Origin of the sequence: Mycoplasmopsis columboralis (genome assembly GCF_900660675.1) — a bacterium.
Taxonomy (GTDB): Bacteria; Bacillota_I; Bacilli_A; order Mycoplasmatales; family Metamycoplasmataceae; genus Mycoplasmopsis; species Mycoplasmopsis columboralis.
In genome coordinates, this window is sequence record NZ_LR215039.1 from 634,388 (window position 1) to 749,730 (window position 115,343).

The 115,343-nt window shown below is 29.1% G+C and carries 105 protein-coding genes, 3 tRNA genes, 1 rRNA gene, 1 other RNA gene and 3 pseudogenes (1 of these 113 cut by a window edge); 59 read left to right on the forward strand and 54 right to left on the reverse strand.

Annotation, left to right across the window (positions count from 1 at the left end; all coding sequences use genetic code 4):
• The 6 genes from EXC45_RS02460 to ylqF form a co-directional block, all read left to right on the forward strand.
• Positions 1-811, forward strand: partial view of an ABC transporter permease gene (locus EXC45_RS02460; RefSeq protein ID WP_036434981.1) — the 3' end only. It extends 7,028 nt beyond the left edge of the window; only the last 811 of its 7,839 coding nucleotides appear in the window; its start codon lies beyond the left edge, outside the window; its stop codon occupies positions 809-811.
• A gap of 2 nt (positions 812-813) precedes the next feature.
• Positions 814-1,767, forward strand: coding sequence for an ABC transporter ATP-binding protein (locus EXC45_RS02465; protein WP_036434984.1), 954 nt, complete (start codon positions 814-816; stop codon positions 1,765-1,767).
• A gap of 111 nt (positions 1,768-1,878) precedes the next feature.
• Positions 1,879-2,421: a tRNA (cytidine(34)-2'-O)-methyltransferase gene (locus EXC45_RS02470; protein ID WP_036434987.1), complete on the forward strand. Its 543-nt coding sequence runs from the start codon at positions 1,879-1,881 to the stop codon at positions 2,419-2,421.
• Positions 2,396-3,121, forward strand: a complete 726-nt coding sequence (locus EXC45_RS02475; protein ID WP_129693780.1) for a TrmH family RNA methyltransferase — start codon at positions 2,396-2,398, stop codon at positions 3,119-3,121. Before EXC45_RS02470 ends, EXC45_RS02475 begins: the two co-directional genes overlap by 26 nt.
• 2 nt (positions 3,122-3,123) lie before the next feature.
• The gene (locus tag EXC45_RS02480; protein ID WP_036434957.1) at positions 3,124-3,387 is read left to right on the forward strand and encodes a DivIVA domain-containing protein; all 264 of its coding nucleotides are present in this window, start codon (positions 3,124-3,126) and stop codon (positions 3,385-3,387) included.
• A complete protein-coding gene (gene ylqF, locus EXC45_RS02485; RefSeq protein WP_036434954.1) occupies positions 3,374-4,231 on the forward strand; it encodes a ribosome biogenesis GTPase YlqF in 858 nt (285 codons plus the stop codon). The genes EXC45_RS02480 and ylqF overlap by 14 nt, the downstream gene beginning before the upstream one ends.
• On the opposite strand, the gene EXC45_RS02490 is transcribed toward ylqF, so the two are convergent.
• Positions 4,218-4,958: a YgjP-like metallopeptidase domain-containing protein gene (locus EXC45_RS02490; protein ID WP_036434952.1), complete on the reverse strand. Its 741-nt coding sequence runs from the start codon at positions 4,956-4,958 to the stop codon at positions 4,218-4,220. The genes ylqF and EXC45_RS02490 overlap by 14 nt on opposite strands.
• 40 nt (positions 4,959-4,998) lie before the next feature.
• Here EXC45_RS02490 and EXC45_RS02495 point away from each other — a divergent pair, with 40 nt between their 5' ends.
• On the forward strand, positions 4,999-5,805 hold the full coding sequence (locus EXC45_RS02495) for an HAD-IIB family hydrolase (RefSeq protein ID WP_129693781.1): 807 nt from the start codon (positions 4,999-5,001) through the stop codon (positions 5,803-5,805).
• 20 nt (positions 5,806-5,825) lie between these two features.
• On the opposite strand, the gene EXC45_RS02500 is transcribed toward EXC45_RS02495, so the two are convergent.
• Both EXC45_RS02500 and parE read right to left on the reverse strand, forming a co-directional pair.
• Entirely contained in the window at positions 5,826-6,032 is a 207-nt protein-coding gene (locus tag EXC45_RS02500) for an NINE protein (protein ID WP_129693782.1), read from the reverse strand.
• A gap of 31 nt (positions 6,033-6,063) precedes the next feature.
• A complete protein-coding gene (parE, locus tag EXC45_RS02505) occupies positions 6,064-7,998 on the reverse strand; it encodes a DNA topoisomerase IV subunit B (protein ID WP_036434946.1) in 1,935 nt (644 codons plus the stop codon).
• Positions 7,999-8,131: 133 nt separating this feature from the next.
• Between parE and EXC45_RS02510 the strand changes: the two genes are divergently transcribed.
• A complete protein-coding gene (locus EXC45_RS02510; protein ID WP_036434939.1) occupies positions 8,132-8,323 on the forward strand; it encodes a hypothetical protein in 192 nt (63 codons plus the stop codon).
• Positions 8,324-8,417: 94 nt separating this feature from the next.
• Here EXC45_RS02510 and rplA read toward each other — a convergent pair whose 3' ends face one another.
• Together rplA and rplK are read right to left on the reverse strand one after the other, a co-directional pair.
• Positions 8,418-9,113, reverse strand: a complete 696-nt coding sequence (rplA, locus tag EXC45_RS02515) for a 50S ribosomal protein L1 (protein ID WP_036434937.1) — start codon at positions 9,111-9,113, stop codon at positions 8,418-8,420.
• Between the two features lie 5 nt (positions 9,114-9,118).
• Positions 9,119-9,709: a 50S ribosomal protein L11 gene (rplK, locus tag EXC45_RS02520; protein WP_036434935.1), complete on the reverse strand. Its 591-nt coding sequence runs from the start codon at positions 9,707-9,709 to the stop codon at positions 9,119-9,121.
• Positions 9,710-10,040: 331 nt separating this feature from the next.
• Between rplK and EXC45_RS02525 the strand changes: the two genes are divergently transcribed.
• The 10 genes from EXC45_RS02525 (at position 10,041) to EXC45_RS02570 (ending at position 19,747) form a co-directional block, all read left to right on the forward strand.
• Positions 10,041-12,164 carry a HinT-interacting membrane complex protein P80 gene (locus EXC45_RS02525; RefSeq protein WP_036434934.1) on the forward strand — a complete coding sequence of 708 codons (2,124 nt, stop codon included), beginning with the start codon at positions 10,041-10,043 and terminating at the stop codon, positions 12,162-12,164.
• Positions 12,164-13,393: a HinT-interacting membrane complex lipoprotein P60 gene (locus EXC45_RS02530; protein ID WP_036434930.1), complete on the forward strand. Its 1,230-nt coding sequence runs from the start codon at positions 12,164-12,166 to the stop codon at positions 13,391-13,393. Before EXC45_RS02525 ends, EXC45_RS02530 begins: the two co-directional genes overlap by 1 nt.
• The gene (gene hinT / locus EXC45_RS02535; RefSeq protein ID WP_036434928.1) at positions 13,380-13,736 is read left to right on the forward strand and encodes a histidine triad protein HinT; all 357 of its coding nucleotides are present in this window, start codon (positions 13,380-13,382) and stop codon (positions 13,734-13,736) included. The genes EXC45_RS02530 and hinT overlap by 14 nt, the downstream gene beginning before the upstream one ends.
• A gap of 81 nt (positions 13,737-13,817) precedes the next feature.
• Positions 13,818-14,249: a ribosome assembly cofactor RimP gene (locus EXC45_RS02540; RefSeq protein WP_036434926.1), complete on the forward strand. Its 432-nt coding sequence runs from the start codon at positions 13,818-13,820 to the stop codon at positions 14,247-14,249.
• A gap of 9 nt (positions 14,250-14,258) precedes the next feature.
• Entirely contained in the window at positions 14,259-15,899 is a 1,641-nt protein-coding gene (locus tag EXC45_RS02545) for a NusA N-terminal domain-containing protein (RefSeq protein WP_036434924.1), read from the forward strand.
• A complete protein-coding gene (locus tag EXC45_RS02550; RefSeq protein ID WP_036434923.1) occupies positions 15,877-16,182 on the forward strand; it encodes a YlxR family protein in 306 nt (101 codons plus the stop codon). The genes EXC45_RS02545 and EXC45_RS02550 overlap by 23 nt, the downstream gene beginning before the upstream one ends.
• Positions 16,157-17,959, forward strand: coding sequence for a translation initiation factor IF-2 (gene infB / locus EXC45_RS02555; RefSeq protein ID WP_036434920.1), 1,803 nt, complete (start codon positions 16,157-16,159; stop codon positions 17,957-17,959). Before EXC45_RS02550 ends, infB begins: the two co-directional genes overlap by 26 nt.
• Before the next feature lie 14 nt (positions 17,960-17,973).
• The gene (locus EXC45_RS02560; protein ID WP_036434916.1) at positions 17,974-18,483 is read left to right on the forward strand and encodes an adenine phosphoribosyltransferase; all 510 of its coding nucleotides are present in this window, start codon (positions 17,974-17,976) and stop codon (positions 18,481-18,483) included.
• Entirely contained in the window at positions 18,483-19,085 is a 603-nt protein-coding gene (locus EXC45_RS02565; RefSeq protein ID WP_036434914.1) for a chromate transporter, read from the forward strand. Before EXC45_RS02560 ends, EXC45_RS02565 begins: the two co-directional genes overlap by 1 nt.
• Positions 19,085-19,747: a chromate transporter gene (locus EXC45_RS02570; RefSeq protein WP_051616984.1), complete on the forward strand. Its 663-nt coding sequence runs from the start codon at positions 19,085-19,087 to the stop codon at positions 19,745-19,747. The genes EXC45_RS02565 and EXC45_RS02570 overlap by 1 nt, the downstream gene beginning before the upstream one ends.
• A gap of 25 nt (positions 19,748-19,772) precedes the next feature.
• Here the strand turns inward: EXC45_RS02570 and frr are convergent, their stop codons facing one another.
• Entirely contained in the window at positions 19,773-20,324 is a 552-nt protein-coding gene (frr, locus tag EXC45_RS02575) for a ribosome recycling factor (RefSeq protein ID WP_036434911.1), read from the reverse strand.
• Positions 20,324-21,040: a UMP kinase gene (gene pyrH / locus EXC45_RS02580; protein WP_036434908.1), complete on the reverse strand. Its 717-nt coding sequence runs from the start codon at positions 21,038-21,040 to the stop codon at positions 20,324-20,326. Before pyrH ends, frr begins: the two co-directional genes overlap by 1 nt.
• Positions 21,041-21,218: 178 nt before the next feature.
• On the opposite strand from pyrH, the gene EXC45_RS02585 reads away from it, so the two are divergent.
• From EXC45_RS02585 to EXC45_RS02595, 3 genes are all read left to right on the forward strand, one after another.
• The gene (locus EXC45_RS02585) at positions 21,219-22,118 is read left to right on the forward strand and encodes a Cof-type HAD-IIB family hydrolase (protein WP_036434905.1); all 900 of its coding nucleotides are present in this window, start codon (positions 21,219-21,221) and stop codon (positions 22,116-22,118) included.
• Positions 22,118-22,816, forward strand: coding sequence for a ribonuclease HIII (locus EXC45_RS02590; RefSeq protein ID WP_036434903.1), 699 nt, complete (start codon positions 22,118-22,120; stop codon positions 22,814-22,816). Before EXC45_RS02585 ends, EXC45_RS02590 begins: the two co-directional genes overlap by 1 nt.
• A gap of 54 nt (positions 22,817-22,870) precedes the next feature.
• A tRNA-Thr gene (locus EXC45_RS02595) sits at positions 22,871-22,946 on the forward strand.
• Between the two features lie 132 nt (positions 22,947-23,078).
• Here EXC45_RS02595 and EXC45_RS02600 read toward each other — a convergent pair.
• The 6 genes from EXC45_RS02600 to EXC45_RS02625 form a co-directional block, all read right to left on the reverse strand.
• A complete protein-coding gene (locus EXC45_RS02600) occupies positions 23,079-23,621 on the reverse strand; it encodes a hypothetical protein (RefSeq protein ID WP_036434900.1) in 543 nt (180 codons plus the stop codon).
• 140 nt (positions 23,622-23,761) lie between these two features.
• A complete protein-coding gene (gene pip / locus EXC45_RS02605) occupies positions 23,762-24,679 on the reverse strand; it encodes a prolyl aminopeptidase (protein ID WP_036434897.1) in 918 nt (305 codons plus the stop codon).
• Positions 24,680-24,738: 59 nt separating this feature from the next.
• On the reverse strand, positions 24,739-25,785 hold the full coding sequence (locus tag EXC45_RS02610) for an aminopeptidase P family protein (protein ID WP_036434895.1): 1,047 nt from the start codon (positions 25,783-25,785) through the stop codon (positions 24,739-24,741).
• A 74-nt stretch (positions 25,786-25,859) separates the two neighbouring features.
• Positions 25,860-27,236 (reverse strand): M17 family metallopeptidase, encoded by a 1,377-nt coding sequence (locus tag EXC45_RS02615; protein ID WP_036434892.1) that lies wholly within the window; start codon positions 27,234-27,236, stop codon positions 25,860-25,862.
• Between the two features lie 48 nt (positions 27,237-27,284).
• Positions 27,285-28,634: a M17 family metallopeptidase gene (locus EXC45_RS02620; protein ID WP_036434889.1), complete on the reverse strand. Its 1,350-nt coding sequence runs from the start codon at positions 28,632-28,634 to the stop codon at positions 27,285-27,287.
• A 12-nt stretch (positions 28,635-28,646) separates the two neighbouring features.
• Entirely contained in the window at positions 28,647-29,021 is a 375-nt protein-coding gene (locus tag EXC45_RS02625; RefSeq protein WP_036434887.1) for an IMPACT family protein, read from the reverse strand.
• A 128-nt stretch (positions 29,022-29,149) separates the two neighbouring features.
• Here EXC45_RS02625 and EXC45_RS02630 point away from each other — a divergent pair, with 128 nt between their 5' ends.
• Positions 29,150-30,748 carry a DUF2130 domain-containing protein gene (locus EXC45_RS02630; RefSeq protein WP_036435047.1) on the forward strand — a complete coding sequence of 533 codons (1,599 nt, stop codon included), beginning with the start codon at positions 29,150-29,152 and terminating at the stop codon, positions 30,746-30,748.
• A gap of 97 nt (positions 30,749-30,845) precedes the next feature.
• On the opposite strand, the gene rsmA is transcribed toward EXC45_RS02630, so the two are convergent.
• Genes rsmA through mnmE form a run of 3 tightly spaced genes read right to left on the reverse strand, consistent with a single transcriptional unit; the run spans position 30,846 to position 33,780 of the window.
• Positions 30,846-31,631, reverse strand: a complete 786-nt coding sequence (rsmA, locus tag EXC45_RS02635; RefSeq protein WP_036435045.1) for a 16S rRNA (adenine(1518)-N(6)/adenine(1519)-N(6))-dimethyltransferase RsmA — start codon at positions 31,629-31,631, stop codon at positions 30,846-30,848.
• 1 nt (position 31,632) lies between these two features.
• Positions 31,633-32,424 carry a TatD family hydrolase gene (locus EXC45_RS02640; RefSeq protein ID WP_036435043.1) on the reverse strand — a complete coding sequence of 264 codons (792 nt, stop codon included), beginning with the start codon at positions 32,422-32,424 and terminating at the stop codon, positions 31,633-31,635.
• Positions 32,425-32,427: 3 nt separating this feature from the next.
• The gene (gene mnmE, locus EXC45_RS02645) at positions 32,428-33,780 is read right to left on the reverse strand and encodes a tRNA uridine-5-carboxymethylaminomethyl(34) synthesis GTPase MnmE (RefSeq protein WP_036435041.1); all 1,353 of its coding nucleotides are present in this window, start codon (positions 33,778-33,780) and stop codon (positions 32,428-32,430) included.
• Positions 33,781-33,835: 55 nt separating this feature from the next.
• Between mnmE and EXC45_RS02650 the strand changes: the two genes are divergently transcribed.
• From EXC45_RS02650 to EXC45_RS02675, 9 genes and pseudogenes are all read left to right on the forward strand, one after another.
• Positions 33,836-34,612 (forward strand): PQ-loop domain-containing transporter, encoded by a 777-nt coding sequence (locus EXC45_RS02650; protein ID WP_051616987.1) that lies wholly within the window; start codon positions 33,836-33,838, stop codon positions 34,610-34,612.
• Between the two features lie 34 nt (positions 34,613-34,646).
• Entirely contained in the window at positions 34,647-35,108 is a 462-nt protein-coding gene (locus tag EXC45_RS02655) for a YhcH/YjgK/YiaL family protein (protein ID WP_036435038.1), read from the forward strand.
• Positions 35,109-35,155: 47 nt separating this feature from the next.
• A tRNA-His gene (locus tag EXC45_RS02660) sits at positions 35,156-35,231 on the forward strand.
• A gap of 140 nt (positions 35,232-35,371) precedes the next feature.
• A complete protein-coding gene (locus EXC45_RS02665; RefSeq protein WP_036435035.1) occupies positions 35,372-35,980 on the forward strand; it encodes a hypothetical protein in 609 nt (202 codons plus the stop codon).
• Entirely contained in the window at positions 35,973-36,119 is a 147-nt protein-coding gene (locus tag EXC45_RS04010; protein ID WP_197724308.1) for a hypothetical protein, read from the forward strand. Before EXC45_RS02665 ends, EXC45_RS04010 begins: the two co-directional genes overlap by 8 nt.
• A 394-nt stretch (positions 36,120-36,513) precedes the next feature.
• The gene (locus tag EXC45_RS04020; protein WP_197724309.1) at positions 36,514-36,684 is read left to right on the forward strand and encodes a hypothetical protein; all 171 of its coding nucleotides are present in this window, start codon (positions 36,514-36,516) and stop codon (positions 36,682-36,684) included.
• A gap of 135 nt (positions 36,685-36,819) precedes the next feature.
• Positions 36,820-37,137 (forward strand): DNA methyltransferase, encoded by a 318-nt coding sequence (locus EXC45_RS04005; protein ID WP_197724312.1) that lies wholly within the window; start codon positions 36,820-36,822, stop codon positions 37,135-37,137.
• Between the two features lie 183 nt (positions 37,138-37,320).
• Positions 37,321-37,431: pseudogene (locus EXC45_RS04120) on the forward strand (helix-turn-helix domain-containing protein); the annotation flags it as partial.
• 141 nt (positions 37,432-37,572) lie between these two features.
• Positions 37,573-38,400, forward strand: a complete 828-nt coding sequence (locus EXC45_RS02675; protein WP_223213880.1) for an IS30 family transposase — start codon at positions 37,573-37,575, stop codon at positions 38,398-38,400.
• A gap of 93 nt (positions 38,401-38,493) precedes the next feature.
• Here EXC45_RS02675 and EXC45_RS02680 read toward each other — a convergent pair.
• A pseudogene (locus EXC45_RS02680) lies at positions 38,494-40,272 on the reverse strand (MATE family efflux transporter).
• A gap of 203 nt (positions 40,273-40,475) precedes the next feature.
• Here EXC45_RS02680 and EXC45_RS02685 point away from each other — a divergent pair.
• The 5 genes and pseudogenes from EXC45_RS02685 (at position 40,476) to EXC45_RS02700 (ending at position 44,224) form a co-directional block, all read left to right on the forward strand.
• Entirely contained in the window at positions 40,476-41,393 is a 918-nt protein-coding gene (locus EXC45_RS02685; protein ID WP_036435176.1) for a hypothetical protein, read from the forward strand.
• Complete coding sequence (locus EXC45_RS02690; RefSeq protein ID WP_036435179.1) at positions 41,380-42,096, forward strand: hypothetical protein; 717 nt, start codon at positions 41,380-41,382, stop codon at positions 42,094-42,096. The genes EXC45_RS02685 and EXC45_RS02690 overlap by 14 nt, the downstream gene beginning before the upstream one ends.
• Positions 42,097-43,002, forward strand: coding sequence for an MAG4530 family protein (locus tag EXC45_RS02695; RefSeq protein ID WP_036435182.1), 906 nt, complete (start codon positions 42,097-42,099; stop codon positions 43,000-43,002). It begins immediately after the preceding gene.
• A gap of 142 nt (positions 43,003-43,144) precedes the next feature.
• Positions 43,145-43,255, forward strand: a pseudogene (locus EXC45_RS04125) (helix-turn-helix domain-containing protein); the annotation flags it as partial.
• Between the two features lie 141 nt (positions 43,256-43,396).
• A complete protein-coding gene (locus tag EXC45_RS02700; RefSeq protein ID WP_223213880.1) occupies positions 43,397-44,224 on the forward strand; it encodes an IS30 family transposase in 828 nt (275 codons plus the stop codon).
• Positions 44,225-44,321: 97 nt separating this feature from the next.
• Here the strand turns inward: EXC45_RS02700 and EXC45_RS02705 are convergent, their stop codons facing one another.
• Both EXC45_RS02705 and EXC45_RS02710 read right to left on the reverse strand, forming a co-directional pair.
• Positions 44,322-46,919, reverse strand: coding sequence for a DNA topoisomerase IV subunit A (locus tag EXC45_RS02705; protein WP_036435099.1), 2,598 nt, complete (start codon positions 46,917-46,919; stop codon positions 44,322-44,324).
• 64 nt (positions 46,920-46,983) lie between these two features.
• The gene (locus EXC45_RS02710) at positions 46,984-48,405 is read right to left on the reverse strand and encodes a hypothetical protein (RefSeq protein ID WP_036435097.1); all 1,422 of its coding nucleotides are present in this window, start codon (positions 48,403-48,405) and stop codon (positions 46,984-46,986) included.
• A 439-nt stretch (positions 48,406-48,844) separates the two neighbouring features.
• Between EXC45_RS02710 and EXC45_RS02715 the strand changes: the two genes are divergently transcribed.
• On the forward strand, positions 48,845-49,144 hold the full coding sequence (locus EXC45_RS02715) for an HU family DNA-binding protein (protein WP_036435094.1): 300 nt from the start codon (positions 48,845-48,847) through the stop codon (positions 49,142-49,144).
• Here EXC45_RS02715 and recU read toward each other — a convergent pair.
• Positions 49,141-49,626: a Holliday junction resolvase RecU gene (gene recU / locus EXC45_RS02720; RefSeq protein WP_036435092.1), complete on the reverse strand. Its 486-nt coding sequence runs from the start codon at positions 49,624-49,626 to the stop codon at positions 49,141-49,143. The two genes, EXC45_RS02715 and recU, sit on opposite strands and share 4 nt — an antisense overlap.
• Before the next feature lie 49 nt (positions 49,627-49,675).
• Entirely contained in the window at positions 49,676-50,941 is a 1,266-nt protein-coding gene (gene serS, locus EXC45_RS02725; protein WP_036435090.1) for a serine--tRNA ligase, read from the reverse strand.
• A 196-nt stretch (positions 50,942-51,137) separates the two neighbouring features.
• Here serS and rpmH point away from each other — a divergent pair, with 196 nt between their 5' ends.
• The 3 genes from rpmH to yidC are packed head-to-tail and all read left to right on the forward strand — an operon-like array spanning position 51,138 to position 53,639.
• The gene (gene rpmH / locus EXC45_RS02730; RefSeq protein ID WP_036435087.1) at positions 51,138-51,284 is read left to right on the forward strand and encodes a 50S ribosomal protein L34; all 147 of its coding nucleotides are present in this window, start codon (positions 51,138-51,140) and stop codon (positions 51,282-51,284) included.
• Positions 51,285-51,289: 5 nt separating this feature from the next.
• On the forward strand, positions 51,290-51,628 hold the full coding sequence (gene rnpA, locus EXC45_RS02735) for a ribonuclease P protein component (protein WP_036435084.1): 339 nt from the start codon (positions 51,290-51,292) through the stop codon (positions 51,626-51,628).
• Positions 51,606-53,639 carry a membrane protein insertase YidC gene (gene yidC / locus EXC45_RS02740; RefSeq protein ID WP_129693785.1) on the forward strand — a complete coding sequence of 678 codons (2,034 nt, stop codon included), beginning with the start codon at positions 51,606-51,608 and terminating at the stop codon, positions 53,637-53,639. Before rnpA ends, yidC begins: the two co-directional genes overlap by 23 nt.
• Positions 53,640-53,824: 185 nt before the next feature.
• Here yidC and rrf read toward each other — a convergent pair.
• Positions 53,825-53,930, reverse strand: a 5S ribosomal RNA gene (gene rrf / locus EXC45_RS02745).
• Positions 53,931-54,047: 117 nt separating this feature from the next.
• Here rrf and EXC45_RS02750 point away from each other — a divergent pair.
• Together EXC45_RS02750 and rpmG are read left to right on the forward strand one after the other, a co-directional pair.
• Positions 54,048-54,689 carry a DUF402 domain-containing protein gene (locus EXC45_RS02750; protein ID WP_036434676.1) on the forward strand — a complete coding sequence of 214 codons (642 nt, stop codon included), beginning with the start codon at positions 54,048-54,050 and terminating at the stop codon, positions 54,687-54,689.
• 109 nt (positions 54,690-54,798) lie between these two features.
• A complete protein-coding gene (gene rpmG, locus EXC45_RS02755) occupies positions 54,799-54,951 on the forward strand; it encodes a 50S ribosomal protein L33 (protein ID WP_036434678.1) in 153 nt (50 codons plus the stop codon).
• A 16-nt stretch (positions 54,952-54,967) separates the two neighbouring features.
• Here the strand turns inward: rpmG and EXC45_RS02760 are convergent, their stop codons facing one another.
• Together EXC45_RS02760 and coaBC are read right to left on the reverse strand one after the other, a co-directional pair.
• Positions 54,968-55,789, reverse strand: a complete 822-nt coding sequence (locus EXC45_RS02760; RefSeq protein ID WP_129693786.1) for a type III pantothenate kinase — start codon at positions 55,787-55,789, stop codon at positions 54,968-54,970.
• A complete protein-coding gene (gene coaBC, locus EXC45_RS02765; protein WP_036434682.1) occupies positions 55,777-56,910 on the reverse strand; it encodes a bifunctional phosphopantothenoylcysteine decarboxylase/phosphopantothenate--cysteine ligase CoaBC in 1,134 nt (377 codons plus the stop codon). Before coaBC ends, EXC45_RS02760 begins: the two co-directional genes overlap by 13 nt.
• Positions 56,911-56,985: 75 nt before the next feature.
• Here coaBC and EXC45_RS02770 point away from each other — a divergent pair, with 75 nt between their 5' ends.
• Together EXC45_RS02770 and gyrB are read left to right on the forward strand one after the other, a co-directional pair.
• The gene (locus tag EXC45_RS02770) at positions 56,986-57,621 is read left to right on the forward strand and encodes a hypothetical protein (RefSeq protein WP_036434684.1); all 636 of its coding nucleotides are present in this window, start codon (positions 56,986-56,988) and stop codon (positions 57,619-57,621) included.
• Between the two features lie 102 nt (positions 57,622-57,723).
• Positions 57,724-59,673, forward strand: coding sequence for a DNA topoisomerase (ATP-hydrolyzing) subunit B (gene gyrB / locus EXC45_RS02775; RefSeq protein WP_036434686.1), 1,950 nt, complete (start codon positions 57,724-57,726; stop codon positions 59,671-59,673).
• Positions 59,674-59,732: 59 nt separating this feature from the next.
• Here gyrB and plsY read toward each other — a convergent pair whose 3' ends face one another.
• The 4 genes from plsY to EXC45_RS02795 all read right to left on the reverse strand — a co-directional run bounded on the left by plsY (position 59,733) and on the right by EXC45_RS02795 (position 63,690).
• Positions 59,733-60,410 (reverse strand): glycerol-3-phosphate 1-O-acyltransferase PlsY, encoded by a 678-nt coding sequence (gene plsY, locus EXC45_RS02780; protein ID WP_051616973.1) that lies wholly within the window; start codon positions 60,408-60,410, stop codon positions 59,733-59,735.
• A gap of 37 nt (positions 60,411-60,447) precedes the next feature.
• Positions 60,448-61,965, reverse strand: coding sequence for a 2,3-bisphosphoglycerate-independent phosphoglycerate mutase (gene gpmI, locus EXC45_RS02785; RefSeq protein ID WP_036434688.1), 1,518 nt, complete (start codon positions 61,963-61,965; stop codon positions 60,448-60,450).
• A gap of 71 nt (positions 61,966-62,036) precedes the next feature.
• Entirely contained in the window at positions 62,037-62,726 is a 690-nt protein-coding gene (gene rsmG, locus EXC45_RS02790) for a 16S rRNA (guanine(527)-N(7))-methyltransferase RsmG (protein WP_084272224.1), read from the reverse strand.
• Positions 62,716-63,690 carry a ribose-phosphate pyrophosphokinase gene (locus EXC45_RS02795; RefSeq protein WP_036434692.1) on the reverse strand — a complete coding sequence of 325 codons (975 nt, stop codon included), beginning with the start codon at positions 63,688-63,690 and terminating at the stop codon, positions 62,716-62,718. Before EXC45_RS02795 ends, rsmG begins: the two co-directional genes overlap by 11 nt.
• A gap of 130 nt (positions 63,691-63,820) precedes the next feature.
• On the opposite strand from EXC45_RS02795, the gene EXC45_RS02800 reads away from it, so the two are divergent.
• Positions 63,821-63,897: transfer RNA gene (locus EXC45_RS02800), tRNA-Arg, on the forward strand.
• 89 nt (positions 63,898-63,986) lie between these two features.
• On the opposite strand, the gene EXC45_RS02805 is transcribed toward EXC45_RS02800, so the two are convergent.
• The 5 genes from EXC45_RS02805 to tpiA all read right to left on the reverse strand — a co-directional run bounded on the left by EXC45_RS02805 (position 63,987) and on the right by tpiA (position 83,006).
• Positions 63,987-72,602 carry a hypothetical protein gene (locus EXC45_RS02805; protein WP_036434693.1) on the reverse strand — a complete coding sequence of 2,872 codons (8,616 nt, stop codon included), beginning with the start codon at positions 72,600-72,602 and terminating at the stop codon, positions 63,987-63,989.
• A gap of 12 nt (positions 72,603-72,614) precedes the next feature.
• Positions 72,615-78,035, reverse strand: coding sequence for a hypothetical protein (locus EXC45_RS02810; protein ID WP_129693787.1), 5,421 nt, complete (start codon positions 78,033-78,035; stop codon positions 72,615-72,617).
• A gap of 537 nt (positions 78,036-78,572) precedes the next feature.
• Complete coding sequence (locus EXC45_RS02815; protein ID WP_129693788.1) at positions 78,573-81,098, reverse strand: hypothetical protein; 2,526 nt, start codon at positions 81,096-81,098, stop codon at positions 78,573-78,575.
• 136 nt (positions 81,099-81,234) lie between these two features.
• Entirely contained in the window at positions 81,235-82,269 is a 1,035-nt protein-coding gene (locus EXC45_RS02820; protein WP_036434697.1) for a hypothetical protein, read from the reverse strand.
• Positions 82,270-82,271: 2 nt separating this feature from the next.
• Positions 82,272-83,006: a triose-phosphate isomerase gene (tpiA, locus tag EXC45_RS02825; RefSeq protein ID WP_036434700.1), complete on the reverse strand. Its 735-nt coding sequence runs from the start codon at positions 83,004-83,006 to the stop codon at positions 82,272-82,274.
• A 149-nt stretch (positions 83,007-83,155) separates the two neighbouring features.
• Between tpiA and EXC45_RS02830 the strand changes: the two genes are divergently transcribed.
• The gene (locus EXC45_RS02830) at positions 83,156-84,475 is read left to right on the forward strand and encodes a hypothetical protein (protein ID WP_129693789.1); all 1,320 of its coding nucleotides are present in this window, start codon (positions 83,156-83,158) and stop codon (positions 84,473-84,475) included.
• Between the two features lie 37 nt (positions 84,476-84,512).
• Here the strand turns inward: EXC45_RS02830 and dnaJ are convergent, their stop codons facing one another.
• Complete coding sequence (gene dnaJ, locus EXC45_RS02835) at positions 84,513-85,616, reverse strand: molecular chaperone DnaJ (RefSeq protein ID WP_036434704.1); 1,104 nt, start codon at positions 85,614-85,616, stop codon at positions 84,513-84,515.
• A gap of 99 nt (positions 85,617-85,715) precedes the next feature.
• Between dnaJ and EXC45_RS02840 the strand changes: the two genes are divergently transcribed.
• A complete protein-coding gene (locus tag EXC45_RS02840; RefSeq protein ID WP_036434705.1) occupies positions 85,716-86,696 on the forward strand; it encodes a lipoate--protein ligase in 981 nt (326 codons plus the stop codon).
• A 4-nt stretch (positions 86,697-86,700) separates the two neighbouring features.
• Positions 86,701-87,501 carry an alpha/beta hydrolase gene (locus tag EXC45_RS02845; RefSeq protein ID WP_036434707.1) on the forward strand — a complete coding sequence of 267 codons (801 nt, stop codon included), beginning with the start codon at positions 86,701-86,703 and terminating at the stop codon, positions 87,499-87,501.
• Between the two features lie 18 nt (positions 87,502-87,519).
• Here the strand turns inward: EXC45_RS02845 and tsaD are convergent, their stop codons facing one another.
• The 4 genes from tsaD to ffs all read right to left on the reverse strand — a co-directional run bounded on the left by tsaD (position 87,520) and on the right by ffs (position 89,576).
• Positions 87,520-88,458 (reverse strand): tRNA (adenosine(37)-N6)-threonylcarbamoyltransferase complex transferase subunit TsaD, encoded by a 939-nt coding sequence (tsaD, locus tag EXC45_RS02850; RefSeq protein ID WP_036434709.1) that lies wholly within the window; start codon positions 88,456-88,458, stop codon positions 87,520-87,522.
• Complete coding sequence (tsaB, locus tag EXC45_RS02855; RefSeq protein ID WP_036434711.1) at positions 88,458-89,018, reverse strand: tRNA (adenosine(37)-N6)-threonylcarbamoyltransferase complex dimerization subunit type 1 TsaB; 561 nt, start codon at positions 89,016-89,018, stop codon at positions 88,458-88,460. Before tsaB ends, tsaD begins: the two co-directional genes overlap by 1 nt.
• Positions 89,018-89,425, reverse strand: coding sequence for a tRNA (adenosine(37)-N6)-threonylcarbamoyltransferase complex ATPase subunit type 1 TsaE (gene tsaE / locus EXC45_RS02860; RefSeq protein ID WP_036434713.1), 408 nt, complete (start codon positions 89,423-89,425; stop codon positions 89,018-89,020). The genes tsaB and tsaE overlap by 1 nt, the downstream gene beginning before the upstream one ends.
• A gap of 54 nt (positions 89,426-89,479) precedes the next feature.
• Positions 89,480-89,576: signal recognition particle sRNA small type (ffs, locus tag EXC45_RS02865), an RNA gene on the reverse strand.
• Between the two features lie 128 nt (positions 89,577-89,704).
• On the opposite strand from ffs, the gene rpsP reads away from it, so the two are divergent.
• The 4 genes from rpsP (at position 89,705) to EXC45_RS02885 (ending at position 91,478) form a co-directional block, all read left to right on the forward strand.
• Positions 89,705-89,953, forward strand: coding sequence for a 30S ribosomal protein S16 (rpsP, locus tag EXC45_RS02870; protein WP_036434715.1), 249 nt, complete (start codon positions 89,705-89,707; stop codon positions 89,951-89,953).
• A gap of 3 nt (positions 89,954-89,956) precedes the next feature.
• The gene (gene trmD / locus EXC45_RS02875) at positions 89,957-90,640 is read left to right on the forward strand and encodes a tRNA (guanosine(37)-N1)-methyltransferase TrmD (RefSeq protein WP_036434717.1); all 684 of its coding nucleotides are present in this window, start codon (positions 89,957-89,959) and stop codon (positions 90,638-90,640) included.
• Positions 90,630-90,980 (forward strand): 50S ribosomal protein L19, encoded by a 351-nt coding sequence (gene rplS / locus EXC45_RS02880; RefSeq protein WP_036434719.1) that lies wholly within the window; start codon positions 90,630-90,632, stop codon positions 90,978-90,980. The genes trmD and rplS overlap by 11 nt, the downstream gene beginning before the upstream one ends.
• Before the next feature lie 90 nt (positions 90,981-91,070).
• The gene (locus EXC45_RS02885; protein ID WP_036434720.1) at positions 91,071-91,478 is read left to right on the forward strand and encodes a hypothetical protein; all 408 of its coding nucleotides are present in this window, start codon (positions 91,071-91,073) and stop codon (positions 91,476-91,478) included.
• 41 nt (positions 91,479-91,519) lie between these two features.
• Here EXC45_RS02885 and EXC45_RS02890 read toward each other — a convergent pair whose 3' ends face one another.
• The 3 genes from EXC45_RS02890 to EXC45_RS02900 form a co-directional block, all read right to left on the reverse strand.
• Positions 91,520-92,203, reverse strand: a complete 684-nt coding sequence (locus tag EXC45_RS02890) for a GntR family transcriptional regulator (protein ID WP_036434722.1) — start codon at positions 92,201-92,203, stop codon at positions 91,520-91,522.
• Positions 92,204-92,378: 175 nt separating this feature from the next.
• Entirely contained in the window at positions 92,379-93,245 is an 867-nt protein-coding gene (locus EXC45_RS02895; RefSeq protein WP_036434723.1) for an ROK family protein, read from the reverse strand.
• Positions 93,238-95,703: a PfkB family carbohydrate kinase gene (locus EXC45_RS02900; RefSeq protein WP_036434725.1), complete on the reverse strand. Its 2,466-nt coding sequence runs from the start codon at positions 95,701-95,703 to the stop codon at positions 93,238-93,240. Before EXC45_RS02900 ends, EXC45_RS02895 begins: the two co-directional genes overlap by 8 nt.
• A gap of 164 nt (positions 95,704-95,867) precedes the next feature.
• On the opposite strand from EXC45_RS02900, the gene EXC45_RS02905 reads away from it, so the two are divergent.
• The 6 genes from EXC45_RS02905 (at position 95,868) to pyk (ending at position 101,707) form a co-directional block, all read left to right on the forward strand.
• Complete coding sequence (locus EXC45_RS02905) at positions 95,868-96,824, forward strand: phosphate acetyltransferase (RefSeq protein WP_036434728.1); 957 nt, start codon at positions 95,868-95,870, stop codon at positions 96,822-96,824.
• Complete coding sequence (locus EXC45_RS02910) at positions 96,824-98,011, forward strand: acetate/propionate family kinase (protein WP_036434730.1); 1,188 nt, start codon at positions 96,824-96,826, stop codon at positions 98,009-98,011. Before EXC45_RS02905 ends, EXC45_RS02910 begins: the two co-directional genes overlap by 1 nt.
• Entirely contained in the window at positions 98,001-98,429 is a 429-nt protein-coding gene (gene coaD, locus EXC45_RS02915; protein ID WP_036434731.1) for a pantetheine-phosphate adenylyltransferase, read from the forward strand. Before EXC45_RS02910 ends, coaD begins: the two co-directional genes overlap by 11 nt.
• Position 98,430: 1 nt before the next feature.
• Entirely contained in the window at positions 98,431-99,027 is a 597-nt protein-coding gene (yihA, locus tag EXC45_RS02920) for a ribosome biogenesis GTP-binding protein YihA/YsxC (protein ID WP_036434733.1), read from the forward strand.
• Positions 99,008-100,132: an MAG1430 family protein gene (locus EXC45_RS02925; protein WP_036434735.1), complete on the forward strand. Its 1,125-nt coding sequence runs from the start codon at positions 99,008-99,010 to the stop codon at positions 100,130-100,132. Before yihA ends, EXC45_RS02925 begins: the two co-directional genes overlap by 20 nt.
• 144 nt (positions 100,133-100,276) lie before the next feature.
• On the forward strand, positions 100,277-101,707 hold the full coding sequence (pyk, locus tag EXC45_RS02930) for a pyruvate kinase (protein ID WP_036434738.1): 1,431 nt from the start codon (positions 100,277-100,279) through the stop codon (positions 101,705-101,707).
• A 134-nt stretch (positions 101,708-101,841) separates the two neighbouring features.
• Here pyk and EXC45_RS02935 read toward each other — a convergent pair whose 3' ends face one another.
• The 13 genes from EXC45_RS02935 to gltX all read right to left on the reverse strand — a co-directional run bounded on the left by EXC45_RS02935 (position 101,842) and on the right by gltX (position 113,824).
• On the reverse strand, positions 101,842-103,035 hold the full coding sequence (locus EXC45_RS02935; RefSeq protein WP_129693790.1) for an IS3 family transposase: 1,194 nt from the start codon (positions 103,033-103,035) through the stop codon (positions 101,842-101,844).
• A gap of 76 nt (positions 103,036-103,111) precedes the next feature.
• Complete coding sequence (gene tig / locus EXC45_RS02940; RefSeq protein ID WP_036434434.1) at positions 103,112-104,437, reverse strand: trigger factor; 1,326 nt, start codon at positions 104,435-104,437, stop codon at positions 103,112-103,114.
• Between the two features lie 68 nt (positions 104,438-104,505).
• Positions 104,506-105,663, reverse strand: coding sequence for a YihY/virulence factor BrkB family protein (locus EXC45_RS02945; RefSeq protein WP_036434432.1), 1,158 nt, complete (start codon positions 105,661-105,663; stop codon positions 104,506-104,508).
• Positions 105,644-107,071, reverse strand: coding sequence for an Asp-tRNA(Asn)/Glu-tRNA(Gln) amidotransferase subunit GatB (gene gatB / locus EXC45_RS02950; protein ID WP_036434430.1), 1,428 nt, complete (start codon positions 107,069-107,071; stop codon positions 105,644-105,646). Before gatB ends, EXC45_RS02945 begins: the two co-directional genes overlap by 20 nt.
• The gene (locus EXC45_RS02955) at positions 107,064-108,380 is read right to left on the reverse strand and encodes an amidase family protein (protein WP_036434428.1); all 1,317 of its coding nucleotides are present in this window, start codon (positions 108,378-108,380) and stop codon (positions 107,064-107,066) included. Before EXC45_RS02955 ends, gatB begins: the two co-directional genes overlap by 8 nt.
• Positions 108,380-108,682, reverse strand: coding sequence for an Asp-tRNA(Asn)/Glu-tRNA(Gln) amidotransferase subunit GatC (locus EXC45_RS02960; RefSeq protein ID WP_036434425.1), 303 nt, complete (start codon positions 108,680-108,682; stop codon positions 108,380-108,382). Before EXC45_RS02960 ends, EXC45_RS02955 begins: the two co-directional genes overlap by 1 nt.
• A gap of 11 nt (positions 108,683-108,693) precedes the next feature.
• Complete coding sequence (locus EXC45_RS02965; RefSeq protein WP_129693791.1) at positions 108,694-109,536, reverse strand: RluA family pseudouridine synthase; 843 nt, start codon at positions 109,534-109,536, stop codon at positions 108,694-108,696.
• Positions 109,537-109,572: 36 nt separating this feature from the next.
• The gene (gene scpB, locus EXC45_RS02970; RefSeq protein ID WP_036434421.1) at positions 109,573-110,145 is read right to left on the reverse strand and encodes an SMC-Scp complex subunit ScpB; all 573 of its coding nucleotides are present in this window, start codon (positions 110,143-110,145) and stop codon (positions 109,573-109,575) included.
• Positions 110,135-110,881 (reverse strand): segregation/condensation protein A, encoded by a 747-nt coding sequence (locus tag EXC45_RS02975; protein WP_036434419.1) that lies wholly within the window; start codon positions 110,879-110,881, stop codon positions 110,135-110,137. The genes scpB and EXC45_RS02975 overlap by 11 nt, the downstream gene beginning before the upstream one ends.
• Positions 110,871-111,641: a lysophospholipid acyltransferase family protein gene (locus EXC45_RS02980; protein WP_084272207.1), complete on the reverse strand. Its 771-nt coding sequence runs from the start codon at positions 111,639-111,641 to the stop codon at positions 110,871-110,873. The genes EXC45_RS02975 and EXC45_RS02980 overlap by 11 nt, the downstream gene beginning before the upstream one ends.
• Positions 111,622-111,954 (reverse strand): 4'-phosphopantetheinyl transferase superfamily protein, encoded by a 333-nt coding sequence (locus EXC45_RS02985; RefSeq protein WP_051616955.1) that lies wholly within the window; start codon positions 111,952-111,954, stop codon positions 111,622-111,624. The genes EXC45_RS02980 and EXC45_RS02985 overlap by 20 nt, the downstream gene beginning before the upstream one ends.
• Positions 111,955-112,020: 66 nt before the next feature.
• Positions 112,021-112,428 carry a DUF1934 family protein gene (locus EXC45_RS02990; protein ID WP_036434417.1) on the reverse strand — a complete coding sequence of 136 codons (408 nt, stop codon included), beginning with the start codon at positions 112,426-112,428 and terminating at the stop codon, positions 112,021-112,023.
• Positions 112,418-113,824 carry a glutamate--tRNA ligase gene (gltX, locus tag EXC45_RS02995; protein WP_036434412.1) on the reverse strand — a complete coding sequence of 469 codons (1,407 nt, stop codon included), beginning with the start codon at positions 113,822-113,824 and terminating at the stop codon, positions 112,418-112,420. The genes EXC45_RS02990 and gltX overlap by 11 nt, the downstream gene beginning before the upstream one ends.
• A gap of 191 nt (positions 113,825-114,015) precedes the next feature.
• Between gltX and EXC45_RS03000 the strand changes: the two genes are divergently transcribed.
• On the forward strand, positions 114,016-115,332 hold the full coding sequence (locus tag EXC45_RS03000; protein WP_051616954.1) for a DUF2179 domain-containing protein: 1,317 nt from the start codon (positions 114,016-114,018) through the stop codon (positions 115,330-115,332).
• Positions 115,333-115,343 lie beyond the last annotated feature (11 nt).

A 115,343-nucleotide genomic window follows, 5' to 3' on the forward strand; every position in this document is an offset into this window, starting at 1 on the left:
ATCTAAAGATAAAGTGCCTCAACAGTTATTGAATTCAGCTTCTGTGTATTCTTATTCAGGTTATGCTGGAGCTTTACAAAGTTTTGATATTAAAACAGCCGCTTTATTTGAAAAACAAAACATTTTTGATGCATTGTTTGCTTCAAAAACTACAGCTCCTAATTTACCAACCGAAGGATTATTAAAACGTTGAGGATGAAGTGATGAAAAAATCGCTAAATTCATTGATTCTTCTTTTGATCCATCAAATACAACAGTAAAAGAAGTTTATGATAAAGGTCGTAACTTACCTGATGTTCCAATTCAAAAATTTGGAGAAATCTATGATAATTTAGTTTATGTTTCAGTAGCTTCAAGCTTGGATTCAAAAGACATTGAAGTTGGATTTACCACAACAATTGCTAAAACTGTTCAAGTTATCGTAACTTTTATAACATTACTAACATTTATTGTTTCAATGGTAATATTAATTATTGTTTCAACCATTTTAATTAACGAAAACGAAAAAAATATTGCAATTTGAACTATTTTAGGATATTCACAAAAAGAAAAAATTAAGATGTTCTTTGGTATTTACGTCCCATTTATTCTAATTTCGATTCTTTTATCAATTCCTATAACTTACGGATTAATTTCATTCTTTAGTGGATTTTTAACCACAGCAGCTTCTATTGCTATTCCGCTATCACTATCAATATTTAGTGTAGGAATTACCTTTGCTGTTATTTTTGGAGTATTTATTGTAACTTCAATTATTTCTTGAAGAAATATTAATAAAATCAAAGCAATTGATTTATTGAAAGGAAAATAATAATGTTTAAACGCAAAAAAGACAATCAAGTTGAAAATTCTTCTTCAACAAACGAAGATGTTGTTCAACTAACCAAAAAAAGTTCATCAGTTAAAATCAACAAAAAAAATGTGTTTGAGATTTTGGATGCTGATGGAGGAAGTAATAAAGTTATTGTTGACCATTCAATTGCTCGTAAATTAACTAAAGCTGCCAATTCTAAAAGACATAAAGATGAATTTAAAAACCTTAAAAATTCTGAAAATGCCGTAATTGAAGTAAAAGATGTAAGTAAATACTATTTATCTGGTACCACAGTCACCAGAGTTCTTAAAAACATTTCATTAACTATAAATCGTGGAGAATTTGTCATGATTTATGGGAAATCAGGTGGAGGAAAAAGTACATTACTTAACTTAATAAGTGGGTTAGATCGACCTTCTAGAGGAAATGTTATTGTGTGTGATACTAACTTACCTTATCTTAGTGATAATCAATTAACTTTATTTAGACGTGAACATGTTAGTTTCATTTTCCAAAACTACAACTTATTGCAAAACTTATCTGCATATGATAATGTTGAAACAGGTTCATATTTACAAAAAGACAAATCAAAAAAACTTGATATTCATCAGTTATTTAGTGAATTTGATATGGACGATGTAAAAACTAAATTCCCATCACAAATGTCTGGAGGGCAACAACAAAGAGTTTCGATTTTAAGGGCTTTAGCTAAAAATGCTGAAATTATCTTTGCCGATGAGCCTACTGGAGCTTTGGATGATAAAACATCTGAAGTTGTTTTGAGTTATTTATTTGACATTAATAAAAAATACAAAACTACAATTGTTATGGTTACCCATAACCCTTCAATTGAACCAATTGCTGATAAAGTAGTGTATGTAGCAGCAGGAAAAATTACAAAAATTAAAATCAATAAAAATCCTAAACATCCTAAAGATATTAAAATTGATTAGTCTAAACACCTTTGTGAGTTATCATAAACTCATAGGGTGTTTTTTATAAAAGTCTTGATATTATTTAAATTCTGAGAATTTAAATGTCAATCATTGTTATATAATAAATTTATGCTAAATATTGTTCTATATCAACCTGAAATTTGTCCTAATACTGGGAATATTATTCGTACATGTTTTGCAATTGGAGCAAAACTTCATATTATAAAACCGCTTGGTTTTGATTTACATCCAAAATGACTTAGAAGATACGGAGCGGGAAGAATGCTCTCTGACATTGAACATGAAGTTCATGATAGTTATGAAGACTTTGCGAAAAAATATCACGACAAGAAAATTTTTTATATCACTAGATATGGATTAAATACTTATTCAGATGTAAATTATGCAAGTGAATATCAAAGTAATGGTGAACTTTGAGTTATGTTTGGAAGAGAGTCAACTGGAATTGATAAGCGAATCTTGCAAGAAAATTTAGATACATGCATGAGAATTCCGATGGTAGATGCTATGCGTTCAATTAATTTGGCCAACTGTGTAAGTATTGTTGGTTTTGAAATTATGCGTCAACTTGATTTTAAAGATTTATCAAAATTCGAAGTTGAAAAAGGAAAATACTTTTTAGTTGATGGAAATTTTAAAGAGCAAAAATAATCCTAAAATTAAGCATTGACATAAGCTTCAAGACAAAAAATACCGCTTACAAAGCAAAACCTTTTTAATTGAAGGGTATCATTTAGTTGAAGAAGCTATTAAGCATAATTTAATAGTTGAAATTATTGAAAGCGAAACAAACTGAAAATATAAAAATTCAATTAAAGTTTCCAAAGATATTATTGAGCATTTATCAACAACTAAAACTCCACAAAATATTCTTGCAGAATGCAAATTTATCACAAGAGAAATAAAATTTAACAAGATTTTAATTTTGAATAATTTACAAGATCCAGGTAATATAGGAACTATCATTAGATTAGCAAAAGCTTTTGGTTTTGATTCAATTGCAGTTGAAAATTTTGATTTTTACAATCCAAAAGTAATTCGTTCTTCGCAAGGAGCCTTTTTTGATCTTAATATTTTTAAAATATCCTCTAGTGAAGAATTTATTAAGCAAATCAAACAACAAGACTTTAGAGTTTATGCAACAGTCCTAAATCAAAGAGCCAAAAAATTAAATCAAACACATTTCCAACAAGACAAAATTGCTGTTGTTTTAGGTAATGAAGGAAATGGAATTTCACAACAAGTGCAAAATATTTGCGATGAGTGAGTTTATGTACCAATTGAATTTGAGAGTCTTAATGTTGCTTGTTGTGCGGCGATAATCTTAAATAAAATTTACAACGAAAGTTAATTATGAATCATATAGAAACAATTATTAAAAAAATTAAGAAATCTACTTTTCATCTTAGTTTAAAGGGTTATAAAAGAGAAGAAGTTGATTTATTATTGCAAGAAATCTTAGTGCACTTGGAAAATGCTAAAAATTCCAATGATGCTTTAAGTCATAAAATACAAGAATATTCTAAGAGACTTGAAATGGCCATTTTAGAAAAAGAGCAAATGGAATTTGAGCTCACAAGACTTAAATCAGAAAAAGGCAAATATGAGCAAAGATAAAATTTCAGACAATTATAATTTTGTAATTCAATGATTTCCTGGACACATGGCAAAAGCTATGAAAGAAATCAAAGAATCAGCTAATTTAGCTGATCTTTTCATTGTTGTTCTAGATGCTAGATGTCCAATTAGCTCTTATAATGAGGATTTTGATCATATTTCTCCCCAAAAACCGAGATTATTTATCATAACTAAAAGTGATTTGATGGACAAATCTAAAAAAGATAAAATTACTAATCGTTTCAAAAATGAGAAAGTTTTGTGACTGGATTTACGTAAAAAAAGTTCTAAACAAGTGATTTTAAATGAAATTAGAAACATTATGAAAGATAAAATAGCTCGTGATAAAGCAAAAGGATTGCTTAAATCTAGATTAAAATCTTTTGTTGTTGGAGTGCCAAATTGCGGTAAGAGCACCTTAATTAATTTAGTATCAGAAAAAGCTTCTTTGAAAGTTGCTAATTATCCAGGGGTTACTCGTCAAAAACAATGAGTTGTTAATGGAGAATATCTTTTTATGGATACACCAGGAATTTTACTTCCTAAATTCGAAGATCAAGAAGCAGCTGTAAAACTAGTGACTATTGGTTCGATAAAACTAGAAAATTTCTCACTTGAAACAATTGCGTTTAAAATTTATCAATTATTGTCTAAATATTATCCAGAAAAAATTAGATCCCTAGGACTTGAACCTTCTGAAGATAATACGTCAACATATGGTCAGTTAATCGAATATGCTTTTAAACAATCATTGCTAGTATCTAAAGGTCAACCAGATTTAATTAAAGCCTATACTCAATTTATTAATTGAGCTAAAAATTTAAGCGGAGTTACTTACGATTAAAATCAAATATTAATTGATCAAGATCTTGATCAATTTTTTTATATTCTGGGTACATTAAATTTAGCTTAGCATAAAATGTAGAAGAATGACCACGTACTAGGTTATGAACAACTTCATGAGCAACTATAAATTTCAAGTAATAATTACTTAAAATATAACAATTGAATGCATAAGAGATAGTTTTTTTCGTAATATAGTTTGTACCTCAAGTGCGGTCTTTGTTGAAAATAACTATCTTACTATTGTAAGTTTTGTAAAACGTTGAAATTTCTGTTTGAAAAGTTTCAAGCTTTTGAATTAATAATTTTTTAATTCATTTATTTATTGAATTAACAACAAGCTCGTTAGATTTAATTGGATCATTTTTTTGAAGAACTCAAAAACTGTTTTTCAAGGATATAAGCGACATTAGTTCATTGTTTTGGTTTGCTATTTTAATATATGAAGAAAAAGGAGTTGACACTATATTTCAAAATACTTTTTCACCAAAAAGAAAAAAGCTGTCTTTGGATATGTCAAAGTAATATTTTTTATATTGATAATATCTAGAAATTGACTTAGACAATAATTTATTTTCAACTTCCAAGTTTGCAAATTTACTTAATCTTATAATCAATTTACCATCAGCAATATGAGCTTTGGAATACCTTAAATTATCTGTATACACAACGGTATATTTAAGGTTTTGATCTTTATAATTGACATTTTTTACAACAGCTTTTAGCATTTCTTAATTGTATTATATTTTAGCGTGTATAATTGTTTTTATGAAAAAACCAAAGATTATTTTTATTGATTTAGACGACACTTCTTTAGATGCTAAAACTAATGGATCAAAACATTTTAGCGAAGAAAACATTAATGTAATCAAAGAAGTTAACAAAGAAATCCCAATTGTTATTTCAACTGGAAGAGGAAATAATGAAGAAACCAGAAAGATTCTCCAAGATGCTGGATTGAACACATTTATAGCATGAAACGGTGCTCAAATTATTGAAAACGGAGAGATCATTCAAGGATATCCAATTGATCGTGATGTTGTTCAAGAATTATTTGATGAAATCTATTTAGAAAAAGTGTCTGTGATCTTTAATTCAAACCCTAAAAAAATGGGATTTGTAAGAAACAAATTCTTTAAGTTTATTTTGAAATTAGGTCAAAATTCAGCTCGTAATTATTCAGAATTTAGAAATGATTTTATTGCTTATAAAGCATTAATTTGGTCACCTTCAAAAAGAAAGTTGGCTAAATTAGTTAAAAAATGAAACTTGATGTTTTCAGGGAAATTGACTGTATCAATTAGTGGAAGTAAAAACAACTTCATTGAAATTACTGCATATAATGTGTCTAAAGGGCAAGCGGAAGCTCAATATTGCGCTCTAAAAGGTATTGATGTAAAAAAAGCAATTCATATTGGAGATTCAATGAATGATGCCTCAACAAAAAACATAGTTGGAAAAGTTGTGACTTTATCTAATTCAGTTCAAGACTTTAAAAATATTGCTGATGAAGTATTGCCTTATTCATATAAAAACGCCGGAGTTGCTAAATATTTATCACAATTTTTAAAATAAAAAGGACCAATATGTCCTTTTTATCATCTTGAAATGTAACGTCCTTCAGAATCTTTTTGCATTCCTAAAAGAGCTAAGATAAAATCGATAATTTGTCAGATATCCCATCCTAAAAATAATTTTAAAATACCTAATAAAACTCTTCCACCGTAAAAACGATCAATCCCTAAAAACCCTAAAAAGAATGATAATAAAACTAAAACTAGTCTACTTTTGTTACTTGGCATAAACTCTCCTTCTAAAAATTATATGCTTATATTATTCCAGAATATTTGCCATTTTTTCAATAAATTCATCTTGATTGTTAAAATCAATATTTTGATCAATTCAAGTTTTTCTTGATTGAGGATTTTCTCCCATCAATGTGCTTACTCTTCTTTCTGCTAACGATGCATCTTCAATTGTGGCTTGAATTAAAGTTCTAGTTTCAGGATTCATAGTAGTTTCTCATAATTGATCGGCGTTCATTTCACCAAGTCCTTTATAACGTTGAATTTCCAAATTTTGTTTTGAGTTTTCCAAAATTTCATTTAATTCATCGTCGTCTCATGCGTATTGATATTTCTTGGTATTTTTATTAGTAACTTTATATAGTGGAGGTAAAGCAATATATATTCTTCCAGCTTCAATTAAAGGTTTCATCAAACGATAAAAGAATGTTAAAAGTAATATTTGAATATGGGCCCCATCAGTATCGGCGTCTGTCATAATAATGATTTTTCCATATTGAGCTTTACTGATGTCAAAGTCTTTCCCAAAACCTGCTCCAATTGTGTTAATAATGGTTCCGATCTCATTGTTTTTAAGTATTTCTAGTAATTTAGATTTTTCGCAATTAATAACTTTTCCTCTTAGTGGTAAAATAGCTTGAAATTGTCTATTACGACCGCTTTTTGCGCTACCACCAGCAGAATCTCCCTCAACTAAGAACAATTCCTTTTCTTCAGGTTTTTTGCTGGTTGCTGGAGTTAATTTATCACTTAAAATAACTTTTTCTTTTAAAACTGTTTTGCTTTTACGTGCTTCGAGACGTCTTTTTCTTTCTTCTTGACGAATTTCGTAAGCACGTTTAATTTTTTCTAAAACTTTTTTAGCTGTTTGTTTGTTTTCGGCAATTCATAACTCTAAATGTTTTGTGACGATTTCCTCAACGACTGATTTTGCGTCAGGAGTTCCTAATTTGTCTTTGGTTTGTCCAACGAATTCAAGAATTTTTTCAGGAATTTTTAAAGATAAAACGACACTAAGACCTTCACGAATATCATCGCCATCGAAAGTATTTTTTCCTTTTAGAATGTTTTCACGTGAAGCAAATTCATTAAAAACTTTTGTAAAAGCTGTTTTTAATCCAGTTTCATGAGTTCCACCATCACGAGTTTTAACATTGTTAACAAAACTTAAGCAAAAGTCATTGTATGAGTCAGTTCATTGGAAAGCAAAATCCACTTGAATATCTCTTTTTTCATCACTAAAGAAAGCAACTTCAGTGGTTTTATCTTTTGAATCATTTAAAAATTCTAAAAAAGCTTTAAGACCATGTTGATACTCGTATTCTTCGAAGAAATCGGTATTTTCATCATGCAATTTAATTCTAAGACCAGAAATTAAAAATGAACTTTCTTTAAGTCTTTCGCTAATAGTGTTGACATTTAATTTAGCATTTTTAAAAATTTTGTAATCTGGTCAGAATTGTACACTTGTTCCATTGATTTTAGAAGTTCCAATTTGTGTAGTGCGTGTAATAATTTTGTCTTGGACAAATTCGGTTAAATATAACAACCCGTTTCTTGATACAGTTACTGCTAATTTTGTGGATAAAGCATTTACAACACTTGAACCTACTCCATGTAGTCCACCAGAAGTTTTATATGCTCCTTCTTGGAATTTTCCACCAGCATGAAGCTCAGTGAAAACAAGTTCTACGGCAGTTCTGTTTTGTCCTTTAGCTTTATCAATAGGAATTCCTCTACCGTTATCAGAAACAACAACAGAACCATCCTTTTTTAAAGACACTGAAATTTCAGTAGCAAAACCTGCTAAAGCTTCGTCAATTGAATTGTCCACAATTTCTCATACTAAGTGATGAAGACCATTTACATCAGTTCCACCAATGTACATTCCAGGACGTTTTCTAACGGCTTCTAAACCTTTTAATTGTTGTATAGCACTTGCTGTATATTCATTATTACTCATTAAATCAATTATAAATTTTAATTTTAAAATTAAAAATAAATGAATGTTAAAGAGTTTAAAAAAATGACTTCTTTTCTAGTGAAAAAACGATTTTTGAGTAAAATATAAATATTAACTCAAGGAATTATTAATTATGAAAGCAAAGAAAACTAAAAAACAAAAAATTTGAATTACATTATTTATTGTCTTAACTATTTTATTCCTTGTTGCAATCGCAGTGTGTTGTGCATATATTGGTGATTTCTTAGTTTACAGAAATACTGAAATGGACGGAAAATTACTTACATACGCTCAAAGAATGCATGGAGTATTTGGTTTCTGATAATTTTAATTTTCATTAATCAGCTTTATAGGCTGATTTTTTCATGTCTTTGTAAAAAAATACAGACCAAAATGATCTGCATTTCTAAAATAATAAATTATTTATCTAATTTAATTTTAACGCTAGGTCCCATTGAAGCTGAAACGGTTAAGTTTAACATATATGTTCCTTTAACAGCAGCTGGTTTTAATTTTTTAATTAAATTAATAAGAGTTTTAGCGTTTTCTACAAGTTGTTCATTTGACATACTTGATTTACCAATAAGAGAGTGTACGATACCTGCTTTATCTGTACGGTAGTTTGCTTTCCCTTTTTTAAGTTCTTCAACAGCTTTTTCAGGAGTTGGAGTAACTGTACCTGTTTTAGGGTTTGGCATAAGACCTTTAGGCCCAAGTTTTTTCCCGTATTTTCCAAGTAAAGGCATCATTGTAGGATCTGCAACCATTACATCAAAGTCAAAATCATCTTCTTTAATTTTTTGTTCAAGAGCTTGAGCATCAACAACAATGTCTGCACCAGCTTCTGAAGAAAGTTTTTGTTTTTCTGGATTATTTGTAGCAACAAGAACTCTAATTGATTTTCCTGTTCCGTGTGGAAGTAAAACTGCTCCACGAAGTTGTTGATCAGCTTTACGAACATCAAGATTTAAGTTAAATGCAAGGTCAATAGAAGCGTCGAATTTAGCGTAAGAAGTTTTTTTAGCAAGTTCAATAGCTTGTTCTAAATCATAGGCAACTGTTCTATCGAATGATTCACGAGCAGCTTTTAAGTTTTTAGATAATTTTTTAGCCATCTTAATTATTCTCCTTCAACTTCTGATGAGTTTTCATCTTTAACTAATTCAACATTAATTGATTGTCCTTTACTGTCAACTAATTGTTGAGCAGCAGCGTCTAATGATTCTTGTTTTGCTTTTGCAAGAGCATCAGCTTTAGCAAGTGCTTTAGCCTCAGCTTTAGCTTTAGCAACATCATCTCAACCTTCGATTAAAACACCCATTTGTCTTGCTGTTCCAGCAACAATAGCCATAGCAGCTTCAATATCATCAGTATTTAAATCAGGTAATTTGTATTCAGCAATAGCTCTTAAATCTTCTAATTTAATTGTTGCAACAATTTGTGATTTTGATTTTGATGATCCAGATTGAATTTTTGCAGCTTGCTTAATTTTGTATGAAGCAGGAGCTGTAAAAAGTTTAAATTCGAATGATTTGTCTTTGTAAACTGTAATTAATACAGGAACTGGTTCGTCTCCTCTATCTCTTGTAGCATCGTTAAATGCTTTGGTAAATTCTGGCATATTAACACCAACTCCAGCAAGTGCTGGACCTGGCTTAGCTTTCCCGGCAGGGAATTCTAATTTAGCTTTTCTTTGAATTTCTTTTGCCATTGTTAGTATCCTTTCGATATTGTGGTCTAGCGATAATGATTATCTCCCACTAGTTAGAGGCAATAAGGTTTTATTGCTTTTCAATTATAAAGCAAAAGTGAAAAAATGTAAATAAAAGTAAATATTTAATATTTACATTTAAAAGTATTGAATCAAAATATTAATATTAAGCATAATATCTTTACCAAAATACACATTTTTCAGTACTATTTGTCAGAGATTCAATAAAATTTTTATTTTTAAATCATTATCTATCTTGGAGGAACCGAAAAAGTTGTTTTTTTGCTATAATTTACATAAAAATATTTTATTTAATACCTCTAGGAGAAATATGGCTAAAAGACAAAAATCGTTTTTTGAAAGATTGTCAGAATTAAACTCAAAACATGAGCAAAAACCTGAGCAACCTAAAGCTAAAAAACGTAAAAAAGCAATGATTGCTGTTTTAACTATTTTAGGTGCTGTTGTAGTAACTTCAATTACCATTCCTTTGGCGGTTAGTGTTAACAAAGTGACTTATACTGATGCTCTTCCGTCAGAAACTGTTTTATTTAAGTACTCAGATAACAACGGAAAAACACAAGACTTAACATTAGGAGAAACTTTAAATTTAATTAAAGGAGCTCAAGATAAAACCGATGAAAAAATAGAACAACTTTACAAACATGTTGTTCAGTTTTGATATGAAAAAGAAGTAAAAGCTTCAAAAGAGTATCAAAGAATTTGAAACTCATCTCGTTATGCTGGTGAAGCTGAGAGAAACGATATTGCTCTTAAAGAATATTCTGAAATTAATAAAGACAATAAAAACAGACTTGAAGATCTTAAAAATCAATTAATTAGAATTTATGGTTTTGAAAACTGAAAAAAACAATATGATTCTGAACTTAACAAAGAAGAGTATGGAAAATCTTCAACTGAAGAAGAAGCTCTTGAATATTTAAATTTCAAGCAAATTGAAACAGAAGCTTTAAGACACTATCAAATTAATCTAGAAAAAAATCTTTCTTTAAGAGAAATTAATCGTGTTGCAACCAAAGATATTTATCAAATTGATGACAAAGGAAATGTAGTAGCAAACAACGGAACACCAGTTGTTTTAATTAAAAAAGGTGAAAAAATCTTTAATTACTACATTGAGCAAAATGCTAACAATCTTCAAAACGCCAATTACGCTATTTCTTCAACAGATAACACAAAAGCCGTTGCTATTACAACAAAATCATTTATTAACAATCTAAAAAGCGTTTCTCAATTTGTAAACAAATACTATCAATCAAGTAAATTGATTTTGCCAACAGTTTATAAACTACCCGGAAAAATCAATGCTAACTTATCATTACCTTGAAGTTTTGAAGAAAAAGACAAATCAGTTTTAATTAATTTAGCCAAATTCACTTTATTTAATAATAATGACAATTCTTTTGAGATTAAATCAAACTTAGATATTTTAAAATCTTTCAAACACTCAAAAGATTATTACATTCCATCTGCTGGGGAAACATTAGAAAACTTGAACAAAAAACGTGCTGAAGACGAAAGTTTAATTGATGTTTTAACTTTAAATACAGCTGATTCAAGTGTACAAGGAATAACAACATTAGCTTCGCAAATCCAAAGCAATACTGCAATGGGTCTGGCATTAACTGATAAAAATCTTCCGAAGCTTAAATTAGATGATTTGTTTGATTTTGCCTTTAGTACAGAAGTAAAAGAACAAATTAAAACTCAACTTGATGAAATTAAAAAGCTTACCAATAAAAATGATGCTATTAATAAGCTAGATGCATTAAACCGTTATATTGATTCAGTATTTGCAAGTTTATCTACAAGTGAATTCGAGCAAATGATTCAAACTCAATTCAATAAACATATTAATATTAAAGTTAATAATCAAGAACTTGCTTCATATGCATATAATCTAAGTGATGTAAATGGCGCTATTTTAGTTGTTTCTTCTGAAGGGACATACTTGTTAAAAACTCAAGAGATTAATTCAATTGATGAACTTTATACATATTTACAAAATGATTTAAAATCAATTGCTAATGGTAACTCTTCATTCTTTAAACTTGATAGTGCTTTAAATGTGGTTTATAGTAAAAATGATATTATAGCCGACACATTAAATAATGATGAGTTCAAAGAATATCTATTTAAACAAACTAATAAATTTAGTGATGATAATACCAAATACACTCAAGCAGATTTAGATGCTCTTCAAGTTGATAATCAATCTGTAATTCAAGCTAATAAAGCAAAAAGTGGAACTGATTTAATCTCAAACTTATCTAAATGACTTGAAGGTCAATTAAGTGGCACAAGTTATAACTTCAAAGTTGAAAACGGAATTGCTAAAAGAGTTCTTTCTTGAAGTCCTCTTCAACTAGCAAATGAAAGTGCCCTAGATGAATTAACTAAACTAGTAGAAACAATTACCAAAGGAGGTAAATAATGAAATTAATCAAAAAATTAAAATTTATTTTACCTTCTAGTGCAATTTTATCTACTGCTGCGATTGCAATTTCTTGCGGTAGAGTCGAAAACACCGAACAAAGAAATAAACAAGAAAACTTATTGAGCAATGGAGATTTAAGCAAAGTTGTTGAAGGGTTCTGATTAAAAGCAACTTTAGCTAATTTGTATTCTGTATCTGGTAGTTTGTTAGAGGATGAAACTTTTGTAAATGATGCTTATAATGCCTACAAAACTAAATTAAGCACTGATCAATTAGAAAAACCCTTCACTTTATATGAACAATTAACTAATTGAAAAAATCAAGCTTTATTTTCACAGCAACAACTTAATGTATTAAACGATTCTCAAAGCGATCTTTTTGCAGCTAATGCGTTACCAAATCAAGAACAATTTAAAGTGTTGTATGCTCAAGATAAAACACAAGTAGCTTTTGAAGTTAATAAATTATTATTGGTAAAAAAATATTTTGAAATTTCAAGCGAAAGCGATCTACAAACCGTTAACAAAAAGAATTATGATGATAATAAAGACAGATATCAACTTGATCAATTTAATTTAATTGATTATGTTCTAAACACAAAAATTGCTCAAGTTTGAAATTATAATTCTAATACTGCCAATGATATTTTCTCAAATGTAAGCAGAACCATTTTAACAACTAATGATTATAATGACTTACTTAAAAACAAAACCGAGTCTTCAAAAGTCGCTACAAAAGAATTGTTATTTAATTCAAATGATTATGAAGCAACCTTAGGTGGATATAAAGGGTTAAGTTCATCATTAAATGACTATTCACTTAATAATTCAGCTGCATACTTACTTGAACAAAACAATTTTGCAAATCTATCAGGATTTTATGATTGAACCAACAGAAAACTAGTTGGTGTAAAAGAAAATGGAACTTTAAATGAAAGCATTAAAGTAACTAATGATAATAAAACTATCAAAGTAAGTTACTTAAATTTGGTTGCTCCTATTGTTAAGGAAGTAAGTAAAGACGACAAAACAACCAAAATTTTAAGTTTTGATAATACTCCTTACTTTAGTAAATTAGACACATTAAAAGTTTCATTAGCTATTTTTGGAGCTGATTCTTTATATAAAAACGCCCAAAAAGCTTTTATTGCTTTAGGACACAAAATCAGTTTGGAAAACGACATTATTAAATCTAAATTAGAAGGACTTGATTTTGTCAAAAAATAAAAGTATTTTTTCTAAAATTGTTGATCGTGAAATTCCAGCTACTATTTTGTATGAAGATGATGTAGTAATTGCTTTCTTAGATGCATTTCCTTATTCTGAAGGACATTTCTTAGTTGTTCCTAAAGACGAGAAAGAAAATATGCTTGAAAGTGATGAAAAAACCTTTTTACACGCAATGAAAGTTGCTCGGGAACTAGCTCAAAAGTTAGTGGTGGATAAAGGAATTGAAAGCTTTAAATTATTAGTTAATACAGGAGCGAATGCAGGCCAAACTGTTTTTCACACTCACATTCATATCATTCCTTTTAAAGAAAAAATGAAATCTAATTCAGAAGTCATTTAATGTGCTATAATAAAAGTATCTTCAAATCAATCTGAGGAGTTGCCTAGTGCAACTCTTTAATATTTTTTAAGGAGAAAAAAGATGGATTATTCAAAAATACTCAAAGATAAGTTTCCTGAAATGGTACTTAGCGTCGCTATAACTAATCAAGATTTTGGAAAAACGCTATCAGTTGAACTAGATACTGAAGATTTGGAAGAAGTTATTAAATATACCAAGCTTATTGACCAATATCTTGAAGAAGAAAACATATATCCACAAGATATGGCGTTAGAAGTTTTATCTAGAGGTGAAGAAATTACTTTAGATTTAAATAATTTAGAAAAATATTTAAACAAAATGGTTAAACTTCACTTTGTGAAAGCAGTTGAAAAAGAACAAAGTATGATTGCTGAACTTTTAGAAGTTTCAGACAATCAAATATTGGTTTTATGAAATCAAAAAGGAAGAATGAGAAAAATCAATATCGAAAAATCTAATATATTAAATGGAGAAATTTACATTAAATTTTAAGGAGTTAAAATGGGAAAAAAAGTTGCTGTTGAATTAAATGCGAACCAAAAATGATTTATTATCGCTAAAGGTTATTCAGAAAAACATCAAATTTCGCTTGAAGAAACATTAGGAATTTTTTCTTTTGAAACTACAAAAGCAGTTAATAAAGATATTGACCCTGAAGCTAATATTGTGTTTTCGCTTGATTTAACAAATGAAGAAGTATTAATTCACAATCTAAATGGTGAAGTTGTGGAAGATGATTTTGAATTTGAAGATTCTGAAGAATCAAGTGATATTCAAAGATTAAGTTTCATTCCTTTATCAGAAGCTAAAAAAGTTAATCCAAAAGTTCAAGAAGGAGAAAGTTTTTCAATTTTAATTGATTTTGAAATGATTCCTGAAAAGACAAAAGTCGCAATTAAAAACGGATTCTTCCAAAATTTCAAAATTACAGAAAAACAAAAAATTTATGAACGTTACTTACCTTTAGTTGGAACAAAAATTAAAGCCGAAGTTCTTTCAAGAAATTCAAATGGTTCATATAACTTAAAATTTGAAGATGGTGTTACTGCTTTTTTACCGGCTTCAAAAGTTAATAAAAAACTTGATATGAATTTAGGTTCATACTTAGATGTGTATTTAGAGTCAGTTAATCCAGAAAACAGATTGAGTATTTGTGAGGTAACAACAGATTCTCCACAACAAGTCAGAGATATTGTTACATCAGAAATTCCTGAAATTGAAGAGGGATTACTTGAAATTGTTAAAATCGAACGTATGCCTGGTGTTAGAACTAAAATTGCACTTAAAGCAATTGACAAAGGAGATGGTTTCGATCCTTTTGGAAGTGTTTTTGGAGAAGGTGCAAAAAGAATTTTGGCCATCTCTGAAAGACTTAACGGTGAAAAAATCGAGGTTATTAAATACTCAGATTCGCCTGTTGAATATGTAAGAAACGCTCTTTCTCCTGCTAAAGTTGTAGATGTTGTAGAAGATAAACGTGGTTTTATTGCTATTGTTGATAAAGAAGAAATGAAAAATGCAATTGGTAAATTAGGAGCTAATATTGATTTAGCAATGAAAATTACTAATTCAAAAATTAAAATTCTAACCGTTGAAGAAGCAGTTGAAAAAGACATTGAATTCAACAAAGTTAGAGCTTATGAAAAACCAATGTTTGGTAAAAAACCAAAACATTCAACACGTGATTCAAGAAGAAACGAATACTTTAAAGGTATTGAAATCGACATGAGCGAATTCTCACAAGATGTTGCTCAATTTAACGAAATTCAAAAATCACCTTCATTAGATGAACAAGTGAATGAAGTTAAAAAATCAGCACCAAGACCAAAAAGAATTGATGGTTCAGAGCTTGATGATTTATTTAGTGAGGAAGCGCTTCAATTTGATCTTGATAACGACACAGATTATGACTTTATTGATCAAATAGACTTTAATGATTTTGACGATGAAGAAGATGATGATTTTGATGTAGACGAAAATGAAAACACCGAAGCAGAAAAACCAGTTGTGAAAGCTTACAAAAACGCAAAAGTTGAACTCAAAGACTTTAAAGTTGATACTGATTTAGCTAATTATGGACTTGATTTAGATCTTAATTTAGATCTTAGTGGTTTCGAAGATGATTGAGACAAGAAAAAATAATAACTACACTCGTAAGTGTATAATCACAAACCAAATTTTAGACATTAATAAATTAACACGTTTTTCGCTGTTAAAAGAAACTCAAAAAGTTCGTTTAGATTTAAACAAAAATTTAAAAGGACGTGGAGCATATTTTGAATTTACTTGAGAAAATTGAGAAAAAGTCAAAAAAACTAAATCATTAAATCGAGCGTTTCGTTTTAATGTTTCACCTGATGATTATTTAGAAATAGAAAAACAACTGTTGGAGGTAATAAATGAGCAAGAAAAACAACAGAATTAGTAACGTTAATGACGTTAAAGAACAATTAATAACAACCAAGACAGAATTAAAAAATGGTGTTTTCATTTTTACAGGAAGAATGTCAATTGCTGATTTTGCAGCAAAAGTAAACAAAAATGCAAATGACATAATTAAAAAATTTTTCATGGAAGGAAAGGCAAGAACTTTAAATTACATTTTAGAAGAAGAAGAAATTGCCGAACTTTGTGTTGAATATGGTTTTGATTTTAGTAAAGAAACTAATGTTGATGCAACAAACTTTTTAGACGAAGTGAATTTTGTAGACAACGAAAAAGATTTAGTTCGTAGAGCACCAATTATCACAGTAATGGGACACGTTGATCACGGTAAAACCACATTAATTGACAAAATTAGAAATTCTAATATCGTCGGCACTGAAAGTAGTGGTATTACTCAGCATACCGGTGCTTATCAAATTGAACATAAAGGAAATAAGATTACCTTTATTGATACTCCTGGACATGAAGCTTTTACAAACATGCGTGCACGTGGAGCTAAAGTTACTGATATTGTTATTTTAGTGGTAGCAGCTGATGATGGAGTGATGCCACAAACAAAAGAAGCCATCAGTCATGCTAAAGCAGCTAATGTCCCAATTATCGTGTTTGTAAATAAAATGGATAAACCTAATAAAGATTTAGATCGTCTAAAAGGAGAATTGGCCGAAAACGAAGTAGTGGTTGAAGAATACGGTGGAGATGTTCAAATTGTATATGGTTCAGCTCTTAAAGGAGAAGGACTTGATGATTTATTTGATCAAATTATGCTATTAACTGAATTACTCGATTTAAAAGCTAACCCTAAACGTTATCCAATTGGAACTGTTATTGAATCTAGAGTTGATAAAGGAGTCGGAGCTGTTTCAACAATTATTGTTGAAAATGGAACTCTATACAAAGGTGATTTCATTGTTGCTGGTTCAAAATACGGTAGAGTTAGAATGCTTCTAGATTCACAAAAAAATCCAACTGATAAAGTCGAACCAGGAGCCCCAGCGATTGTATCAGGACTTAACTATGCACCTGATGCTGGAGATAAATTTATTGGTTTAAATGATGAAAAATTTGCTAAAAAATTGGCCGACCAAAAAGCAACACATGACAAATTGACTGCTTTAAGTTCTAGAGCAAACCAAGAATCTGTAGATGGTAAAAAAGTTATTAATGTTATTGTTAAATCAGACGTTCACGGAACCAGTGAAGCTATAAAAGGGCAGATAAATAACTTAGAAAATGAAGAAGCTATTATTAGAGTTATTTCTGCAGGTGCCGGAAATGTTAATGGAAGTGACTTGCTTTTAGCTAAAGCTTCAAACGCAACAATTTTTGTTTTCAATATGAAACCAGCACAACCTATTAAACAATCAGCGGCAAATCAAGAAATTTCGCTAATTAGCCATGATGTTATTTATAAAATTGTTGAAGATTGTCAATCTCTTTTAGACGGAGAAAAATCTCCTGTATATGAAGAACGTAAAACAGGAGAAGCTCATGTTATTAAAACATTCTTTTACTCAAAAGTCGGTACTATTGCAGGATGTATGCAAGACACAGGTGTTGTAAAAGCTGGAGCTAAAGTTAAAGTATATCGTAAAGCTAAGTTAGTTTACGAAGGAGTTTTAGAATCTCTTCGTAGAGAACTAAATGACGCAAAAGAAGTGGTTAAAGGAAAAGATTTCGGTTGCCACATTAAAAACTATAACGACATTGAAATTGATGATGTTTTAGAGTTTTACGAAGATGTAAGAGTTAATTAATTTGAAGGTTCAAAATGAATATTAAAAACTTAATCAAAGACGTAAAAGATTTTCCAAAACCAGGAATTATCTTTAAAGATATTTCTCCTCTTTTGGCTGATGGGGAAGCATTGCATTGAACAATTAATGAAATTGCTAAACATTGCAATGATGCTGATATTATTGTAGGTCCAGATGCGAGAGGTTTCTTGTTTGGGACTCCAACAGCAGCTGTTTTAAAAAAACCTTTTATAATGGTGAGAAAACCACATAAATTACCTGGAGAAGTAATTCAAATGAATTATGATCTTGAGTATGGTTCAAACACATTGGAATTACAAAAAGGTTATGTCAAAGAAGGACAAAAAGCAGTTATTGTTGATGATGTTTTAGCTACCGGAGGAACAACAAAAGCAATTATTAAATTATTGCAATCTCAAGGCGCTATTGTTGAAAAAGTTATTGTATTGCTTGAATTAACTGAATTAAATGGAAGAAAACTACTTCAAGAAGACACTGAAGTAATCTCTTTAATTAAGGTTTAATGAATAATTCTCATTCTAAAATAAAACCATCCCTAAAAGAGTTGGTTTTATTTATACTAAAAATAACTTTTTTTGGTTTTGGTGGCGGGAATGCAATGTTACCTTTAATAAAAAGCGAAGCAGTCGAAAAGAAAAAATGACTTAATAATGAAGAATTTGATGAAATGGTAATTATAACAAATATGTTGCCAGGCCCTTCAACTACTCAATGCATTACTTACATAGTTCGTAAATTTTACAATTTGTTTGTAACATATCTTTTAGTATTAATTGCCATTTTACCGCATATTTTGTTTGCTTTTGGAGTATTTTTATTGCTAAATTATATTCCAAGACGTTACATTTATGTTATTGGGGCGTGTGCGTTAATGCCAGTGGTAGCAGGAGTAATTTTAATTACTTATCGATATATTAAAAGATCGCAACAAGCTTTAAAATTACCAGTGTGACTAACTGTTGCATGCATTTCAACTTGCTATTGTTTATTTGTTCCTTTTCCTTATAACTTACCGGTGTTTGTATTTGGTCTTTTATTTTTATGCACACTAATTTATTGTTTGATAACTTGAAGTGTATTAAAACGAAAAAGCAAGGATAAATAATGACAACGATATTAATTTCGCTTGTAGCTATTGTTATTGTTTCGCTTACTGTTTTTGGTGGTGGAGCTTTGTTTATGCCGGTATTTGAATGGTTGTGAAAGTTTCTTAATAATAATTTTGGAGTTGCTATTTCAACGGATCAAATTAATGCATTTTTTACCGCTGGAAATGCAACCCCAGGTATTTTATCGCCTAAATTCGCTGTTTTTACCGGTTATGCTTTAACTGGCAATACTTGATGAAGTTTTCTTCTTATTTTGCTTGCTTATTTAGCTTTTATGATTCCAGGAATAGCGATGTTGCTTATTTTTAGAAGAATCATTCAAAAGCACAAGAAAACTTTATTTGTGAGCAAATTCTTTACTTTTATGTATCCAGTGTTAATTGGTGTAATGCTATCGCTTGCTATTTCAATTTTTTTAAAAATTACCTATCCATTTTTATTTTTTAACACTCAAGCAAGTGAATATTTAAAATTAGATTATTCTTCAAGTAATAATATTTATCAATTTTTTAGAGGATGAAGATTAATATTACTATTTGTTTATAGCCCTTTAGCAATTGGTTTCTTTATTTATTTAATCATTAAAAAAGTACCAATTATCTATATGATCGTGGGGAACATCTTAGTGGGTTTAATTATTTTTGCACCTTGAATATAAAATCAGCCCTTGAGGCTGATGTTTTTTAAACTTTTAAAATTTCATCTTCTTTTTCTTTGGTTAATTGATTTACTTTGTCAATTTGTTTGTCTACAAAGGTTTGAACTTGATCTAAATAATTTTTTTGCATATCTTCAGAAAGTTCTTCATCAGCTTTAATTTGTTTATTTACATCTTGACGAGCATTTCTGATACCCACTTTAGCTTGTTCAGTATGTTTAGCTAGACTTTTGATAATTTCTTTTTTTCTTTGTGTGGTTAACACAGGGAAGTTTAATCTAACTTGATGCCCTTCATCAATTGGAGTAACTCCTAAGTTAGCGTTCATTAATGCTTTATTAACTTCTTTTACAGAAGTAATATCATAAGGTTTGATTAATAATTGTTGTGGTTCAGGAACACTAATGTTTGCTAATTCTTCCAATGAAGTTGGTGTACCATAGTATTCAACTTTAATCCCTTTTACAATTTGAGGGTTAGCTCTCCCGGTTGAAATTTTAGACATTTCAAAACGATAATGATTAATTGCCTTTTCGCATTTTTCTTCTAATTCTAATAAATATAGACCTATTTCCATTATTTTGTTACCTCTGTATGTTGAATTTTATTTTGCAATACTTTAATAATTGAATCTTTTTCGAGTAAATTGAATACCACCAAGTTAATATTGTTATCTCTTGCCATACTTGTTGCAGTTAAGTCCATAACCTGTAATCTTCTTTCAAGAATTTCATCATATGTAATTTTCGGGAAGTGAACAGCATTTGGATTTTTTTTAGGATCGCTATCGTAAATCCCATCAACACGATTTTTACCCATTAAAATAACTTCAGCACCTATTTCAGATGCATAAAGTGTAGCAGCTGTGTCAGTGGTAAAGAATGGTCTTCCAGTTCCTCCAACAAAAATAACAATTTCTCCATCTTCAAGATACTTAATTGTTTTTTCGTTAATGTAGTTTTCAGCAACTTTAGGGTCAATGTTAATTGAACTTTGGACTCTTGCTTTAAGGCCAACTTTTTCAAATCCACTTTGTAAAGCTAAACCATTCATTATAGTTGCCAACATTCCAATATAATCGGCACGATTTCGTGGAATTCCGTTTTTTTCAGCTGAAGCACCTCTTCAGAAGTTTCCTCCACCAATAACAACAGAAATTTGAACTCCTTGCTCATTAATTACTTTTAATTGCCGTGCAATATCAGCAACTAACTCATAGTCAATGGCTAAGTTTTTTTCTTTGTTCGAAAAACCTTCTCCAGAAAGTTTTAGCAATATTCTTTTGTATTTCATTTTACTCTCCGAATTAATACTATTAATTTGTATTTTAATTATATTTTAAAAACTCCCTTTTTTAATAATAAATATTATAAAAAAGAGTAAGAATTCTTAATTTTTCGTTGTGGAAAATTTTCCAGTGGAGAATAATTTTCTCGAAAAATGTTATAATTATTCGACAGAAAGGATAGATATGGAAAAAGAAAAATACCTATTCGCTATTGATTTAGATGGAACAACATTGCGTTCAAGCGCAACTGGTGAAATCCATGATTTAACAGTTAATGCAATTAAAAGAGCTACCGAAGAAGGACATATTGTATGTATTCTTACTGGTAGACCATGAAGAAGTACCAAATTTATTTACGAAGAATTAGGGCTTAAAACTGTTGTAGGAAACTACAATGGAGCTCATATTCACCATCCAAATGATGAAAGTTTTATTCCTTATGTTAAATATTTAAATTTAAATGAAGCTTTATATGTGCTTGGTGATGAAAAAGTGGCTAAAGAAGTTACTAATATTGCAATTGAAGGTCCTGATTGAGTTCAACTTCAGCACCGTGATGAAGAACTTGAAAAAGTGTTTGGATTTAAAACAACTTCAAAACTTAGAATTGGACTTGATTTTCACAAAATTCCTTTAATGCCAACTGGAGTTATTTTTGATGTTAAACCAACTACTAATGTTGAAGAACTTAGAAGATACTTAAAAGCTCGTTTTGGAGACTTAGCTGAGTTCTCATATTGATCAAAAGGCGAAGGTTTAACACCTGTGTTTGATATGACAAACATTACTGCCAACAAAGGGAAAGCCTTAAGTATGTTAATTCGTTACTACGATGTAAAAGTAGAAAACACAATTGCAATTGGAGATGGATTTAATGATGTTCCAATGTTTAAAGTGGCTAATGTTTCTGTAGCAATGGGAAATGCTTCAAAAGACGTTAAAAAATATGCTACTGTTAAAATTTCAAAAATCAATAAAGAAGGTGGTGTGGGGCACTACATTAATAAATTCTTGGACAACCCTGCCGAAGAAATTGCTAAAAGCAATAAAATAAAACAAAAAAGAGATGATAGTTTAGAATAATGAAATACATTGATTTATTAGATGTAAACGAACTATTAAATAAAGAAATTATTGGTATTGATGAAAGTGGAGTTGGAGATTATTTTACTCCGCTAGTTTCTTGTGCATTTTACTTACCATCACATTTAAAGGATTGAGCTAAATCCTTAGGAGTACAAGATTCGAAAAAACTTACTGACAAAAAGATTTTGGAAATTGCACAAAAGCTTAGAGAGAACACTCAAGTACATTATTCAGTTTATCGCTTATCTCAAAGCGCTTACAATAAACTCAGCGATGAATTTAATGCTCATGAATTAAAATTTTTTACTCATAATGGAGCTTTGAATAATTTACATAAAAAAATGAGCTTTGTTCAAAAATATTTACTAATTGATAAATATTCCACTTTAAACTCATTTGAAAAGTATCACAAGAAAATAATAAACAAAGATACTTGATTTGATTTTGAAGATTTTGATATAGTGGCTTTTTTAGTAACAAAAGCCGAATCTATACATTTATCGGTAGCTTGTGCATCAATTTTAGCTCGCGCTGAACTAATTAAGTACATGCAAGAACAATCCAAAGAATGAAACTTCGATTTCCCTTTAGGTGCAAACAAAAAAGTACAAGAAAAAGTTAAAGAATTTTGTGAACTACATGGAGAAAAAAATCTTTCAAAAGTTTGCAAAACAAGCTTTAAATTATCAATATAAATTAATAAGTAAACTAAAATTTACCCATTTTTATGGTAAAATTAGTTTACAAATGCCGTCATAGCTCAGCAGGCAGAGCACTTCCATGGTAAGGAAGGGGTCGCTGGTTCAAGTCCAGTTGTCGGCACCATTTCATTTTTATGACCAAAAAAGAAATAAATTAAACGAACACATCTCAAAATGTTGAGATGTGTTTTTTGTTATTAAATAAAAAAGCAATAAAAAAATTGTTCTATTTTAACTCAAAATGAAAAAATATACTTTATTTAAAAATTGAGTGAATAGGGATTTGTAAAGATTCAATGTTAAAAACGTGATAATAATTTAGATTGCAATTTTGAATTTGCTTAATTTGGAAAAGTTCTTTATGATTATATGAAAGTAATACAAGACAGTTGACACTTTTACAATTAAGATTGGTTAAAATCTTATCAATAACTATTGATGAAGTATTGTGTTTAATTCTTTTTATTAAAGAGTTTAAATTTTTACTTTGAAGGTTTTTAATACATGTATGTACAATTAGATGGATTGGTACTTCAGTATTTTCAACCACAATCTTAGGTAACGGATTATCAAATAACTTACTATTTTCAAAAGTGATTATTTTTGGATTTGAACTGTAAAGATTGATAAAATCTTCTAAATACATTACTATAGAAAGTTGATCAATTTTATATTGATTCTTCTTTAGTAGAGTATATGTTTCTTTAGAAAGAGTATAGACAAAATTATTTTCTTTAGCAATTTCATTTATACGATTAAATACTTTAATTATTTGCTGTTTATTATTTGTTTCAATCATAATCCTCCTATGGAAATATTATTATAAAATAGAACTGAAATTGTGGTTTTTATAAGGTACTTTATTAAAAAAAGCATATTATTTTAACGGAAATTCAAAGTAATATTTATTTATCTCAAAGCGAAGGCCACTTCGTTTTTTTATTTTTGAAAGTAAGCTTTTATTTCTTTAAAGATTTTATCTTCATACATTGAATGTCCTGCTCCTTGAATAAAAAACAAGTTGGTTCTAGGATGATTTTGTTTTATTAATCAAGCACCGATAGGTCGTGTATCAATATCTTGTCTTCCGTGAAATATATCAATATTAACTTTGCTAATTTTATGTAAATTATCTAAAATGTAATTATCTGTTGGTAAAAAGCAATTGTTTACAAAATAGTGCGTTTCCATTAATGCTATTTGTTTATTGAAAGCAAGATCGATTTTTTCTTTTTTATTATTTTTAGGTCCTGTTATTGATACCAAGGAGTCTTCTCAGGCAGCAAATTCATTGAAAGCAAGTGTTTTTATTTCTTCATCATATTTATTTATAAAAAGATCATAATATCTTTCAATGATACTGTTTCCTTTTCCTTGTAATGAAAATTTTTTAAATTTATCATGAAGTTCTGGATAAAAATCAGAAGCTCCTTTTTCGTATAAATAATCGATATCTTCTTGACGTCCTAAGAAAACACCTCTTAAAATCAATTTGTTGACATGCTTAGGATATTTTATTGCATAAAGTAATGATAAAGTGCTTCCTCAGCTTCCGCCAAATAAAGTTATTTTGTTTAATTGCAATTGCTTACGAATGGCTTCGATATCTTCAATCAAATGTGATGTGGTGTTGTTTTCTAACTCATATCTAGGTAAACTTTTGCCACAACCTCTCTGATGAATAAAAACGACAAAATATTTTGCTATTGGAATGATTTTTAAGAATTTTTTCACATTAAAACCACCGCCAGGCCCGCCGTGAATTACAAAAATAGGTTCATTAGTTTCTTTTCCATATTTCTCATAATAAATTTGATGGTTTTGACGATAAATATATGTTTTGTTGAATTTGCTCATACAATTATTTTACTTTTGTTTTATTTGGATGAAAATAAAAAAGAGCTTTTCGCTCTTTATTAATTTTGTTCGTCTGGTCTAGAAAATACATATCTACCAGTTTCAGTAACTAAAACGTCATCCTCTATTCTAGCCCCTCCAATACCTTCTAGATAAATTCCAGGTTCTACAGTAATTATCATTCCAGGTTCTAGAATATAATCTGATTTAGTTGAAACACTTGGTAATTCGTGTACATCAATTCCAAGTCCATGTCCTGTTCCGTGTAAGAACTTATCACCGTAACCTTTTGATTGAATGTATTCTCTACATACACGATCAACTTCAGAAGCTTTAATTCCTGGTTTTACATATGCCCTTCCAAGAGCAGCTGCTTCTTCCACGATTTGTAAAATTTCTAACATTTTAGGGTTAGCTTTACTTTTATCCCCTAAAATTGTGGTTCTAGTAATATCGGCTGTATAACCTTGATATAATGCTCCAAAATCAACTTTTAAAAGTGAGTTATCTTCAATAACTTTTTCAGTAGGGTGATGGTGTGGTTCAGCTGAAGAAGCACCCGAAGCAATAATTTCAGTAAATCCTTCTTTATCGGCTCCGTGTTTTTTCATTAAGTAATTAAGCATTGCTGCAGCTTCTTTTTCTGTAACTCCTGGTTTAACTCAAACCATAAATTCATCATATGCGCTTAAAGTAATATCAATGACTTTTTGCATTTTTTCAATTTCTTGAGGACTTTTGATAATTCTTAAATCTTGAGCATTAACCCATTTGACTACTTGTGGTTTAGCTAGTGACATGATTCTATTTTCTCAGTCTTTGACCAAGTAATTGCTTTCTAAAGCTATTGAGTTAAGTTTTCTGTTGTCAAATCACTTAGCAACAGAATCACCTTGCATTAGAATGACTTCAACATTTTTAGCGTGTTTTTGACAATATTCAATGTAACGTGAATCAACAAATAAAGTAGCTTTATCTTTTTCAATAACAATTAATCCATCAGTAGTTTGAACGTCAGCGTATCACAATCTAGTTTGAGGAGCTTCAGAAATTAAAGCATCCACTTGAAGATCTTGAAACATTTTATCTAATCTTTTACGATCCATAATATCTCCTTTTGTTTATATAAATTATAAATATAAAAGTCTATTTAATTCAAAAAAGGGCATATGCCCTTTGATTATTTAGCGTTTAATGCTAATTCTACAAGAGTTTTAACCATAACTCCTGTTGGTTTTGACCCAATGTCAGCAGTTCCGGCTACGTCAAGGTGAATGTATTCAACATCTTCGGTAAATTCTTTTAAGAACATAGCTGCTGAAGAGCTTCCTCCACCAACTCCACTAAGATCGGTATTTTTTAAATCAGCCACAACAGAGTTTCTAATTTCTTTAGCAAATGCTTCGTCTAAAGGCATTCTTCATACCAATTCTTTTGCTTTATCAGCCGCATTTTTTAAATCTTCTCATGCTTTTTCGCTTGTTGCTCAAACTCCGGTGTAAGTGTGTCCTAAAGCAACTAAAATAGCACCAGTTAAAGTAGCAACATCAACAAGACGAGTAGCTTTAAGTTTTCTAACTGCATAAGTTAAACCGTCAGCCATAACCAATCTTCCTTCAGCGTCAGTGTTGTTAATTTCAACAGTTTTTCCGTTCATTGATGTTCAGACAGAATCAGGTAATGAAGCATCTCCATTTACTCTGTTGTCTGTAATACACATAATTGCCGCTACATTTGTTTTAGGTTTAAGTTGAGCAATTGCTTTCATTGCACTAGCTACAAAAGCTGACCCTGACATATCAAATTTCATTCCAAGCATTGAACGACCTGGCTTAAGTGAGTAACCTCCAGAGTCAAAGGTAATTCCCTTACCAACATAAACAGTTTTTTCTTGTGAATCTGGATTTCCGTTGTATTCAATTACAACCACTCTTGGTTCATACATACTTCCACGGTTAACTGAAAGTAAAAGTCCCATTTTTAATTCTTCGATTTGTTTTTTGTTTAATACTGTTACTTTTAAATTATCATATTGAGCTAAGTCTTTTTGAACCACTTCAGCTAAATATTCAGAGTTTAAAATATTAGGAGGTGTTACTTGTAAGTCTCTAGCAAAATTAACAGCTTCAGAAAGTACTGAGTATTTTTCAAATACATCTTTGTATAAACTTTCATTGGCAACCATTAAAAGTGAAGTTTCATATTTGTCATCTTTTTTGTTTGTTTTAGCACTATAAATGTTTGCTTTCACATAATTGTAAGCTTCTGTAAAAGCTCTAACAACACAAGGTTCACACACTTTACCTTTAACAAAAGAATCTAAATCTACTTGAATATTTCTAGCTTGTGAAGCAAAGTAGTTTTTAGCAAAATTAAATACAGATTCAAATTTATAATCTTTTTCTTCACCCATGTAAACTAATGCTTCATTTTTGTCTAAGTATTCAGTTACAACAGCGACTTTTTCAATTAAAGTTTTTGGATATTCATCCCCTTTAAAAACTGCTTTTAAAAGCATATTAGTATTTCTTGTTTTATCAATTTGTTGAATTTTCATATTTATCCTTTCTTTACTTGTTTCAATTTTACCTTTTTGGCATAAAAATTATATGTTTTTTGCAAATTCTACTAAAGTAGCCACTAAAGCACCTTGTGGTTCACCACTTACATCAGCTGTTCCGGCTACGTCACAGTGAATAAAATCAACATCTTTAACAAATTCTTTTAAGAACATAGCTGCTTGAGAAGAATCTTGTTTAACTGTTGGGCTTCAGTTCATTAAGTCGGCTACTTTTGAAGATTTGTTTCCTTTATTGAAGTCTTCATGCATAGGTAATCTTCAAACTTTTTCTTTTGCAGTTGCAGCTGCTTGTTGCATTAATGAGCATTTTTGATCATTTTCACTAAAAATTCCTGTGTATACATGCCCAAGAGAAGTTAAAAGTGTTCCGGTTAAAGTAGCTACATCAACAATTGTGGTTGCTTTAAGTTTTTCAGCTGCATAATATAAACCGTCAGCAAGAACTAATCTTCCTTCTGCATCTGTATCTGCAACTTCTACCCATTTACCACTCATTGATTGATAAACATTTTCAGGTAATGAAGCATCTCCATCTAATCTATTGTCAGTAATACACATAATTGCGGCCACATTTTTCTTAAGTTTAAGTTGTGCAATAGCTTTAACAGCATATGCAACAATAGCTGAACCAGACATATCATATTTCATTCCTTCCATATGATATCCTTTAGTGTTAACTCCACCGGTATCAAAAGTAATTCCTTTACCAACATAAACAGTTTTTTCTTGTGAATCTACATCTCCGTTGTATTCAATAACTACAACTCTTGGTTCGTGAGTGCTTCCTTTATTTACTGAAAGTAAAAGTCCCATGTTTAATTGTTCAATTTCTTTTTTAGTTAAAACTGTTACTTTTAAATTTTCAATTCCAGATAAATCTGAAGCCACATAGGCCGCTAGATTTTCACTGTTTAAAAAGTTTTCGGGTGTAATTTGTAAGTTTCTTGTTGTTGTCATTGCTTCAGCGATAACAAGCAATTCTTTTAGTAATGGATCGTTTAAATCTTTAACCAATAAAGCAAGATTTTTATTGTCATCTTCTTCAGTTTTGTAAGTTTTTTTAAATAATTTGGCACTTCCAAATTCTGTTGATAAAACAGCGACTCTTAGAGCTTCTTCAGCTGATAATACAGCTTCTAAAGAAGCAACATCTAAAAGATAATCACGATTGATTGAACCAGGAAGAGATCTTAAGATGTCTTGTAATTGATAATATTCTGAATGTTTTTGATCAACATATAAATAAGCAATGTTGTTAGTTAAATCCTCAGTAATTTGATTATTTTTGGTTTTGATAAAGTTAGGCATTTCTTTGTTTTCAAAAACTACCTTTAACAAAATTTGATTTTCATTTAATTTATTTTGAATTTGCATGTTTAATTTCCTTTATGTATTTTGTTGTAAAAATAAATCTAAAGACATTTTGGCGCTTTCACGATAAGCACGAGTTAATCCGCCAGCACCAAGTTTGATACCTCCAAAATATCTAATGGTAATAACTAAAATATTTGTTAGTTTTTTAACTCTTATTAATTCATAAATTGGTCTACCAGCAGTATTTTTAGGTTCTCCGTCATCATTAAATCCTGCGTTTTCAGTTCCGTTTTGTAAAAACAAATACGCATAACAAGCATGTCGAGATTTTTTGTGTTGTTGTTTTATTTCTTCGATATATTGCTTAACTTCCTCTTTTGAAGAGACCTTAAAAACATATGAATAAAATGATGATTTTTTGACTATAAATTCAGTCTCATAGTTCATGTTAATATTATATTTGCTTTACTAAAAAAAGTAATTATTTATTTAGAGATAATAATTGATATTTTGCAGTTTATTTAGTAATGATTTATAATTATTTATATACACACAATTACAACAAGGAGAAACTTATGCCCAGAAAAATCGCTATTAAAATTAAAGATCTTGAAAAATTACAGTTCACTCTCTTAGAGGATGCTTCTGAGAATGACTTCTTAGATTTAAACGACCTTTTAGAGGTTGATGTTACAAATATTAATGCATTTTCAAATGATTTAAAAACAAAAATGGAAGACTCAATTAAGAGCAAACTACAAAAGGATTTTGAACAAAGATTAAACGATGCATTATCTTCTCAAAGTAGAGAAAATGATAAGGATAAACAACTTGCTTTAAAAGTTTTGGAAGATAAATACAAACAACAGTTAAACGAAAAAGAAAATTTATTAACTAAAAAGCAAGAGCAAATTCAATCGTTAAATTCTCAACAAGAGTTGCTAATTCAAAACAAGATAAATGAAGAATTGCAACAAAAAGAAAAAGAACTTCAAGACAAATATGTGAAACAATTAGAACATATTCAAGTTCAATTAAATGAACAAAAAACTGAAACAGCTAAAAAAGATGAACAAATAAAATCATTAAAAGAAAGTCAAGAATTATTAATTGCAAATAAAGTAAATGAAAAATTAAATGAGCAAAGCAAAAAGCTTGAAGAAAAATATGAAGAAAGACTTAAAGAAATTCAAAATCAACTAGCAGATCAAAAATCTCAAACAGCTAAAAAAGATGAACAAATAAAATCTATTTTAGAAAATAAAGAAAATGAAATTGAAAATAGATTATTAAAACAAGAAAAAGAGTTAAAAATATCTCACCAGCAAGATTTAGCTTCTAAAGATGCTTTAATTAGAGAGTTAGAACTAAAAAATAATCAGTTTCAAACTTTAAATGTTAAACAGGTTGGAGAAGCTTTAGAACATGATGTTGAAAACAAATTAATTGAAATGTTTGGGAATTTTACTGAAGCAGTTAAATTCAGTAAGATAAATGATTCTAAAAAAATGAAAGATGCTGATAGCGATTCATATGAAGGGAAGGCAACAAAAGCGGATTTCTTAGTTGAATTTTACAATCCTGCAACTAGTCAATTAATAGGAAAAATAGTAATTGAATGTAAATCACAAGAATCAGGGAAAGGAACCACCAAAAACTCCGATCATTATAAAAAATTAGAAGCAGATAGAAAAAAAGAAGAAGCTAATTTTGCATTTTTAGTGACAACATTAGAACAACATAAAGAATTTTTTGTAATGACTCCGCAAGAAAAAGAATATGATAAGATTTTAGTTTTAAGATTTCCGGTTTTAGGTCAACTGTTGACACTATTTTATACATACTTTAAGCGTTTAGATGAAGTAAAAAGTAGTGATGCTCTTGTGCAAAAAGGAAAAGAATTTTTAGATGGTATTAATAATATAAAAGAAGCTTTCATCTCTGCTATTGGAAAATTAGATGAAAGACATAAAAATATTATTAAAGCTCTAGACAACATGAGAAAACAAGTGGACAACTTAGAAACTTTAATTGGTAGAATGGTCAAAATTGATTTTGAAAATATTAAAAAAAGTTTAGAAAGAACTAATGCACTGCCATCATTAGATTCGATTATTTATTTAGAGAGTGATGATTTAGATCAATCAGAAATATCCGAATTAGATAAATTATAAAACCAAGCCCCAATTTACTTAGAAACAAAATATACATCAAAGCAAGATGTGTATTTTTTATATTAAAAAACTTTTCGCCAATAGCAAAAAGCAATTTTTAAATCTCTTTATTTTCAAGCATTTCATATAACTTAACAATTTCATCAATGTTTAATTGTTGAATTCTAACGCTAGGATTAAGTTGTAATTGCTCATAAACAGAAGCTATTTGTTCTTTTGAATATTTACTTGATAAAGCAAAAGTTAATTTTTTACGACGATTTGCAAATACTAATTTAAAGAAATCTTTTATTTGAATTCAGTTTTGTTGAGTAATGTTAGCTTTAAATTTAAAAGATATAATTGCCGAATCAACCTTAGGAGCTGGAGAAAAACAACTTGCTTTAACTATAAATTCAATTTTAGTTTCAGCTAGATATTGACAAGAAACAGATAATTTTGAGTAATCAGGAGTGTTGATTTTGGCTACAATTCTTTGAGCAACTTCTTTTTGTACCATTAGCAATACACCTTTGAATTTATCTTTGTGTTCAAATATTTTAAACAAAATATCAGTGGTGATGTAATAAGGTATGTTAGCAATTAAATATGATTCTTTTAAGGCTGATAAATCAGCATCTAAAAAATCTTGTAATTTTACTTCTAAATTGGTTGCTTGCGGAAATTGTTCATTTAAAACTTTTACCATATCTGGATCAATTTCATAACAAAGTACATGTGAAGCTTTTTTGATTAACTCTTTTGTCAAAGCTCCTCGTCCAGGACCTATTTCAATAACGTTATGATTTTGAAAATCAAATACATCAACAATTTTGTTGATTATGTTTTGGTCTTTTAAAAAGTTTTGACCAAAATGTTTTTTAGCATATACTTCTTTTTTCATTTTATTTTAAATTAAATAACTCTCTTAAATTAGTGTTTACGCGATGAACAAATTTATCCATACCAACTTTTTTAACACCGGCGATGTAATAAGCAACAAATAACACAGTATTAGGTTCATTTGTTTGCCCAGTATACGGGTGTACTCTTAAATATGGCGAATCTGTTTCAGTAAGAATTCTCTCCAGTGGTAAAAAGTCAATTACTTCTCTAGTAGATGAAGCACTTCCATAAGTTACAACTCCACTAAAAGAAAATCAACATTTTAAGGTTAAGAATTTTTTAGCTCATTCTAAATTTCCCGCAAAGGTATGTAACATTGCTTTTACTGGATATTTTTTTAAGATTTCATAAGCATCTTCATAAGCTTCTCAAACATTTTCTTTGTCCCTAATATGCACAACTACAGGGAGGTTTGTGCTTTGAGCTAACTTCACTTGCTCTTCAAAAGCTTGCTTTTGTAACTCTTTAGATGGACCATCATCATAATAATAATCCAAACCAATTTCTCCAATAGCTACAACATCTTCATTTATAAGTGGTTTGATCAAATCAATATCTTCTAGGTTTGTAAGGTCTTCTGGATGTATTCCAATAGCTGGTTTAACTATTTCGTATTGTTTAGCTAGCTCTAATACTTTGTGGTTTTCTTCTCGATGTCCACCATTTACAATCATAAACTCAATATTGTGAACTCTAGCTTGCTCCATGATTTCATGAATTATCCATTGCGGATAATATTTATCAGTTAAATGATTGTGTGCGTCTACAAATGAATTTCTTTTCTTGGCCATTTTTTACTTCCCTAAACAAAAACTGCTAAACATTACATCTAAAAGATCTTCACGGTTAACATTGCCTTTGATGTTTTGTAATGACTCTCAAGCATCGTACAAGTCAACAATGATAACATCAAATGTCATTCCGTTTTCAATTGAAAATATCGCGTTTTCAATTGAAATTAAAGCTTGTTTGACTAATGACAATTGTCTTGTGTTAGCTAGTATTCTTTCGTCTAAAACATTGATATTTTTAAAGTGCTCTACTAAAGCTTCTTCTAGAGGTTGTATTTGATTATTTTTAGCAGAAATTGTAATTGCATTATTGTCTGGTGTCTGAATTAAATCTGATTTGTTAATAACTTTAATGTATATTTTGTTGTGTTTTTGTGATTCGCTAGCAATTAATTCATCAAACTCATTATCTGCTTGGGTCGGATCAAAAACATGAATTACTAAATCAGCTCTACTAATTTGTTCAAAAGACTTTGCTATTCCAATTGATTCAATTTTCTCGGCGGTTTTACGAATTCCGGCAGTATCAATTAATTTAAAAAGCATTCCTTGAATTTGATAAGATGCTTCAATTGTGTCACGAGTAGTTCCTGCAATATCAGTAACAATAGCTTTATCTTCAGCTAATAAAGCATTCAAAATACTGCTTTTACCAACGTTTGGTTTCCCTACCAAAGCTACTTTTACACCTTCAAAAACATATCGAGCATTTTCTGAAAGGGTGACAATCTCATTTAAGCTTTGTTTCAAATGAGTTAATGTGTTAAGCATTATTTGATCATCCATATTTTCTAAATCTAAATATTCAGGATAATCAATATTTACTTCACTAAGTCCAATTAAATAGGATAAATCAGCAATAAATTTATCTATTAACTGAGAGGTTTTTCCCTTAAATTTATTTACAGCGGCTTTGCTTTGTAAGGTGGTTTGAGCAAAAATGAGATCATGAACAGCTTCGGCTTTTACTAGATCCATTTTTCCATTTAAAAAAGCTCTTCGGGTAAATTCACCTTTTTCGGCTAATCTAGCTCCATTTTTTAAAAGCAATTCTAATACTTGATTGGTAACCACAATTCCACCGTGGCAGTTTATTTCCACAAGCGGTTCTCCACAATAATTGTTATAAATAATTTGTCCATTTTGTTCTTTTCCAACAAATCACATTACTAAAACTTCATCAATAATTTGATCATTATCAATAATGTGTCCATAAGTAATTTCATGGTCTTTACCTTTGCGACCTTTAAATATCTTTGAAACAATTTCGGCGGCATTAGGACCGGCTACACGAACAATAGAAATGGGTTGATTTACATATGAACCTGAAGAAATAGCAGCAATATTATCGTACATATAATCTATTTTATCTTTTAATTCCTTAAATTGTATATTTTGCTAAAATTTTTACATGACAGCACTAGAAACCTCAATAGAAGTTTTTGGTTGGCTAACTGTTATTATTACAGTGTCGTTATCATTACCTCAGTTATTCAAATTGTTAAAAGAGAAAAAAACTCAAAAAGTTAATTTTTATTCATTTTGAATTTTTCACATTGGAATTTTAATGTGAACAATCTTTGGTGTCCTTAGTGATTCTAGCCAACCATTTAAACTAAGAAATATAGTTATTGCAGATGGGATCTCTCTTATTTTAAATGGAGTTATGACCTACCTGCTTTATCATTATTACGATTTTAGTTCATACAAAAACAAAAGAACCTTTTTAAGCAATTCACAAAATCAAGAAATGTATATTAAAACCAGCAATCACACTGGTAAAAAAGTATGAGCATTTTTAGGAGTGTTAGCAACTTGAGTGATTGGAATTGTGTTTATTGTAATTTACTTTACAAATTCTGCGTTTAGAATTTCTTCAAATGCAGCCACAATTTTCGCTATTATTGCGCCTGCTTTAACAACCTTCTCATTTGCTCCGCAACTATACACTTCAATTAAAACAAAGAACTGAAAAGGTGTTTCACCTATGATGTTTGTTCTTTTTGAGTTAAACAATTTATGTTGAATTGCTTTCTGAGTTTTATCTATTGTCAAATATGGAGGAAATTTAGATTTAATTGGTGGATTAATTTGACAAACAGTCTCACTTATTTTATATGCTTACCAGCTTACAATGACAATCAAATATAATTACACCGCCGCATCAAAACAACCTGTTTATGCGTAAAATCCTTAGGGATTTTTTTATTTAAAGGAGAGATATGATTTTTGACAGACTTGATAATTTTCAAAAATACAATTTTGATAAAAAATTACAAACAGCTTTTAAATTAATTGATCAAACAGATTTTGAAAGTTTAGATTATGGAATTCATGAATACAATGAAGATATCAAAATAGTAAAAATGAAGTTTCAAACATTTTATAAAGAAAACTTCGCTGAAATTCACTTTGAGCACGCAGATATTCATTTGAGAAGCAATTTATGTGATGAATTAGTTTATTTTAGCGAAGAGAACAATTATGTCAAGGAAGATGTTTTAAACTACAATGAACAAAAAGATGTTCTTTTTGTAAAACAAGCACCTTATCAAAATAAACTTATTTTAAAAAATAACACTTTTGCGTTATTTTGACCACACGAAAAACACAAAATAGATATTCAAGACCACTCTTTACTTGAACACAAATACAAAATCATTATTAAAGTAAAAATTTCATAATCTGGTATTGATTATTGCACTTTTATAGTATAATAATCATACACATGGCAAATGTGGTGAAGCGGTTAACACAGCGGGTTGTGGTCCCGTCATGCGCGAGTTCGAATCTCGTCATTTGCCCCATGTATTAGTACTTAATGCCACTTACACAAGAAAAATTCTTGTGTTTTTTTACGCAAAAAAACAAATGTCAAATTATATTTATACTTATAAGAGAAGTTTATTAGTGTTATAATTAAGAAATAAATATGATAGGAGTATAAATGAAGTTTCTAGATCAAAATTTAGACATTTTTAAAAAAGGAAAATACAAACCACTAAATAGAGATTTTATAGCCGGTTTATTATTACCGCTTACGTCTATTCAACATACAACAGGAAGGAGAATGATACATTTGTTTAACGGGGCGAAAAATCCTATAGTTGCATTTTATCTAAACTTTTATCTTGTAAATGAAGAAAAACATGGATTATATGCAAAAAGAGAGTTTAAGGAAGAATATCTTGAAGTTAAACAAGTATCTTATTCAAGCAAGAGTTGATCTGTAACTTTTAATGACACAACATTGGACAAAGCCGATGCATTTAAGGATAAAAAAACTATGCTAGCCGTAGGGATATGAAATGGTATGCTAGAGCTTATTTGTATTATATATGGTCAAAATCCGGAAATTGGATATTTTCTAGAACAAAAGGTAAAAGAAGCTCATGATTTTTCAAGAAGATCTACACAAACTATTTCATGCTCAAAACTTTTAAAAGATTATAAATTTAAAATAAAGCCAATCAATGTTAATAAAAAAGACCTAATTGAAATTCTATCAATGAAATTTAAAAATTCCGGTGTTTCATGAGGAGACTACATTGAATAAATTATATTTGATGGATGCAGAAAATTGTCTTAAACTAATTAGAAACATTTCAGTACAGTCCATTTACATAGACCCTCCATATAACACTAAATCAAACAGTTTTGAATATAATGATTCACGTGATAACTGAAACGAATAAATTAAAAATATTTTAATCTTATCTTAGAATGTTCTATCGGAAGATGGTTTTATATTTCTATCTATAGATGATCAGAAATTATTTGAATTAAAATTGATTTGTGATTCGCTTTTTGGAGCTCACAATTTTTTGGGTTTATTTATAACTAAGCAATCAACAAGAAGCAACAGTAGATATATAAATGTAATTCATTAGTATGTTGTGTCATATTCAAAAAATAAAACCAAAGCACAAAAATTTTAAGTATTAATAACAAAGCTGCCAATGTTTCAAAATATCTTGAAATCTTATAATATCTAGCATAAAAAAAGAATTTTTACAAAACGGATTAGAAAGTGCTAGCGAAGAACTGAAAAAATATATTCAAAGAATAAAAGATCCCAATTTCAATTGATTGAAAAATTATTCAAATGATGATGAAAATGGAGAAATTTATTCAACAAAAGATCTTTCAACACCAGGAAAGCCCTGAGATGTATATATTGAAGAAATAAATTTAACTTTACCGAAATTGAAGACTCGCGGTTGAAGTACTGATGAAAAATTTATAAAAGTATATAAATAAGGAAAATTAGTTTTCAAAAAAGGCAGACCATACGAGAAACATTACTTAAAAGAATCCAAAGATAACGCAATGAGCATTTTGAATTTCTATAGTAGACAAGACAAACACGATCTTGATAAAATAGGTCTTTAAGGGATTTTTCAAACTGCAAAACCGGTTGATTTAATAAAATATCTAATAAAAATTTCTACAAAATCAGATGCTACAATTCTAGATTTTTTTGCTGATTCAGGTACTACAGGTCAAGCTGTATTAGAAGTTAATAAAGAAGAAAAAAGTAAGAGAACATTTATACTTTGTCAAAATTTAGAGCAAGTAAAAAATAATGATAAAGCGTTAGAAATTCTTAAAGAAAACAACTTAGAACCTACTATTGGTGATATAACTTTATTGAGATTAGAAAAATTAAAAAAATGACATAATTTTGAATATAAGATATTTAAAGAAAATTAATTCACAAAATTTCTGCTTTTAAAATCAGAATAAAAATCGCCCCGGTATTTATGCTAGGCGATTCCCAGAATGCAATTCTAAACGCAACGCGATTTTGTAAAATAAAATCGGGTTGTTTTTTTATATAAAAAAACCTCCCACAAAAAAACCGGATACACAGGAGGTTATATAAATAATACCAAATTAAATCTTTCACAACGGATTGCTATTGAAGTTCTACTCAAAAAAACAACTTTATCTTTAAGCGAAATAGCATTAAAAATAGGAGTAAATAAATCAACAATTTCTAGAGAAATACGAAACAATTCAACTCTTTTTGGTTATTATGGAGAAGAAGCTCAGGAAAAACACAAAATAAGACAGAGTTGAAAGGAAAGAATATCTCTACTTAATAATTTTGAAAAATACAAAGAATTTTCCTCTTTATTTTCCAAAATGTTTGACTGTAAAACACATGGTATAGAAATAACTTACATGAAAATTACCAACCATTTTCCTGACTTAAAAATCCCCTCTTTAAGAACAGTTTTTAATTGAATAAATTCTGATTTATGAGTGGTTAAAAGATCATATAGACTTAGAACTTTTTACAAAAAAGGAAGAAAAAGAGAATTATCTGTTACTGATAGATTGGTAGGGAAAAGATGAATTAGACCTTACTGATCTAGACCCGAAGAAATTAATGATAGAAGAATATTTGGTCATTGAGAAATTGACTTAATCGTCGGAAAATACGGCAAAGAAAATGAACATTTATTAACTTTCGTGGAACGAAAAACACGATATGGAATTATTAAAAAAGTTAAATCTAAAAGCGGTTGAGTTATTAACAAAGTTTTGCGAGATTTAATAAAAGAATATCAATTAAATGTTAAATCAATAACAACTGACAACGGGTTTGAATTTTATTATTTACTTTGCATCGCTAATAAGTTAAAAATATATATTTACAAAACTGACCCTTATGCTTCCTTTCAGAAAGGAACTATTGAAAACTTCAATGGAATGGTAAGAAGATTTTTCCCGAAAGGAACAAATTTCAACAAAGTAACAGATGAAGAAATATTTAATGTTCAAACCAAAATAAACAGCTGTCCAATGAAAAGTTTTGATTGATTTTCAAGAGATGAATTATTTTTCAACTTAAACTACTATAAAGAAAAATGAAATCCTATTAACCCAGATGAACAGCTTTATGAGTGAAAACCGAGAAAATGACCTAGCAACACAAAGCGAAATAAATTTTTTAAGAATCGAAAATAGCATTCTGTTAAAAAAGCACGCAATTTAGCGTGCTAATTTTATAAAAATTCGTTGCGTTTAAGATTGCAATGTGGGAATCGCCCGGTATTTATGCTAGGCGATTTTTTCATTATTTTTCATTTGTAAAAGTTCTTCTTGTTTTTGAGCTTTGTCAAAGAATGCGTGTTCGATTTTTTTACTTCATGTTAATTTATTATTATCAATATTAGGAAGAGTTTTATACATATATCTTCAAGAAATGACAAACAAAATAACAGCAGCCACTAAAGCATTAACAATAAAAGTTGATAGTATTATTTAGTTTGCCACATCTACACTAGAGGTATTTTGGTATCCTAAGGTAGCAAAACCAAAACCAATTGGGACAATAACAATAAATGTTATAAAGTTTTCTAATGCGGTTGCAAAAAGTGATCTTTCAATACTGTTGGTGCCTTGAAATGCTAGTATTGAACAAATGGTCATAGAGGTTATTACAATTCTTAAAGTCATAACCCTAATAAAGTTTGCTGTTTGTGGAATGAGTTCTTTGTCCACATTTAAAGCAATCATTCATAAATTATCAGCTGTTAGCGCAATAAACACATAAATAACAACAGCATAAATTATAGAAATTAAAATAACTCATTTATATACTTCTTGAGAATGTTTGAAATCTCTTCGAGTGTAATTGTACGATAATAAACTACGGGCTCCATCGCTAATTCCAAATACTGAGATTAAAAATAAACTAATAATTGGAGATGTTTTTGATCAATAAAATTGGTAATGTCCAGGATCGGCAAACACAGTTTTGGTAAGTACAATGTTTAGAATAAAAAATGAAAAGGCCACCCCAAAGGTTCTAATAAATCCACCTAATCCTAGTGAAAAAATAGGTCCTAAAAGATCTTTATTAAATTTAAAGAACCATAAATCTTTTAAAGACATTAGAACAAGTTTTTGTTTGTTTTTAATTCATACATAAATTACAAATGAGACCAAGTTAAAAGTTCATCCAATGATTGTAGCAACCACCCCGCCAAGTAATCCCATTTTGAAAACAATAATAAATAAAGCGTCTAAAGCAATATTAATTAAGTTAGATGTAATGCTAATTATCATTGTGTAAGCATTAAATCCTTCTGCTCTAATAAAGTATGAGAAAATAGCCACTAAACCTTGCAAAATAGTTCCGGCTGCATAAATATAAATGTATTGTTTAGCTCAATGAACACTTAAACTAAACGCTCCATCATAATAGTCTTGCAATCTTTGTAATTCATCAGAAGTTAATACTCCGTTAATGGTATTTGGATCGGTGTTAATGATAGTTTTACCTGCCAGTAAATTAAGCACTCCGCTAGCTGTTAAAATAATGACAATAAGTCCTGCACTCAAACAAAAAGCAGCAGTAACTCAAAACATACTTGCTCATAAGTTTTTAGCTGTATGATTGAGTTTTTTAGATAAACACTTAGTGTAATATACCGAAGCTCCTACAGGTACTAAAAAGACAATTGAATTTGAAAAAATAATTAACGGTTGTGTGGCAGCATTAGAAGTGGATACAACTGAGTTAGCAGTAATTTGTACTATTTTAGATACTTGTGCAATGGAGTTATATTTGTTTAATAAGTAAGTGTAATCTTGTAGAGAATATGTATTTATTGAAGGGAGGTATTTACTAATTTCCCCAACCTGATTGTTTGAAAGAATTATTTTAGTGTCTGGAACAAATTGTTGAATAAAAACTTGATCCATGAATGAATATAATCCAATCATAAAAGCAATCATTAAACTAGGGATAACAACAATTCAAATAGATTTGGAAATTGGAGTTCTGGCAAATAATTCTTCAGCCCGTGAATTTTTATTTGTTTTAGCTTTCATCAATTCCTTTCTTTTATGAAACATTATAGAACTAAAGATTAAAAAGCAAAATAAATAATAAAAATAACAAATGAAAAGAAAATGTGGAAAATTTTTCATAAATAAATTGATTTTGATCCTGAAAATGTTAGAAGAGTTATAATTATTATGCAGGAGAAACATTTCCCTGCAAAAAAATAACATTTTATGTAAAGGACAGAAACATGATACATGCTCCAATTTATGATGCCCAAATAACCCAAAAGGCAAAAAACGATCCAAAAACATTTAAAGATCTTATGCTAAATTATTCTAAAATCAGCGATAGTCATCCGCTTAAAATCGCTTTAAAAGCCTCTTTAAGTGATTTGTTTTTAACCAAAGAAAATCAAGAACAATTTCAAAAAACAAAAGAAGCTTTTGAAAAGTTTGATTCTATGTATAAAAAAAATAACATAGAAATCACTAAAAAAGAATATTCAGTTTTAAAAAAAGAACTAAAAGTTAGTCAAACAGAAAATAATTTAAAAGAAATAAATAATTTTGTAAACACTTCATTCTGAGAAGATTCAGAGCGAACATTTCATTATTTTGTTGAAAATGTAGCAAGATATAGAAAAGTATGAGGCGAAATTTTCGAATTTGCTGGAAATTATAATGAATTTTTTACCTCAAAACTTTTAGAAGTTGTTTCCTCTGCCGGAGAATTTGTTAGTTCTATAACAGAAAATGGAGGAAACGATTTTATAGATAAAGTTCATTCAGGATCTCAGATTGTCGAAGCTTCTGCGAAAGCTGCTTCATTTATAAATGAAAAATTTATTTTACCTACTTTAAGAAACTTACAGTATGGTTTCAGTTCTGAGGGAGAAGAAATAGCATATTTAGCAAGAGCAATTAGAGAAGACAAAGACGTATTCAAAGTATATGCCATTTCTTATAAAGCTTATAAAACTTGACAAGCTAAACCTTGATATATATTATGAATTTCGGGCACTATTTTAAAAAATAACTTGTGAAACATTTTCAAAAATAGTGAAGATGAAATTCAAAAAGCTACAAATAAGTGGCAAGATTACAAGACACAACAATACTATGAAGAAATGCTAAGAAAATACAGACAGGAAAATGGAGGTTATTAAAATGATCCTCTGCACAACTAAAACAATTCAAACATTCAAAATTTTGACACTTTCTATTTTAATAATTGGGTCTATAACCATGAGTATATTAAATGGCCCCTCAACCGTAAATTTCCCAACTGGTAGGTGATTTGAAGATGCAACTTTTGTTATTATGATTCTCCTAATTCCGTTATGATTTTATCTTTTAGTTAAAAGCATATTAGTTACTATTATTTTGAGAAAAAAAGATCGTTCAAATTCATTTTTAAAAAAAGTAGTATCAATAATGAGTTTCAATTTTAAATCTCAGGACAATATATTATTTTTAACAAATTTAGATACTGTAGAAAAAGTGCATACTTATTTATCAAATAAAAAATTATGGCCATACATCATTAAAACTATCATTTTTGGATTGATTTTTGTACTTTATGTTTTTTGAGTTTTTATAGGAGGTTTTGGAGTTTTAGTTACATCTAGCGAAAAATTTAAAGATATTCCAAAATATAAAATTTTTATAGCTTGAATACTTACAGGTGTTATTCCTGCTGTGTTCATAGTTACAACTATAGTTAGATATTCGTTTATTTTTGTGATCAAACATAGAAAAGAACTAAGTGAAGATCTTAGAGAAGTCAAACTTTATAAAAGATATTTACTTCTATCTTTGAGATTTTTCTCACTTAGAAGACTTTCAAGAAATCTATATTCATTAAAATAAATGCAAGACGAAAAATTAATTTCCACACTTTGTAGAGATTGCAACTTAGTATGTTATGGAAGTTCTGTTTACGACTTTTATGGCATAGAAAGAATTACTAATAACAACGACATAGATCTTGCAGGCGAAACTCTTTGTTCGGAAAAAATTTCAAAGAACTTTAAAAATACGAAGATCATTTATTCTGATAATAATTTTGAAAAACTTTTAATTCAAAATAAAAGTATTGAAATTTTTCATACAACAATTATTCCTAATAAATACATAAAAGAATACAACGGTATTAAAATTCCCGAATATTCTTGAAGCTTGATTTCAAAAATCTTACAATTTTTATATTTTTCTATCAACGAATATGGAACGGACAAAACAAATAAAGTTTATAAGGATTTATGTAATTTAGCAACTTCAAAATCAATAAATTGATTTTCGTATAAAAAAAACGAAATAGAAAAAATTACTATCTTATCTTTAGTGCAATCATGTTTCTATTGACATTTTTCTCCTGACAAAGGAATAAAAACAAAATTTGAATTAAGTGATTTAAAAAGACTTGAAAAGTTATTCGATTTTAACAGAAACAAAAAACTTAAAAAAGTGTTAAAAACAATTTATCTTTCTAAAAAGATAAAGGAAGTGAATCATAAAATAAGAGATTCATTAATAAATAAAAATAGAATCTATAAGAGATTTTATAAATTTAATAAAAATAGCGTCTTTAATCCAAATGACAGATATATAACATTCGATAATAAGAATTCTTTAGGAAATTATTTTAGCGAAATGAATATAAACAAAAAATATAAATTTGTTTTTGATCACTTTAACATTATTAAAGACAAATCGGAAACAGAAATAAATTTGAAAAATTTAATTTTGTTAGAAATTTTCAATGACAAAAAATAAATACTGAAATAACAGTATTTATCCCAGAATGCAATTCTAAACGCAACGCGATTTTGTAAAATAAAATCGGGTTGTTTTTTTATATAAAAAAACCTCCCACAAAAAAACCGGATACACAGGAGGTTATATAAATAATACCAAATTAAATCTTTCACAACGGATTGCTATTGAAGTTCTACTCAAAAAAACAACTTTATCTTTAAGCGAAATAGCATTAAAAATAGGAGTAAATAAATCAACAATTTCTAGAGAAATACGAAACAATTCAACTCTTTTTGGTTATTATGGAGAAGAAGCTCAGGAAAAACACAAAATAAGACAGAGTTGAAAGGAAAGAATATCTCTACTTAATAATTTTGAAAAATACAAAGAATTTTCCTCTTTATTTTCCAAAATGTTTGACTGTAAAACACATGGTATAGAAATAACTTACATGAAAATTACCAACCATTTTCCTGACTTAAAAATCCCCTCTTTAAGAACAGTTTTTAATTGAATAAATTCTGATTTATGAGTGGTTAAAAGATCATATAGACTTAGAACTTTTTACAAAAAAGGAAGAAAAAGAGAATTATCTGTTACTGATAGATTGGTAGGGAAAAGATGAATTAGACCTTACTGATCTAGACCCGAAGAAATTAATGATAGAAGAATATTTGGTCATTGAGAAATTGACTTAATCGTCGGAAAATACGGCAAAGAAAATGAACATTTATTAACTTTCGTGGAACGAAAAACACGATATGGAATTATTAAAAAAGTTAAATCTAAAAGCGGTTGAGTTATTAACAAAGTTTTGCGAGATTTAATAAAAGAATATCAATTAAATGTTAAATCAATAACAACTGACAACGGGTTTGAATTTTATTATTTACTTTGCATCGCTAATAAGTTAAAAATATATATTTACAAAACTGACCCTTATGCTTCCTTTCAGAAAGGAACTATTGAAAACTTCAATGGAATGGTAAGAAGATTTTTCCCGAAAGGAACAAATTTCAACAAAGTAACAGATGAAGAAATATTTAATGTTCAAACCAAAATAAACAGCTGTCCAATGAAAAGTTTTGATTGATTTTCAAGAGATGAATTATTTTTCAACTTAAACTACTATAAAGAAAAATGAAATCCTATTAACCCAGATGAACAGCTTTATGAGTGAAAACCGAGAAAATGACCTAGCAACACAAAGCGAAATAAATTTTTTAAGAATCGAAAATAGCATTCTGTTAAAAAAGCACGCAATTTAGCGTGCTAATTTTATAAAAATTCGTTGCGTTTAAGATTGCAATGTGGGATAAATACTGAAATAACAGTATTTATTTTTTGTCTTTTGTTTGTTGAAGGGTTTTATTAACTTTTTCAAGCAGTTTTTCTAAGGAATTTTCTAAGTTATCTAAGTTAGTTTCTGTAAGCTTAAACTCCTGTTTTTCATGTTGTAAAGTTTCTTGATCAAACATTTTTTTGTTATCAAAGGAATCTTCAACATCTTTGTATGATTTTTTGATTCTGACTTTGTATAAATTATCAATGTTAATTTCAATTAACTCTGGATCGGCTTTAGAAAAAGAGTATTTTTTAATGGGGTCTAAGAAAGTATTGCCTAAGGTATTTTTAATTAAAAGCATGTCATTTTCGCGAGTTGGATATATATCTGAAATGACAAAATCTTGCTTTTTAAATTGGTCTTTAAAAATTGCTTTTCCTTTAATATTTTTAGGAACATAAGGAATTTTTTTAGAACGCATTTTCTTTAAGAAACCATCATCAGTAATAAAGGTAATTACATCATCAGAATAAGCTAATGTAAAGTTGTTAACTACATCACTTAATGAGAGATAAATTCCTTTATTTCCTTTAGCTTTAGTTCCGTATACTCCAAGTTCATTTTCAGAATATTTACTTGAAAGACCGCCTTTAGTGATAATGATGATATCTTTTAATCCATTACTGAAGCAAGCATTAACAACAGTGTCAGTGTCGCTTAAAGCAATAGCAGTATAAGTTTTATTTAAACGAGAAACTTGGAAAGCTTTTAAAGAAGTCTTTTTAAACATCCCTTCTTTGGTTCCTAATACAACAAAAACATTTGAATCTCAATTAGCAATTTCCATTATTGAAACAATTTCTTCATTGGGTTTAGTGTCCACAAAATCTGTTAAATGCATTCCTAAGTCTTTTCATTTACATTCTTGGATTTGATATACAGGAATGATTGCGTAGTTACCAAAGTTGGTAATAATTAAAAATTGATTGAGTGTATTGGCTTTTTCGTAATGAATTAAGTAATCTTCTTCTTTTAAGACGTAATTTGAAAAGTCATTAGAATCAGCAACGCGCTGAGAAATCCTTTTCAAATATCCGTGTTTTGAAATTCCTATAATCACTTCTTCAGCTTTAATTAAGTCAGTTTTTTGATAATTGAATTCGTATTCATTTTCAACAATTTGAGTTTTTCTAGGAGTAGCAAATTCTTTTTTGATGTCGTTTAATTGTGCGATTATGAATTTGTTAAAATCTTTTTCATTGCTTAAAAGATTTTCAATTTTAGAAATTTCACTTTCTAAAAGTTCTTTTTCTTTTAAAAATTCTTCTTTATCTGTTTTGCTTAAACGATAAAGTTTCATTTCCGCTATAGCTGTAGCTTGATTAAGTGAAAGATCAAAGTTTTTTTGTAACGCTAAAATAACACCAGCTTTTGAGCCTTCAGCCTTACGAATAACGGCAATAACCTCATCGGTAATTTCAGATACTTTAATAAATCCTAAAACTAACTCTAAGCGTAATTTGTTTTTATGCAAATCGTATTGTAAGGTTTTGGTTTTAATATCTTTGATATGTAAAATGTAATGACCAAGTAAAGTATTTAAATTAGCAGTAACAGGTGAATTGTTTAAAATAACGGTGTTGTTATAGTTATAAAATACTTGCAGTGAAGTTTTTTGATACAAGTATGAAATAATGCTTTTTTCGTTTGCATCTTCTTCAAGAGTGATTAAAATACTAATCCCATCACGATCAGATTGATCTTTTACTTCGATAAAACCATCAATTTGCTCATTTTGTGCTAAATTTTCTATTTCATACACTAGTGAGGATTTTACCACCCCATATGGAATTTCAGTAATTTCTATAAACTTGTTTTTACCTTTTGAATAAGTATTGTATTTACTGAACAAACGAATTTTTTCTTTATTATTTTTACCGCTTTCGAAAGCTTCTAAAATTCCCTTGTTTCCATAAATAATTCCCCCGGTAGGAAAATCAGGACCCAATACTATTTGAGAAAGTTCATCAAAAGTAAGTGAAGGTTTCAAGATTTTAGCAATTGTTGCATCAATTATTTCTCCTAAATTGTGAGGAGGCATTTCTGTTGCCATCCCAATAGCAATACCTTTAGCTCCGTTAATTAGAAGGTTTGGTAAAATTGACGGAAGAACTTCAGGTTCAATTTCTGAGTCATCAAAGTTTGGAATAAAAGCGACAGTATTTTTCTTAATGTCACCAAGTAAGTAATTAGCAATTTTTGCCATTTTCACTTCAGTATAACGCATAGCAGCGGCAGGATCATCATCAATAGAACCAACATTTCCGTGCATATCTAAAAGTGGAATGTTCATTTTTCATCATTGAGACATATTAACCATTGCTTCATATACTGAAGAATCACCATGTGGGTGATATTTACCAATAACATCTCCAACAATACGAGCGGATTTTTTATATGCTTTATCATTGGTCAAGCCTAAAGTATGCATTGCATATAAAATTCTTCTTTGAACTGGTTTTAAACCATCACGCACATCTGGTAGGGCTCTTTGTTGAATAACGTATTTCGCATATCTTCCAAATCCCTTTTCCATTAATTTATCAACTGAATTGTTAATGATTTTCTCAAGTCTCTTATTAATTGCCATATGTAATTTAATTTTACTTTAAAGTATAAAAAATAAAAGCATTCCAAGAATGCCTTCATAATTATTAAACAAGAGAAATAGTTGCATAATGAAGAGTTTCGCCATCTTCAGAGTATTGAATTTTAACTGTGCTTGGAGCAACTTCAACTTCCTCACTTCCTATTGAACCACTTTTGATGAATACTTTAAGTCCCTTAGTAGATATTGAGCCATCTTTAGCGCTAACTCCGTGCAGTTGAGTTGTTCTTTCAGGAATTGTAAATGTAATTTTTTCTCCAATATAAGTTTTATCGTATACATAATATTCGTTTAATTTTCCTCTTGATAAAGAAATACTAAAGTACACATTGTTTTTTGGATCTTTTTCTTTATGAGCTACATAAGCTTTTAGAGCATCTAAACTATTTGGAGTAAACACAATTGTGGCTTCTTGTTCATTAGCTGAATTTGTTTCAACGGTTTCATCAGTTTGAGTTGAATTATCTGAAGAGCCAGTTTCATCTGAAGTTGTATTTGTGTCTGAAGTAGCATCAGAATTATCTGTTGAAGCTGAATTATTGCTATCATTTGTTGTTTCTGAATTAGAATCAGAATTTGAATTTAGTTCAGTACTTTTTTGTGAAATCATTAAATCAACATTATATACTTGCCCGTCTAAAACATATTGAACCACAATATATCCTTCTTTTACAACAACAGGATCAATTGTTCCTTCTGGGAAAGCGAAATTTCCTTTATAAACTTTAATTCCTTTGGTTGGGCTCACACCATCAGATTTCATTCCACTTAATGCAGGTGTTCCAGCAGGAACGGTCAATAAAGCAATATCTGATTGGTAGAAGTTATATGAATTTGAACTTGAATTAAAATATAAACTAATATATGGTTTTGAATCAGTTGCTTTTTCTAAATGTTTAAGCAATTCATCTTTATTTGCAATTGTAAATTCAATAGCGGGTTGTTTAGGTTGAGAAGGTTGTTCCGGTTCTTCGGCTGTAGAACCGTTTGTATTTGATTGATCACCAGAATTTGTATCAGAATTATTTGAAGTATTGTCAATTGGTTCTGTAGGTTGAGCAAGAAGTCTTAAGGCTGCAATAGTAGGATCGACAAATTTACCTAAACCTTCTTTTTGTTTATTTGTTAGAGTTTGTAAATTTTTGTACTCTTCAAGAATTTCAATAAATTTAGAAATGTAATTTTCTGGATCTTGAGTAGCTTTTGCTGTGAGTTGTTTTTGTCAATAATTTTGAAATTCAGCAGATAAACTTGCTTTCTGTTCATCGGTAGGATTTGAATTCGCAATAATATCAATAAAAGCTAAATAATAATTTTTTAGATCATCTCATGATGGATTCTCTTTAGCATAATCACTAAGCTTTTTATTTTGAGTTTTTTGTTCCTCTTTTTTATTACATGAGATAGCAAGAGCAACTGGCAAAGTAGTCGCTGAAAAGATTGTAAGCGTTTTAAAAAGTTTCTTCATAAATAAATTCTCCTTAATTAATTCATAAGACTATTATAAAAAGAAAGCACATAAAAATCCAAAACCGAGAAGATTTTTTCAGTTGCGAAAATTAGGAAAATCAAGAGAAAAATTTAGATTTTTTTCAAGTCTCAAAAATAAAATTCCAAGATTTTTAAAAAAGTAAATTCGCACAATTTTCGCATAGTAAAGTCTTTTCAAAAAAGTCTAATTTTTTATTATAAATGTATATATAAATTATCCAAGGAAAAAGAGTTTTTTCATATTTTTTTCATATATTTTCCATATATTTTCCACATTTTCTAAATAAATTAAATAAGTCAATAAAAAATATGTTTGACCCCGAAATTCCGTGGATTAAGTTGTTTTATTTGTTTTTAATTTATATAAAAAATATATAATTAGAATATACATATTACAGCCAAATGTAAGGAGACATATGACTAAAAAAGAATTTATTGCTGCAGTAGCAGAAAAAATTGAAGTAGCTCCAAAAGAAGTTGACAGAGTTTTTGATGCTATGGTTTTTGTTCTTAAAGAACAATTAATCACTGAAGATAAAATTCAATTGTCACAATTAGGAATTTTCTCTACAGCAATTAAACGTCCACGTAAAATTGTTAATAAATTTGCTAAAGAACAAAGCGAAGGAGAACTTAAATTTGTTGACATTCCACAAAGACGTGTTATCAAATATAAACCTTCTAAATACTTACGTGAATTAATCGATTTTAATTAATCAATAAAATTTAAATATCCTGGAAACTCTAAAGTTAATTCTTTGGAGTTTTCTTTTAATCATTTTAAATTCACCGAAGATTGTTTTTTGTATACAGTAACTAATTTGTCAAATGTGATTTTAAAAAACAAATTATAAAAAGACATATATAAAATAACAAATGAGATTCCTTTTAACTGATTAATGTGTTGCAAATATTCAAATTGGTGTTCTTTAATTTGATTAAGATAAAAAGCATCAGAATCACAGGTTTTAGCTTCAAAACACATAAACCGACCGTCATAATTAATTCCGACATAATCAACAGTACTTTTTCCTGTGATTTGAACTGAATTAGCATTCAGTTTGTTATTTTGTTTTTGAATCGATGCGAATTTATAAGGTAAAAGTTTCTTTTCTATAAATGCTAAGTTTTGTTGTTTTAAAAATTCAATTGTGTTATTGATAATTTGTTCAAGCAGCATTCCTTTATTTTTATTCATATTTAAGTAATAGCTTTTTTAAGTGAAATAAAAAAATAAAGCCGAAGCCTTATTTAATAACTTTCATATTCATGTATGGAACAAGAACCTCAGGAACATCAATTGTCCCATCAGGATTTTGGTAAATTTCTAAAATAGCAGCCACTACTCTATCTACTGCAAGAGCAGAACCGTTCATAGTATGTGCGTATTGACTTTTTCCTTCGGAGTCTTTGTAGCGAATCATTGCTCTACGGGCTTGAAAATCTCCCATATAACTTACTGAAGAAACTTCTCTATAACGTTGTTCGCTAGGTAATCAAAGTTCTAAATCAATTGTTTTTCTTGAACCAAATCCCATATCTCCAGTACATAATAATAATTCACGGTAAGGAATTTGTAATTTTTCTAAAACATCTTTTGCATCTTCAAGCATTAAATTAAATTCTTTTAGAGCGTCTTCTTGGGTTGTAACTTTAACAAGTTCAATCTTTTTAAATTGGTGTTGTCTTAAAATTCCTTTAGTGTCCTTCCCTGAGCTTCCTGCTTCACTTCTGAAACATTCTGTGTAAGCTGTAGCTTTAAAAGGAGTGCTTAAATCAACAATTTCATTATTGTAATAATTAGTCAATGTCACTTCAGCGGTAGGAATTAAATAAAAATCATCTTGATTTAATTTAAATAAATCTTCTTCAAATTTTGGTAATTGCCCAGTTCCGTAAAGAGCTTTAGATTTTACAAGCACAGGAGTAATTAATTCTGTATACCCCTTAGAAGTGTGCAAATCAAGCATAAAATTAATTAATGCTCTTACTAATTTAGCTCCGGCATTTTTATATGCCACAAAACGAGAACCGGATAATTTAACTGCTCTTTCAATGTCTAAAATATCTAACTTTTTAGCAATATCATAGTGAGTTAATTGTTCTTTAACTAATCCTCTTCCCAAATTCGGGTGTTCAGCTAGCACAACATTTTCTTCTTCATCTTTTCCAAAAGGAATTTCTTCTAATGGTAAATTAGGAATGCTTAATGCTAAAGATTCAATTTTTTCATTTAATGCTTCAGTCTCTAAACTAAGTTTAGTTTCTTGCTCTTTGATGCTGTTGATTTGTTGTTTAAGTTTATCTAATTGTTCAGGTTGATTTTTTAAAGATCCGAATTGTTTAGATAATGTTGAAAGTTCAGCTTTTTTGTTTTGAGCTTCAAACATCAATTTTCCACGTTGAGTTGCCAATTGCAAATATTGATCATAAATTGAAATGTCAAACCCTCTTTTTTGAAGTAATTCGCGTACTTTTTCTGAGTTTTTTAATACATATTTTATATCTAACATAATACCTCGTTTATATACGCAAAATTATACACTGTTTGTTTAGCCCTGAATTAAATTATGATAATATTTTTAAACATTCAAGAACTTTTTAAGTGCGTAAAATATGGATAAAAGTTAAAAAAATAACGAAAAAACTTTTTGGATCTATTTGCTATAATATAAATACGTTTATTTTAAGTATTATAAAGGAGGAAATATGAGCAAAAGAACATACCAACCAAACAAACGTAAACATGCTAAAGTTCACGGCTTCAGAGCTAGAATGAAAACAGCAAATGGTAGAAAAGTATTAGCTAACAGAAGAGCTAAAGGTAGAAAATATTTAACAGTTTCAGATAAATAATTCAAATGAAAAAAGAGAATCGACTAAAGAAAAATTGAGAGTTCAATGAAATTATGAATCTCAAAAAGCAATTTTTGAACAAATACCTTATTGTGTATTATCAAAAATCGAATTCTTTTAAAGTTGGTTTTACAGTTCCTAAAAAATTTGCAATTGCAGTAAAAAGGAATTTTTATAAAAGACAATTACGAGCTATTGTTCAAAGTACCGATTTACATTTGCTAAATTATAAGTTTGTAATGATAGTACGTAAAGATTTTATAGAGGCATCTTTTGAAGAAAAAGCAACCGCTATAAAACAACTATTTGAAAAGTTTAAAAATGAAAAGATCAGAAAAATTTAATTATTTTACTCAAGATAAAGATCCTGTTGAAAAAAGAAAAAAACTCCTAAGAAAAATTTGAAAGTGATTTAAAGTCACAATTCTAGTTTTAATTTTAGGAACTACTTTAACAGGGTGCGTTCAATCTTTTGTTTTGAAAACTTCAAATAACACTGGTGCGGGATTTGAGTTCACTAGATCAAGAGAACATATTGGTCCTAAAGTTACCGTGTTGCAAGATGAGTCAAAACAACTTGAACTACCTGCTTCAGGAAATGAAACTGAAACTACAAAAATAAATATAAATACCTATAAAGTTAATACAAACGTTAATCCATATATTTCAGATGAAACTGTTTTAAGTGGAATTAGAAAACAATTAAATGGTGAAAGTGGACATTTAGGATACTACGGAAGAGATAATTCTTATTCTTCTGCAATTGTTTTAAATAATGACTTATCCACTGTTTATAACAAAAATAATAAATATTTAGTAGCAGCAATTCGTTCACAAAAAGCAAGTGCTGCTGAATTACCTGATTATGAATTTGTTAATGATATTAAAGACATTTACTTCTTTAATTATTATTATAATTGAGCAAGTTCAAACAGAACATTCATTAAATATCTAAAAACAGAAGTCAAAGACGGTGAAACAGAAACTAACACCACAAATGCTTCAGAAGCATTAAAAGATGGACTTATTTCTGTTACTTGAGTATCTGGATTATCAAAAGTTGCTTCATATACTGATGAAAAAATTTCAGAAGTGACAGCTGATACCGATGCTGAAAAATACCAAAAACAACAAAAACTTTTACTCAACCAATTTAATAGAGACGTTTTACAACTTTTCTATGACAAAACATTCTCTGCTGATTCTGATTTTGTTAAACATCTTGGTAAAGATCCTTCTTTATTTTTAAAAGAAAAAATTGATCAAGCTAAACAAAGTGTAGCAGAACATAAAAATGTGTTATTTACTTTAACCGCTAAAGAAGAAGTGTTATTGAAAAAATATATCGAGTTAATGAGTTCATGATTTGCTCTTACTGGATATTTATGAACCGAAAATAGCGTTGTGCAATCTTCTCAAATTGTTGAAAGTGCACAAGATACAGATGCTGTTAAAGCTTCAGAATACACTGAAAAATATAATTATGATAAAAACTTAATTAAAATTGGAGAACCAGTTAATAAACTTGCTTTCCAAGATAATACAACATTACTTAATGTATCTTCATGAGGACAAGCTTGAAAATATGGACCATTTTATGGTTTCTTCGTGTATCCAACTGCTTTCGTAATTAACGAAATTTCAAGAGGAATTGGTTCATTAAGTGGATGAGGAACAATTATTGTTTTATTCATCGTAACCATTTTAATTAGATCAGTTGTTTTTGGACTCACATTTAAGTCAACTGCTAAGATGTCAGCTCAAGAAGAACTAAAATCAAAAAGAGCCGCTATTGAAGCTAAATATGTTGGTTTTGAAAATAATAAAGCTATGAAAGCTCGTAAAGCACAAGAGCTACAAGCATTGAACAAAAAATACAACATTACATTCTTTGATACTGTTGGGTCACAATTTATGACATTGCCTATTTTCATTACCATGTGACGGGCAATTCAAATTATTCCTTCAATTAAATCAACTCAATGACTTGGAATTAACTTTGGTTCAACTTCATATCAAAAAGTTGGTGAAGGTCAATATGTGTATTTAATAGTACTTATTTTAGCTATTTTAATTCAACTTATTTCTTCTCTTTTACCTATTTTATTAAATAGAAAAAGATTTAAAGAAAGAACCTCAATCGCGCAAAGACAAGCTCTTAAAAAACAAGAGAGAACACAACACATCATGGTTATTGTGTTTACCTTATTTGTAATTATGTTTACCGCCGGAGTTCAAATTTACTGAATTTTCACAGGTATTTTTACAATTATTCAAACACTTGTGATGTGAAGAGTGAAAAAAACACAGTGATTTAAAGAACGTTATTCTCTTAAAGCTCTCGCTCGAAAATAAATCTAATTTATTAAAATGCATAAAATCCCTTTACAATTTTGCTTTGTAAGGGATTTTTTATTCCTAAAAGTACAAAAAAGCATCTTAATCCAAGATGCATTATTAGAAAAATTTTGAAAAGATTTTACAGAAAGGGTTAATTTATAGCGGGCAATATTTTAAAATTTTCCAAAAAAGAAATAAAAAAACAGCAACTCCCTATTTTCACATTTCTGCTATCGTCGGCACTAACGGGCTTAACTACTGAGTTCGGAATGGATTCAGGTGATCCCCGTTGCTATAATCACTGTGATTAAAGTATAGCACAAAAAAATAATTTGTAAGAAAATTTTTTAAATTTTTTTCAATGATTATTTAATTACCTTCTTGATATAATAAAACAGTAATATAAAAAAATAGAAAGACGTTATGGAATGAGACTTTAAAAATTTAAAAGTAGGACAAATGGTAGACGTCCAAGCTTATAAATTTAATGGATTTTTATATCGTCAATGAAATTCGGCTAAAGTTATTTTTAATAATTCAAGACATATTGTGCTATTTTTGTGTAATACCAAAGTAAGCGAATATGAGAAAAACTTAAACCGTTGAAAATACACTGAAAATGCTTTATGATTTATTCCGAAAAACTCATATTTTAATGCGATTTTATTGCTTAAAAAAAATACCGGAATTTATCATTATATAAATATTGCTTCCAAACCGATTTTTGAAGATGGAACCATTAAATTTATTGATTTTGATTTGGATGTTAAATGTTATCCAGAAAAAGAACTTCAAATTGTCGATCGTGATGAATTTGCAAAAAATATTGTGCAAATGAAATATCCAGAAAATCTAAAAAAGATCGTATTTGAAGAATTGAAAAACATTGTTTCATTATATACTGACTACGCATATTTTTTCAATCCTGAAATTTTAGGATATTACTTAGATATTTTAGTCAAAGATAAACTAATTGAAAAACGCTTTTATGACAATTTTATCAAGCGAAATGTTCAAAAATATAATGAAGAATTTGATATGTTTTCTGATTTAATGAAAAAATAAAGAGATTTAAAATTTTATATTATAATATGAAAATACATAAGAACATTTAAAGTTACCTTTAAATGTAGTTAAACATTATAAATATATTTATTAATATTAAGGAGTACTTATGGCTAGAGAAGGTTATACATTGGCTTGCACCGAGTGCAAAATGGAAAACTACATCTCAAAGAAAAACAAAAAAAATCACCCTGAGAGAGTAGAATTATCTAAACACTGCTCAAAATGCAACAAACACACAAACCACAAAGAGAAAAAATAAATTCCAATTCAGGAATTTATTTTTTTTGCTTTGACAATGAGTATAAAACTCCTTTTGTTACCATTGAAGAACCTACATGAAAATTAACTGATTTAAAGAAATTCTGAAGATCTTTTTTAATTAATTCTTCGTTTTGTAAATCTCCACCAGTAATGTATACATCTAATGTGCCTCTACCTATAATTTCGATATTTGAAAATATATGCGTAATAATAAATCCTAAAAACATATTATATGCCCCGCTATTTAAAGCCTCTTGAGTATTTGTTCCCATTTTATTTGAATAATCGACTCGATAGTTTCACTCACGATTACCTGAAGAAGATTTTTTTAGCTTGTTTTGCAAAGCATCAAAACTTAGTCCAATTCCTGGAGCAATTGAAGTAGCTTCAATGGTTTTGTTATAAATTTTAATTGCAACGGATGCTGTTCCGAACATAAATGCCATGCAATTATTACTTTCAATAGAAGCATAAGAAGCTAAAGCCAAAATATCTAAACCATAATTTTCTTTAGGGAACTTTGTTTGTATATATCTAAAATCATCATGTGACATTGAAAAACCACTTTTAATTCCAAAGTTATAAATTAAAATATTTTCAATTTTGTTTTCATATAGTTTGGAAGGACTCATTATTACAAAGTGGTCTTTGTCGCCTAAATTATTATTTTTCATTCACTTATCAAAAGCTTTTACTGCTTTTTGAAGATCATCAATTAATAATTGAGAAGAACAAATGATTTCTTCTTCAATGGCGTCCATATCAAAATATCCTAATTTAACATGCGTACCTTTTATATTAGTGTTTCCAGCATCAATAATTACTAATCTATTCATATTTTATCTAACACATCCTTTATTTGTTGAGCTAACTCATGCTTATTTAAATTTTTAAATTCAAGTGGCGAATTATCTTTAACAACAATATAACCACTACTGGTGTTATTAGCTAGTGAAGAAGAATCGTTTATTACAATCATGTTTAAATTTTTTGAAGTAAGTTTTTTAAGTCCATTATCTAAAATATCATTTGTTTCTAGAGCATAACCAACTTTGAGTTTTTGTGGATACCTATGTGAAATATCCTTTAAAACATCACGACCAATTTGATATTTAAAATCAACTGGAGCGTTCTTTTTGATTTTATGCTCCTGTGATTCAAAAATTAAATCACTAACAGCACATAAAGAAATAAAGCAATCATTGTTTACAATATGTTCATCAACTGCCTTATAGTATTCATTTACACTAGAAATGTTTACGACTTTCACATGAGAAGGAATGTATTCATTTAAGTGAGGCAAGTTACCGTTAATAACAGTAACATCATATCCTTCACTTAGAGTTTGAATTAAAGCTAAACCGCTTTTTCCGCTTGAATGCACAGCAACGCTACGAACAGGATCTAATTTAACTTGAGTATAACCAAAAGTAAGAAGAATTTTTTTGGGGTTTTTGTTTTCTAAAAAATCAATTACTGCTTGTGGTTCTACTACTCTTCCAATTCCGATTTCTCCATCTTTAAGCAGTCCTTTAGCAGGACCTAAAAAAATGGCTCCTTGTTGTTTTAATTTTACAATATTTGCCTGCAAAAAAGGATTATGATACATTTTAGTGTTCATAGCAGGACAAAAAATAGTTTTGTCAAAAGGAGCAACGCTCATCACTGAAGTTATAAAATTATCAGCAATTGCATTAGAAACTTTTCCTATGGTGTTAAAACTTGCTGGATAAACAATAATTCTATCTGCTCATTTAGGGGCTTCTATATGCACAGAAGTAGCGTTTTCATATCATTTAAATTCTAATGAATTCTCAAAGATGTGTTTTGGTACAAAATTATGTGCTGATTCTGAAATAGCAACTCTAACTTCGTGATTGTTTCGAATTAATAAATCATATAGTTTTTTAGCTTTAATTGAAGCTACACTTCCAGTAATTAATAATAAAATCTTCATAGTTACTCCTTGCGATGTAATATAATTTTACCACTATGTTTATACCTAAAAACCTATTAATAATGAGAGGTGCTCTTGAAAAAACCAAGAACTAGATTAACAACTTCGGTTATTGCTTATTTAGCATTTTGATTAAGTTTATTTATTCTATTTACTTTTAGCAACATCGGAATTATTCCTTTAGGACCAGTTAGTTTAAACTTAGTAACTTTTTTATTGGTTCTATGTTGTGCTCATTTAGGTTTTCGTGGTGGCTTTTGAGGTGGTGTTTTTTTAGGTTGTTGTTCTTTTTTTGCTGCTATAGTATTTGGAAGAGTTTTGTTCCAATATCCACTTATTTCGGTGTTACCAAGAATACTATTGGGTCTAGTAGTGTTTTTATTGATGAACATAGCTGAAAATACAATTAAGAAAATTAAATTAAAATCAACTAAAAAATCTTTTGTTGGAGCAATGACAATTTTAATTTATTTTTTTGTAGGGTCTTTTAGTGCACTAGCAAACACCTTACTGGTAACTGCTGGAGTGTTCTTACAACAAGGACTTTTTGGCGATAATTTAATTCCTTTTGATAAATGGGTTTTATTAGTTTGAATTAATGCTGTTTTAGAATTTTTTGCAATCGGATTAATTACAGCTATGTCTTCATTATTTTTGTTTTGATTAGCTCAAAAACGGAATGTGTGATTTACTCATAAAAACAAGTGATAAATATTGCTTGTTTTTATTTAACTTATTTTAGAACCATTATAATGCTATAAGCATTATAAGGAGAATTTGATATAATAAAAATAATTATTTTAAAGGAGCAAAATGGAAGCAAAAAAACACAATTATGATGCAAGCAATATTAAATTCTTAGAAGGTTTAGAACACGTTAGAAAACGTCCTGGAATGTACATTGGAACCACTTCTAAAACCGGTTTACATCACATGATTTGAGAAATCGTTGACAACTCTGTGGATGAATGTATGGCTGGATTTGCAAACCGTATTGATATTACCATCACTAAAGATGAACATATTATTGTTGAAGATAATGGTAGAGGAATTCCTGTTGGTATTCATGATCGTTTTGGAATTAGTGCTTTGGAAGTAGTTTTAACTAAGCTTAATGCCGGTGGTAAATTTGAATCAAATGCCTACAAAGTTTCAGGTGGACTTCACGGGGTTGGAGCTAGTGTTGTTAATGCACTTAGTGACAGCATGAAAGCGTGAGTTAAAAGAGATGGAAAACTTTATTATGCTGAATTTGCTAACGGGGGACACACCGTTAAATCAACTGAAGTAGTTGGGGAAGTTCCTGAAGGAGTTACCGGAACTAAAATTGAATTCCATCCAGATTACACCGTAATGGAAAAAGTGCCTTTTGATAAAGAATTAATTATTGATCACGCTAAACAAATTGCTCACTTAAATAAAGGTTTATTTGTTTCTGTTACCGATCATCGTGATAATTCATATCAAGAATTTCAATATGACAACGGAATTATTGATTATGTAAAAGAATTAAACGAAGGACATAATCCAATTAATCCAGAAATTATTTATGCTGCTGGCGATTTTGTCACTCACACTGATGAAAACGGCAATGACATTTCAATTGGAGTAGAAGTAGCTTGTCAATACTTGTATAACTTCTACCGTAGTAATATCATTTCATATACCAACAACATTTCAACTCATGAGGGAGGTACCCACGTTTCAGGGTTTTACGATTCATTAATTAGAATTGTTAACAATTATGCTATCGAAAAAGGTTTTGTTAAAACCGATGCTGAAAAATTTGCTCGCGAAGATTTAACTGAAGGGTTAACAGCGATTATTTCAATTAAACACTCGGACCCACAATTTGAAGGTCAAACTAAAGGAAAATTAGGTTCTAAAGACGCTCGTCAAGCTGTTAATAGAGTCTTTTCTGAAGTGTTTGAACGTTTATTAAATGAAAACCCTGATTTAGCTAAAAAAATCATTGAAAATGCTACATTAGCTCGTAAAGGAAGATTGGCTTCCAATGCAGCTAGAGATAGCGCTAGAAGAAAAAGTGCTTTTGATAATGGAGGACTTCCAGGTAAATTAAGCGATTGTTCAAGTAAGAACGCTGAAATTAGTGAACTTTACATTGTCGAAGGGAACTCTGCTGGTGGTAGTGCTAAAATGGGTCGTGATCGAAATACTCAAGCGATTTTACCGCTAAGAGGGAAAGTTATTAATGTTGAAAAAGCTCGCCAAGAAAGAGTTTTAGAAAACGAAGAAATTATGTCTTTAATTACTGCTTTGGGAACAGGTCTTGGAGATACTTTTGATATTAATAAATTAAGATATCATAAAATTGTTATTATGACTGACGCTGACGTGGATGGTTCACACATTAGAACCTTGCTTTTAACTTTCTTTTATAGATACTTTAGACCACTCATTGAATATGGTTTTGTGTACATTGCTCAACCTCCTTTATACAAAATTCAACAAGGTAAAGTGGTTGAATATGCTTATAATGATGCTCAAAAAGATGAGATTATGGCCAAATTAAATTCTGAACAAAAAATTAACATTCAACGTTATAAAGGGCTTGGAGAAATGGATCCTTCTCAACTTTGAGAAACAACTATGAATCCTGAAAACCGTAAAATGTTACAAGTACAAATTGCTGATGCATATCGTGCTGATATGGTCTTTACAACCTTAATGGGTGAAATGGTTGAACCAAGAAGAGAATTCATTGAAAAGAACGCTAAATACGTTAAAAATATTGACTTATAATTAATCGCCTTAAGGCGGTTTTTTTGTTTAAATAAAAAAGAAAGCCTCATTAAAAGGCTTTACTTGATTTTAGACTCTTGTCCTTTTAAGAGGCGTTTAATGTTTGAATGATGTGAAATAATTAAAAGAATTAGTGAAACAGTAGCAATTAATGAATTTATTCATCAATAAGGATTATTTTGCCCAGCGGTAACAGCTAAAATACCTGTGACAATTCAAGGAACATACATTAAAGCAATCATCACTGTAGCGGTTAAAATACTTGAAAGGGACACCATTTTTTTAAGATATAAAGAACCAAAGAAAATTAGTGCAGCAATAAAAAACAATGTAATGTTAATTGAAATTAATAATCCAACTGAACACGCAACGGCTTTACCGCCTTTAAAATCAAAAAAAACTGGAAATACATGACCAAAGACAGTTCCTACTCCAGCCAAAATTGGAAAAAACACAATTTGTGAATAGTTGCTTTGTCAAGCGTAACTTATAAAATAAGCACTATACACTGCAAGAACAGTTTTAGCAATGTCAATTATTAAAACCACAAAAGCAAATTTTTTACCAAATGCACGAAGCGAATTAGTGGCTCCAGCATTTTTAGAATAATGATTTCTAACATCATCATTTTTGTATTTTTTACTTAAAATAATTGATGTATTAAGTGATCCTCACAAATATCCGAGTAAAAGAGCTGATAAGTTAGCTACAATTGAATAAAAAACAATCAAATTCATAGTTTTCAAATTATACCAAAATAAAAAAGTGCCTTATTTAGGCACAATTACATTTTAAAATTAATGATTCTTCATCCATTTCTTGTGGTTTATCAACTCCAATATAATCAAGAACTGTTGGAGCAATGTTAGCTAATTTTCCATCTCTAAGTTTAAGTGATTTGTCAGTGGTAATGAGCATTACTGGACTGCTGGTGTGTTTTGTAGCTGGTTTACCGTTTTCATCTTCAGTAATTTCAGCATTACCATGATCAGCTGTAATAAAGACAGTTACATCATTTTGTTCGGCAAATTCTACTACTCTAGCAATTTGTGAATCAAGCACTTCTACTGCAGTAATTGCTGATTTTAAGTTACCGGTGTGTCCAACCATGTCTGGATTGGCGTAGTTCATAATTGCTACATCATAATTTAATGCATTAGCAAGTAATTCATCAGTAATTTCTTTAGCTGACATTTGTGGAGCATCAGCGTATGATTCTACTTTAAGAGAAGGAACCATGATCCGATGTGAGTTTTTAAACTCAATATCATTTCCTCCATCCATAAAGTAAGTTACGTGAGCGTATTTTTGGGTTTCAGCTAATCTTAATTGAGTTTTGTTAGCAATTTCAAGAACTCTACCAATTGGCATAGAAATTTGCATCTCTGAGAAAGCAACAACTGTGTCGATTCCTTCATATTTCATCATTGACACAAATTTGTTAACTTTTACTTTGTTTTGTGGTTGAACATCATAAAGTGAAGAATTTACAAACAAGTGAGTAAGTTGTCTTGCACGATCTGGGCGGAAGTTAAAGAAAATAATGCTATCGTGATCTTTAACAAAGTATTTCGCATCTAAAGTATTGTTATATGCAGGTACAAAAAATTCATCAGTAACATTGTTTTGATAACTTTCTTTTACATACTCTTTAATATCGCTAAAACTTGCTTGTGATTTCCCTAACAATGCATCATAGCCTTTTTCAACTCTATCAAACATACTGTCACGATCCATTGAATAAAATCTTCCTGCAATTGAAGCGATTTTATAATCATATTTGTTTGTAAGTTCAATTAATTTATCAAGTGAAGATTCAATTGAAGCAGGAGCTACATCTCTACCATCTCCAAAAACGTGGACAGCTACATTTTTTACTCCATTTTGATGTGCAGCATTTAAAATTTCAAATAAGTGTGAATCAAGTGAGTGAACTCCTCCTGGAGAAAGAAGACCCATAACATGTAAAGTAGCGTTATTTTGTTTAACGTCTTCAAAAGCTTCAACAAAAGCTTTATTACTTTTGAATTTACCTTCATTTAAATCTTTAGCTATTAATGATAATCCAGTATACACAACAGTTCCCGCACCAATGTTAAGGTGACCAACTTCTGAGTTTCCCATTTGTCCTTTAGGAAGACCTACATATTCTCCTGAAGCTTGAATTAATGAGTTTGGATATTCTTTAAATAATTTATCAAATGTTGGGGTCTTAGCTAATGCAAAGGCATTTCCTTGAGTTTCTTTTCTAAGACCTAATCCATCAATAACAATTAAAATTGTTTTTTTCATATTTTCTCCTAATGATTTTATATTTTACGTTGTTAATTAGTTTATCAAAACAACACACAATTTGTGTTGTTTTAATTGGTTTTTTTATCTTTGACAATATCTTTTCATTTGAAAGGAAATTGACTTGGAGTGCTTCTTTTTTTGGTAATTTCTACAATTACATTTTGTTTATCAATTGCAGGAAGTGCGAATTCTTTAACTACAATATTTGTGGATAAAAGTTTTAAAATATTTTGAGCATCGTTTAACTCTTCTTGATATTTTCTTCCTTTAATTAGTGACATTTTTCCATTTAATTTAACCAAATGAAAACTTGCCATAAGCATTGTTTTGATAGTTCCAACTGCTCGAGCAGTTACTACATCAAATTGGTTTTTTTGCAAAACTTCTTCAGCTCTAATCTTTACAACTATAACATTTGTTAGTTGTAATTGTTCAATAACAATATTTAAAAAATCAACTCTTTTTTGTAATGGTTCGTAAATGGTAATTTGTTTGTGAGAATTTACAATTGCATATGGAAGCGAAGGAAAACCAGCACCAGCTCCTATATCTAAAATTTGGGTGTCTTGCTTTTCGATTATTTTATTCATAAATAATAACGATTCTAAAATTCCCTCTTCTCAGAGCTTATCACCTGAAAAACCAGTTAGATTCATTACTTTATTTTTTTGTTCGATTAAATCTACATATAATTGCAGTTTGTTAAAGTCTCAATTATTCTTTAAACACAACTGATAAACAATATCTTTATTTAGCACGCAAATCAGCTTTCATTAATGAATATACTTCAGAAACACTACTTCCGCTATATTGTGCTTGAATTACTTTACCTAAAAATTCTCCTAATGATACAATCTTGAGTTTTGAGTATTTAGAAGCAAGCTCTCGATTGTCAATACTATCAGTAACAATGACAGCTTTAACAGCATCATTGTTTTCAAACATATCAAAACCTTTAGTAAATAAACCATGGGTTGCCGCTAAAATGATATCTTTAGCACCGTTTTTCTTCAATGTTTCAGCAGCTTTAATGATTGTGCCTCCAGTATCAATAATATCGTCAATGATAATGGCGTTTTGATTTGAAATATCACCAATAAGACCCATAACTTCAGTTTGGTTTACATCGGTTCTTCTTTTATCAATAACACAAATTTTAGCTGTGTCAGATAAAATTTCAGCTAATCTTCTAGCTCTTACTGTTCCCCCGTGATCTGGGGAAACAACAGTAAAGTCTTGATCATATTCTTTAAGTGATTGAGCAATTGTGTATTGAGCGCGTAAATCATCAAGTGGCACATCAAAAAAACCTTGAATTGATGGGTTGTGCAAGTCAACACAAATTAATTTAGTTGCTCCAGCTACTTGTAGTAAGTTAGCTACTAACTTGGCACCAATTGGTTGTCTACCGCTGGCCTTACGGTCTTGACGAGCATAACCATAATAGCTTAAGCACACAGTAATGGTGTTAGCACTTGCTCTTTTAAGGGAGTCAATAAAAAGAAGCAATTGCATAATATTGTCATTAACTGGTCTTGCAGTGTTAGCGATGATAAAAACATCTCTACCACGAACTGTTTGATCAGATACAAGCATATTTTCGCCATCAGCGTATGTGGTTTTGTGAATTTTAGTAAGTGGTATTTGAACTATGTCTGAAATTTTTTGAGCTAATTCAATTGAATTGTCCATTCCAAATAAAATAATATTTTTCTTTTCCATTTTTCCTCTTTATGAATTAATTTTTTAATAATTAAATTATATAATTTAAATTATTAATATCTTTTAAAATGTGTAAAGAAAAAACTTTTTCACTTTGTTTTTTTTAAAATTGATGTAATATTATTTTAGTGGTCGCGTAGCTCAGTTGGATAGAGCACAAGCCTTCTAAGCTTGTTGTCACAGGTTCGAGCCCTGTCGTGATCGCCATTTTTTTATTTCTTTTTTTAATAATTTTCTTTTTCTCGGTACCAAAGCAAGAAAAAAAGCAGAAAAACTGCTTTTATTTTTTTTATTTTTTAAGAATCCTTACGTATTTTAAATCAGAATTTGTCAATTGTTGCTGCATATAATGTTTGTCTTGCTGAAGATTTAATGAGTTGTGTTTTGTTATTTGCGACATAATCAGTTGCAGGTATAGGAGTTAATCTAGCAGATTTTAGATCATTAAAGTTTGTTCTAGAAATAGGAGCTTGACCTCCATTAACAGGTCAAAGTGGTGATGCTCCGACTGAGTTTGATGAACCTACTGGGAATAAGTTAAATCTATAGGCTCCAACAGGAGCATTAAAGACTACTCCACCAGGACCTTCTGCGTTTCCGCTAGCAGAAACCAATGAATAAAACTTAATTAGTTCTTCTGGACTATAGCTATAAGAACTACCAGCTGCACGAGCTCTTACTCCGAGTTGTCTAGCTCATTCTCTGTCTTCAGCTGGGTATTGATTATTATTTGCAACCACACCTACTTTATTTACAAGAGTTCTAGGTGCAAGGTTAGAAACAGCAAGTTGAATAGGTGAATAAAGAACATTTTCCAATCATGTATTGAAGATGTAAAGTTTTTTGGTTCTAACATCATAATCAAAACCGAATCTATATTGATTAAAGCTAATTCCACTACCAAATTCATTTGAGTTTCATCAACCTGAAGAATTAGTAATTCTATATTCTCCATGAACTCTATTATCATATCAAATTGGAGTATTGGTTGGAGCTCCTCACTCTCCATTTGTTGGATGTCCGGCAAATCTTCCTGGAATCATTTGAAGGAAAATAAGTTCTTTAAGGTTATCGTCTCCTCAAGCTCTAACTTTTTCAATTGATGAATCACCATTTAAAATTACGTTATATGTAAATGAAAGAGCTGTTTGGTTTAAGAAACCGAAGTTATATCTATCGTTTTCTCTGTCTGGATGATTATCTATTAAGGCACTAGTTCTATAACCGATATCTGAAACATTTTCTGGTTTTGTTCAATTTCCTGTCGGTTGAATTGTTCCGTTTCTTGGATTAGTTCCAGAATTAAAGTAGTAACTATTTGTTGAATCTAGATCTAAAATAGCTTCCTTAAATTTGTTGTATGCCTTTTTAATAACATCATTTTTAATTTTAGTTTCTTCAGCTTGTGTCATTCCGGTTCTGTAGTCAGGAACAAGTCATCCGGCTTCATCAACATTAAATACTTCTTGTCTTGCTGCGTATCCAATATTGTTATTTCTATCATAGAAAATATCTGAAGAACCACTTACTAATGAAATTCTATCTAATGTATTAAAGGTAATATCAACTTCTTTTTCAATTTCGTATTCACCAATTATAGAGTTTGGTGATTCATATTTATATACAATTTTAGCTTTTAATGTTTTTCGATCTAGGTCATCTTGAGTTGGAGCAATGTATTTAAATCAACCATTTTCGTCATATTTTTTAAGATATATCTTAACTGTTGAGTTAGAAAAGATTGAACCAATTTGATCTACATTTGTCACGTCTTTTTTAGTGAAAGCAAATTGAGTGAATTGTGATAAGAAGTTATCATTATTTGAAATAAGTAATTTATCTGAATTATCTTTAGGCTGAATGGTTTGGAAGAATTCAGAAAACTTTTCTCTTGTTACATCTTTTTCAGTGATAATTACTTGATATTTGTGTTCAAAAGGTGTATTTTTTTGTCCTAATGTAGATGGTAAAGGATTATTTAATGAAGGATTTTTTTCTAATTGAGTGAAAAGAAGTTTTTTCTTCTCAGGATCATTCATTCAATCTTTGAAACTTGTTGCATTTTCAATAACTAAATACACATATTTTGATAAATCACTTGTTTTGTTTCAATTTTGTGGAGCAAATGAATCAGCTGTTCTTGATATTAAATTATTGATTTTTGCTCTATAAGCATCAACAAAAGTAGCATATTGTGTTTTTAATTCCTGTGTGTATTCTGACTGGGTTTCAAAACGAATTGTTGAATATACATCCGCAAAGACTTCTTTTAAAGGATTATATTCAATTAATGCCAATATAACTTCTTTGACTTTTGCTTGATATTCATAGAATTGATTATTTAGCGCATCTAAGCGAACTGCAAAACTTGAAAGAGTTGTTGAGTCATTACTATCTTTTACTCTTGTATATTCATTTGCTAAAAGATCATATTGAGTTTTGTATGAATCAAAAAGATTCTTAAGAATTTCAATATCATTATAATCATAAACATTTTCGGTTTTGTTTTGGATTATTTGATCAAGTAATGTATTGAGTTTTACCATCTTGGTATGGAATCCATTTTCAGCTGAAAATTGTGGAACACCGTCACTATCTTTGGTTAAATTAGTGTTTGTAGGGTCTTGTGCAGTAGCTAACTTTGCATCAAATTCAACTTTCACTTCATTGACTAATGAAGTAACTTTTTCCTTACCTTGAGCTTGTAAAGCATCAATTAATTTATTAAGTTTTATAGCAAACTCTTGACTAGTTGAAAAATCGCTGGCTAATGAATCATCGATTATGTTTTTAGCATTTAGTAAATTTGCGTATGTTGTTGTATTAACGTTAGCACCACGACGAGCTTGGGTGTTTAATACTCCAAAATCAGCAACATAATCATCTACTAGCAACTTAATTTCAGAAACTTTAGCTCTTAATATTGAATATAATCTAAAGATCTGTGAGTTTACAATTGCTTTGGCTTCAATTAATTTGTTATTTGTATCTGCAAAATTAAGAGAAGCGGAGTTATTGATTCCGTCTTGAATCTCATCAATAGCAAAATGAATAAAGTCTTGTACATAAATTGTATCAACTGTATCATTATCATTTTGTTTAAGAAAATCTAATTTTTCATTAATAAAAGTTTTTATTGAATTTCCTTCTTGTAATTGCACTGGTAATTGAGCTTTTTTGGCTGTAATTAAACTTTCAATTTTGTTATGTAATTTAACAATTTCTGCCAATTTTTCGTCTTCATTGTTTTCTGTACGAGAGTTTATAACTTTTGAACCGTTGTTTTCAGCATTAAGTAAATTTTGAAGTTCGTCAAAAATTCTAGTTACTTCATCGCTATCAATTAAAGAATCTTGAAGTTTTAAGTAATTTTCAGAATCATTGATTTCAGCTCGTAAATTGATCGCATTTGTTAAGACATAATCAATTAATGTGTTTCTTTCATTTAATCTTAATCCGTTTGGTTCTCTAAAATATTTGTTATATAAAGGTTCAAGCTCTGCATTTGGATCATTAAACTCAGCAATCAAACTATCGAATATTCTTTGGATAACAGCTCTTTCAGATTCTGTTAATGTTTTGTTGTTATCGAAACGATTTTTAACCCTAATGTAATTGGTTAAAAATCTTATTCTAAAGTATTTGTTATTAACTGCCTCTGATACTTTAACAACGCTGTTTTCGTCTTCAAGAGCAATTTTTTCAGTGTTATCGTAGTATTCTAGAGCCTTATTGATTAGTTCTTTTGCCTCGTTTATTTCATTTACAACGACAAGATCTTCACTAAAAATAGTAGTTAATAAATTATCAAGTTTATATACATTAGAGGCTAAAGTTTTTAAATCGGTTAAATGTCTTTGAATAATATATGCTTTATCTCTAAGTTGATTAAGTTCTAAATTACCATTTTGTTGATATTCAACGGAAGTGTTGTTTTGTTCTTGTAAGCTTGAAACTAAAGCGCTTAATCTAACTTGTAATACTGATTGTGAATTTTCAAACTCTGAATTTTGAATCAATTCAAAAATTTCATTTGTTTCGATTCTGAACTCATTGACTGTAATTCAGTGTTGCTTAATTTGATTAAATTCAGCAATAAGTTTTTCATAAGTTTGATCTCAAGTGGGAGAATTTAAATTGTATAAGTCAGAAACAGTATAAGCGTTGTTAGATTGTTTTCCTAATTTAGTATCAGAATCAACTTCTTGTACTGGCACTGAATCTCATAATAACTTTGTAAGTTGATTTGCATCAGTTAAATTACCTACATAACCTTGATTTCTAAGTTGTGAAATTTTATAAGAAATCTCACTTTGTTTTGTTACAAGTTCTTTTATTTTAGTTGCCTTTTTATTCAATTGTTTTAACGCTTCTACTGTTTGAGAATCAACTGATTCAATATTAGAAGTTGTTTCAATTAAATTTATATATTCAGTCAAACTATTTTTCTTACTTGCTCCATCAGTTCCGTTATAGGTATAAAAACTTATCGGTTCAACAACTGAGGTTTCACTACCATTAATAAGTGTTCTTATATCACTTACTATTTGAGAAAGAATATTTGCCTGTTTTAGTTTCTCAATAACAATTTCCAATTTTTCGTTTAATTGTGTATATTCTTGACTTTGTGTTGCTTGTGTGTATAAATTACGTGCCTGAGCAACTAAATCTTGAACATCTTTTGAATATTGTTTTGATGAAACAAAATTGTTTTCAGAAGATTTCTCAACTTCTGAAATACCAATTGAAACTGTGTTTGCCAAAGTAGCTATATTATCTTGATTTTCTTGCAAGAAGTTAACTCTGTCACGAAGTGGGAATAATTGTTCTTTTGTTGTAGCAGCTTGAGCATCTGAAATAATTTTATCTAGAGCTGCATGAATAATACCAGTTGCATTTTCATCAACCCCCGCAGGTTTAGCTGAGAATTTTGTAGCTAGTGTAGATTTTAATCCAATTTCATTTTCATTTATTTTTCTGTTAATTTGATCACGAAGAATTTGAACTGTTACCTCTTGATCATAAACAACTTGTAAATCGCGCTTTAGCTGAACTAAATTATCATAATCATTATCTGCTGAAGGTTCAGATGCGCTTAAAGCGTCATTCAATCTGCTAATTGATTCTTGTTGTAAAGTTGAATTGTTTTGGTTATTTTGAAGCGTATCAATAAGGTCGGCTGTATCTCTTTGCAATGACACAAGTGTAGTGTTATGAGTAATTTTTTCTCTTAAATCTTTTACTCTATCAAGATCAGTTTCAGCATTATCTAATTCAGCTAAAATACTGCTTTTAAATGAAGAAGTTCAATCTTTGATATTTTGATGTTTATCAGTAGAACCAAAACTTGATGATTTTGTAAAATTGTAAAGTTTGTTTAATTCATAAAGTGCTAACTCTTTTTCATAAGCTAGTTTAAGAATATCTTGGTGTTTCTTGATTTCTTCAAATCCCACAAAATTTCTTCTATTTAAATTCTTGTCATCAATAAATGCGTTTTTAGATTTTTCGTAGTAACGAGAAAAGTTGGCATTTGAATCAGCATTTCGTAAATTTGCATATGCAGTATCCAATTGAACAATTAAATCGTCGGTTTTTTGAATTTCGGCATTGAAATCTACAGTTAATTTATCTTTTTTAGCTTTGAATTCTTGAAAGTCAGCAATAAGTTTTTCTTTATGTGTATTTACTTGTTCTAGAGTTAAAGTGTCATTGTATAATGTTTCGTTTTTTTGTTCTTGAATTGATGAATTTAATTCCGCAATAGATTGATAAATTTTTCAGTTTTTATTTTCTTCTAATTCATTTTTGTAACTATTGAAAATATCTAAATAATCTTTTTTAGCGACAGCGATCGCTTTAGCTTCTTTAACTTTAGCAAGTTTACGATCGATTTCTTCAAGCGAATCATCTACAGATAGATCGCTCTCCCCAATGATGTTAGCTAAATATCTAGCAATTAATTGATAATCATCATTATTGTATGTGTTAAACAACACCATTAATTCGTTAATTGAATTTGCTAAATCTCTTTCTTTTTCAAAGAATCTTCCTGATTCTTTTAACTCCTCTAAAACAAGAGAATCTTTTTTGACAGTTGCATAATTATTAACTCTAGTTAAAGATGTATTGAAATTTAGTGCACTTTGTGAATTTGGATTTTTTTGAACATTTTGTTGAATTTGATCATTTAAAATTGTTATTTTGTCTTGATAGTAAGCAATTTCTATTTCTTTAGCTCTTTGTATTAAAAATTCTTTTTCGTTTTCATAAGCGATTAAGTTGGGAATATTTGAACCATCATTCATTGCTTCAATTAAAGAATCAGCATTTTTAATTTCTTTATCAGCCAATTCAAAAGCGTTTTTAGTTAATCTTGAGGTATATTCCTGATCGGTGTATTGAGATACCACATTTCTGAGTTGTGCTTTCTCTTTTTCAAGATCGAACATTGTTTGAACGATGCTTGTAACACGATCTATTTTATTAGCTAAAGCATCAATTTCATCATCATCTAAGAATGAATTTGCTCTATTTTTCATATCTTCATATTGTTTTAATAGTGCTTGAGCTCCCGGAGAAGATTTATCATCACCATAAGTAGAATCGATTTGAGCTTTTAACTTATTTAATCTTTCGTCCAAAATGGCTCTAACATTTGCATTCTTAGCTTCCTCAATTGCCTGTTCTAATTGTTTTTTAGCTTGCTCAACTTCTTCAGGAGTTGCATTAGGATTTTTGAATAAATCATTTAGTGAATTTCTTAAATTATCTATTTTATCAGTGTAAGGTTTTAAAGCGTTTGCATACGGACTAGCTTTAAGTTTATTTGAAAGTTCTTCACCTTCTTTATCTTTTTGACTAAGTTCAGCAAAAGCAGGACCTGTTTCGATCATTTTATTTAATTTAGCATTCAAATCAGCAATTTCATTAGCTATATTCTGATCTTGAGTTCCATTGTTTATTTGTTGTCTAAGTTCTGCTAATCTGTTTTTAATTGCATCATATGCAGCAATTCTATCCTTTTCATTTTTAGTAAAATCGGTCTCAGGATTATTATCGTCAAAAAGAGAATTTAAATACTTATCCGCTACTTTAGCAACGTTCTCGGCATCAGATTGAGCAATAGCATCTTTGGATGTTTTTAAACCAAAGTGATATTTTTTGATATGTTCAATCAATTCTACAGAAGTAATAGGATTGAAGTCTTTAACAAAAATATTGCTATCTTTATTTAAGTTTTCTAAATAGGCAACTGTAGCATCATTGTTTGGATACTTTGCGTCTTTTAGAAGTTCGATTTGATTGTTGGCTTGAATTACAAGATCTTTTAATTCATCTTTTAGAATAATTCTAAACTTTTCGTTTAATTTATTTGCAACAGCTGCAATATATGTCGAATTAGTATCAGTGATATAAGTTTTTGAGACTTCCGAATTGATTAGAGCAATTTGATTTTTAATATCTTCATTTGTATAAGGAGAATTAATTAAAAATAATGATTGTTCTTCGAGTAAGTTGAGCTGAGAATTATAAAACAATGCACTATTATATTCGTTAGTTGTGTATTGTTCTTTAACTTTTAGTTTATTTAAGAGTTCTTCATAAGATTTAGTAGAAGTTATTAGTACTTCAAGATCGCTGTTTAATTGATTTCTTTTGCCTTGCGAAATAAGCTTTTCAAGTTGCATTTTGTCATATGTTTGTTGAAGATTTTGGTAAAGGTTATTGGCTAATTTTAAATTGTAGTATTTGTTAAATAAATCATTTTTAGCAACGATCAAATCAGTTTTATCGTTAATTACATTAGTTTTGTCAATAAGAGAAATCAAATCTGTTTTTTTACTTAGAAAAACATCTGAAAATTTATTGATGTAATCTTTTAAATTGATTACAACTTCTTTTAATTGAGAAATACTTTTTTGCTTATCTGCAAGTAATTGGTAAAAATTCAAAACAGAGTTTGATAAGTTTTCAATGTCTGTTTTTGAAGAAGTTTGTGTTTGGTCTATTTTGTATTTATTTAAAAATTTATCAATTTCATCTTTAGTTCTGCTATCAGTGTCTGCAGAATTATAAATTTTGTCGATTTCTTGTAAATATTCATTACTTTGATTTACCAAATTTTGAGAAGAATCTCATTGAGATTTTAGATTTTTGTCTTTTAGTTGTAGCTTTTGATCAGCAATTTGAACTTCGTTTAATCTAAATTTTAAATTAATGATTTTTGAATACACTGAGCTCATTGACTCTTCTAATGAGTCTTTAAACCCTTGGTATTCATATACGTTCATATTTTGAGCTGATTGTTTAAGAGAATCAATATAAATGTTTAATTTTTGATTTTGATCAGCAACCTTTTTAGTTATTTCGTCTGCAAAATGTTCTAAAGAAGCAATTTTGTCTTCTTTGGAGCTATTTACATTTTCCAGGAATTGATCTAGTGATATTTTTCTTATTTCTCTTAATTGTTCGTTAAGATCCAACTCTCTAACTCTTTCTTGCTGGTTGTCAAGAATCAATTTTCAAAATTTAGGAACATTTTGTTCTTTTTCAAAGTTTGATTTTTGATCGTTTGTAATATAAAAATTAAATATTTTTTGCTGGGTAAGGTCGATTATTTCAAGTTTAGAATCAAGTGTTATTTCTGGATTGTTTCAAGCTTGTTTTGCTTTTTGAACTTCTTCTCTAATTTCTTGAATTTGTTCCTTAGAAACTTCGTAATATGGAGAATAGAATCTGAAAAGATCCTCACTTTTAAGCAAGTTATTATAAACAGTTTCAACTTTTCTCTGCTCTTTACTATGAATAGCAAACAATGTAACTGCTAATCCTATATTTACAGGTAAAACAATGGCAGCACTAATTGCTAACCCTTTTTTTACGTATTTTGTGTTAATCTTGGCTCTCATATTTTCTCCTTATTAGTGTAATTTGAATCTAATGTCAAATTTACCGTTTTCTCCAATTGCATCATAGAAGTCTTGATATCCAACTCCACCTTTTTCTTTAAGTCCGTCACTTTCAACGTTTGGATCTTTTCCTCACAATTTACTTCCTCCGGCAATTCCTTCAAAAGTTAAAGCAAACAAGTCACGATATTTAATTTTATTAATTACATATTTAGCAAGTTCATCAGAAGTTCTTGATTTACCTGGTTGATTTCTATATGTTAAAACATGTCTGAAAACATCATCATTTCCAAGTGAAATGTTTTGGGTGTTGTTTGTTCGATCTTTATCAAATCTATTTACTATCTCTCAAAATACAACCAATACTGAATCTCTGCCATCCTTTGTAACTGGTATAGCAATTACAAGTGGAAGTCCTAAAAAGTTTTTGTTTCTATCTTTAGCTGCATTATATCTGTAGTAATAAAGTGAATCGTAGTTGAAATATCTTCTATCCCCATCTCCTAATTGAGCTCTTCTATATCTATCGGTGTTTTGATACTGAAGGCCACTATCGTTGGCAAGGTTTGGTGTTAATGCTTTTCAATAAATTTTATTTCCCACTTGGGTGTAACCTTTGTATGGGCCAGTGAGTTTAACTTTAACCCTAAATGAAGAGTTACTTTCTGTCTGAGTAGCGGCAATATCAGCACCTTGATCGTCATCATCAATATCTTTATCTACATTTTCTGTGAAGTAAGGAATTCCATGAGTTGTTCTGCCATTCTTTTGAACAGGACGCTCATTCATATCAAGAATTGAATATTTAACAAAAGCTCCAAAAAGGTTTACAGGCGCTTGCAGGTTATTTCATCCGGCTTCATCAGCAGTAAACAATGTACGCATTAATGTTTCGTTGTTTTGGATATTATCTCTTTTAATGATAAAGTCATTTAAAGTTTTAAATGAAATTGATGAATTTTCATATCTAATTCCAAAATCAGGAACATTACTAAATGAAGATGAGTTTTGAGCAATTTCTGCAGGTTTTTTAAATTTGAAGTAATAACTTACATACACTTTTTTAACGGAAGGGTCAGCAGTAAGTTGCAATCTAGTGTATTTAGCTGCGTCATTGTTTGCTTCTTTAATCAAGAATACTTCGATGTTGTCAGTGTTGTATGTAGGGTTGGATGTTTTTAAAATGTTAAATTCATTAAACATCTCTTTTAAAGTTGAATTGTTAGCAGAATCATTAAAGAAACTGTTTAATTTTTTTGCTTTATATTGTTGACCTTCAATTGTTAAATCTTCTTCTGGAATCGAATTTCCTTCTATAAATTCAGAAAACTTTTCAGCAGAAACAGTGTCTTTAGGGCTAACTTTTGCGTAATTTGGAACACCGTTTTCTAATTTACCTAAATAATCATAAAAAATATCTGTATTGTTTTTATTTTCAAATCAATGAGCTAATGTATCAAGTTTTTCATACCCCTTAGTTAGTGCGATTAAAATATCAAAGGATGTCGAATAACCCATAACTAATTGATTAATTGGATTTCAACCATCAACTGCTGGAGTTGAAACTTTTTGATATTCAAATTTAACTGAATTGAATCTATCTGAATTTTCTTGGAGTTCATTTGCTCTCATATAGGTTAAAAAGTTGTTCAAATCACCTCTTCCTTTAAAGGTAGAATTTCCATTTATATATTGATCAAAAATTGAACGTAAATTATTTGAATCTTCAGAAGTAGTTGCTGTTTTTTCTGCGTTTGTTGTAGCGTTGTTTCCGTAAGTTAAATTATTTAATGAAACTCTTGTTTTAGCAAGCGTAATTACAGCATTTTTATATTTTTCAAAATAAGCAGTTCTCTCTTGAGTTTTTTCTGTACTTAATGGTTGATCGTATCTAACTGTACGCTCGTTAAGGTAAGTTTTTAAATCATTGTTAATTGAATCTGCTTGTGTTGCATTTTGGACAAAAAGATCAATTTTACTTTGAATTTCTGTTGCTTTATTAATATATTGAAGCGCTTTAATGATATTTTGTCCTGAGAAATTAGTATCAAATTGCTCTTTTAATTTCTCATATTGTGCCTTTTCGACAAAAATATTAGGTACTGAAGTGGTTTCAATAGATGAACTAAACAATAAATCTAAATCAGTTGAAGCTAAATTCATTGATGAAATAGCTTCTTCAGCATTTTCTAATAGTCATGCTTTAAGTTGCTCATCATTGTTATTAAGTTCCGCTTTTTTATTGTAAGCTTCTTTAGCTTTGGTATAGATGGCATTAGAATCGTTTAAATTAACAATTTGTTCATATTTATCTAACATTTGTTGGGTAAATGCAGAAGCTCTAAATAAAATCTCTTTATTTAAACCGTTTTCATTGTATGTTGTAAAGAAATCGTAATAAGGTTTAAATTTATCTTTTAACGATTCATAACGATTTCTTTCTCAATTGTAAATAGCAAGATATTGATCATTGTATTTATTATAGGCTGCTTTGATTTTTTGATTTGCAGTGACTATGTCAGTTGGAGAAGAAACAGATAAACCTTTTAACTCGTTAACCGCAACGTTTTCATAATCATTTAAAGCAGGACTGTTAGTAGCGATTGGGTATTTACTATCAATGAATTTTTTAAGCAACAAGTCTTTTCTATAACGATCTTCAATTTCGTTATTTTTTGTAGATAAAAGTAAATCGATCAATCCATTTGTTCCGTTACTAATTTGAGAAATAAGCTCAAATTTTGCAGGTTCATCGTGGGTTTCTTTTTTAAGTTCTAAGATAGAAGAATCATATTTTTGTTGCAATTGAACGTAATATTGTTTCATTTGACTTGTTTCATAATCTTCATTTCCATTTTTTGATGTATTGTATGAATCTAAATATTTTTTAGCAAGATCTGAAACATGTTGAAGTCTTAATGAATTTCTTAAAGCAATACGATATGAATCATTAGAAGAACCTTCTAAGTAAATTTGAAGTAAATTTTGGTATTCGTCTTTAGCTTCTAAGAAAGGACTTTCTTCTAGAAGTTTAAATGGCGTGTTTAAAATGGCTCTTAAAGGAGCTTTATTTACTTCAAGTAAGTAATTTGCGCTTGCTTGCTCTTCTGTTGGAATAGCTTCTAGTTCGATTGTTTTTTCTGCAACTTTAACAGCTAAATCAATTCTATACACGTATGCATCTAAGTAATAAATCGAAGAATCTAAAATTGATGAGTTTCTTTCCTCATAATAATAAGCTAATGCTTTATCAATTTCTTTTTGAAGCAATTCCCTAGATTTTACTACATTTTGATTAGTTTTTACTGCTTCTGATTTACCATCTAAATCAGTAAGTTTATCTTTTGCGATTTTAATTAAATCAGCAACTTCAACATATTTAGAAAATACAGAATCTACTAATCTAGCTTCTCTAACAGCATCATTCATTTGGGTTTTAGTTGTAGCATCTCTAATTTGGGTAGCTAGTTTGTGGAAGAATTCGTTTCCGACATTTGCTAATGATTGATATTTCTCAGGAATTGAATTTTCTGAAGTTATTAATTCAAATTCAATTGTTTTAATTCCTTTTTCAGTAGTTGATTTAAGTAGTTCGTTAAGCTTTTGTTCTCTAAAAAGATGTAATTCTAATTTATTGATAAAAGCGCCTTCAAGATTTGGTTTTAATACATTTTCTAACTGCGAAAGTTGAGTGTCAACATTTGGCACACTATTTAAAATTAAATCAGCTAAAGCTTTGGCATCAAAAGTAAATCCATATTCAGCGGTAGTATTATCTTTATATTGATAATTTAAATAATCACTTTTAGCAAGCACTTCTTTTTGTGAACTAATTCTTACTTTTTGTAAAGCAATTAAAGATTTGACAACCGGAATTAGTGAATCTACCTCAGAAATTTTAATTAAACTTTCTGGACTAGCATTTAGCTTTGCTTTAATTGAATCTATATAAGCATCTAAATTACTTTTTGCTTGTGCAGGAGTAATTGAAGAAGAGTTTCCTTGTGGATAATCAATATCAGCTGAAAACTCTTTCAAGTTATTTCATTTTTCAAGAACTTTAGTAAATTCTTTGTAAATATTTATTACTTGTGTAATTTCGTCGATTTTATTTGAAATTTCGGCAGGATCAATTTCTAAGTAATTATTAGTAATTGCGTCAGTGTAACCTTTAAGTTTATTCAATAAAGTAATTTGCCCTGACTCTAAATTATTTGAATTGTTTGTTGTGTAGAAGTTTTGTCCTTCTTTAACTTTTCTAGCAAGACGAACAAGATCGTCTCTCTTGAATTTTCAATCACTTAATTTTTGATCAAGTTCAGGAAGTTGGGCTTTATCGGTAACTTTAGTAACTTCATCACGCAATTTATCTAAATAAGTATTAACTTGTGTTAGTAAATTCGAATCAATATTATTGTTATTTTGAAGTTGTTCATTAATTGAAGTTTTTTCTTTTTCAATCCGACCTATTAATTCATTTTTAGCATCTACAAGGGAAACATTGTCTAAAAAGACTCTGTATAAATTCCTTCTATATGTTGCAAGTTCGCTTGATTGGGTGTTTTTGAGTGTATCTTCTTGACCAGATTGCGCTTGTTTTAGTTCGCTTTTTAAAGCGCCAACCATATTATTAACAGAAATGACGTTATCTCTATCAAGAGATTTAGCTGCATTACTTGTGTTTAAATAGTTCAAAATAACATTTTCTTGATCGACTAAAAGCCTTAAGTTAGTTAGCTTAACAATGTTAGTTCTAATAGCAGCAGTATTTTCAGGATCTGAAATAGAATTTGTATGCTCAGTTATTTTTTGAAGAAGTAATGTGTGTTTTGATCTAATGTCTTCTGAGATATTTTCTTCGGTGGAATCATTATTTAAACGATCACGATAGTTGTAATTGATAACTTCAGCAATTTTAACTTCTGTATTTTTGCGAGCTTTTTCGTAAAGATCTTTATATCAAGCTAGAGAAATTTGAGGAATTAAATCCAAAATATTTTGAGTTAAAGTAGGATATCTGCCATCTTCATTCATTAAATCTTTAATACGATCAAATTCTGAGAAAATTTTATCTAAATTTGGAGTTGCATCTAAAGATTCGTTTTTAGCATCTTGATAATAACTTGTTCTAAGTTCTTCTAACTTAGATTTAGCATCATTGAATCGATCTTGAATATCTTGACGGTTTTGAGATTCTTTAGCTAAATATACGCTCATTTGATCAATCACTAATGAAATATCATTTGATGAAGACCCAAAATCATTAATTAATTTTTCGTAATTTTGAATTTGTTTATCATAAGCAATAATTGCCTCATCAAAAATTGCATGTTTGCGATCTTCTTGTGTGTAAAGCTGTTTAACTTGAGCCAATACATCTTGAGCTCTAATTCTTAAATCAGTTTTAACTAACTCATTGTTTAAATTTTTCAATTTTGTCGAAATTTCACTTCTCGTGTCATTAAAGTCAATTAAAGCAGATTCTACTTTTTCATAAATAACACCGTCTTGAGATGTTTTTGGACGACCTAAAATAGCAGTTTTTAAGTTTTCATATGCCGCAGAATTATTAATTTTATCAAGAGAATTAAGTTTTTTAGCAGCCTCGTTTAATTTATCGGCTAAGATAATTTGCTTTCTGATTTCAAATTCTAATTCGCTTATTTGTGCTTGTGTAGCTGAATCATCAGCTAATAATTCTTCTTTTCTTCTTACTAAATCATTAATTGAATTGTTAATTTCAGAATAAGGAGATTCATTTGCATTATCACCTGTGTATAAATTTGTTTGTAACTGTGCTGTAGTTTTCTTTAAGAAAGCTTTTTCAATTTCAAGAGATAACGCATCTCTTTGAGCATAAACTTGTTTAACTCTGTTAAGATAGTCTTCTTTGTCTGTGATTCCGTTTTGATTTATATTATCTAAAAAAGCAAAAGTAACATCATTTAATGCTGATGATTTATCATATTCTTATTGTGGTTTAAATGCACCATAATCATTATTTTTGGTTCCTTGAACAAGAGAATAAAGTGAATTATTTGCGATTTCTAATTCTCTTGCACTTTCAACGACTTCAATAATTTTTTTAAGATCTTCTTTTATTTGAAGTCTTTCTTCTTCAGGAGTGTTTTTATCTAAAACTCTTTGTTGATATTCTTTAATCTTGTCAAGAAATTTTTGTTGAGTTGGTGTAGGTTGATCTCCTATCATATCAGGAGCAAATGTATTATTTACTTTTTCATATGCTTCATCGAAACCGTCTCTAGCTTGTCATTTAATTCTTTCATCCAAGTACTCTTGGGCATTAGCATCTAACTCTTCAGCTAGTTCTTCAGAACCGATTGCATTACGTGGATCTTCAAGCATTTTTTCAGCACTTTTTTGAGCTTCTTTTATTTTGTTGAAATATTTTTCAAGAGCCGCTTGTTCATCTTTATTGCCTTTGGATTTATCAATAGCTTCTTGTGCTCGTTTTGAAGCATCTTCAACTGCTTTGAATTTAGGAGCGTTATCAGCTATTTTCACCATATCGTCTTTAAGTTGGTTAATCTTAGCTTGCTTTTGTTCAAAAGTTAGATTAGGATCTAACGCTGCTGATTTAGCATCGACTTTAGCCTGATCTAGTTTTTGAAGCAATTTTTGAGCTGTTGGAGAATTTTGAGCAGCCTCTTCTCCTCCGAAAAGTTCGATGATTCTTTGTCTTTGTTTGTCGAATTCATCATTAGCATCGTTAACATTTTTATCAAGTGCTACATTATTTATTTGGCTTCTGTATTGTTCAATTAAAGTTATTAATTCTTCTCTTGTAGCAGTTGAATCTTCTGGGATTAGAGGGAGTGAAAAATCATTTAATTTTGTCAATTCATTTCTAGTGTCTTGAGTTATGTTTTCTAATGTTAAAGAATCTGAAGCGACAGTTACTCATTTTCTAAGTTCTAAACGGAGAATTTCTCTTGTTTTGTTTGAAAGATCATTGAGTTGCTCGTTTAAAATTGTTGGGTTAGTCTCGTTTTTAATCAATAGATCAATTTTATTTGAGATTTCACTCAATCTGTTTTTTTCGATATCAAAAGGATTTTGATATGCAAAACTTACTTGCTCATTTAATTTTGAAAGTGCATTTTTGAAAGTAACGTTTAAAACAACCGTATCAGTTAGTTTTGCATATTCTTTATTGATTTCCTTTAAAAAATCATCTATGTTATCAAATTGAGCATTTAAAATATCGTTTAAACGACTTCTAAATGAATTAGCAACATCTTCAGAAATATTATTTTTCGAAAACTCTTCGTTTATAAGAGTATTAAAATCACTAATATTTTGATTGAGTATTCTAGTTGAAATAATAACTTTTTCAAGTTGGGTTTTTTTGTTTAATAACTGTTCAAGATTTTGATCTGTGAGATCGTTTATTTTAGAAACTAAAGAATTAACAACGTTTTTAATTTGATTATTAAGTTTTAGTGAATTAATTTGTTGTAAAGCACCTTCAATATCTTTTTTTAATTCTTTTTCAGTTTTAGTTTCATCAACTATTCAGTTAATTTCCCGATTTAATAAATCATTTAAGTATGCAATTTCACTTGTCTTTGTGACTGATAATAGTGTTTCATTGCTATTTGCTATATTTCTGTACTCTTCTATTCTTTGAAGAGCGATTGTTTTGTGTTCTGGAGAGATTTGTGATTTTTCAATTTCATCTTTTACTCTAAAAAGATTGTCCATAAATGATGTTCTAACGTTAGTGCTTTCAATTGCATTAGAACTGAGCTTATTAACAATTTTAGAAAAAATATCTTGATATTCTAAAATTGCATCCCTTGAATAACTAGGAGAATTAAGTAATTTTAAAATTTGATCCACTGTTTGATAAACAGCACTTTTTTCAGAAAACGACGCAAAAGGAGAAACCTCTTTTACAAGGTCCTCGTGAAAGTTTCAAATTTGTGTTTCAAGTGCTAGTGAGGTTGTGTTTTGTTGGTTGATTAGTTTATCTATGGTATCAAAGAAAGAATTCAGTATTTCTTCACGGTTTTTATTTGATAAAGAAAGTTGTGACTTAGTAGTTTCAAGTGCATTATTAGCAATTTCTTGATAATCACTTTCCTTTACTAGTGCGATATAGTTATCTAAAGCTTTATTTAAATCTTCTTTAGTTGCTAATTTTATTTTCATTTTAGCCAATTCTAGCTTTAGTTTATTTCTTTGTTGTAACATTAAAGCAATACTTGAATTTTCATTTTCAAGCAATTGACTTGCATAGTTTGATTCTTGTTGAAGTAAAACTAAATCGTTCTTATTGTCACTTTGTTTGATATATTCGATAACTTCATTATTAATATTTTTTAACTCATTAAAAAAGTAAGTTTGTTTTCTTGGAGTTTTGTAATTAGTGTGAAGTGCTATTAAAATTCCAATAGCACTTAAAGCTAACGCTCCAGAAGCAACAGATAAAATTGCTGTTGTCCTGAAAGTTTTTTTGCCTTTTTGTTTCATGATTCTCCTTGTATGTAAAATAATTAAAAATTATAAAAATTTTATACATTATACCAGATTTATGAAAATTTTATCTTACGATAAAAGTGCAAAAAAAGCAAAGAAAAAGCCCTAAATTAGGGCTTTTTCTTTAGAACTAGCATTTGCATTCGGTGCAAGTGCATTTTTGACATTTACATGAACATTCCATAGCACAATTTTGTTCTGTAGAAGATTCTTGTTTTGATGAACAAGTACCTGTTGCACAAGTGCTTTTTACTTCATCTTTTTTGTCTTTACAACAATTTGACATCATCATGTCTCCTTTGCTTTCGAAAAATGAATAGACATAAGAAACTAATTGATTTTTTAGCGCGCTGTCACTAATTTCTGAAGCTATTTTCAGAAGATTTGACGCTACATATAAATGTTCGTTTGAAAGATGAGAAAAGTCAACAATTTTGGCCGAAATTTTGTTTTGCAACATCTTTGCTTCACGGCATTTCTTCTGATTTTGACATAAAATTTGGACTTTTTCAACATTTTTGTTAATTATCTCCATTGCTTTTACGTCTTCATAATTATACAACTTAAGATCACTTTTTATTTTATCAATGTTAATTTTTTCTACACCTGTTAGTTGTTTGATAATTTTTTTGTCTTTAATAGAATCAGCAAGCAAAATCACACCACACATTTCTGCCACATATCCTGTTTTGTTTTTGTTTAGAGCTTTAATTATCTTGGAATCTTTTTTAGCCACTGATTTTAAATATGAAAAGAAATCAGTTTGTTGAATGTTTAATTCTTTTAAAACATTTGAAAGTGATACTGGAGATGAATTATCTTCGTAAATGTTATTTACAACTGTATTTGGAAAGTATTTTAAAAGTAATTCTCTTTCTAAGTTGGGATTAAAACCAATAAATTCAATATTGTTGACTTTTTTATTGAGTTTTATTCCTGTAAGCGTTTTAATTGAATTAGTTAAATTTGCCGCTACTAAATTATCAATTTCATGTTGTTTTTTGTTTTTTAATACACTTGGACGAATTAATGTTGTTTTATAAATGAATTGTTGATTTTTTTCAAAACCAATAGTATACAAAAAAGGCAGTTTACCATAAAAACCGCTTAATTTGTAATCTTTAGTTTGAATAACTTCGAAATCAATGTATATCTTAGTGTTCATTATTACTTACCGAGAGTTAATAATTTAACGAAGTTTGAAGCTTCAAGAGATGCTCCACCAACTAAGAAACCATCAATGTCTTTTTGTGACGCAAGAGATTCGATGTTAGTTGGTGAGACACTTCCACCATATTGAATAACAAGTTTATCAGAAGTCAATGAACGGATGTATTCACAAACATCTTGTGCAATTTCAGGAGTTGCAACTTTTCCTGTCCCGATTGCTCAAATTGGTTCATAAGCTAAAACAATTTTGCTTAGGTTTAAATCTTTTAAAGATTCTTCTACTTGTTTTTTAATTACTTCTTTGGTAATTCCTTGTTCGTATTCTTCAAGTGTTTCACCAACGCAAATAACAGGTGTCATTCCTTTTTCTAAAACAACTTTTGCTTTTTGGTTTACAAGTTCGCTTGATTCATTGTGGTAGCTTCTTCTTTCTGAGTGTCCTAAAACAACATATTTGACATTTAAATCTTTAAGCATGTCTGCTGAAATTTCACCGGTGTATGCTCCTTTTTCGTGCACTGAAACATCTTGAGCAGCTAGATGTAAATTAGTGTTTTTGTAATCTCTAAAAGCAGCTAAATTTGTGTAAGGTGAAGCTATTCCATAAGTTACATTATCAACTAATTTGTCTTCTTTTAATTGCAATTGAACATCAAGTTCATTTAAAAAAGTTTGGGTATCAGTGAAAGTTTTGTTCATCTTTCAGTTACCAATAATTACAAGTTTTTTCATATTTCTCCTTTATTAGAATGAATTATCTTAATTATAATAAATTGACATAAATATAAATGTATTTATATTTGCATTAAGCAAATAAAATGAAATTGTTTTTTATAGCTTTGATTTTTAATGCGATCTTTAATAAAAGATATAATTTAATTATGTCAACTTCAAATTTAATTAGCAACATTAAAAATGATATTTTTAAGTCCTTCGAAAATCAACACGGTAAACTTAAAATAATTGGTTCAGAAAAGCAAAAAATCTCATTTAAAATTATAGACTCTTATCGATTTCAAAGTGATGAGGATATTAGTTTGACTATTCCTTATTTAAAAGATAACGAAATTAATATTGAAGATTTTTATGCGGAACAACTCGAAAAACTTTATTCAATTATCAGTAAGTATAAAAGTAAACTTTATTCAATAAAAAAATATCCAGGAATGGTTAGAATAAAATACAACAACAAAATATATGATTTTAGTTTATCTCTTTTAAAAGATCGAAAGTTGTGAGTAATTGACAATATGTTTGGGACTTTAAAAGAATCAGAAGTTGTAGAAATTGAGAATTCTCTTAAATTACATCTTAAGAAAAAGTATTTAAAAGAAATTATTGTTTTTGTTAAAACTTTGGTTGGTTTATACAAAATTTACAAATACAGGCTTCCTAAAGGATCGTTTCTAACATTTTTAATCATTCATAATTATAAGCTTGAAAATTCACTTGAAAAAAGTATTCACAGTACATTAAAGAACTTAAAAAACTTTCTTAATAAGCACAAAAATCATAACAAAATACTTTTAGCTGGCATTGAGTTTAAAGTTAAATTTAAAGAAAGTGAGATATTGGCTTTTATTAAAGTGTTAGATCAATTTTTAAAACAAGGTAAATTTACTAAAATCTACGAAAAAGAAAACACCCAAAAAATTCTTTTCCTAGGTGGTATGAGTGAAAGCGGTAAATCTACTGCTGGTATATTTTTAGAGAAGAATCTCAATTACAAAAGAATAAAAATCATAAATATTGAAAAAGAATTACTTAAAGACTTTGGTATTCGAAACCTTAATGTCTCTAAAGATAAATTTTCAGATCTGTTAAAGTATTTGTATAGTCAGAAAAACATATATGCACTTTTCTTGCATAAAATATATGATTATTCAATAGGACAAAATGTTGTTCTTGAATCATTGTATAGAAGCAAATTGTTTCTTGAGGTTCAAAAATTACATCCAAAAACATATTGTTTTTATTTAGAAGCTACCAAAACTAACAGAATTAATAGAGAGTTTTTAAAAGTTACAACCCAAGAAAATATCGATTTCAATCAACATTGCATTAATTTTGAGCAAAAAGAGAAATTTAAGCGTACACATAAAGCTCATATGGTAAGAAATGTTGCAACTCATTTAATAAATAATAACGGGACTTTAGACAAGCTCCTTTTAAAAATTAAAGATCTTGAATCAAAATTATAAAATCACCTAAGAGCGTAACTCTCAAGTGATTTTTTTGTTATTTTTTAACTCTTGTCACGAAATCTTTATTAGTTGTGTCTTCGATTTGTTCAAGAACTTTAATAAGTTCTTTTCTTTCTTTTGAAGAATAATCTGGAATGATGATTTTCAAATTCAACTTCATATCTCCGGTTTTACCGTTTCTTCTGAATCCTTCTCCAGAAATTTTAATTGTCTTAGATTCTAAATAAGATTTTTTAAGTTTAATTTTTTGAACTGAATTTGGAGTAGGCACTTCCACAACTTTCTCTTGTAAAATATCTGCAAAAGATACAGGAAAATCTAAAATAATATCATCTCCCAATCTTTCAAAATACTTATGAGGTTTAATTTTGATGTGTAAAAATAAATCTCCAGAACGACCTCCGTTAATACCTGGATGTCCATATCCGGTGCATTTTAATATTGATCCGTCAGTTACTCCAGCAGGAATGTTAATTTTGATATCTTTTTCGGTTTTTATGTATTTTGCACCTTTACAATGTTCACATTTTTCAACATAAATTTGGCCAGTTCCATTACAAGTGTGACACTCTTCAGAAATCATTTGAGCTCCGAAAATTGTGTTGACTCTTCTTCTTTGTGAACCTTGTCCATTACATGTTGAACAAGTCTTAGATCCTTTAGCTTTATTAGCGCCAGTCCCATTACAGAATAAACAAAGATCGTATTTTGGAAATTTACGACTATCAGTAATTCCGTTAAAGGAATCAATAAAAGAAATTTCATAAATCATTTCTTTATCTTGACCTTTTTGAGGAGCGTTTGTGTTTCTTCTTGAAGATTTTCCAAAACCAAAAATATCCCCGAAAATATCGCTAAAATCTCCAAAACCGCCAAAACCTTGAAATCCTCCAGAACCTCCTGCAAAGTTAGCGTTTTCTGCATCGTGTCCAAATTGGTCATAATTTTGTCTTTTTTTAGAGTCAGATAAAACTTCGTATGCTTGATTTATTTCTTGCATTTTTTTATCAGCATCTGGTTCTTTAGATTTATCAGGGTGATATTTCATTGCAAGTTTACGATATGCACTCTTAATTTCTTGTTCAGTGGCATTTTTTGAAACACCTAAAACTTCATAATAATCTCTCTTGTTTGCCATAATTAGTTTAATTTTAGCACAATTTAACTTAAACTGCTAATTTTCTTTAAAAGTCTTTACTTTTGAACCTAGTTTTATAAATGTAATATACTTTAATATATGAAATTATTTGTTAGCAAAAAATACTCACCATATTACAATTTATCTCTTGAGGAATTAATTATGCAAGACCCTGAACAACAAGGTGATATTGTATATTTATATCAACATGACAATGCTGTAATTATTGGAAAAAACCAAAATGCGCATGAAGAAATTAAAAGAGATTACATTATTGAAAACAAAATTGAATTAGCACGTAGATCAAGCGGTGGAGGGGCTGTTTATCACGATCTAGGTAATATTTGTTTTTCATTTATAACTGATTATGACAAAAAAGGTGGATACGAAAGATTTTTATCACCAATTATTGGATATTTAAATTCATTAGGATTAAATGCAGAATTTAAAGGACGTAATGATTTATTGTGTAATGGAGCTAAAATTAGTGGAAATGCACAATTTATCAAAGGAAACAGAATTGTTTCACATGGCACATTACTTTTTGATGTAGATTTAACAAAATTAGCAAATGCTTTAAATCCTTCGAAATTAAAAATGGAATCAAAAGGAATTCAATCAGCACGTCAAAGAGTCACAAATATTGCAAAAGAATTAAATTATTCTATGAATGTTGAAGAATTTATTCAAGGATTAGTTGATTATTTTGTAAAAAACTTTGATGCTAAATATGAAGAATTACCTGTTCAAAAATATGACAAACAACTTCGTGAATTAATGGCAATTCGTTCATCTGAAGAATGAATTTATGGTCGTAATCCACAATTCAGCGCTGAAAATGCTAAAAAATTCCAAAATGGGATTTTGAAAGTTAAATTAAATGTTGTGGAAAATAAAGTATTAGACATTTTCTTTGAAGGAGACTTTTTGAGTAAAAAAGATCTTAGTGATGTAATGCATTTATTTAATGGCATTGAATTTAAACGAGAAGCTTTTGACAAAATTCTTGATCAAATTGATTTAAATATGTATTTTGGTGGAATTTTAAAAGAAGAAATTCTTGAATTAATTTTTGGTTAATATCATGGCAAAAATCAATATAGACAATTTTGAAATCAATTATTTATACGAAGATGGAAAAGACAACAAACCTTTAGTGTTGTTTTTTCATGGTTTTGGAGATTCATATCAAAATTTCAATCCAATATTAAGAATGCAAAGAAACTTTCGTTTTTGTGGATTGGACTTCCCTGGATGCGGATTAAGTTCAGCAAAAAACGATTTACTATTAGAAGATTATTATAAAGTGGCACTTAAATTTATTAATCAAGTTTTAAGCGATGAAAAGCAAATATACATTGTCTCACACTCACTAGGGGCGTCTTCGGCTTTATTTGTTAATTCGCTTCCACAAATTAAAGCCTCTTTACTGTTATCGCCTTTTAATGAATTTTTAACTTTTGATAAGGACAATTTAACGCTTCCTAATTGATTAATTCCAAGTAACACTCAAGAATGTGTGGAGTCTTATGAGAATTTATTTGCTAGTTCTAATGAGCGTTTAAATAAAGTTGCTAATTTCACTTGCATGAGAAGAAATTCAAGTTTTGAATTCCATAAAAGAAAATTTGAAAAAATGGTTGTTAACCAGATTACCAATGAAGAATATTTAAATAATACGTTAGCTCAAATGTATGCTAATGCATCTAATATCTACATTTTAAGTGGTGATAAAGATAATTACACTACTGAAATTGAAATGGAGCAAATCAAAAGAAAATACTTTTTTGATACTGAGATTCTCTCAAATGTAGGACACGCAATCATTTTTGAATCTCCTGAAGCAGTGCTGAATAAAATTAATCAAATAATTAAAGAAAACTAAAGAAAAATCAAAGGACAATTAAACCTTTGATTTTTCTTTTAACTGTAAATAAGCAGCTTGAGCAATCATTGCACCATTGTCAGTAGCGTACTTTAAAGAGGGGATAATTGTGTTTGGATATAATTTTAAAAATTTCTCGCGCAACGCAGAGTTGGCTGAAACCCCTCCTCCTAAAACTAAAGTGTTAACTTTATGTTTTGAAAGAGCTAAAGTAGTTTTTTCAATTAAATATTCAATGGATTTTCTTTGAAAACTTGATGCTATTTGAATAGGATCAATTTCTTTGGATTGCATTTTTTGTGTGTTAACATAATTTAACACTTGTGTTTTTAAACCACTAAAAGAAAAATCTAATTCTCCTTCGGTTTTTGGAGTTGTGAACTTAATGAATTCACCGGTGTAATCTCTAGATACTTTATCAATAATTGGACCACCTGGAAATCCTAAATTTAAACGAGTAGAAACTTTATCAAAGGCTTCCCCAACAGCATCATCTAAAGTTTCTCCAATGATTTCAATATCGCTAGCGCTTTGAGCTAAAATCAGTTGAGTGTGACCACCGGAAACTAATAAACATAATGCAGGATAAACGATTTTATGAGTTAAAGTCGCTGATAAAAAATGACCATGCAAATGATTAACCGCAATTAAAGGTACATTTAGAACTTTTGAAATAGCAAAGGCAAATAAATATCCAATTTGCAATGTCCCAATTAAACCTGGTTCTTTGGTGTATGCAACATAATCAAAATGAACATTTTTATACTTTTGAATTAGTAATTGTTCAATTAAAGCAATATTTTTGACATGTTCACGCGAAGCTAGTTCAGGAATGGTTCCTCCAAATTGTTTAAAAATATCAATTTGAGAAATAGTCCACATATCCAAAACTTCACCATCTCTTAAAACTGCAATTGAAGTGTCATCATGCGAAGTTTCAATTCCTAAAATTGTCATTATAAATCTCCAATCTGTGGCATTTTGACATAAAGAGGGACAATGTCAATGGTGTTTTCAACTTCAAAAATATCTTGATAATTTGCAAAATTTTCAATCATATCAGTATAGTTGATTTTATCTTCCTGACCTAATTTATCAACTACCTGAATGTAGCGATGAATATCTTCATTTTTAGCACTAATTAATTCCTTGTGAGTTAAAGCGTACTGTTTTAAACCGCTGGCGTTTAGTAAATACATTTCTTTACTTTGTTGTTTGCTTAAAATGGCAAAAGAGTTAGTGGTTAAAATTAATTTATTATTTCACAAAGCAATTGTTCGAGCAAACACCAAAGCAATTCTCACTCCGGTAAAAAAACCTGGTCCTTTGTTTAAATAAAACTTATCAATGTTGTTGACATTTAAGTTATTTCTTTGAAGAAGTTCATCAAACTTTATTGTTAAAAGTTCAACTTTCTTTTTCACGCCACTAATTAAAAGATGATCTTTGACTTTAAAGGTATCATCAAATAAAATTAAAACTAAATCATCAGCACAAGTATCTAAATAAACATTCATTATTTCACCACGCTTACTTCAAAAATATGATTATCTTTGTCAATAGAAGCATTAATTAAGATGTATTTTTGAAAGTTTAATTTTCTTAAATTAGCTCACTCAATAGCAACGATATTATCTTCAAAATAATCTTCAAATTCTTCTATATCACCTTTGTAATTGTATAAATCAATATGCACTAAACCATCATAAGTTTTCATGTAAGAAAAACTTGGACTAGTTACATTTTGCTTAATGCCGATTTTTTTAGCTAAATATCTGACAAAAGTGGTTTTTCCAGCACCTAAATCACCTTGAAGTAAAATGATTTGACATTCTTGAATTTCTGGATAAAGTTCATTGATAAATTGTTCCAAATCTACAGGATTATTACTTATTAATTGATATTTACTAATGTTTTGATTCATACAAGTCCTTTAAGTTCTTTTATTTTATCAATTTCTTAATTTTATTATGTGAAAGCAATAAAAAAGACCGCTAAACACAACACTTCCTCATATGGCTGCTACATTTCTGTCCTGACCAGGTTAGTGGGTTATTGTTTTAACGGCTTTAGTATTATACCAAATTAATTTATATTAAATATTTAAAGTATTTACTTTGTGCTTTGAAAATTTACATTATAATAAACATACATATTCAAAAAGTGTCAAGTAAAAGTGCTTGACAGTAAAGGAGGCATATTTATGGTAAAAATTAGACTTAGACGTATGGGAAGCAAATTCAGACCAGTTTACAAAATTGTAGCTGCTGATGCTCGTGCTCCTCGTGATGGAAGATTCATTGAAGCTTTAGGACACTACAACCCTTCAACCAAAGAACTTGTTTTAAATAAAGAAGCTACAGCAGCATGACTTTCTAAAGGTGCTCAACCTACTGTAACAGTATCAAATCTTTTTAGAGCTAACAAATTAACAGCTGAATTAAAAAAATAAGCAATGAAAATTAATTTTTTAACCCTATTTCCAAAATACTTTGAACCATTTAAATCTGAAAGTATCATCAATAAAGCAATTGAAAGAAATCTTTTAGATGTTAATATTGTGGACTTTCGTGCTTTTAGTAAAAGTAAACATCATAAAGTAGATGATGAAATTTACGGTGGTGGACATGGTTTATTGTTGCAAGTTGAACCAATTGATTTAGCGCTAGATTCTTTAGAAAACCGCGGTGGATATAAAGTATTAGTATCGCCACAAGGGAAAGTTTTTAATCAACAAATGGCTCACGAACTTTCAAAATATTCACAAATAACTTTTATTTGTGGCCGTTATGAAGGTTTTGATGAAAGAGTAGTTGATTTAGTTGATATTGAACTTTCAATTGGAGATTATGTGTTAACTGGTGGAGAATTACCAGCCATGGTAATGGCAGATTCAATTACTCGACTAGTTGATGGAGTTATTCGCGAAGAATCACATCAATACGAATCATTTCAAGGAATAGGTTTATTGGATTATCCTCAATACACTAGACCAAGAGAATATAAAGGAATGAAAGTTCCGGAAGTACTTTTTAATGGTAATCATAGTGAAATAGAAAAATGAAAACGTCAGGCCCAATGAGAGAAAACCCTCAAAAATCGCCCTGACATAATTGAAAGGATTAAACATGAGAAATAAATTAATGGAGCTTGTTGAAGAAACACAATTACGTACTGATTTAGTGGCTTTTGAAACTGGAGATAACGTTAGAGTTCACGTTCGTATTCGTGAAGGTGAAAAAGAACGTATCCAAGTATTCGAAGGGCTTGTTATTTCTAAAAAAGAATCAGGTACTAGAGAAACCTTTACAGTTAGAAAAATGTCATATGGTGTAGGAGTTGAAAGAACTTTCCCTTTAAACTCACCACTTATTGCAAGTATTGAAGTTGTTCGTTCAAATAAAGTTAGAAGACACAGACTTTACTTCATGAGAAACCGTACAGGAAAAAGTGCACGTCTTAAAGAAATTAAAAGATAATTTTATATGCCCAATAAGCCGCTTACAGCGGTTTTTATTTGAACTTGTACCATACATAAATTGATATAATCAATATCATAAAGGAGAAATATGAAAAATTTTAATTTATCATCACAAACAAAAGATTTAAAATCTCTTTCAATTGCAATAGTTGTTTTATCGTTATTGCTATGAATTTTGTTTTTTATAGCACGACTAATTATATTTAGTTCTGCTTTTGCAGAAATATTTTGATTTATTGGTGCTGCTTTGTGAATTGGTAATTTTGTTGTGACAATTATTGCATCAGTTAGATCTTACCAACTTAAGCAAGAAACAGTAAGTAGAGTTTTATCAAGTAAATTCCAACTTTTATTTATTTTATTTTTAATAGGAATTTTTATTAATATCGTTGCTTTTATTGGGGCTATTATTTACTTAGCTTCAGTTGACAAAATGATCCAAGAAGAAAATAAATATTTTGCTCCAGACAACTCTGACTTAGATCAAAAAGCTTAAAACTCATAAGAAAAAGCAGAAACTACACATTCTGCTTTTTCTTATGAAATTTTATTAACTGAACCAAATTCTTGGTGGAAAAATTGGAAATGATCTGGATGTACATACATTGTACCAGCTATTGATATTGATTCGGTATCATAACCATAAAAATTAATTACAACTAATTTTTCATGTTCAAACTTATTAACTTTTTGATATTCTAAAAAATAAATCATGTTATTGAGCATTTTAGCTTTTAATAAAGCATCAGTTATTGATGAGGTTAAATCTAATTGATCAACACTGTTAAATAAATTGTTTGAAACATAAATGGTTGCTTCAGCAATTTTTTGATTTTCTTTAAAATACTCTTTGGTAAAAGCTCTTCAACCATTTACAAAAATAACGTTTTTAGTCTCAAATCATTGCGGTTCTTTAATTTCATTAGTTACTTCAATTCCGCTTTGAGAATCGGCTTTTAGCATGTATGAAAGCGGTTTGATGAGATTGTGAAAGTTCTCAGCCACAAAGTGACCACGTTTGTTAATTGAGTAAACAGCTCCTAAAGCGGCTAACTTATTGTAAGCGCTCACTACTACTCCTCTAGAGCATTCAAAACGATGCATTAAAGCATGCTCAGAAGGCATAACTTTGTTGGTTGGGATTTTCTTTGTCTTAATTAAATCAAGTAAATAATCAATAATTTCTTGGGTTTTGCTAATGTCGTTTTTAGAATATTTCATATTTTAATTATATTAAAATATTAAAAAACTTATTTTAAGCCTTTAGAATAAAATTGTCAGTTTATTTTACAGTAAAATTATGTTTTTTTAAAGTTTTTTAAAAAACATTTCTCAGCTTAAATTCCACATTTTACGGTATTAAAACACAAAAGAAAAATCCCTTTATAAAGAGATTTTAAATTAATTCGTTTAAACCAAATAATGCTAAATCTTCTCCAAGATCATCAATTTTAAAATCTAAAACTTGTGCTTGTGAAGATCACATTAATTCTTTGGCTTTATTGAATGCTTCTTGAATAATAAAAGGAGCATTAACAGAAATAGGCCCGCTAAAAACAATTAAATTAGGATTTACAAAAGCAGCTGTAATGGCGATAGCTTTAGTTAATGTTTCAACTGCATTATTAATAATTTCAACAGCATAATCTTTGTTTGCTTTATAATCGGTCAATACATCTTTAGCACTAGCGTTAATGCCTTTATTTTGAGCTTGTAAAGCTCATCCTGAACCTGAAAGATAAATTTCACTTGCATAAGGACTTAAGTGAAAGAAAGGTTCTTTGTGTGGTCCTAAAGGCATTTTGGCAATTTCTTGAGCTTGATAATTATGTCCTACAACAATTTTATTATCAATAATTAATCCTCCACCAAATCCAGTACTTAATGTGAAAAACTGAGTATGAGTTCCACTAATGTTATATTTGTTGTGAGCTCCTAGTCCAGCGGCGTTAGCATCGTTTTCACACACAACTACCTTAACATTAGAATTGTTTAGAATGTGTGCTTTTACATTCAAGTGTCTTCAACTAGGTAGATTTGGAGTATCTAAAATAATTCCGTTTTTATAATCTGCAGGTCCAGGTAAACACATAGCTAATGCAGAAATTTGATGTTTTGTTGCTAGCGCAATTATTTTTTCTAAAGTTTCATAAGCATTATTTGAGTTAGTTGAGAATTTTTCTTTAAAAATAATTTGTCCATTATCAATGATGGCAAAACGAGTGTTTGTACCACCAATGTCTACAACTGCTTTTTTATACATTTTTCACCTCTTGTTTTATTATATATTTATTGAATTCTTTCTCAATTGATTCTAATGTCGGAATAGATTGAGCATAACCTCTTTTTTGAGAAGTTAGCGATGCTGCAATGTTAGCTTTTAAAATTAAATAGTAAATATCTTTTAATTTTAAATTATTTAATTTAAAGTTATGCTCAGCAAATAAAGCAACAAAAAATCCAAAAGAAACATTATTTGTGGCTTTATGACTAATGTATTTACGTTCTAGATTTGGAACTAAGGTATTTTCTTTGCTTACAAACACAATTGTCCCATGTTCTTCAAAAGTGATTAAAAAGATTTTTTTGCTTCATTTATTCTCTTTGATTATGTCATTAAATTGATTAATTTCACATTCAAAAAGTAATTTAAATTCATTAAAACTAAGTTGAATAATGTGTGAATTTCTAATGAATTTAAAAACTTTCTCTTTAAGTTGTTTGGTGACTAAAGGATAGAATTTGGAATTTAAATTAACTTTGAATGCTACTAGTTTATTTTGCTGTTTGACAGTTTTTAAAACGCTTAAATATTCTAATTCTTGTTTAGGGTTCAAAAACATAAAGTTAGAGTTTATAAGTAGTACATCAAAATTATCTTCAAAATTAAAAAACAAATCTTTAGAAGTGTTAGATCACAAGTTAAGCTCTGCAATAGTTTGATAATCAGAATTATTGTTTAAAGTTTTGGTTTTAACTTTTTCTTTTTGTAGTAAATATTTTGAATTAATATTATTGGTTCTTGCAAACGAAACAAGCTTATTGCCCATTGTGTCTTTACCTAAAAGAGAAGCTAAGTAGACACTATTGTTAATTAATGCAGCAGTAGTTGCCGTACTTAGTCCGGCCCCAGAAAGATATTCAACTTTAAAAAGTTCATTTTCAAATTTATGAACAGTTGATTCTCCTAAAACCAACAATCTAGGTTCAAAAATATTTTCTAAATCATAATTAAAACCTTTTAAATGATTCACGGTGACATTGATATTATTAAATTTATAATAAACTTCGCTATTAATGAAATATTTAAATGAAAAAACTTCTTCTCCGTTGTTGATGAAAATTTGACAGTAAGTTTTATCTAAAATCATTTCGAAATTATTTATATTAATATTTCTTGTAATAATTAGTCCTGATTCAGGATTGATTAAATAAGACATGTTCGAACGATCTAAAGTTAATGTATTTTGTTTATATTTCAATGATAATCAATCACCCAAGTTATTTTTGATTATTAATTCAAAATCACTGTTATTTTCAGCTTGAATTAATAAAGGTTGGTTTTCTCATTTGAGTTCTTGAACGTTTTGTTGCGTTTTTTGAATTAATTCTTTAATAAAAGGATGATATTTCTGAAGTAGTTTATTATTGCTTAACTCAAAGATTCTTGGAATATTTAAAAAGTGTGCATTTTGATATTTAAAATTTCCAACTTCCACATCTTCAGGAGATGCGGCTCAACCTAGATATATTGTTTGGTTTGTGTTATTGAAAGATTGTGGAGCGTAAAACTCAGTCCCTAAATCAGCAAATTGAATATTTTCGATTTTAAATGTTAGCGAATTAAAATCCATTTTACCAATTATCATGACAACAACATCACGTTTTTGGTTGTTTTTTCCAAAATAGTAAGCACCTTGGGTTGAAAAACTCAACACATCTTTGTTACCTACTCTAAAAAAATCAGGACATTCAAACATGTAAGCATCTTGGAAATTTAAATAGTCATTTTCAAACTTAATGTTTCCTAAATATTGAAAATCTTTATCAGGCTTGCTTGAAGAATAAAGCGCAACTGCACCTTTTTTTGTAAATCTTTTTTGAGCTCCATGGAAAAGATATATTTTTTGATCATTATCATTGTAAAAAGGTCTAGGATCGCGAAAATCGTTAGTAAAGAGTTTTTTGTTAACTTTAAACAAAGTTTTTTTATTACTAATTTTGTTAGTTTGAGGATTAAATTCAACAACGTTGGTATATTCATTATTAACAAGTTTAAATTTAGATTTTGTATCAGAGTTACCAGTGTAATATAAATAAATTTTATTTTGATAAACCAACGCTCCTCCGCTAAAGACACCGTCTTTATCGGTTAAATTAGAAGGAGAAATAATAATTCCTAAATCATGATACTTAATAAAATCTTTTGTTTTATAAGCCCTTCAGTTTTTTAGCTTATGAACAGCTATATCTGGTACATTTTGGTAAAAAATGTAATATCACCCATCATAAAAGAACAAACCGTTAGGATCATTTAACAACCCCGAATAAGGATGCAAGTGTAATAAATTTTTAAAAGGACTATTTTTAAAAAGTTGGTGATTTATTTTTATTTGAGATTTGTTTAAAAATGGTTTTTTAGCACAATAATAGTGCGAAGAAGCAATTTTATTAATCAAATTTAATTGTTTTTTGTATTCTAGTAATTTTTTATTTTTCATAATTATTCTTTATAAATTTTAACTTATTTTAAATTTGTAAATACCTATAGTTTCAAAAGTATGACAAATCAAGAAAACTGGAACTTTTATGCATCTTTTTTATCACTAAAATTGCATAAAAATATAAAATAGAAATAGTATATATTACAACTGAAGGAGATACAGTGAACTTTGAATTATTATTACAAAAAAAAGTTAGTGAATTACCAAATGCAAAGACTATCGTTTTAATTGATGGAGATGACAAAAGAATGGTTCAAGCTGCTAAAGAACTTGAAAAACATTCAAACATTAAAACCATTTTATTAGTTGAAAAAGACGAAGATAAAGTAGAAGGTTTAAATTTTGTCAACATTTATGCTGATCAAGCTAAATTGGAATATTTAACTAACCAATATCTTGAATTAAGAAAAGGAAAAGAAACTTTAGAACAAGCACAAAAAGCACTTAATACAAGACCTTTTTATGCAATGATGCTTTTAGCTTTAAATGAAGCAGATGGAGTTGTTGGAGGATTAAAATATGCCACAGCTGATATTTTAAGAGCTGCCTTTAAAGCAATTGGTCCAAAACCAGGTACCAAAACAATTTCTTCTGCAATGATTATGCACAAAGAAGAAAAAAACTATATTTTCTCTGACATTTCAGTAAACGTAAAACCAACTGCAGAACAACTTGCTGAAATCGGAGCAAACGCACGTGACTTTGCTCAACAAATGGGATTTGACCCTAAAGTAGCTTTCTTGTGTTTTTCAACTAGTTTTTCAGCAAAAACACCTGAATCCGAACTTGTAAAAGCAGCTACTGATTTATATAATGAAAAATCAGAAACTAAAGCAATTGGAGAAGTTCAGCTTGATGCTGCAATTGATTTAGAAATTAGAAATGCAAAATACAAAGATCAATCATATCAAGAACCTGCTAATGTTTTAGTGTTCCCTGATTTAAACGCAGGAAACATAGGATATAAACTTGTGCAAAGATTTGCAGGATATGGAGCAATTGGTCCAGTTGTAGTTGGAACTAAAAAACCAGTTAACGATCTTTCAAGAGGATCAACTGTAAATGATGTAGTAAATACAGTCTTAATTACCGCATTACAAAGTCAAGGAGATAAATAATGAGTAAGGTTTTAGTTATTAATGCCGGAAGTAGCTCAATTAAAATGAGTTTATTTGAAAAGGATACATTAGAAGTTATTGCAACAGGTTTAGCAGAAAGAATTACCTTACCTGAAGGAAACATAACAATTAAAACCACTCAAAAACACGAAAAAGTGGTAAAGATGCCAAACCATGAAGTAGCCGTTGAAGAAGTGTATAAATTAATGCAAGAAATCAGCTTAATTAAAGATAAAAGCGAAATTGAATACATTGGATTTAGAGTTGTTCAAGGTGGAGAATTCTTTAAAAAGTCATCAAAAATTGATGAAGAAGCTATTAAAACTATTGACTTTTGTTCAATTTATGCTCCTTTACATAACCCAGGAGCTGTGCAAGCAATGAATGGATTTAAAAAAGTTTTCCCTGATGCTAAACTAAGTGCTAACTTTGATACTGCTTTTCACACCACTATTGATAAAGTAAATTCAACTTATCCAATTCCAAAACAAATTAGTGAAAAATATAAAATTAAGCGCTATGGTGCACATGGAATTAGCCACAGATTTATTACTTTAAAACTTCAAGAAATTTTAAATAAAGACAAAGTAACTTTCGTTAATATGCACATTGGAAATGGTGCTTCTCTTTGTGCGGTTAAAGATTCTAAATCATTTGACACTTCAATGGGACTTACTCCTCTTGCTGGTATTATGATGGGAACTCGTTCTGGAGATATTGATCCTTCAATTCATGAGTTTGTTATGAGACAAAACAAAATGAGCATTGAAGAATTTACTAACATGTTAAATAAAGAAAGTGGATTGTTAGGTGTTTCAGGTATTTCTTCAGATATGAGAGACGTTACTGAACAAGCTCTTCAAGGAAATGAAGATGCAATCTTTGCTCTAGATTTATACTCACAAAAAATTGCTGATTATGCAGCTATGTACTTTAATAAATTAGGCGGAAAAATTGATGCATTAGTATTTACTGCAGGAATTGGTGAAAACGCCTTTCGTGTTAGAGAAAAAATTGTAAATAAATTATTTTTTAGAAATATTGTATTAAACAAAGAAATCAACGAAGGAAAAATCGGAGAATACCAATTAATTAGTGCTCCTGAAAGCGAAATTCCCGTTTATGTAATTAGAACAAACGAAGAGTTATTAATCGCTCAAGACGCCTTAAAACTATATGAAAAATAATATAGCCATTTATCCGGGTTCATTTGACCCTTTTCACGAAGGACACAAACAAATTCTCAAAAAAGCAATTGATTTATTTGAACATGTTTATGTAATAGTGACTAATAATCCCGATAAAGATAACCAAAGCAATATTATTGATCGTTACAATTTTGTTAACCAACAGCTTCAAAAGTTTAAAAATGTTACTGTTTTAATAAATGAAAATGAGTTGACAGCTGTTTTTGCTAAAAAACTGAAAGCAAGGTATATTATTCGTAGCGCTCGTAATATTAAAGATTTTAATTATGAAATTGAATTAGCTGCTGGGAATAAACATCTAAATAAGCATTTAGAAACTATTTTAATTATGCCTAATTACAAAAGCATTAAATATTCATCCACATTAATACGACACAAAGAAAGATTAAAGATTTAGTATGTTTAAATTTGTTAAATCCTCTTCAAATAGATCAAATTGATACGATCACTCTAATAATGAAGTGGCTTTTTGAGGACGTTCAAATGTAGGTAAAAGTAGTTTAATAAATGCTTTAACAAATAATTCAAAACTTGCTAGAGTTTCAAAAACACCCGGAAGAACACAACTAATTAATTTTTTTGAGAATGAGTTTAATGCTGTCTTTGTTGACTTACCTGGTTATGGATATGCTAAATTATCTCAAACCCAAAAGCAACAAATGATGCTGATGATTGAAGAATATTTAACTCAAAGACCTAATTTAGTTAATTTGTTTTTATTAATCGATGCACGTCATGGTTTAACTAAAATTGATATGCAAATTATTCAATTTTTAGCTTTAAATAAAATAACTTTTAGTGTTGTATATACCAAGATAGATAAACTAAAACAATCAGAAAAAAGCAAACTCATAAAAAATAATCAGCAATGAAGTAAAGAATGTAATTTTAGCAATACGTATTTTGTGTCTAGCGAAACAAAATTTGGGATAGCTGATTTGAGCAATTTTATTACTCAAATATTAGGAGAAAATGATGAAAACATTCAATTTTAAGACAAAAATGTTTTTGGCTTTAGGTGCTACAGTCGTACTTGGTAGTGCTGTAGTTGCAACTGCAGTGACATTATCTACAACTAAAAAAAGTGACACCAAAATTTTGCTGAATAATTTTTCTTTAAATGCATCTGATTCTGCTAAAAGCAATCTAGCTTCAAGTTATGCTACTGTAAATTCAACAACTAATGTTCAAGTATCAAATAACTACTGAACTGATGAACTTATTTTTAAACGTCTTGCGTCAGATGAAGAATTACAAACAAAAGACTTTATTTTAAAAGATGCCAATGGTACTTTTCTTAATTACTTTAAAGATAAATATATTATTGATTTTTCATCTTTTGCCAACGACCTTGAAGGAGAATTGTATTTAAAAGTTTCTTTAAGAGAAATAGCTTCAACAACCTCATCGCCTAAAGTTGTTGACCATGTTTTTAAAGTTAGTGGATTTAAAAAAGTAACTTTTGAAGAAAATAAAAAATACCTATTTATTAATTCTGCTCGATTAAACATGGAAGGCTTAATACCTTTTAAAAATGTTGAAGAACTTAAACAAAAATATAACTCCTCATCCAATGAAGATAAAGCACAATTAATAAACTCATTTGTAGAATTTGACCTATCTAATTCTGCTATAGTGAATTTAGAATTAAGTTCAATTAGTTTTGATCAAAATAAACTTAAAATTGCTCCAGCGTTGCAGTTAAAAGTTAATGCTGCAACTCAAAAAAAATTATATTCAACACAAATATTTACTGGTGAAAAAGAATACATTAACGCAAAAGAATTTGAAGTTGATTTAGGTAAATACTTTGAAATTAAAAATACATGAGCTACCCAAGTTACTTTAAGTGGTGCAACAAAAGATTTATCTGAATTAACACTAGCTGATATTAAAAACAGCTTTAATAAGTCAACACTAACTTTCTCATCACTGAAACTAAATCATATTCCAGATGAATTCAAAGCTCGTATTTCTGAATCAATTAGTGAAACAGACAATAAATATATTTTTAAATACTATGTATTAAATTCCAATGACTTACTTGAATATGTAGATGAAATATCAATTGATAAAACAGCTTTAAAACAAAACTCATAATTAGACAGGGCAAATGCTCTGTTTTATATAAAATTTTATGGAATAATTACCTTTTATGACCCAACATTTTTAGATTTTCAAATATAGTGAAAAACTAACTTGGTAAAATTTAATTAACATTATTTTAAAGGAGTACAGTAAAAGATGAATATTCAAAAGAGAACAAAATTAGTTGCTACTATTGGTCCTTCAAGTGACAACTATGACGTGCTACGTTCACTTGTTGAAAATGGTGTAACATGTGTTAGAGCCAACTTTTCACATGGTGATCATGCTGAACAATTAAACAAATTTGTATTGGCAAAAAAAGTATCAGAAGATTTAAAAGTACCTGTATCAACAATGCTTGATACTAAAGGTCCTGAAATTAGAGTTGGAAAAATGAAAGATGGTGCACAAGTAATTAAAGCCGGAAGTTTAGTTACTGTGTATTCAACAGCTGACAAATACCAAACATTAGAAGGAACTGACCAAGAAATCACAGTTGCTTACGATATGTCAAAAGACCTTGTTGTTGGTAACCAAGTGTTGCTTGATGACGGAAAACTTTCAACAGTAGTTGAAGAAGTTGGAGAAGGATACGTTAAAGTTAGAGCTGAAAATACTCACAAACTTAAAACTAACAAACGTATTAATTTACCAGGAGTTGATTTCAGCTTACCTTTCTTAGCTGAAAAAGATATTAACGATGTTATTTTTGGAATTAAATCAGGAATTAACTATGTTGCAGCATCATTTGTTAATTCAGGAAAAAATGTTTTAGAACTTAGAAAATTACTTGACGAAAACGGTGGAAAACACGTTCAAATCATTTCAAAAATTGAATCTCACTTAGGTGTAAAAAACATCGATGAAATTATTAAATATTCTGATGGAATTATGGTTGCACGTGGAGACTTAGGATTAGAAATTCCTTACTACGATGTTCCTTACTACCAAAAAAGAATGATCAGAAAATGTCGTGAAGCTGGTAAACCAGTTATTGTAGCAACTCAAATGCTTGATTCAATGGAAAATTCACCACACCCAACTCGTGCTGAAGTAACTGACGTTTACTATGCGGTAGAGCTTGGAGCTGACTCAACTATGCTTTCAGGAGAAAGTGCTAATGGTTCATTCCCTCTTGAAGCAGTTAAAACCATGACAGCAATTAGCAAAAAAGCTGAAAAAGAATTTTATTCAAAACAATACTACGACACACAACTTGATTTAAACCTTAAAAACTCAGATGCAAATGATGTAAGAACATTAATTTCTTACTCAACAGCAAACCGTTCAAAAACTGGAGAATACAAATTTGTTGTTGTTCTTTCAAAAACAGGTACATTACTTAAACAAATCGCTAAATTCAGACCTAACGCTACTGTAGTTGGAGTTGTTGGTGATTCATTACTTGTTAATGCATTTGGTGTATACTCAGGTGTATATGTATCAGTAGATTCAGATTCATTATTTGAAGAAATTAAAGCTGATCACGAAAAAGCTGAAAGAGCATTGATGCCATTTAACGCTCAAAAAGGTGATAAATACCTTGTTGTGGAAAACACAAAAATTACAGAACACGTTGTTAAATAATTTCAAAGAGCAAGCTTGTCTTGCTTTTTATTATTCTTTTTTTGAAGTAAGAATTACTTTAAAGTTATGATAAGGCATAAAAAAACCATCCTATTGGACGGTGTCATTAAACTAGGACACAAAAGTTGGACAGTTTAAAAAACACACACATCTCAACATTGTTGAGGTGTTTTTCAATCTATTTGAGATTGAAATCTATCATTATTGTATCAATTAATATAGTTTGTTATTAATTCATTTAATTCTTCAAATTTCATATATTTTACTTTGGGGTCATTTAAACATTCACTTTTAATAACTGAGAAAAAATATTCTGCTTCTCTATTATCTAATGAGTTTCCAATTCTTCCCATTGATATTTTTCCATTATTTTCAGAAATGATCTTTTGATACTCTTTTGAAGAATATTGAAAACCATGATCTGAATGAATTATTCATTCTCGATCGAATTTAATATGTTTTATATGATTTATGACTAAATCTAAATCATTGTTTTTGCTCAAATTTCAATTTATTATTTTCTTGGTTTTGTGATGAATTGCTATGGATAGATAAAGATGATTACCCATTTCACTATAAATATTAGGAATGTATGAAACATCTGTAGCAATAATATTGTTTGTTTTTCCGGAAAAATCTCGTTTTACCAAATCTTGAAATTTAACATTTAAGTTTTTAATTTCTCTTTTTCTTTTTGGAATACGAGTAGAACATTTTAAGTTGAGTTTTTGCATAATTCTCCCGATTTTTCGGTAATTTATGCATTTACCATATTTTTTAAGAATATAAATTTCAAGTCTTTTTCTACCGTATCTTGATTTATTTTCAAAGAAAGATTTAACAATCAAATCAATTGTTTCTTTATCTTCAGTAAAACTTCTTCCTTTTGAGTTAAGTCTGTAATAATATGTAGATTTCGGGATTCCAAATTCTTGAGTTAAAACTTTGGCACTTAATTTTTTGCCTTTATTTTTAATTCTTTTTTTAATTTCTTTTTCAGATATTTCTGGAAAAATCTCTCTGTATATTTTCACTATTTCTTCTAGATCTGTTCTTGAGTATTGACTAGGGTCAGGTCTTTTTAAAGGTCTTCCAGAACCCTTTCCTTTCTTTGGGGCAGTTCCTGTTTTAGATACCAAAACATCTTCATTAGTTTGAAATCATTTATATTTTTTTCTAAATCAAGATCTAACATAAGGGTTTCTTCAATCTTTTTGAAACTGGCTTTTAGTCAAAAATACATATTCACTGTATGAAATTATGTTAGATTTATAATTTTGATATAACTTAAATCATTCTTTTCATTCTATAGGTTTTAACTGTTTCATAATTTCTCCTATAAAGATTATATAAAAAGGACAAGAATGTCCAATTTTCTTGTCCTAGTTTACGTTTTATTATTTATTATTTCAATAAGTCAGAGTAAGCTTTTTCAACTTTGTCAACTAATGATGGGTTAGCTTGTTTTAATACATTCACCACAAGGTTTTTTAAGTATAAGTTGTTTTTCTTAACGTTTTCATCAGCAAAAGCAAATTTGTAATTTACATCTTTAACGTCTTCATCTTTAATTTCGTGTTGACCAAATTCACCAAGTAAATATTGCATTGCAAATTCGTTTTTAGCTTCTTTTGCAGCAGCTTCTTTTAATTCAGCTTCCACTTTTTCTTCGGTTGTTTTAACAAGTTTTAAGTATTCGTGTTTTTTCACACCGAATTGTTTAAGTGAATCATTAAAGTTTTTTTGTAATTTTTCAAATTTATCTTTGTATAAAACTTCAGGTAATACAAGGTTTGAAGCTTTAACAAGTTCTTCAATTAAATTTTTGAAATATGTATCTAATGTTGCGTTGAATTGTTGAATGTTTTCTCTATTTACAAGCAATTCTTGAAGCTCTTCTTTAGATGAAACTCCTAACATTGGCATGTTTTTGAAAAATTCTTCGTTTAATTCAACTTCTTTTGCTCTTGTGAAGCTGTGAATTTTTACTTCAAATACAGCTTCTTTGTTTCTAAAGTCTTCTACATAATAATCTTTTGGGAAAGTTACTTTTACATCAACTTGTTCTTTAGCTTTTTTCCCAATTAATTGATCTTCAAAACCAGGAATAAATGAATTTGATCCAAGTTTTAATTCGTATTCTTGAGCTTCTCCGCCTTCAAATGGTTCGTTGTTGATAAATCCTTTAAAATCAATTAAAGCTGTATCTCCAGATTTAGTAACTTCATCAGCGTTTTCTGAACCATCAAATAATTGGTTTGAACCAAATCTTGAAGCAAATTCGTGAAGTAATTTTTCTGCATCTACAGGTGTAAATTCAAGTGATACATTTAATTTTGAAAGTTCAACTTCTTTTAAGTTAGGCGCAAGTGAAACTGTGAAAGAAATTAATAAATCGCTTTTGTTTTCTTTTGATTCTTCAACTGTTACATTAGCTGGAAGTGGTAAAACAGAAACATTATTTTCTTTAGCTGATTTTTGTGCTTCTTCAATTGCTTGCGCGTAGTATTTTCTAGCAAAATGATCAACTGTTGCTGAGTGAATAGCTTGATAATTTACTCTTGCTTCTAGTTCTTTTAAAGGAGCTTTTCCTGGTCTAAATCCTGGAACTTTAACAGTTTTTAAAGCTTCTTTAAATCTTTTTTCGAATTCAGGAAGAAATTCGTTTTCAGCAATTGTTACAGTTACTGATAATGATTGTTTTTGTTTATCTAAGTTAGTTGTAAACATAAAAATATCTCCTTTTTAAAATATATGTATATTTTACATTATTTCTTAATTTATTTAAGCGTATAAAGCTAGTAGATGTAAAAAAATATTGAACCACGATTGTAGGTTTTTTGATTGTGAAACATCTTATAGTAGGCTTGATTAAATAAAATTCCTAAAAACATTAAGTTAACAAATCAAGTAATAAAGAAAGCCAATGTTAAAACAAATCCAATACTTCCGTATTTGTTGTAATTTAATGCATTATTAATTCAAAATGAAAATACGATCACAAAAATCACATTGGGAATAGTTGCAAAAATAGCACCTCTTAAAATATGACGTATTTTGATTTGAAAACTAGGTGCAAGTTTAAAGATTAAAATAAATAAACTTAAAATGAAAGCGCTAGTTCAAAATACAAAAAACAATTTACTCAATGTAGGTGATTTATGTGCTGATAAGTTAAAATCTCCAGTGACAATCGCCTCTGTAAAAGTTTGTAAGTTAGAAAAACCTCACAGCAAAATACTTACTAAAAACACTAGTCCCATTCCCTTAGCACGATTACCTAAATAAGTACCTATTTTTTTGTGATCATACATATAATTGACTGCTGAAACCAATTTACCGTATCCAGTAGATGCAAAAAGCAAGGTTGTTATAAAAAACAAAGCATTTCCAATTAGGGCTGAAAAATCTAAGGAACCATTAGTTAGTTTAAAAAATTCTACCGACCCAACGTAGTTGGTTACATCTGGCAAAAAATTACTTAGTGTTCCATTGATAAATCTTTCTTTAAAAACACTTTGATTTTCAGAGTTGCCATACACAACAAATCCTAGCAGCATATTTAAATTGAAAATAATATAGATAATAGGAATGAAGGAAATTAAAAAGTAAAAAGCAATAGTTAGCCAAGTGAAATTAAACTCTTTGGACACAAATTTCGCAAATACAATGTCAACTACTCCACGTCTTTTTCGGTGGAGAGCATTAATTTTTTCTAAAGCTTCAAAGCTTTGATTTTTCCCAGGAATAAGTAATTTTAAATAACGAAACCCAGGAAAGGTCAAAAACCATGAAAACACATAAATAACTAGTTTAAGAATAAAATCAAACCATAAGCCTAAATATTTAAATGGATCATCTCATAAAAGGTTAATTGACCAGTTATAGTACTTTCTTTTACGATACTTAAAAGAAAGTAACTTTTTGTAGGGGTTTTTAGTTTTTAAATCTTTCATCTAAAACCTTTTTAGCAATTTTATCGCTTAATGTTGGATTAACTTGCCCTCCAGTTTGTTTCATTAATGTCCCTAAAACAAACTTAAGAACTCTTTCAGGTCTATCAAGATACTCGCTTACAAGTTGCTCGTTATTGTTAACGATCTCTAATACAATCTCTTGAATTTGTTGCGGGTCAGAAATTTGTTTAAGATTATGTTTTTCAAGCAATTCGTCTAAATTACCTTGAGGATAATTACACAATAAAGGAATTAGTTTTTTGAGCGACTTACCTGAAATTACTTCGGCATCAAGCAACTCTAAAGCTTTGGTAAGGTTTGCTGGATTGATATTCAATTCTTTAATATGTTTAGATTTGGAATTAGCAAGGGATACAACTTCAGCAAAAAATACTTTTGATAGCTTTTCTTTATCAGGATATTCAATTAAATCGAAGTATTGAGCCATTTCGATGTCATCAACAAGACTTTGAACATAAATGTTAGCAATATTTGAATTTAAATATCTTTGTTCTTTTTCTAAAGGTAATTCAGGAATAAACACTGAATCAATAAATTCTTTAGATAATTTGATAAATGGAATGTTTGGTTCAGGAAAGTACTTATAATCAGTTGTTCCAGTTTTAGTTCTCATCACAACATTAGTATTATTTTGGTCATTAAAACGTTTGGTTTGCTGTAAAATCACTTCATTTTTTAAAAGTTTTTCTCTTTGAAGTTTTATTTCAAACTCAATGGCCTTTTTAACATTTGATAATGAGTTCATATTTTTAATTTCAACTTTAGTACCAAATACTTTGGCTCCAAAAGGACGTAGTGAAATGTTAATATCGGCTCTAAGTGAACCCTCTTCTAATTTTCCATCCGAAATACCTAGTGCCATAACTGTTTTTTTAATCATGTCAATGTAAGCAGCAGCTTCTTCAGCGTTTCGAATAACTGGATAAGTAACAATTTCAATTAATGGAGTTCCAGCTCGGTTGTAGTCTAATTTAGTTCCTTCAGCATCATGATTTTGTTTAGCGGTATCTTCTTCTAGATGAATTCTTTCGATTTGAATTTCTTTTAAACCATCAGATGTTTTGATTTTAATTGAACCGTTTTTCCCAATAGGACGGAAAAATTGAGTAATTTGATAACCTTTTGGTAAATCTGGGTAAAAGTAATTTTTCCGATCAAAATGCAATTCATCATCAATTTCCATATTTAATGCTTTAGCAAATGCGATTGCATATTTAACTGCTTGTTTATTAACTAATGGCAAAGTTCCTGGATATGCTAAGTCAATTTGGTTAGCGCAAGTGTTTGGAGCGGCACTAAAATCAATTTTTGCAGGAGAAAACATCTTTGTTTTAGTTTTTAACTCAATGTGAATTTCAATTCCGATTATTGTTTCAAAATTAGTCATTTATTTCTCCTATTAATTCTTCAATATATAAAGCATGATTTAATAATTTATTATCATGATAAATTTGAGCATCAATATTTAAGTTGAAAGGCATTTGGTTTTTAAATCCTAGCGGAATTGAAAGAGATGGATTTCCTGCTAAATTTGAACCTGTTAAAATATAGTCCATAACATCATAAGATTGGTGATTGTCAATTTGTGGGGCAATTGATGCAAATGAAGGGTAAATTACAATGTCTGCTTGAGAATGAAGAGAGTGTAAATAATCTTTAATTACTCTACGAGCTTTCATGGCTTTAACAAAAATTTCTTCTTGATTTTGGCTGTATAAAAAGTAACTTCCAAGAGCTAATCTTTCGCTTACCATATGTCCAAATTTTTGACTTCTAGTTTGGGTCATTATTTGTTCATAAGTGTCTCCTGGTACTCTATCACCAAAAGCAATACCGGTCAGGTTAGCTAAATTAGAAGAAGCCTCAGAAAAGCTTACTACTTGATAAACCGGCTTAATTGATCTTAAAATGTCCAAATTAGGTTTAATTAATTCAACTTGAATATTCTCACTTTTTAACTTGTTTAATAATTTATCAAAAGCCTCATTAACTTCAAAATCGCAAAATTGTGAAAAATCTAAAGCGATAATTTTACTTGGTTTTTGTTTTTGAAGTTCATTTAAAGGAACCTCCACTGATGTCATATCTTTGGCATCTTTTCCAAAAAGAGTTTTAGAGACATAAAAACAATCATTAACATTATGAGTAAAATACGCTACAGTATCCAGTGATGAAGCGTATGCAAACATTCCGTAACGCGAAATAGCTCCATAAGAAGGTTTAAAACCAACAACTCCATTGTATGAAGCGGGCAATCTAACACTATCACCAGTATCGCTACCGATAGCAAAAGAAATAGCATCAGTAAAAGTAGCAACCGATCCAGAAGAACTTCCTCCGACTAAGCGAGTTTTATCTTTAGGGTTAACAATTAATCCATAAGCACTGTGTTTTCCTGTTCCTCCTAAAGCAAGTTCATCATTGTTAACTTTAGCTGCCATAATTGCTCCAGCTTGTAATAATTTAGTAACAATGTGAGCTTCATATGAAGGTTCAAAATTATCTAAAATCAATGAAGAAGATCTTACTTTTCCTTCTTTGGTTGCGTAAACATCTTTAAGAGTGAAAACAGCATCATTTAAAATTCCTTCACCATGTTTTTTGTATTCTAACACTGTCGCTACAGCATTGTTTTGATCTGCTTTTAATTGTTGAATTGCTGTTTCAAAATTACCTAAAACTTTTAATTTACTCATTAATTCACCACCCTTGATGTTATTATGTAATCATCATCTTTATCAGCCGCATTTTTTAGAATATCCTCTTTGGTAATAGCGAAGGATCTATCTTCGATGTCTTCTCTTAAAAAGTCTATTTTTAATGACTCATCAATATGCGACATTGGTTGAACGTTTTCTAAATCCAATTTGTTAAGTTTTTCTAGTTCCAATTGAATATTGTTTCAATTTTCAATAATGTTATTTAAAACTTCTTCTGTTGGTTCAATCATTAGTGAAGAAACAATTTCTTTTAACTGTTCTTTAGTAATTTGTTTCATATTTGTCCTTTCTATCATTTAATAGGAGCTCAAAACTCGCGATTATTTAAATATTTTAATTTTCCATTAAGACCTGCAAATTTTAAATAATATGAATGAAGCATCAAGCGATCTGCTTTTTTACCACCATATTTGCGATCTCCGTAAATTGGTGCATTTAGATATTTTAAAGTTAAACGAATTTGATGTTTTCTTCCGGTTAAAATTTGAGCAATCTTACGTTTCCCTTCGCTATAAAATAATGTAATTCCTTCCTTAGAATTTTCTTTAGGATTTGCGGAAACTTTCATTTTACCGCTTTGAGCATCTTTGTAAAAATGCAATACAACCTTATTGTTTGATGGATTAAAATCAGACATAAATTGATATTTCTTAATAAGATCGTGTCTAGATTCATTTAATTGTTTAACAGTTGCATAGTTTTTTCCGTATACCATTAAACCGCTTGTTTCTTTATCTAAGCGTCCTATGTGACTAGGGGTAAAACTATCGCTTTGAACAAACTTTAAGTATGCTAGCACTTGATTGTCTAAACAGTTGTCTTCACCATGAACGGCCACTCCTGCTTTTTTGTTAATTAGCAAGATGTTTTCGTCTTCGTAAATGATGCTTAGTTCATTTGTTAGCGAATATTGTGGTTTTTCTTCTGCAACATCCACAACTCCATAAACAACAATATGATCGCCCTCATTTACTTTGTAATCTTTTGTGATTTTTCTGCTTCCATTGACTTTAATATCTTTCTTGCGAAATAACTTTTCAATTTTGCTAATTGGTAAATTTGACAAGTATTTTTGCAAAACTTTAAACAATGTTCGGGTCGCATCGTTTTCAGTGGCTTTTATTTCAAACATTTTTCTCCTTTTGTAATAAAAAAAGACACCCAAAGGTTAGTCTTCTCTTTGGCTAGTAAATAAATCAAAATCAGCGCTTTCGTTTTCAACACCTTCAATATAATTAAAGTCGTTAATTTTCGGTAAATCACGCATAGTTCTTACTTTAAAGTGATCGTAAAATTTATTAGTTACTCCGTATAAAACAGGATTTCCGGGTGTAGGTGAAATTCCTACTTCCTCAATAATTCCTTTAACTAGTAAAGTATTTACCACTTGTTCTGAAGCAAGTCCTCTAATGGCATTAATTTGGCTTTTGGTGATTGGTTGTTTATAAGCAATAATTCCAGCTACTTCAATAGCTGCATTAGAAAGTCTTTGCTTTTTAACAACAGTAACCATTTTTGAAACATATTCTTTAACTGATTCACGAGTGGCTAGTTTATACACTTCATTAAAAGAAACGACTTTTAGTCCGCGATCTTGAGAGTTAAATTCTTTATGAAAATCATCCATAACTTTTTTAGCTTCAGCAATAGTGTTTAAAGAAAAAATTTCTTTGACTTGTTCTAAATTTAATCCTTCATCTCCTTGGATGTAAAGTAATGCTTCTAAAACTTTATTTTTCATTGAATTCACTTCCTTTTTTAATTGTAATATCACCAAATTGTTCATCTTGAACAATAATTAGCTGTTGCTGTCTTGCTAAATCTAAAATCGCCAATAAAGTTATAACAAAGTGCCCGATTGTAGGTTGATTAAACACCATTTCAAAAGAGACAACATCATGTTTTGCTAATAAATCTTTTATAAATGCAAATTGATCAGATGGTGTAAGTTTAATGGTTTCTAGTGTAGTGGTTCTCAATCTTTGTGCGTATACACGTTCAAACATTTTTCTTAAAACAGTAATTAGTTTAGTAGGGTTTGAAAATCCGTCTAAACGCGAATCGTCAGAATCTATAATGAAATCATCAATATTGCTTGGTTTTTTAATAAAGATATCTTCTCTTTCAACTTGAAAAGTTTTAAGTGCTTCTTTAATTTCCTTAAATTGTTGGTATTCAACAAGTTGTTTAATTAAACTTTCTTTTTCTTGTTGAATTTCTTCAACGACTTCAGACTCTTGAAGTACCATTTTAGCTTTAAGTTGAATTAAGGTCGCAGCCATTAATAAGTAATCGCCGGCAATGTCAATTTCATTTTCTTTTAGATGGTTAATAATTTGCAAATATTGACTGGCTAATTCAGCTACATCAATATCAAACAAACTCATTTTTTTATCTTTTACTAAAGTTAAAAGTAAGTCGAGCGGACCATCAAATTCGTTAATTTTAAAAGTATATTCATTTAAATTATTGTTCATTATATTTGCTCATTTCCGCTTGAATTAAAGATTTAACTCTTTGAGCTAATGCTTTAGCGTCTTGTCCAATGAAGTTAATTGGTTTAATGGGTTTTAAGAAAGCAATTGTAATTTTTAATCTTCCTTTACGTTTTTTATTATCAGCTTCAACTGAATTGATAATTGCTACTGGAACAATGGTTAAATAGTTGCTAATTGCTACTTTAAAAGGACCTGATTTAAAATCACCTAATTGTTGCTCTTTAACTCTGGTTCCTTCAGGGAAAGCTACACCTAAAGTTTTATTAACTCTAATAAATTCTCCAAATTCGTTCAATCTAGTTAATGATTCTCTAAAATTACTACGGTCAATCACAACTGAGTCAGTTAGCTTTAATACTCTTTTAATTAAGAAGTTTTTATTAAGTTCTTCTTTGGCTAAAAAATTAACAATTCTGTTTCTGCTTCCTTCTTCAAATGTTTGTTTTTCTAAGGTAGCAAGTAAAGCGACTGGATCCATGTTAGATTTGTGGTTAGGAGCTAAAAGAACTCCCCCAGTTTTTGGGACATTGTCAAAACCGACAACTTCAATATCAATATTGTTTAATCTAAGTATTTTTTTGGCCAAGTTTAAAAAATAATCATTTCTAAACTGTGGACTCAATGATTCAGAATCTTTTTTATACTTATGATTCATTGACATAATTTTTCTAACTCTAAGTAACCATGCAGGTGATGCAATGATTTTTTTGATAGTTCGACTAAAGGCTATTTTTTTCATATTTATCTCCATTGTCTATTACAAAGGCAATTAGTAAATCGCCTTCATGAGAAATACTAATGCTAAATTGTTTAAATGTTCATCTATTATTTTCTTTTTTAAGAGTTATTTTTGAATAATCTGCATAAGCATTATTGGCTTTAAAGATTGCTTCTTTAATACATCAGGCTCTAGCTAGAAACAATACTTTTTCATATTCATTTAACTCTTGAAATTGTTCTAATTCCTCATTAGATAATATTCGTTGTGCAAACGGATAGTTTTTGTTTTTAAAACGAGAAATTCGTGTTAAATCAACCCCTATATTTTGCATATTTTTATTATATAAAAAAAACACTTTTTTAACTGATAAAATGCAATTAAAAAAAGTGCAAATGCACTAATTTTCAATTGTTAAAGTAATCTTGAAATTACCCATTACTAATTTATCATTGTTGACTTTTTGAAATAGTTCATATTCAAAAAAGTATTCTTTAAGATTTTCAAATTTATAGTCAATTACTTGAGTGTAAAACTCTAATTCACGACCTACTCCTTCAGGAGTCATAAGTTCAAATAAATTTAATGCAGTTTGATTTTTGTCCAAAATTAAATAAATAGTTGTTGGTCCAGCAAAAATATTAATTCTTTGTTGTGAAATTTCAATACGATTGGCAACATTTTTACTTGGTTCATTAAAACTTAAAATTTCAAATTCTCCATCATTTACAACTTCTACTGGAGCTGTAAATTCAATTTGATTTTCGTTGTCATTTTGAAAAATAGTTGATTTGAATTTAATTTTCATATTGTTTTAACCTTTCGAAGATAATTGGTGCACCAAATAAGTAAATGGCCTTAGCAAGTTCAGGACCATGCTGAGCATTTGTTGCTGCCATGCGAATAGGCATAAATAAGTTTTTACCTTTTACTCCTAAAGATGTTGAAGTTTGATTAATAACATTTTGAATTGTTTCAATTGAAAAGCGTTCTTTTACTTCGTTTAATAAATTTGCAAAGGTTTTTACAACTTCAAGTTGAGATTCATCAAATTGGTTTTTAGCAATTTCAGGATTAACATAAGTGTTTAAATGTTGTTTTAATTCGCTAATTGTTGTAGCACTTTCTTTGAAGGTATCTACAAATAAGTTTAATCACTCTAAATCTAAATCATTAACTTGCAACTTTTGAATAATTTGTGTATTTAAAGTATTTTTTAAATATTGTTTTGAGAATCAATTCATTTTAGAAATATCAAATTTTGATGGAGATTTTGAAAGCCGAGCAGGATCGAATTTTTCAATTAATTCTGCATGATTCATCACTTCTTTAGCATCGGCTGAAGTTCAACCAAGTAAAGCTAAAAAGTTGAAAATTCCTTCTGGGGAATACCCTTCATTTTTATAATCTTCAATAAATTGTTTTAAAGTAGTGTCTCTTTTTGAAAGCTTTTTACCTTCCATGTTGGTAATAATTGTTAAGTGACCAAATTCAGGAGCTTCTCAATTTAAATATTGATAAATGGCTAATTGTTTTGGAGTATTACCAATGTGCTCTTCACCACGTAACACATGAGTGATTTGCATATCGTGATCATCAACAACTACTGCAAAGTTATATGTAGGATACCCATCGGATTTGAAAATAACTCAGTCAGCAATTTCATTAGAATCAAAAGAAATTTCACCTCTGACTATATCATTTCACTTTAATTGAATTTGTGAAGGCATTCTTAATCTAATTGAAAATTGACCTGCTTGTTCTCTTTTTTGTTTTTCTTCATCAGAAATTTGCAATCAATTTGGATTGTATCTAAATGATGGGATTCCTTTTTGATCTGATTCGAGTTTTTGTGCTTCAAGTTCTTCAGCAGTATCATATGCTTTATAAGCTAATTGTTTTTCAAGTAGTAAATTAGCAATTTCCCTGTATCGGTGTAGTTTTTCGCTTTGTCTGTATTGACCATATTTAGAATTTGGATTAAGTGGGCTTTCATCAGGAATAATACCCAATCATTTTAAATTGTTTAATTGCGATTCTTCTCCGCCTTCAACATTACGCTTAATATCAGTGTCTTCTAAACGAAAGATAAAATCTCCATTAAAGTGTTTAGCAAATAAATAATTAAAAAGAGCAGTTCTAGCCCCACCGATGTGTAAATAACCAGTAGGACTTGGTGCATATCTAGTTCTGATTTTTTTCATAAAACTCCTTAAATACAAAAGTATTTAAATTATATATAACTTATGAATTTTTAGTTTCTAAAGAATAGAGTTTTTGTGTTATTTTTGTACATTTGTTACTAAATATTTAAGTTTTACAAAAAAAGTGATGTAATTAATATAAGACCCAATTCGAAAAAGGGTTTTAATTTTTTTATATAAAGGAGGTTTATTTGTTTTTTAGAAATAGAAAAAATAATACAGAAAACAAACATTTTGAACCTCACGTAATTGAAAAAGCTAATACAGTGTATAAGAAAACCAAAATGTCTAACTTTGGTTTAAAACTTAGTTATTTTTATTCACATTTACCAATGTGAAAGCTTATTACAATTACCGTGGTAACAGCTGTGTTTTTTGGTGTAATAAGTGTGTTTTTTGTTAAAAATGTCGGTATTTATAATTTCGGTCTAGCGGCTTTTGGTCAAGCTATCGCTAGACTTATTACCGTTAAAATTGCCGGGAAAGTATCTCCAGGTATTAGTAACGCAATTGATCAACTTGTCTTTTGAATTGCGTATATTATTTTAAGTATTCCTATTTTTATTTTGGGTTACAAAAAAATTGGTAAGCTTTTTGGTCACTTAACAGTCATTTTTCTTGTTGTATCTTCAGTTGTGTCATTTTCAATTGGTTTTATTGATGGAGCAAATGAAGTTTATTTAATAGGTGACTTCGGAAACAATGATGTAAAAGCTTTAATTAAAGATATCGCAAACAACAATAAAGATGTAACAGACAGCGTTAAAGATAGTCTATTAAAATTAACTCCTTATATTCCTTTAAACTGAAAAGAAGGAGGAAATATCATTGCTTTAACTATTATTGCAATAGGTTATGGAGTAATTTTAGCTTGAATTTTCGCTTTAATTCAAATTATTGGTGGAACTGCAGGGGTTACTGGAATTATCGGAGAATGATATTCAAATAAAACTCAAAAATCATTTGGAAGCATTTCAGGATATTTAAATATTGCCATTATTATTATTTCAGTTGCTGTGGGTTCATGACTTCCTGGTTCATTATTTATTCAAACAATTAAATCTTATGTGACTGAAGATGTAAGAGCTGCTCTTAGCGAACAAAGTAAAGCTACTTTAGATTTATGAGCTGCAAAAGCATGAAGTTTTGAATTTTATCTTTCACCTAATTTTGTTGCTACATTTATTACAAATATTGCATATATAATGGTTCTTAATAAGGTATATCCTAAATTTAAATTAGTTAAAATCGAAGTTTTTTCTCACAAATTTAGTCTTTTAGAAGAAAAAATTACAAATGATAGAAAGATTGTTATAAAACTTACTTCTTTTATTGCTAAATCAGCAACAACTGAAGAAGAAACACATGTTTTAAAAACTGTTACACTATTTAGACAAGTGCCTAGAGTGCTAAAGAAAATTCGCCAATATGATCCTGAAGCTTTTGTGGCGATTTCTGAGGTTTCAAGTATTGACGGATTTATCTATTTACCTACTGAAAAGTTCTAATTTTAGAACTT